Source organism: Prochlorococcus marinus str. MIT 1214 (assembly GCF_027359355.1).
Lineage (GTDB): Bacteria > Cyanobacteriota > Cyanobacteriia > PCC-6307 > Cyanobiaceae > Prochlorococcus_B > Prochlorococcus_B marinus_F.
Map to the genome: position 1 here is coordinate 671,449 of NZ_CP114777.1, position 115,343 is coordinate 786,791.

Genomic DNA, 115,343 nt, shown 5'->3' on the forward strand with positions numbered 1-115,343 from the left:
TTATGAATAATTCTTATAAATAAATTGTGAAAAAAGATAGCAGATCTAGCTTTTGTATTTAGCGTGAAACCGCAAATATTAAGAAAAAGTAAAAGTCGAAGTCTCTAAGTGCAATTTTTTCTACTTATCAATGAATTAATTAGATAAAAAGGGAACTTATCCGATAAGAAAAAATTATTTACAAAACTAGATTTACTAATTTCCATTAACCAAAGTTTGGTGAGTTTACCCATCCTTGAAATCTGATTAAGAAGCTAAATTCTTAATGTCAGATTTTTCTCTGATCTTATTTCTTGCTCTTAGGGCAAAACAAAACGTTCTTATTCATGACCACCATTCAGCAGCAACGTTCTTCGTTGCTCAAAGGTTGGCCACAATTCTGCGAGTGGGTTACTTCTACCAACAACCGTATCTATGTCGGTTGGTTCGGTGTATTGATGATCCCTTGTCTTCTTGCGGCAACAACTTGTTTCATCGTTGCATTTATCGCTGCTCCTCCAGTTGATATCGACGGTATCCGTGAGCCAGTAGCTGGTTCATTCATGTATGGAAACAACATCATTTCTGGTGCTGTTGTTCCTTCAAGTAACGCTATCGGCCTTCACTTCTACCCAATCTGGGAAGCAGCAACTCTTGATGAGTGGCTATATAACGGTGGCCCTTACCAGCTTGTAATCTTCCACTTCCTTATCGGTATCTCTGCATACATGGGACGTCAGTGGGAGCTTTCATACCGTTTAGGTATGCGCCCATGGATCTGTGTTGCTTACTCAGCTCCTGTATCAGCAGCTTTCGCTGTATTCCTTGTTTACCCATTCGGTCAGGGTTCATTCTCTGATGGTATGCCTCTAGGAATTTCTGGAACATTCAACTTCATGTTCGTTTTCCAGGCTGAGCACAACATCTTGATGCACCCATTCCACATGGCTGGTGTAGCAGGTATGTTCGGTGGTGCTTTGTTCTCTGCAATGCACGGTTCTTTGGTTACTTCATCACTTATCCGTGAGACCACAGGACTTGATTCACAGAACTACGGTTACAAGTTTGGACAAGAAGAAGAGACATACAACATCGTTGCAGCTCATGGCTACTTCGGTCGTTTGATCTTCCAATATGCAAGCTTCAACAACAGCCGTAGCCTTCACTTCTTCTTGGCTTCATGGCCAGTGATTTGTGTTTGGTTGACATCTATGGGCATCTGCACCATGGCGTTCAACTTGAACGGTTTCAACTTCAACCAGTCTGTAGTTGATACTTCAGGCAAGGTTGTACCAACCTGGGGTGATGTACTTAACCGTGCAAACCTTGGTATGGAAGTAATGCACGAGCGTAATGCTCACAACTTCCCACTTGACCTAGCAGCTGCTGAGTCTACTTCTGTAGCTCTTGTTGCACCTGCAATCGGTTAAGTCTTTAACTTGATTTTTTAAAGCCCTCTTTTAGAGGGCTTTTTTTTTGCCTTTTTGCTCTATACATTTGCTGATTGGTTTGTTGCAAAATATATAAAACTCCATCAGGATTGCTAAGAAAGCAAGCAAAAGTCGGGGGCTTGGTTAGATCAAAGTTGGGATAAAAAAACAAAGTAAAGGATATATGAACTTAAAGTAGAAGCAGCACAAAGTTGTTGATGGTCTCCTGAATTTCTGACTCACCGAGGTAACTCAATTAAGCAAAGACTATTTAAAAACTATTTTAAAGTAGACATCTCTACTTTGATCAAATCAGATACTCTTTCCATAACTTCATTCCAGTTATGTCTTTTCTTTTGTCTGAATAATCTCATGGATGGATACCAAAATGTCGTTTCTTCTTCTAGACCCCACGTCCAAAAGGGTATATCTCTTAAAAGTAACCAAACTTTTTTTCCCATTCCTCCCGCTAAATGAGCAACAGAAGTATCAGAAGTAATGATTAAGTCACAATTTTCAATTATTGCAGCAGTTTCCATAAAATCCCAAATGGAATTAATTACTTCTTGAGATTCAACGAAATTATTTTTAAACTCGCAATTCTCTAACTGTTCTGATCCAAATCCCTTTTGCAACGACAAGAATTTGACACTGTTATTTTTACTGAGTAAAGAGAAAGTATTTAGCGGGAGAGAACGACCTTTGAGAGAATTCTTTTCGACATTTGGATTACCTTGCCAATTAATACCAACAATGGGTCTTTTTTCTTTAGATAGGTTGCTTTTCCACTTATTAACAAGTTCATCAGTTGAGAAAATGTATGGATTATTAATTATTGGATTTTCCGGTCTGATTTTTAGATGTTTTGCTAAAGATAATAAAGGTATCCATTTTCCCTGGGAAACTGTTATGGCTTGATCTGTAGTTAATGGATTGGGATCAATAGCTGATGATTTGATTAAAGAATGTAATTTTTGCTGTGCGCAAAAAGAAATCTCTAAACCTTTTCGTCTGAGATATGGGATATAGCGCATATATTGAAGCGTATCTCCTAACCCTTGTTCACTAACAACTAAAAGTTTTTCTCCTTTTTGAAATTCTGTATTATCTTTTCTATTGATTTTCGGCTTGCAATGAGGACGAATTGATTTCTTTGTTTTAAATCTAAATTCATAGTTTTCTAGACCAGATTGATAATTGCCTTTCAAAAGTTCAATCAATGAAAGATTAAAACACGCCTCCGCATAATTTGGTTTTAAGTTAATGGCTTTTCTTAGCAATATTTCTCCTTCTTGTGATTTACCTAAATCGGCTGAAACCTTTCCAAGATTATTAATAGCCTCTTCGAAATCATTTCTCAGGTCAATTGCTTTGCGGATTGATATTTCTGCTTCTTTTAATTTCCCTTGATCACTCAAAATGTTTCCCAAATTGTTATGTGCTTCCGCAAGTGCAGGATTAAGTTCAATTGCTTTCCTAGTAATTATTTCTGCTTCTTTTAATTTTCCTTGCTCATTCAAAATATTTCCCAAATTGCTATGTGCTTCCGCAAGTGCAGGATTAAGTTCAATCGCTTTCCTAGTTGATATTTCTGCTTCTTTTAATTTTCCTTGCTCATTTAAAATATTTCCCAAGTTACTATATGCTTTTGCATAATCACGTTTAAGTTCAATTGCCTTCCTAGTACTTATTTCTGATTCTTTTAATTTTCCTTGCTCATTCAAGATGGATCCCAGATTATTATGTGCTTCCGCAAGTACAGGATTAAGTTCAATCGCTCTCCTTGTTGATCTTTCTGCTTCTTTTAATTTTCCTTGCTCATTCAAAATATTTCCCAAGTTACTATATGCTTTTGCATAATCACGTTTAAGTTCTATCGCTCTCCTTGTTGATCTTTCTGCTTCTTTTAATTTTCCTTGCTCATTCAAGATGGATCCCAGATTATTATGTGCTTCCGCAAGTACAGGATTAAGTTCAATTGCTTTCCTAGTAATTATTTCTGCTTCTTTTAATTTTCCTTGCTCATTCAAAATGGTTCCATAATTAGAAAAAACTGTGGAATCCTTAAAACCCTGATTAATAAAATACTGATAATATTTTGCCGCCTCAGGAACATTGCCTTGTGAATGGAATTTAAATGCTTGATTACTGATTTGTTCTTCAGAAAATTGTTTAGTAAGATTAGTAATAATAGTAATATTTTCTTTGATCTCCACGAAAGAGAATGGAACGGAAAACACTTTTACTCCAGACACTTTTATGTATCCTGGCTCGTTTTGACAGATAGGATCATCACCCATTTATTTATAGGAATTATAAAATCATATTAATAAGCATATCTATTATATAACTAAAAGCGCTTAAGATATGAACAAAAGTCAGAATAAAGTTCGAGTAAGATCAAATCAAAGTAGTGAAAAATTATTCTATGAATAGCCTTCTAAAGGTTTAAGAGAGACTTAATCACAGAAATCAAGATAAATTGATCACCAGTAAGAATTAAAGTCAGGTCCAAATCAGAATATAAAAGCAAGGTCTAAACAGTTGCAGAATTGACAATTAAACAAGGATAAGAAACATAGTCTTGATTAACTCGATACATATTTGAACCCTGTTCAAAAAAACTATTCAATCTCCAATCTTGAGTGTATGTAAGAAAAAGATTATAAAAGAAAAATTTATCTAATTATAAAAAAGAAGAAATTTCTCTAACTAATTAAAGTCAAACTTAATTAAATCAAATTCTTTAAAAGTATATTTACTATTAAATATACTTTTATTTTCTTTCTTAGAACACATGAAATTATTTATCTCTATAATTTTCTCAACAGAGTAATCATATTGTTATAAATCCATACATAAGATGAACAACTAGAAAAGATTTAAAACGACAATTGGATCGATTTGATAATACTATAGTAATTGGATTCATTAAAGTGCTAATAATAAATTTTTGTTTTTTAATATATTATTAAAAGTAAATAGATTAAATTAAAAACAGAAAAAATTAGATTTTAGAAACCTAATAATAAAATCTTAAAAATCAAATAGAAATCAATTATTAGAGTAGCAATTATTTAAAAGTCTAGTAATCTCAACTCCCATGGACAAACTCCAATGCGTATTTAAACTTTTCTTTATGAAATTAGAAAATGATTCTAAAACCAGAACAAGAGGTTCTTTATTCTTTTTAATATCAATAGAAATACCTCCTTGAATTGGAAATTCTTTTTTATTCCAATTAGTATATAAGCACAAAGGATCATTACTTAAGTCATCAAAAACAAGCATTCCATATGCTCCTAAAACACCACATTTCCGGGTTTTTGGCATCATATTTCCTATCAATGTTCTTGATTCAACCTGCTCACCAAAGGAACAATTTATTTCCCATATTGATTCATCCTGAGTTCTTCTTGAATTTTCTATGAGTTTCTTAGTAGACATTTTAATTGGAGATTTTCCCATTAAACTTAGTAAAATTGATAACTCATGAGATCCCCAATCCCAGAGTACGGGTGCATCATCTCTATAGGGCCCAAAATTACCAGCCTTTGTTAATAAGAATTTAATATCACCTATTAAATTTAATGATTCTTTTAATCCAATGAATTTGTAATTAAATAACTGAGTGAAGTCAACCATCACTAAATTCTCATGACTTTTAGAGAGTTTATAAATAGTTCTAGCCTCATCAATATCAAGTGTAAGAGGCTTTTCTATGAGAATTGGAAGGCGAGCTTGTATTAAACGACTTGCAATTTCAAAATGAGTTTTTGGAGGTGTGCATATAACTACTCCATCTAATTCAGCGAAACTAATAAGATTCCGCCAGTCTGAGAAAATTTTACAATCACTTTGAATTATTTTTTTAGCTTCAGGATTTTTACTGGCTACACAAGTCAACTTTAAAAAGGGAATTTTACTGGTGGCCCTGACTATATTCCTACCCCAACGACCTAATCCAATTAAACCTATTTTGCTAACATAATTATCTTTTATGATCTTATCTGTCATGAAAACTTCAAAAGATATTCAATAGTATGTTTTAAATTACTTCTATCTTAGGCAAGGGAATAATAAATTTGCCCCCACTATTGTGAAAGTCCATATTATTCTTAATTATTGAAGAAGAGAAATTCCAAGCTAAAATAAGAATATAATCTGGCTTATTTTCTTGTAAAAATTGTTTAGAAACTATAGGTATATGCATTCCTGGTGTATATAAATTCTGCTTCCATTTGCTATCATCAACTATATAACTTAATATGTCTGAACCAATATCAAAGTGGTGCAATAAAGTTGTAGCCTTGGCTGGTGCTCCATAACCAACAATTGTCTTTCCCTTTGATTTCAATGTTCTAAGCAAAGAATTTAACTCTCTCGCCAAACTTTTAATCTTATCAGAAAAGTTTAAATAAGTTGTAAGATTGTCTAGGCCTAATTCCTTTTCCTCTTTTATGAACTTAACAACAGAATCTGAAATATCAAATTGACCTCTTTTGAGTTGAGTAAAGATTCTAACCGAGCCTCCATGAGAGTCTACATGTTCTATATTGAAAATTTCAAAACCATTATTTTCGAAAAATCTATTAAAAGAAATAATTGAATGGTAATCTAAATGTTCATGATAAATAGTATCAAATAAACTATTCTTTATAACATCTAGCAGATATGAAACTTCAACAATAAAGATACCTTTTTTATCTTTAATCAAAGTTTTTATACCTTCTAAAAAAACTTTCGGATCATCAATATGGGCGAAAACATTATTTGCTGTTATAACTGATGCTGATCCAAACTGATAGAGAATTTTTCGTGCTAAATCTTTACTAAATAATTCAATCAAAGTAGGGATACCATTCTTTATTGCTTCATTAGCGATTTTCTCAGCAGGCTCTATTCCAATCACTTGATATCCATCATTTTTAAAAAATTTCATTAAAGTTCCATCATTAGAGCCAATATCGATTACTAATCCATTAGTAAAATAATTTTCTCTGATATATTCAAAGTAGTTTTGAAAATGCTTAATAAAGACATTAGATGTCCCCGATACATAAAGATAGTTTTTATAGAGATAGACAGGATCAATAACATCAATTAATTGTAAATGCTTACATTCATTACAAAAATAGACATCTAATGGATATAAAGTTTGCATTTTATTCAACTCAGATTTTCTCACAAAGGAATTTGCTAGAGGTGTTTCTTTGAGCTTTATGGCCAATGTCAAATTATTAGAATTGCATTGCCTGCAATTTGATCTACGGTAATGTCGTTTTCTCATTTAAGACTATGGATTTATTGGAGATATTCTGCACACATCAGACTCATAAATCTCTTGAAGCCTTGAATTTCTGCTCCAAGTTAAGAACTGAGTTGCTTCAGTAAAAACCATTGCATGCTCAACCATAGGTGGAGTAAAAAACATTTGCTTCTCTTTGATTATTATCTCTCTAGGCAATTCTTTATTACCGTGAGGTCGATGATAATATTTAATTTCTCCTGAAAGCACATAACAATAATGCCAGTCTGTTTTATGGTAATGATTTGCCCTAATTGATCCTGTATTAGAGGATATTAAAACCGAACTCTTCATATCTATATCCAGCAAAGGCTGTATGGACCCCCTTTGGTCCGAAAAAGGCGGTGGTAGATCAACAATTACATTAGAAGGCCATGCCTTTTTTTCATCCTCAGAGATAGGTATTATTTTATCCATAGTAATTAATTCTAACTATTTAGTTAGTTCAATTTTAGTACAATAATTAATTTTCAAGTGTCATCTTGTTTAGATTTATCACCATAGTATGATACATGTATAAGAATCTACTTTATAGAAAAAATAGATTTACTCAAAATATTAATTCGTTATAGAAGTAAATGGCTTCCAATTATTTTCAAGATATTCTCCTTCCCGTGCTTTTTCTACAGCGGCGGTAAAAAAATTATAATATTCTTTAAAAATTGTATTATCATTAAATAGATACTTATGTGCCCTTTCTTTTAAATCTTTTTTTGTGTTATGCAAAAACAAACTATTAGTTGCATATTTTTTACATAAATATATATAATCTTCAGGTGTACAAGCTATTGGAGGTTTTTTTACTTGCATCTGTTTATAACCTGAAGCAACTAAGCTACCTCTTTGGCTAAATGGATAGGTAATAAATGGTACACCAAAAGCCATAGATTCATAATAGGTATTACCACTACCAAAATAAAATGGATCTAACATTATTTGACAATTTTTGGTTATATTTATAAAATCGTCTTGGGACATTCTTTTAAGAAATATTGATTTCTCAAGTAATATATTATTATGCTTTTTCCATCTATTTTTTAAATCTTCTGTTCTATTTTCATTTCTATCTTTAATAAGGATTAAATATGCATTATTTATCTCTTGCAAGATAGAAGCTAATACCTTATCAAAATTAGGATGCAACTTAAATATTGATTGAGTAAGTCCAATGATAAATTTATTATCTAAATCTAATCTGTTATTATAAGTTAGTTTAGATTCATTTATCTTTGGAATTGGATAATTGAAAGGCAATCTACTGAACCTTACTAAGCGCTCTGTATAGCTAGATGATGGATGATGAGGAGTAATATCATTAGTAATAAAATAATCAATGTTTTTGATACCTGATGTATTTGGATGTCCTAGACTAGTAACCTGAACCAATGCCAATCTAGATAATGCAAGAATATAGGTATAATTAGACATCCCTATATCTGGATAAAATAAAATATCTAGTTTGTCAGAAAATATTAATTCGCATGCTTTGTATGTTGAATTTGGTAGCTCTATTACTTGTTTGAATAAATTCCTGATAAGTTCTACATCCGAATTACTTTTATTTATTGGCGGAACATAAACTATAATTTCAAGATCAGTCTTCAGTAATAGGTCTAATAGAACATTAATATACAATTTGCCTATAGTATGATTTTCTCTAAGAAATTCTGAGCAAATTCCTAACCTCAGGTTATTTTTGTTTATCGAGTTAACAAGATATTCTTTTCTAGAAAACCCATCAAAAACAACTCCTTTGACATTGGATATTACTTTACTGAGTTCCTCAAGAATAATCTTATCATCTAATTTATTGTGGTAAGCTAGATAAAATAAATTTGTATCAAAAACATTTTCGTTATTATAATAAATATTTTTTTTATTCTTTATTTTTTGCAATTGATTCTTGTATTCGATACGCTCAGTTTCTATCTGTGCAACATCATTCATTATTGGAGATAATCTCAACTTTGAAATCACATTAAAATTTAAATTATTAGGTTCTTTTTCTAATGCAAACAAATAGTGTTTAATAGCATCTTTCTCTTTACCATGATTGCTAATTAGGTTTCCAAGATTATAATGAGCATATACAAAATCAGGCTTAAGCGTAATAGCTTTGCGTAATGATAATTCTGCTTCTTCTATCTTTCCAAGATCACATAAAATTTGTCCCAGATTATAATGTGCTTCTGCAAATCCAAAATCAAGTTCAATTGTCTTACGTGTAAATAATTCTGCTTCATTTAAATTACCTAGTTCTCTCAATACATTTGCAAGATTTAAATTAGCATCTCTACAAACAGAGTTAAGCTCAATTGCTTTGCGAAATGATAGTTCTGCTTCTTCTAATTTCCCAAGATCTTTTAAAACATTTCCCAAGTTGTAATGTGCATCCGGGAAATCATTTTTAACCTCAATTGCTTTGCGATATAATGAAACTGCCTCATTCTTCTTGCCAATTCCTGTTAATATGACACCATAATTAGAAAAAACTATATGATCTTCGAAGCCTAAATTTATGAAAGATTGATAATATTTAATTGCTTCTAAAATTTTTCCTTGTGAATGAAACTTAAAAGCTTGATTCATAATTTGATCTTTAGTTATTTTATCTCCTTTTTTAATTGTCATAGCTCTTTTATTTTTTCAAACGTAAGTTGCACTCGTCAGACCTTAAGGTTTAAGAAATAGACTTTTCTCCTGAAAAGTCAGACTAAATCTTATAGAAAAGCTAAAAATGCTTTGTACTATCATTGTACTATAGATCGACTAAAAACCCTTTACAAACTTGACATGACAACCAATTACAATCAAATTCTCGCTGATAATAATGCAATAAAAGATAAATCATTTGTGAGACATCATTAGATCGCACTAAGAAATAAAAATAAATATTACAGATACATTTCATATTTTTTTTGCCTTAGAGCAAAAAGAAGTCAGCTAAATACTTAATATTTGTTGCCTAAGCAACGAAGATCAGCTAGAAAAAGTATCAACAACTACTATCTTGGCTTCGACCCATGATCAATGAAAACCTAGTAGAAATTCTACTCGCTGCAATTCTTGTCTCAAATACCTACGACAAGGATCAGGCTGTAATAAAATGGGGCGGTATTGTAATAGCCGTTGCTGGTGTTGCTTCAGCTTTATTTGGTTAAACATTAAAGTCCCTTGAAATCGATTTAACTCAGTTAAATCAAAAATTCATGATCTTAGCTGCAAATTATTTGCAGCTTTTTTTATAAATTAATTAAAAAACTCATAAAATCCTGTTATACAAATCGATCACAAGCAAAAATCACAGTTAGACATAGGTTGTACCAATAGAGCGGAGTAATAAAAGTTATATTTATCCTTATTTGCCAATGAATTAAGAAGACAAGTCTCGATATTTATCATGTTTAGCAAGGATTTCCAAAGCAGGATGGAGCATCTCCTTATAATTTTTCCATCCACCTACAGATTTTGGGTTGATTGGTGTACGAACTTGAACCGTACTTGCTGTAGAAATTGCGCGAGGATTAAGATGCGGTGATAGATATGACTCGTCCCATTCCCAACCTAACCAAGAAATCAAAGATTTAATTTCTATATCAGAATTAGTAACCAATGAATCATAATTCAAGTCATATATTTTAGATCTAAATTTATTCTTATATTCTGTCATTACTTGTTCTTGATCTAAATAAACATTGGCACAATCAACTAAAGAGGAAGAAAACTCATTCCCATTAGAAAAATTTGCACGATAAATTGAAAGTATATTATCTAAAGGATTTCTAAAACAATGAATGATCTTTGCATTATCAATTTGATTAGCGATAATACCTGCGTATTGATAATTATATAACATCTTATCAGTTATGATATTAAATTTTCTTATAGAAATATTTACTTTTTTCAAATACAAATTAGAAAGATTTATGTTCTTATTAATAGATTTAACCTTATTCCAATATAAAAATGCTTCCTCTAAAATATTTGTCTCACCTAAATCGAAAGCAGCACTATTAATACTTAGAATAGATTCTAATAATGTAGAGCCTGATCTTGGCATTCCAACAATAAAAATACATTGAAAAGGATCTTTTCTTATTATTAGATTATTATTTTTTTTATAAGAGACTGTAAGTAATTGCTTTGATTTATTGAAATATATCTCTGGATTAAATGGTTTAATTTTAATTTTAATTTGATTCGCAATTTGAAGGCATTCGGCACTATCTATATATTTTTTCTCCTTATGAAAGATATTTGATCTAGCAAAATAAATATCAATTGTCTCTTTTGGCTTCTTGTTATCTAAAATAACTTTAGAAAATAATTTATTTCGCCATTTAGTATTTATTCCTATGGGTAAAAGAGTAGATAAGGAAAAGTATGCTCCAGCCAAATCATTTTTAATTTCAAGAGCTTTCAGGTAAGCCAATTCGGATTTATTTAAATAGCCAAGATCCTTTTGAACATTACCCAAATTCGAATAAGCTTCTGCAAAATTAGGCATTAGTTTTATAGATTTTTGATAGAAAGATTCTGCTTCCTTTAATTTTCTTAAGTCATGTAATGTATTCGCTAAATTATAATAAAAATCTGCCACATCAGGGGTAAGTTCTATTGCTTTAAGATGAGATGATTCTGCTTCTTTTAATTGACCAAGCTCTCTGAGGATTATTCCTCTATTGGAATAGGCTTTCCCATCACATGGATTATATTGAATTGACTTCCTAATAAAAAATTCTGCATCGCTAAGTTTACCCAGCTCATATAATATAGTCGCTAAATTACAATAAGCTTCTGCGAAATCAATTTTCAAATTAATAGCTTTACGTAGAAATAGTTCTGCTTCTGTTAAGTTACCAATTTCTTTTAAAGTATTTGCAAGATTATAATAACCTCTTGCAAAATTTGGATTAAGCTCTATAGATTTACGTTGATATCTTTCTGCTTCTTTAATTTTGCCAAGAACTTTTAATATAATTCCATAGTTTGATAAAACAACTGAATTATTAAGTCCGAGAGCTAAATAACGTTCGTAGTGATTAGCTGCTTCTAAAATGTCACCATTTGAATGTGCTTTAAATGCTTTTGCGATTATTTCATCTTTAAACTTATTAGTTAAAATATTTATATTTCCATGAATTTCACTCAATAAAAATGGAACGGAATAAATATTTAAGTCATTCTTTTTCTCAATATTCCCATCATCTTGATCGAACTCTCTACTCATACCCAGTACAACATAAAAATGTCGTATATGTTTCATTAATGCCAATATTTTATTACATTAGATGGTAATAATTGCTTTTAATACAAATAGCTTTAATTTCTATTGAGAAACAAAATCTTAGGATCAGATCTCAACGATTTCAAAAGTAGGGTTTAGAACAGTCTGAATGACTGAAAAGCGAGTCAGTCGTTAGATTAAAAGCCAGGAGATTTGTAATTTGATATTCGAGAAGCTTTGGTATGAAAAGCGTATTAAACATTAAATATCAACTCATAGAAGGCAGTTGATAGCAAAAGATTATCTCAATTTTTACGTTGTTGGTTCAACAGTATCAATAAGGCTCATTACGAAAGATAGATACGGAAGAACAATTGCTGAATTGTCAAAAGGGTCTATAAATATTAAGGAACAGCTAGTTGAAAAAGGCTTTGGAAGCATCTATGAAAGATATGCAAGTCAATGTGAGTGGAGCAAGAATAAAATATGAAACTCCTTAATACTGCTATTGCTTTTGGAGTAGGTGCAGTAATTACTGCTAGCTTATCTCTTCTGAAAGTGAATAAGGATTTTATTGTTGGATCAACAGCTTTAGTTGTAGGAGCAGGGTTGATGATTTCTTTAAGAGATGAAGATGATTCAAATAAAAATGGGAGAGATTATGAATACTTTTTTAATAGAGCACAAGATAAATTTGAAGTTGCTAATTATGAAGGAGCAATAATCGACTACAACAAAGCGTTAGGACTTTCACCTACTGAAATTAGCCTCGTCTACTCAATGAGAGGCAATGCAAAACGTAATTCAGGAGATTTTGAAGGGGCAATCTCTGATCAAAACAAAGCATTAGATTTTGACCCATTATATGCAGATGCATATTTCAATAGAAGTAGTGCAAAATTTAAAATGGGAGATTTTGCTGGTGCAATTGACGACTATTCACAAGTCCTAAAAATCAACCCAAAGGACTCCGATGCATATTTTAATCGTGCTCATATAAAAAAAGAAATCGAAGATCTATGTGGTGCATGCGAAGACTGGAGAAAAGCAGTAGATCTTGGAGATGAAGAAGCAGGGAAGCTGCTGAAGGAAAATTGCGAATGATTCTTTTCCTTGCTGTTTTCATGCCAATAGAAATCTTGAGATTCCTTTATCTCTTCTTCATTGAGAAGAATGCTCTTCCTAGATGTATGAAAAGAGCATCTCGCAATAGTAGTTTTCTTGGAACCTATGGTAGTCATCACAATCATCCTTTCCTTCTCTTAATCATCAAATTCCTAACAACTAATTATAACGATAATTTAGGGTTAGATTAAATCGCTAACTTATTAGAACAATCTGGCTCTTAAAAATATTGGAAAAACCACCGTTTAACCCTTCGCACATTGGACTGCTGTGTGCCATGCCTGAAGAAATAGGCTCAACTATAGAAAATTTACGAAATCCAATTGAGTCTCATTGGGGAGATCTTAGAATTATTTCGGGAGAATGGTATGAGCCTGGAGCAAATTATCCTTCTTTATACATTTCTGTTGCATGGAGCGGGTGGGGTAAAGTTAGTGCTGCCAGAGCAGCGACAAGACTTCTAGGCACTTTCTTTAAGGAAAGAAGTATAGATATTATTTTTTTTACTGGAGTCGCAGGCGCCGCCAATTCAACACTTCATCAATGGGACATTGTTATCCCAAATGAATTGGTTCAACATGATATGGATGCAAGACCTCTTTTTCAGAGATATGTCATTCCAGCTCTTAAGCAAGAGAGAATCTCTTCAATAAAGAAATGGGTTGAATGGGCTAGCTATGCAATTAAAAACTCCATTTCCAAAAATAACTGCAAGCATTTTGGGAAAGTGGAAACTGGTTTAATAGCTACAGGAGACCGATTCGTTGCAGAGAAATCCTTAATCGATAATCTTTCTAGAGATCTTCCAGGATTATGTGCTGTTGAAATGGAAGGAGCAGCAGTTGCACAAGTTGCGTATCAGGAAAGAGTGCCCTGGCTAATAGTTCGTGTTATTTCTGACGGAGCTGATAATTCAGCCGCACAAAATTTCAAAGACTTTTTGAAAGATTACGAAAAATACTCATGGAATCTCATAGAGACCCTTCTAAAAAACTATAAAACCGCTCCTTGGGAGGGAAAGATAGCTATTTAAACACTATTGATACTAGTCAAAAGCCATGTTATGACTAGTAATTTATACGTTGAATACAACTCCATCAGGTCCAGTCATAGCAGTTGATTACAAGTAACATCTCGGTTAGGCGTAAGTTTAGAAGAGCAGAACATTGATAGAACAACTCAATCAGGACAAAAGTTTGCAACGAACGAACCAATCAATCTATATCTATACAAGATTTGCAACCTCCACAGCGTTTAGAAAAGCTTCATTTAATGGTTCTAAAGGGCTGTTAATCCATTCAGATAGGGCACTTCTCATTCCACAAGACCCATTCCTATAGGCATCTGTCATTTCTAAACCTGTTAATTCATGATTTCCCGAGAGGATTTCAAAGACTAGTTCAGGTTGACTATCGTAATTAGAAAGACAAGTAGATAGCTCTGAAAAAGCATCTTTTAAAGAAAGTTTCTTTTCTTTCCGATGTAACTCAAATAATTCCCTAGCAATCTCTCCATATTTTTTTGCTCCTTTATTAGAAAAAATACTCTCACTTGTATTTAAATCTTTTTCTTTATCAGACAACAAACCACCCAATGAATTGAGTTTTTGTTCAACTATTAAAAGTCTCTTTTCAAGAATATCAATATGTGCAGTCGGTTTAATGGAACCTTGTTCTAGCAACTCAGTGATAAAAGCAGCTAGTGTCTTTCCATTTTTAATAGCCTCAGACTTTAGCCTGAGTAGTAGTTTGGGATCAACCTTAATGTTCAGTTGAGACTTGCCTTTAGCATTCATATTTTTTATATATTTTCTAGTATATCGATTTTTTTTAAAAGAAAAACTGTTACTTGTGAAGATAACTAAATCGGTTATCAAATGAGAATTGCGTCAAGAAAGAGGATCTAAAATTAGAAAGGCCCATATAAGGATAGGAACCTATTCAAAATGTCAAACCCAATGGTACCTTAAAAATATTTTTGCGCTTTTCTCAGTACCAAGAGATAACAAAAGAAGCTAATGACTTTAGACATCTATCTATAGGATCTTTAGAGACAAGTGACTAGGCAGTCACTCTCCAGGAATATACATCATGAAGATATTTTTAACCAGAAAAACTAATATTCATAGAACATAAAAATGTAGCATATGTTTCATCAATAGCCTTCATCTTACTACATTAGATAGTGATAATTGCTTTGCAAGTTTATTCTTTATTGCTTAATAATAATATTATTTCATCGACTTCCTTTAATGAGTAATTTCATTGAATTTAAAGAAATGATAAAAAATTTAAAGAGTGAATGTTTATCAGAGATCTGTGAACAATTCTTATTTGATCATGAAGGGGCAATGAGGATTTTATCAGAATACTGTAATAATTATGGAATGATTATTGATGAGTCAGAAATAAAAAATTACATGTCAGAGATGCATTCAAAAGGTGACTTTGATAATGTTGTTTGTTTTGGAATAGAGCTTTCAGAGAATCAATTATATAAAAAATTTCATCCAAGTTAGTTGTGTTCTTAACAAAAGATGAGCTCACACTATATTATAATCCTCAATATTATAGTACTAAAAAGCGGAATGAATTATGATTTTACCATATAGATGAAATTAGCGAAACGATACTAAGTAAACGCAGTAAACATAATTACCTACATCAAAGAAGTGAAGAGATTAATTACCTTTACAAATATTTTTAACTATCAAATACGTAAGTATATTTAGCACAAGATAAATAAGTTATATTTGTAAGTTTATAGGTAAGAAAAAGATAATAATATAAGGTTTTTATTAATAGTAAGCATGATCTGTCTTCATACCTATACATCTCAGACATCAATTATAAATCTGTTGAAAATTAAAGTTATTTGATCTAAAAAGTTAGAATAAAAGCCTATGGAGAATCCCGAGAATTATTGGTATAAATGAAATCCTGAAAGTTGAATATAAACTCATAGTAGTCGATTCATAGCAAACGATGACAGCGATGTTTTATGGTTAGTCAGAAAATCAGACGAGAATATGAAAACCCAATACATAAAGAAAGAATAATCAACTTTAGCTATATAAAGTAAATTAGTATATTAATAGCTTAAAAAGCATCAATTAATTAATACGCAATAACATCTTCTTTAAGGCTTAAGATGCGATAATTGAAGCTGGATTTCTTGCTATAGCAGGAATGAATATAACGACAAAGTTTACCAGGATATAATTTCTCCATTTACATGCCAAAACTTTCCTGTATCCTCAAGATTTAGTAAATTAATTTTTTTTATAAGTTCTCTTACAGATAATTCAGGGGTAAGTGCCTTAGGTATAGATCTATTTTGAGTATTAACCATCCCTGGATGCAATAAAGCTACAGCTATTCCTCTAGCTCTTAAGTCAATAGATAATGACTTACCAGCCATACAAAGAGCAGATTTTGACATTCTATATCCATAAAAATCTGAATGGGAATTGTCAGCAATAGATCCCATTCGACTAGAAATAAGAATTATTTTACCCGTATTAGATAAGTTTTTAAGAAATACTTTTGTAAGAATTAGTGGGCTAATTGCATTTATATTAAATTGTCTAAGAACACTTTCTTTATTTATATTTGGGAAAGAATCACGTTCAAGCAAACCAGCATTATGAATCATTATATCTATCTTAAAGTCACTTAATTTATTTCTAAGTTTATAAATTGATTCATAGGTTGTAAGATCTATCCCGGATTCCACTTGAACACCAAGATCTGCTAGCTCAGAAGATGTTGATCTACATATAGCAACTATCTTATTTCTTTCAGAGTTAAGCTGGCGGCAGAACTCTAAACCTAAACCTCTATTTGATCCAGTAATAAGATAATTAGTCATATCTTTAAATAAATTGCAATTCAGCTCTAGTAGCCATTTTAATTGCCGTAGAATATAAGGCTTCAGATTCTTCTATCCTACCTTTAAGTTTAAATATTTTCCCTAAATTAATATATAGAATTGTTAAACTTGGATCTATTTCTAATGACTTTAAAAAAGCTTTTTCAGCATTATCTATATCTCCCTTAATTAATAAAATCTCGCCAATATACATATGAGGGAAAGCTGAATAAGGATTTAATCTAATTGATTTCTCCAAAAAATCTAGTGACTCATCAAACTTCGAAAAAGCTTTAAGTATTCTCCCAAAATTTAAAAAAACCCTGTAATCCTTAAACCCTAGACTTATAAAATACTGATAATATTTTGATGCTTCTAAAATATTTCCTTGTGAATGAAATTGCAATGCCTGCTTTTTAATTTGTTCTTTAGATGGTTTTGCGAAGGTATCAATAGAAATAGAAGAATTATATTTAATTTCTTCTAAAGGAAATGGAACAGAAAATGTTTTTACTTCTTTGACTTCCCTCCCCTCTGCATTTTGTCCATCTATATTATCCATATCTTATTTATAGATAAACACATAACCAGATTATATAGCATGAAAATCAATTATTAATACAAAGATCGAAATTTTAGATCCCTAGCTTTTGCCAAATTAATTTAATAGATAGATATTAATTAATCGAGAGTTACATGATAGTGATTAAATTTTTAATTTAATTTTAAAAGAATTTCTTTGAAACGAGTATGCATCAGTTTGACTGACTTCGTCATTTTTTAAAGATACAGATTATTGCTCTACCGAATTAAAAGTCAGAACAAAGCCAAAAGAAAACCTCTTTTAACCCTCGAGAAAGATTTGAATAACTATCTTTCTATACGTCGACAAAACTCCATCAGATCAAGTCATGGCAACTATTTAGTGCTCTATTTTAGGGTTAGACCAAAACAAGAAAAAGTCAGATCATTGACGAGACGTCATGAGAATCGATAATTAACACAATCTGATTTCAAGCAAGAATCTGTTTAGAGCAAATCATAAATTCGTTAGAGAATGCCAGAAGAGCACTCAAAAGTAATAAGACATGGTAAATTTTAACTATGAAAAAGGTAAAAGTTCAAAAACTATTGGACATTAGAGACTCTGTATGGGGATTTTCAAATTTAATAGAAAAAGATCTGCAAACTAATTTAAAAGAAGTAATAAGCCATACTCCAAAAGAGAAGTTTTTTCAATATTCAAGAGGCTTAAAATATGCATTAATGAGTAATAGTAAAAAACTAGATGATGCTCTTTTTAAAAGTGAGCCAATACAAAGAATTATCTCTATTTTTGAAAATCAAAGTATTGTGGAAGTCATAGGAAATTTACTTTTTGAAAGCAACACAGATATCATCCAACATATTGAATATAAGAATATTTTATCAGATTTTACAAATAAATATGATTTAATTCAAAAAATAAGCAATAATAAATATAAATTATTACAGGTAAAAAGCAACAAAGAAAATCCTTGGAGAATCATGCCTTCTTTTACAAAGAAGGCAATTGAGGAGTTTATTTTATCAGAGAACTCGATACCATATATTCCCAGTTTTGAATTTTCAAGGATAGAGAAAGGTGGATGTATTCAACCTCATACTGACCTCTCTCGAAAAATTGCTTCTATAATGATATACCTACCCAAAAATCAGGAGCAAAGAGATAGCTCCCTCGGCACTACCTTTTGGAAACCAAAAAATCTTATGGGTAATAGAGTTTATGAAAACAATATAGAAAATTCATCTAAACAATTATGGGACGAAGAGTACGAAAGTTTTAAAAGAGATTCATGTTCTCCAATACATACAAAGTTTCAGGATCAATTTACTCTTATTTTCTTCAGATCGAATACAAGCTGGCATTCATTTGAATACAAACAAAATGATATAGGTCCAAGATTCTCACTTAATATAAATTTCAATTTTCCAGAAATAGCACAATAAAAACTATTTTTAGCAGAAAAGCTACTTATGCACCAGCGAAAGACTGCTCATTTTAAGTCTTAATCATCTCAAAAAACTGTTATTCAAACTAAAAAGTTAGACCTTTCTTGAGACAGAATGAGACCCTTTAAAGGGCTAGCCAGACATGTCCAATGGTATAGGCATTAATCATCTATGGGCTACTGAGGCATAACACAATTGGAGACGGAAAGAAAGTCTTCAAAGATTTTTATGATTTCAGGTTTTGCCTTAAGAAAAAAAATTAAAAAATAAAATAAATAAAAATTAAAAACCTCAAGGAAAGATCTTAGAATAGATATTAAGATATAGACTTTTAATCTAAATAGTATCTTTTTACGTGACGAAGATATTAGCTCTACATTTTGGTCATAATTCTCATGCTGTTCTTTTAAATAATGGCCATATTGAGTCATACATACAAAGAGAAAGAATCTCTTGTATTAAGGATCAAGGTGGAGTGGATAGGATTCTAATAGAAAAGTGCCTTTCAGATTCAAATACAGATATTAATGAAATTGAACAAATTGCTATAACCAATACTCAATATCGTGAATTCATATTTGAAGATTTTAATTATTTTAATTTTGAATATTCTTCAAACAATGTGGACTCAGATATTGATAATTATTTCATTAAAAATAAAGATAAATACATAAAAAGGAATGAAATTGTTGGTGCTTTAACTACAAATGAAAACCCAAAAGCAACTTATTTCAACTCGAAGCAATACCCACAAATAATTCCATATATTGATGAAATTAATAAAAAGATTAATCTTCCTTCTCAACCTTACTTATGTACATCTAGATCAGATTTTAAGGAAATAACCAATTGTTTTTTTAAAAAATCCAAATCTTCTTTTAATCAATCTAGGGAATGGGCAATTAAAAACTTTTTTATACCTATAAATGTTTATTTGCAAGGAAAAAAAATACCTGGTTTTCTTGTTGATCATCATTATTCTCATACATACTCATCCTCTGTGAAATCAAAACTTAATAAGGCATTAGTTTTTACTTCAGATGGTTCAGGAGATTCTTTATTGGGTAATTTAGCGTCGATTAAAACAGAATCAGGAATATTTCCTTTAGCGCATACAACTTTTCGAGGAGGTCAATTTTATGAGATTTGTGCAAGTTACATTGGACTTGATTGTGGCAAATTCATGGGATTGGCCTCATATGGCAAAAGTAATCCTGAGTTTATAAATTTAATTTCATTAAAGTTAGGTGAAAATATTAATACTCTCACTGAGGCAGCCTTTCTTGCTTATTATCAAAGTTATTTTTCTATCAATATAATTGATAGACAGTATGACCTCTTATCAAAAGAAATAGTTAATTATGCAGCCAATGTTCAATCTATTTTTGAATTAACTTTTTTAAAAACTATCTCTATTTTAAATAGAACGGTAGTAAATAATTTAGATAATGAGAGTGAGGGAATTATTTTATCTGGTGGTTCTGCTTTAAATTGTCCATCTAATACTTTAATAGCAGAAAAGACAGGTTATAAAAATGTTTTTGTAGAGCCTAGTTGTAATGATGAAGGTTTAGGCTTTGGAGCAGCCATAGCTTTAGAGAACGTTATTAATAATAAATTATCAATAAACCAATTAAAAGCTAATCAAACTAATTATTCATCTCCATACCTGGGTCCTAAAGCTATTCCACTAAAAAATGAGCTCATTAAACAACTCTCAGATGAATTATTATTCAAAGAGATAGAGTCTATTTCATGGAGCGACAATGTCGCAAAAATGTTAGTTAATAAATCTGTAGGAATAATTTTAAAAGATAATTCTGAGATTGGGCCAAGAGCATTAGGTAATAGATCCATAATTGCAATTCCAGATAATTATGAAGTATCTAATAAGGTGAATTCAATAAAAAATCGTGAAAAGTGGAGACCTTTAGCACCTGCTTGCCTTGAAAAATACTTTAATTATTTTTTCAATGGTCCTAAGAATCCATATATGTTAATGACATGTAAAGCTAAAAATATATATTTCCCTGGAGTAATACATGTCGATGGTTCCTCAAGGGTTCAGTGTGTAGACAGGAGCTCAAATAACTTCTATTTAATATTAAATTCTATCGATAAATTAATAAATAAGCCTATACTTTTATTGAATACATCATGCAATCGAAAAGGAGAGCCTATTATTAATGATGCTAATACAGCTCTTGAATATTTAAGAACTTCAGAGATTGATTTTTTAGTTACAGATAAATATCTAATAACAAAAAAAAATAACAGTTACCAATCAAATCTGGATTCTTAAGACCAGCTTGTCTCAAAACACAAGTTTCTCGTCTCAACAAGTTAGACTTATTTGTTAGACCAGAGCTTAGTCTAACTCGTGAAAACCCTTGGTATGAATGGATACTTAGACGTTGAATAAAAACTCCATAACGTCCAGTCATGCCAATCGATTACGAGCAAAAATCAGGGTTAGACCAGTACAACAAAATGTTAGACCATTTTCGAGACACCTTGAGACTCTAGTAAGTCTTTGAACTGGACTATCCTCGAAATTCATTCGGAAAGATTGATTACGCGAACCCTCGCCCTCTGGATTTAGTGACATCACCTACCGTTAAGAAGTGAGTCTGATCACTGCCAACGTCATAAAGAGTGTAATTAGCCCCTGCTCCAATTCCTATCACTGCACGTTTAGGAAGAGTATGTTCCTGGTTTCGTTTTCCATTTAAATCTTTTACTTTTGAGTCAACTACAGCATCAGTCAACTCAAGATGAAATTGCTGTTTACTTCTAGCTGTGAATAATCTATTCACATTAAGGCGGGTAATTCGATCAAGAAGAGTAAGTGGAGGTGTTTGCATTGTCAGAATGTCTCCTACATCTTTTGAGCTTCCATGAATCAAACCACAATCAAGTTCTACAAATCCAAATTGTAGTGATGATATCCATCCCAAATAATATGGATCTACAGCATTCATAAGAGCATTGACAGCATCGTCTCCTTTATTGAGTCGTAAAGCATCTGCCTTTCTCTCCCCACGGTAACCTGATTCTGCCAATAATTGTTCCTCCCACCAGCCATAGATACAGTGAGGTTTCAAATCACCACGATGAGGATTTACTAATCTATTTAAAAGTGCATCACAATTCTTATTTGGTCCTACAACGTCTCCTAAAACAAAAAGAGTTATATCTCCGCGAGTATTTTTTAAATCTTTTTGAATCAATTCATAGGTCTCAAGATCACCCATAAGACCACTTAAAAGTGCCCAACGTTCAATCATCGTTCGCACACGTGGCTAGCATCTTCAGCCAGTTCAGCAAATTCAAAACCGTTGCTCAAACGCCATGCAAACACATGGGGTAGACCAGCCTCAATAATTGCCTCACATGTTCGATCAATGTCGTAAGCAACTTCTCTAATCTCAACATCATTCTTTATATCGTCATGAATAACATAGGTAGCATTTACTCCTCCATGACGAGGTTCTCCGACAGATCCAGCATTTACAATTCTTCTCATAGGTAAAGTCATTTTTGTATCTTCTCTTTCACGATCGGAAGCATTTTTAATATTTACGCGAATTGATCCATTCCCTAATTCACGTACATATGGGAGATGAGTATGACCGCAAAACAAAGTATCGGCACCGCTCATCTCAACTCGTTCTAATGCTGCGAATGCATCCATATCTGGAAGCAGATACTCATGCTGACTGTTGGGACTTCCATGTACGAATAACGATCTACCTCTTCTAATCGAGGTTGGGAGACTAGCTAGAAATTCTTTGTTTTCATTAGTCAACTTCTCCGTTGTCCATTGATGAGCCATATGCCCCCGCCTTTCTGCAAGCTGAGATGGATAGCTGCAATCACAAGCATCAAGACCATCAATTATGTCTTCATCCCAGCAACCCTGACAGGTTTCTATCTTCCTATCTCTAATAAGCTCAACAACTTCATTTGGCTGAGGACCATAGCCAACAAGATCGCCAAGACATGTAATGGTCTCAATACCTTGCCGATCAATATCATCTAGCACAGCTTCCACTGCTGAGAGATTGGCATGTAAACATGAAATTACTGCGTGTTTCATATCGTCAGGTTGAAAAACTAGGCTGCATTTGTGTATCTCTAAGAGGGGCTTGATGAAGCTCCAAAACTGAATCATTCAAGAGACAAAGCTCAATAGTTGATTCAATTCGTACAGAGTCAAGATTTTTCCCTTGAACAACAAGTTCAGATATTCTTGTAGGTCTACCACTTGGAGGTGAGACAGTATTAAGAGGTAAAAATTGCGAACCTTTTTGACTAACAATCCAGTTAAAGAACATAGATCTACCATCGGGGATATTCATCAAGGCTTTAGCTCTATAAACATCTCCATAAGCACCATTAACCAGCTCGAACCAAAAGGTATTCAGACTAGGTGGATCCCAAACATTCCGATGAAGCTTGAACCTGCATGATTCAATTTGATTGAAATTTAATGTGTCATTAATTGGTAATTCCATATCACGTCCAAAATGAAGGTATTTATCTGGTTCGAGGTTTAAAGTTGCAAGTTGTTTGATTATGCGCGGATCAATTCCAGCCAAACCAAGCTCTTTAGGAATTCGAAACTGAGGAAGCTCAATAAATATAAAAGAATCATCTTGATGCGAAATAGAGTCTGCACTGGAGCTTGATAAATCTATTAATTGAGGAATTTGATCTTTAAGAAAGGCATAGTCAATATCCGTAGAAGCTACTTGCTGTAGATCAATATCTCCGTAACCAGATAGACGCAAAAAGCCACAACTACCTTTGTGTGACTTGAGATTATTAAGGATCCAATTCGTTTTGCCACAGCCTGGCGATCCTGAAATCAGCCACGTATTGCTGCCCATACAGCACACAAATCAATGTATAAGAATATACATTGAATATGAAAACGATAATCATTATTGTTTTGTTACCTTGATATTTGATTATTTAGACATCCTGTCTCAAAAGCCAGTTTTCATGTCTCAAAAAGTTAGACTAAATGGTTAGACCAAGCCTTAGTCTAACCCCTGAGAACCCTTGGTATTACAGACTTTTTAGACGTTGAATAAAAACTCCATAACGTCACCTTCATTTACGATATATTCTTTACCTTCACTTCTTAACCAACCTTTATTTCGAGCTTCCGCTAATGATCCTGCTTCAAGTAGTTTTTTGTATGAAATTGTTTGAGCTCGAATAAATCCCTTTTCAAAATCCGTATGAATCACTCCAGCTGCTTGAGGAGCTGTCATCCCATCCGAAATAGTCCAAGCTTTAGTTTCTTTATCTCCAGTAGTGAAATAAGTGCTTAACCCCAACAACCGATAGGTAGCTTTAATCAGACTAATTAGACCTCCCTCTTCAACTCCCAAATCATTTAAATAATCATCTCTTTCCTCCTCCCCCAATTCAATTAACTCAGCCTCAACTTGCGCTGAAATCTTCACACATTCAGAACCTTCTTTCTTTGCTAGTGTAATTACTTCTTCTGAAAAGGAATTACCCTTCGCAAGTTCATCTTCCCCAAGATTGGTTGCATAAATAATTGGTTTTTCCGTCAGCAAACCTAATGGTTTAATTAATTTCCTTTCTTCATCTGTTAATGAAACACTCCTAACTGCATTTTCATTTTCTAGCGCTTCGCTTAATTTTTCCAATACCTCATATTCCAACTTTGCTTCCTTATTAGTGCTTATTTGTTTTTTTAATCTAGTTCTACGTTTTTCTATCTGATTTAAATCAGACAATGCTAATTCTAAATTTATTATCTCAATATCTCTTGATGGATCTACTGATCCAGACACATGGATAACATCATCATCGCTAAAACACCTAATCACATGAACTATTGCATCCACCTCTCTTATATTTGCTAAGAATTTGTTACCCAGTCCCTCCCCTCTACTGGCTCCCTTAACAAGACCAGCAATATCAACAAATTCCATTCTAGTAGGAATGATTTGCTTACTATTACTGAGTTCTCCAAGCAAATTCAAACGTTGATCAGGCACTGATACAGAGCCTACATTGGGTTCAATTGTACAAAAAGGGAAGTTTGCTGCTTGAGCTTGAGCATTCGCAACAAGAGCATTAAACAAAGTGGACTTTCCTACATTTGGGAGTCCAACAATTCCGGCCTTAAGCATTGAAATGGGTCTTTGAAAGACGCCAGCTGATTAATTTGCCTAAATTAAACCCAATAGTGCCCTTTAACAGCGAAAATATAATGATAAATATCCAAAGGAAAGTTTTTAAGCTTTTTCTTTACTTCATCCAAACTTCCAAAACTCTTGAGCACTTGATTTTCACAAAATGATTTGGAAAAACTTCAAAAAGAAAAAAATTTTAGGCATCATTGCACTTTCTGTATTAAGTGTTGGTGGAATGAGTTTTAAACTTTCACAAGGAAATAGATCAAATAAAGACATAACGGAATTTACAATTGCAGCTGAGAGCGGCAGTTTGCCTGGTCTGATAACTGCGAGTGGTGAATTAAAAGCAAATAAAAGCGTAAATGTAAGTCCAAAAAGACAAGGAATACTTGATGAAATTTTCGTGGAGGAAGGTGATCAGGTCAAGAAAGGAGATCTAATTGCAAAAATGGATTTTGGAGACTTGGAATTTAGAATTGACGAAATAAAAGCGAATTATGAGACTCATAAAGCGAGTTATCTAAGAAGAAAGATGCTCTTCAATGAAGGGGCCATAAGTGCAGAAGAGTATGAAGAATACAAAAATAAGTTTTTAAGAAGCGAAGCTAAATTTAAACAAATAGAAGTCGAAGAGAATGAGACAAACATAAGAGCACCTTTTAGAGGAGTAATAACTAGCAGATACGCAGTCCCTGGGGCATTCGTAACTCCTACGACCTCTGCTTCTTCTTCAAGAGAGGGAGGAGCTACAAGTTCATCAATAGTCAAACTTTCTCAAGGTCTTGAAATAGTTGCGAAAGTTCCTGAAAGTGATATTGGAAGAATAAAAACAGGACAAGAAGCAAGTATCAGGGTAGATGCTTTTCCTGACAAGCGTTTTAAAGCAGTTGTTTTCAAAATCTCTCCAAGTGCAATCAAGAATAACAACGTAACTTCATTTGAAGTCACATTGTTGTTGGGAAATAGGCCTGTAGATTTACGCCTTGGCATGACATCTGATATCAACTTTCAAACGGGCGCAACCAAAATCAGCACGCTTATTCCAACAGTTGCAATTGTCACGGAAGAGGGGAAAACTGGAGTTCTAATAGTCGGCAAGAACAATCAACCAGAATTTAAAAAAGTTGAATTAGGGACTAGTAGTGGTAGCAAGACTGCCATAATATCTGGATTAGAACCTGGAGAAAAAGTTTTTATTGATCTTCCTCCTTGGGCTAAAAAAAGGAAAAGTTAATACACCAATCCCTCTCTGACTGATTCATGGAAGAAATAAGAAAGCCAACTTTATTATTAATAGATGGCCACTCATTAGCTTTTAGAAGTTTTTATGCTTTTAGCAAAGGGGGTGAAGGAGGCCTTACGACAAAAGATGGTTTCCCTACGAGTGTTACTTATGGTTTTCTAAAAAGCCTTTTAGATAATTGCAAATCTCTCAGACCAAAAGGGATAACAATTGCTTTTGATACCGCTGAGCCAACATTTCGCCACAAAGAAGATCCAAACTACAAAGCAAATCGAGATGTCGCACCAGATGTATTTTTTCAAGATTTAGACAAGCTTGAAGAGATTCTCAAAGAAAGCCTAAATCTCTCAATCTGCAAAGCCCCAGGCTATGAGGCGGATGATGTTTTAGGAACACTTGCTAATGATGCCGCTGAAAAAGGATGGAGTGTCAGAATTCTTTCTGGAGATAGAGACTTATTTCAATTAGTGGATGATGCAAGAGATATAGCAGTCTTGTACATGGGAGGCGGTCCCTACGCAAAAAGCGGAAATCCTAAACTTATTAAGGAAGAGGGAGTAAGGGAGAAACTTGGAGTCAATCCAAACAAGGTTATTGATCTGAAAGCCCTAACTGGTGATAGCTCAGATAATATTCCAGGAGTCAAAGGAGTTGGTCCAAAAACGGCCATAAATCTTTTAAACGAAAACAATGATCTTGATGGAGTTTATAAATCACTCCAAGAGCTTGAGAAAGAAGGCGAAAAAGCTAAACGAGGCGCCATAAAAGGAGCCGTAAGATTAAAGCTAAAGGCAGACAAAGATAATGCATATCTCTCCAGAAAACTTGCAGAAATATTAATTAAAATTCCTATAAGTCCAAAAATAGAACATAATTTAGAAGGTATTAACGAATCAAAACTCACTGAAAGCCTTGAAAAACTTGAGTTACATAGTTTATTAAAACAAGTTTCAACTTTTAAAGCTCTATTTTCTAAAGAAGGATTATCAGAGCAAGACAACAATCGCTCATTGAAAGAAAGTAAGATCGTTAATAATAAAAGCGAGAATATTGAACTAACTAGGCTTAATGAAACAAAAGAGATCCCTCAGATAGAGCCTAAAATTATAGATAATCTGGAAGAACTTAATATCTTTGTTGCACAAATAATGAAACATACTGATGCGACAAAACCAATAGCCATTGATACCGAAACAACTAATTTGAATCCTTTTAAAGCTGAACTTGTTGGCTTAGGATTTTGTTTTGGTGAATCATTAAAAGATATAGTTTATATACCAATAGGACATCAAAATAAAGAAGCCAATTTAGTAGAAATTAATCAAATAAATCAATTAAAGATTGAAGAAGTTATCTTTGCACTCCAGGATTGGTTCTCTAGCAATGAAAATCCTAAAACCTTACAGAATACAAAATACGACAGACTGATTTTGCTTAGACATGGAATTATATTAAATGGCGTTGTAATTGATACTTTACTTGCAGATTATATATGTGATGCAACTCTTAAACATAGTTTAGATGAAATTGCTTATAGAGAATTTGGATTTAAGCCCAAAAGTTTTTCTGATGTTGTCAAAAAAGGCGAAGACTTCTCTTATGTGGATATTAAGTCTGCGAGTATGTACTGCGGAATGGACGTTTATTTAACAAGAAAATTAGCAATTATTTATATTAATAGATTAAAAGAAACTAGTAAAAAGTTAATAAACTTACTCAAAGAAGTTGAACAACCACTTGAGCAGGTTTTAGCGGAAATCGAATCCACAGGCATAATTATTGATACACCTTATCTAAAAGATTTATCTTTAGAGTTCACAAAAAAATTAAATACTATCGAGAAAGAAGTTTATAAGATTGCAGGAAATGAGTTTAACCTTTCATCACCTAAACAATTAGGTGAATTACTTTTTGAGAAACTTGATTTAGATAGGAAAAAATCAAGAAAAACAAAAACAGGATGGAGTACAGATGCAGCTGTATTAGAAAAGCTGGAATCAGACCATCCAATAGTAAAAATGATCATTGAACATCGCACTACAAGCAAGTTGCTTAATACTTATGTAGATGCTTTGCCTCAGCTTATTGAGAAAGAAACGGGAAGAGTACATACAGATTTCAATCAAGCCGTAACCGCTACTGGAAGATTAAGTAGCAGCAATCCAAATCTCCAAAATATCCCTGTCAGAACTGAATTTAGTAGACGAATAAGAAAAGCTTTTCTTCCGCAAAAAGATTGGAAACTTCTAAGCGCAGACTATTCACAAATTGAACTTCGTATACTCACTCATCTTTCAGGTGAAGAAGTACTAAAAAATGCTTATTTAAAAAATGAAGATGTCCACTCTTTAACAGCAAAAATTTTATTTGAAAAAGATGCCATTGACGACAATGAAAGAAGAATAGGAAAAACAATAAATTTTGGGGTTATTTATGGTATGGGGGCTCAAAGGTTTGCAAGATCAACGGGCGTTTCATTAATAGAAGCAAAATATTTTTTAAGTAAATTCAAAGAACGTTATCCAGCCGTTTTTAAATTTTTAGAATATCAAGAAAGACTTGCCCTAAGTCAAGGGTTTGTTGAAACATTGCTAGGGAGAAGACGATATTTTCATTTCAATAAAAATGGGCTTGGAAGACTGCAGGGAACGCCACCACATGAAATTGATTTAACTACGGCCAGAAGAGCAGGGATGGAAGCACAACAATTAAGAGCCGCAGCAAACGCACCTATTCAAGGTTCAAGTGCAGACATAATTAAGCTAGCAATGATTCAATTGCATTCAGCTTTAAGAAAAACTGGATTGGCAGCGAAAATTCTACTTCAAGTGCATGATGAACTCGTGCTAGAAGTTAATCCAAAAGATTTGGAGGAAACAAAACTCCTTGTCCAAAATACTATGGAAAATGCTGTAAAACTTAGTGTCCCTCTTATCGTTGAAACTGGCGTTGGAGTAAATTGGATGGAGGCAAAATAGTTGCTGACAAATTCAATAATTTCTCACATTTTTATCTAAGAAATTGTCCTTAAAATTCACAAACACCTTATCCAAAAAGAAAGAGGATTTTATTTCTATAAATCCTAATCAAGTTAAAATATATTGTTGTGGTGTAACTGTTTATGATCTTTGTCATCTTGGTCATGCAAGAAGCTATCTTAATTGGGATGTATTAAGACGGTTTTTAATTTGGAAAGGATTTGAAGTTAAATTTGTACAAAACTTCACTGATATTGATGACAAAATTATTAATCGAGCAAATAAAGAAGGATGCTCTACTGATGAATTAAGTGAAAGAAATATTGATGAATTTCACAAAGATATGGATACTCTTTCCATTCTTAGACCAAATAGCATGCCAAGAGCAACAAAATGCCTCCATCAAATTATTAATTTCATAGAAGAATTAGAACAAAAAAAAGTAGCTTATTCATCAAATGGTGATGTTTATTTTTCAGTAGCTAAACATAAAAATTATGGGAAACTTAGTGGAAGAGAAATTGAGGATCAGATAGATAATGCAGCAGGGAGATTAAAAACAGCTCAAAAAGAAAGTAAAAAGAACTCGCTTGATTTTACTCTTTGGAAAAAGTCCAAATCAGGTGAGGTTAGTTACTCCTCGCCGTGGGGAAACGGTAGACCAGGTTGGCATATTGAGTGTTCAGCAATGGTTAAACAAGAATTAGGAGAAAGTATTGATATTCACCTTGGTGGTTCAGACCTCATATTTCCTCATCATGAGAATGAAATAGCTCAATCTGAAGCCTGTAATGGGAAAGAGTTAGCAAAATACTGGCTTCACAATGGAATGGTTAATGTTGGGGGGGAAAAGATGAGTAAATCACTAGGGAATTTTACAACCATTCGGTCCTTATTAGATGAAGGCATTTCACCTATGACTTTGAGATTTTTTGTGCTACAAACTAATTACCGAAAGCCCCTAGATTTTACGGAAGAAGCGCTAAAAGCTGCTTCAAAAGGGTGGGAAAGATTAAATAATTGCCTGTCTTTTGGTTATATTTATAAAATTAAAGATCAAGCTAAAAACGAAATCAACCTAGATAAACCTTTAAAAAGATCTGCTAACAGTAAACTTGATAAAGACTCATTTAAATTATTATCAGACTTTGAAAACTATATGGATGACGACCTAAATACATCTGGAGCTTTATCTATACTTTTTGAATTGTCTCAACCTATTAGAAAGTGCCTAAATTTATTAAAAGGAAAAAATATCAATGAAGTTGACAAAGATATTTTAAATCAAGTTTATAATAAATGGGAACTACTATCTGAGTTAGCAGGAGTTCTGGGCTTAGAAGTAAATTTAAATCAAGAAAAACCTAAAATAAATACTGAACTTGACACTAATAAAATTGAAGAACTTATCAAGAAGAGATCCTTAGCAAAATCTAATAAAGACTTTTTACTCGCTGATAAAATAAGAGCTGATTTAAAAAATATTGGAATTGATTTAATTGATAAACCTAAAGGTGTTACTGAATGGAAACAACTTTCAGATTAAGCAAATGTTTCTATTGTAGATAAGACTGTTAAATAAAGTCCTATAGCAATAACTGGTGGAGAAACCCAGCGCAGCATAAACTTTAGATACCTTCTAACTCTTAAATTAGCATTAGAATTTGCAAGATCCTCATCATAACGATTTGGAACAATCCAACCCAAAAGAATTGAAATCAGAAGACCACCTAATATCAAGAGAGTATTACAAATAGCATCGGACTTGCCTAAAAAGTCTGTAGAAATAGCAGACGGTATTCCAATCAAAAAGATCACTAATGTTGAAGTCCAAACGGCCTTCTTCCTACTCCAATTCAGCTTGTCCATTAAAGAAGATACTGGTACTTCCATTAATGAAATAGAAGAAGTAATAGCAGCTATAAAGGCTAATCCGAAGAAAACGGCAGCAATCAATCTCCCAAACAATCCAAGATTTGCAAATCCAGTTGGAAGAGCAATAAATAAAGCCCCAACGGTTGATTCACTGATAACATCTTTCAAACCAAAACTCATAACGACAGGGAATGTAATCAGCCCTGCAAGTAAACCCACAGCAGTATCCAAAGTTGCAACTCTCAAAGCTTCTTTAGGAAGATGATTTTTACGGTTTAGATATGAAGAATAGGCAACCATAATTCCAATACCCAAACTTAAAGAAAAGAAAGCTTGTTTAAATGCATTACTTATTGTGTTTTTATCAAAAAGTTGAGATGAATCCCATTTAAGTAAAAATGATGTATATCCTTCCCAGGCCCCAGATAAAGTTGCAGCCCATATAGCCAACAAAATAAGGAGTCCAAATAAAAATGGCATTGCCCATTTTGTTAGTTTTTCTATACCTCCACGAACGCCTGCTACAACAACAAAAGCAGTTAACAATAAGCTGATTATTTGACCTACGAATACACTATTACCACTGCTAATTTTACCAAAGAAGTCTCCCGCCTCAGTCATATCTGAGGGTAAACCAATAAATAAAGAATGGAAGAAAGTATCAATTGTCCATCCCATTATCACTGCATAATAAGAAAGAATTCCACAAGAAGCTATTGCAAACAACCAACCTAGAGGCTTCCAATTCTCTCCAGCAGCTTTGATTGGAGCAAGGAAAGGACTACTTGCAGTGCTTCTCCCCAAGACCATCTCTGCAACTAAGACAGGTAGGCAAACAACTAAAACAACCAATATATAAAGGATAAGAAAAGCAAGTCCACCGCCTTGAGATGACCTATAAGCAAAGCCCCAAAGATTTCCAAGGCCTACAGCACTACCTGCCGCGGCGAGTGCGAATCCAAGTCCTGATCTCCATTGTTCCCTTTCTTGCATAATAAAACTCTATTAAAATCCAGAAGAAACTGGTAAATATATAACTGGGTTATACCTTTAAATGGGAGACTGGTCATACTTGACTTCACAATGTGAAAGCCATAAGCGTTTTAGGCTCAACAGGATCTATTGGAACTCAAACCCTTCAAATTGCAGAAGAGTTTCCTGATCAATTCAAAATTGTTGCACTAACAGCAGGAAAGAATCTTGATTTAGTAATCAAACAAATTGAAACTCATCAACCTGAAGTCGTTTCACTAGCCGATGAGTCTCTTTTGCCAGAACTGTCTAGGAGAATAAATAGTCTCAATGAAAATTCAAAAATATTCAAGAAGCCCTTATTGATGGCGGGAGCCGAAGGACTTAATACTGCAGCAGCTTGGGGAAGTGCAGATCTTGTTGTAACTGGAATAGTGGGCTGTGCTGGCCTCCTACCAACACTTGCAGCTATTGAAGCAGGGAAAGACCTAGCTCTAGCAAACAAAGAAACTTTGATTGCAGCAGGACCAGTTGTCATTCCTGCTTTAAAAAAAAGTGGAAGTAGGCTCTTGCCTGCGGATTCTGAACACTCAGCGATATTTCAATGTCTCCAAGGAACGCCATGGGCTGACAATGCAAGACTCTCAACTGGAGTGCCTACTCCAGGATTTAAATCAATACAATTGACTGCATCAGGAGGAGCATTCAGAGATTGGAAAGCAGAAGATTTAGTAAAAGCAACTGTCGAGGATGCTACTAGCCATCCTAATTGGAGCATGGGAAAGAAAATAACTGTAGATTCTGCAACCCTTATGAATAAGGGACTCGAAGTCATTGAAGCGCATTATCTTTTTGGTCTTTCATATGACCAAATCGAAATAATTATCCATCCACAAAGCATCATTCACTCGATGGTTGAATTGGATGATTCATCAGTTTTAGCTCAATTAGGATGGCCAGACATGAAGCTCCCCATTTTGTATTGTTTAAGTTGGCCTGGTCGACTTAAAACACCATGGCCAAGATTAAAGCTTACTGAAATAGGAAATTTAACTTTTAAAGAACCAGATACTAAAAAATATCCATGTATGGAACTTGCTTACAGCGCAGGGGAATTAGGTGGCACAATGCCAGCAGTGCTTAATGCAGCTAATGAAAAAGCCGTAGAACTTTTTCTAGAAGAAAGGGTTAAATTTATCGATATTCCAAAAGTAATTGAGGCGATTTGCGAGAAACATAAATGCGACCTAAATCTAAGTCCAAACCTCAGTGAAATTCTTGAAATTGACAGCTGGGCCAGAGAAGAAGTTTTATATTATTCAGAAAAAAATATTACAAAAATACAGTTTTAGATTAAATAGTTTTCAAAGATAAAAACCATTTAGAAACAACTTGATCCCCCCAACAACCATGAACCCCATGAAATCCATTGTGTCCTCCTCTCTCAGTAAAAATAAATTGATTAGCTATTTGATTATTAGAAAACTTCATTTTTTCCATTAGTTTTTCAACAGCTAAAAAAGGCACCCAAGGATCATCTTTAGATTGAATAAATAATGTTTTTGGAAGAGATTTTTTATTTTCTATAAGAGAGAAGAAAGGAGATGCTTTTGCATAATATTCTCCAACATCTTTATATCCCCACCTTGGAGCAGTTATCAAATTATCAAAAGATCTAATATCATTTATTTTTCTTTCTTTATCCTTTCTATTTATTAACAATGCATTCTTTTCCCTTTCTTCTATCCCAAAAGGATCTTCTAAAGTTTGCCTAATTAAACGATTTAACAACCATTTTTGATAAATAAAATTTCTTGGTCTTTCAATAGAAGAACTACATTCATTCAAATCCAAAGGGCTACTTATACATACCAATCCATCTAATAAAGACTCATCACACATGCAAGCATTTAAAAGAATAGTTCCACCCAAAGAGATCCCAGCTCCAAAGACAGGAATATTTTTTGAAGATTGATAGTCTTCAGTTAATTGATATGAAATCTCTCTGGCACGCCTTAATACAGGAATCAAATCACTATTGCATTCAGCAGCATAGGTACCATCAACAAAATCCCTACAAGGATCTGAACCTCTCAGATTAAGCTTCAAAACAGCGAAATTTGATTGCACCAAAGCACTCGCCATTCTGGTCAAACCTCTTCTGCGAGTAGAACCACCAAGACCATGCAGAAGTAAAACTAAACCATGAATGCTCGATACACCTGTTGGTTTATCCAAGTAGGCAACCAAGAAGCCTCCTCCTGTCTTTCTACTTTTGAGAGGTGGGACCTTTATACGAATTTCAGATGAATAGGCATCAGGCAATTCATCTAAGGCAAAGGTATCTCTTAGTGTCTGAAGGTCAGGACCGATCCATGGGAAACGCTCTTTAAAAGGGCTTATTCCTAAATCTGAAAGTAAATCTTCTTTTTTTAAATTATCCTTTACTCCCAACTCCAAGCTCCTTTAATTGCAATAAAAGATCTCCAAGCACCTTTTTTGCATCTCCAAAGACCATAGAGGTATTTTGCAAATCAAAAAGGTCATTTTTTATTCCTGAATATCCAGCACTCATTCCTCTCTTAATAACAAAGACAGTTCTAGCTTCTTGAACATCTAAAACTGGCATTCCATACAAAGGTGAGGTCTGATCATTCTTGGCCTGAGGGTTAACTACATCATTCGCTCCTAAAACTAATACAACATCCGTCGCGGGAAATTCAGGATTGATTACATCCATTTCTTTTAATTGCTCATAAGGAACATCTGCTTCGGCCAACAGAACATTCATATGACCAGGCATTCTTCCTGCAACAGGATGAATAGCATATGTGACTTCAATGCCGGCGTTTTCTAAAACTCTGGTGACCTCTCTTAGTGTGTGCTGTGCCTGAGCTACAGCAAGACCATAACCAGGAACAATCACGACCCTCTCTGCCGCCTCAAGAGTAAGTGCACATTCTTCTGGGCTGCAACTAGTAATATTCGTATATTCTCCGCCCCCACCTCCTGAAGTAACAGAATTAGCTCCAAGTGCACCCCCAAATAATACAGAAACTAAAGATCTGTTCATGCCATCACACATCACTTGAGTAAGTATTAATCCAGCAGCTCCAACCATTGCACCGGCGACAATCAAAAGTTGACTACCGACAACAAATCCTGCCGCTGCTGCTGCAACTCCTGAGTAGCTATTTAGCAAGGATATAACTACTGGCATATCGGCTCCTCCAATAGGAAGAGTCACTCCAATACCCAGCAAAGATGAAGCAATTACAATAAGAAAAAGACCATTTTGTCCATCGATTGAAAGATAGATTCCACCTATCAACGCAATAACAGCACAAAAAATATTGAAGAAATGCCTGGCTTTGCTTTGGGTCCAAGAAGGTGTAGACAGCCAACCTTGAAGCTTGGCCATTGCCACAATTGATCCAGAGAATGTAATGGCCCCAACAAAGAGTGAAACGACTATTGAGAAATTTCTAATAAGTTGACCGACCACACCATCTGAGCCGTCTGTCGATGGGAACAAAGCCACACCAAGCGCCACCAATAGCGATGACATCCCCCCACAACCGTTAAACAAAGCTACTATTTCAGGCATCGCAGTCATTGGAACCCTTTTAGCAGTTAAGCCACCTAAAAGGCCTCCGATTAAAGTTCCACAAATTATCCAAATCCAAGAGTTAATAGAAATGCCTATGGTTCCTTGAGAGTTAATCAATACTCCAAAAGCAGCCAATATCATTGCAATGGCCGCAAGCCTATTCGCCTCTCTTGCTGATCTAACTTTTGAAAGGCCTTTGATACCTAAAGCAAGCAATAACACCGCCAGCAGATCAATAGCAAACTTAAAGGAAGCAATAAAAGTCATAAGAGATAATCCTATTTACGAGTTTTTTTACGACTAAACATTGCAAGCATCCTGTCTGTAACGAGGAAGCCACCAATCACATTAAACAAAGCAAATCCAAGAGATATTGATCCAATTATTAGTAAAGGTAATTTGTCTCCGGATTTTATTATTAAAGTTAAAGCTGCAAGCATCGTGATGCCTGAAATTGCATTAGCCCCACTCATTAGTGGAGTGTGCAAAGTTGGAGGGACTTTTCCTATAAGCTCTAATCCCAAAAGGCTTCCAAGTAGAAGCACCCAAAGAGCTTCACTAAAAAAACTCATGACCTAGTTCCTCCATTCTCAATAATCTCTGATTTGAGTATTACTCCATCCTTACTAATCAAAGAACCAGCAATAAGCTCATCATCGTTATCAATTAAAAACTTACCCTCTTTAAACATTGGCTGAAGAAGAGATAATAAATTTCTCGAATATAAGGAACTTGCATGATTTGGTATTGAGCAAGGGAGATTAGAAGCACCCACAATCTTGACCCCTTTTCTAACAATAGTTTCTCCTGGTTTTGAACATGCACAATTACCACCACTAAGCACAGCAAGATCAACCACTACCGAACCAGGACGCATATCATCCAACATATTTTCATCAATAAGTTTGGGAGCTTTTTTACCGGGCACCTGAGCAGTACAAATTGCCACGTCAGCTTCAGATAATTGAATTGCCAATTCTTTTCTTTGTGCAATCAGAAATTCATCAGAAACTTGTTTTGCATATCCGCCTGACTCTGATGGGGTTTCATCAGTCTTTGGAAGCTCAATAAATCTTGCTCCTAGTGATTCAACTTGCTCCTTTACTGCCTCTCGAATATCACTCACATAAACCACAGCACCTAGTCTTTTAGCAGTTGCAATAGCTTGAAGTCCTGCTACCCCAGCACCTAAAACAACAACTTTTGAAGGCTGAATAGTACCAGCAGCAGTCATTAACATTGGGAAATATCGATCAAGAGCACTAGCAGCTAAAAGTACAGATTTATATCCAGCTATATTTGCTTGCGAAGATAATGCATCTGATGATTGAGCTCTGCTAATTCTCGGAAGTAACTCTAAAGATATTGCAGAAATTTTTTGGGATTTCAATATTTCGGCTAATTTTTTATTCCCATAAGGATCCAACAAGCCGACCAGAAAAGAGCCGAATTTTAAATGTGAAAGAAATTCTTCTTCAGGAGGTTGAACGCAGAGAACAATATCAACTAATTTTTTTACCTCATTATTTTCCTTTTCAACTAATTCAGCCCCTGCCTTCACATAATAATTATCTAGAAAGCCAGCAGAATCACCTGCACCTTTTTCAAAAAAAACTTTACAGCCCAAATCCAAAAACTTTTTAACAGTCTCTGGAGTAGCTGAAACGCGTGTTTCCCCTAAAGCTGATTCGCAAGGAATTAAGAAACTAACCAAAGTAAAAATATTTATCCTTCTTCAGATTAGGAGAGGAAAGGTTTGAATACCACCATTTTTAGTTAAGAAAGGTTTTCCTAATAGTTTTCCTTGGCTATGAAGGAAATGAGAAATTGTTATCGATCAAGAAAAAATGAGCCTCACCGCGATCGAATGTCCTGATGGTGTTTGTCATAGCCATCACGGTGGGCATGCTGTTCCAAGAACAGCTATGCAAAAAAATCTGCAAAGTCATGGCAAAGAATGGTGTGAGCGATTAGCTGAACGAATTTACGAAATGTCTGTAGACACTTTTTCTCAAACAGTGATGCCAAGCCTTCATTCTTCTGGTTGGCAGAGGAAACATCTCGACTGGGAATTCAAACTGGCAAACAAAGAATCTGAACCAGACGAAGCATTGGTTGAAGGTATCATCAACGCTACTGAAAGTTTTTTAAGAAGTAGCGAGGTACATCGTCTATTTATTCAAGAACTTGTGCAAGGCACATTCGCAGAGGCTAAAGATGATCAATTGCCATCTAAAGCTGTTAGAAAAGTAATAGAGAATGAAATAATTGTAATGATTGAAGGCAAAAAAGAAGAATTAACCAATAAGATAGCAAAAGCCCTGGAAGAAGAAGCTAATGGTGATTTCGAATTAGCAAAAAATGCTGCGATTGAGGGTATTAATGATGTTGAAAAACTATTAATTAATCATACAGAAGCAGTTTAACTTGCTAGGCAATAAATATTTAAATAATTATATTAATTAGCTATCAATATTGTCGACATAGCAAAAAAAAAACTTTTAAATCCAAATATTAAGGAAATCTTAAATCTTAAGTGATAATTTCGTTTTCCAGACAAAACGCAAATTTGTACCAAAAAACACAAGTTAATCTACCAATGGCATGTCAAGGTGTGGTCGTTGGGGATTAATTATGAATGCTTCTTTCAACAAGAGAATAAGTATCGCAAGCTGTTGGGCAGCAAGCAGAATAGCTTTACTTGATAGTGTGGAAAGATATGAAGATAGTTACGCTATCAATCAGGAATTCTGTGAATGGATTACATGTGTCAATACGTACCCTGAGGGAATAAAAGCCTCAACCTTACAAGTTCCTAATTTTCAAAAAGAAAATTTTGATGCTGATGAACTTTTAGAGCTTTGATTTTCAATAAATTTAAGATTTAAAAATAATCCTTTTTATGCTTTAGATACACTTTCAAGATTTTTTCTTATATCGTGTAAGTCAGTTTGATTTTGGTATGGCATGCCAGCCGAGAAAAAAAAATTAAAAACTGAGAATTTAGTAATTGTAGGCTCAGGACCCGCTGGATATACCGCTGCTATATATGCTGCAAGAGCGAATCTTCAGCCATTACTTATTACTGGTTTTAAAAAAGGTGGAATCCCTGGTGGTCAATTAATGACGACAACATTTGTAGAAAATTTTCCAGGGTTTCCTAATGGAGTTCAAGGACCAGAATTGATGGATTTAATCAAAGCTCAAGCTGTTAGATGGGGGACAAAATTAATTGAAGAAGATGCCATATCAATTGATCTAAGCAAAAGACCCTTCTCTATTGTTACTTCCACTGAAAATATTAAATCAAACTCATTAATCATCTCCACTGGAGCAAGCGCCAATCGTCTAGGCCTTAAAAACGAGAAGTCATTCTGGAGCAAAGGTATTAGTGCCTGTGCAATTTGCGATGGAGCAACTCCTCAATTTAGGAACGAAGAATTAGCAGTAGTTGGAGGAGGGGACTCAGCCTGTGAAGAAGCTGAATATCTAACTAAATATGGTAGCCATGTACATTTATTAGTCAGATCAAAAAAGTTAAGGGCTTCTGCTGCAATGGCCGATCGAGTAAAAGCCAATTCCAACATTTCTATTCATTGGGAGACTGAGCTTTTAGATGTTTTAGGTAATGAATGGTTGGAGAAATTAAAAGTTAAAAGAAGAAATACTAACCAGGAAGATGAAATTTCAGCTAAGGGGCTTTTTTACGCAATTGGTCATACTCCTAATACGTCTTTATTCATTAATCAGTTAAATACAGATTCAAAAGGTTACTTACTAACCGAACCTGGAAGACCAGAGACTTCGCTAGAAGGTGTTTACGCGGCTGGAGATGTTGCCGATTCGGAATGGCGTCAAGGCGTTACAGCCGCAGGCAGTGGTTGCAAAGCAGCTCTAGCCGCTGAAAGATGGCTAACAAAAAATAACCTTGCAACTCTTATCAAACGAGATGAATTAGAACCATCAAAGGCAGAGTCGACAAAAACCTTAGAAGTAAGTAATGAGAAAAATTTTGATCCCGAGAAAACTTGGCAAAAGGGAAGTTATGCACTGAGAAAGTTGTACCACGAGACCCAAAAACCACTTTTCGTAATATATACATCTAGTAGTTGTGGGCCTTGCCACATACTCAAGCCACAACTTCACAGAGTTCTTAACGAATCAAATGGGAAAGCAATAGGTGTTGAGATTGACATTGAGAACGATCAAGACATAGCAAAACAAGCAGAAGTTAGCGGAACTCCAACAGTACATCTTTTCAAAAATAAGGAATTAAAAAAACAATGGAAAGGTGTCAAAGCAAGAAGTGAATATAAATCCGCGTTAGATGAACTAGTGAATTAGCGAATTATCTTTTCCTTGGCCCTCCTGGTCTATTACCGCCTTGCCTTCCTGCTCCAGGACCTACATTTCTTTCTCTATAGGTAATACGACCTCTTGTTAAATCATAGGGACTTATTTCAACAAGAACTTTATCTCCTGCGAGCAATTTTATTCTAAATTTTGTCAATTTACCTGCTGCCCTACACAAGCATTGATGTCCAGCGGGCTGTTCAAGAGTTACAAGATAGAATCCATTTCCTTGCTCTTTTTCAATCACGCCAGATGTTTCAATCATGTGTTTTTTTTTGCATCACTAATTAACTAAAATGATTGTATTCTAAAAAGTCTTTAATTAAACAATAAATGTATATTTAACTAAAAATGTCTTGCAACTCTCGAGCAGTTTGAAATTGTCCATAATAATAATTCGCGGAAGCTCTTAAACTTGCATCAGAAAAACCATCAAAAGCCTCAAATCCAATACTTTTCCATAACTCATTACCACATAACTTATCTAGTTCTGCAGAAGCTTCTTTAGATAGATTTTCGAGTCTTCTATTAAGGTTCTTGATTTGACTAACTGACATCAGAAGAAAGATTTTCCTTAATAGTACATATTAACTATATTTTTGCAATAGCTCATATCGGGAATTTCTTTTTCTCTTCAATATCAAGATCAACTCCAATATCTTTAAGCCTTTTCAATATGACTCCGTAATACTCTTTTATATACCCCTCCATAGTTGTTGAATCGGCTTGATTCAAGCCAAAAGCAACATAAGTATCATCCATGGGTGCATCCAATTTACCTCCACTACCGCTCAATTCAGAGAAAGCTAGCCTTTCGGCTACATTTAAGGTTGGTTCAAAAAACGATACAACTGATTGAGCAACGGAAATTATTGTTGGAGAAACTTTTAGTACTCTTGCTCTTTTTTCACTGAACTTTTCACATAAATCTACTAATTCTTTAGCGCTCCAAGCTTTGGGTCCAACAATAGGGAATCTTCCTTTTATCGTTTGGGGCCTGTCTAAAGCTGCAACAGCAAATCGAGCTATGTCCTGCGTATTCATATAAGCAATATCAGTGGGATTTCCACTTATCCAAACTGGCTCATTATTTAAGATAGGAATAGCAAATTGACCTATTACCCCTTGCATGAAAGCAACACCTTGCAAGATGGTGTAGTCCAAAGATGAACTTACCAATAATTCTTCAGTACAATATTTAATGTCCATTAAAGGGATGTTTCTATACTTTTCTGCACCAAACAAAGATAGAAATACAACTCTTTTTACATTTTTTTCTTCGCACGCATTATATAAATTTAATTTTCCATCCCAATCTATTTCGTAAACGCTGCGGGGATCATCAGGTCTGCTAGTAGCTGCATCAATAACGGCATCAACCTCATCAAGAGCGTACTCAATATCTTCTTTGTTTATTAAATTGCCACGAGTTAATTCACAACCCCACTCTTGAAGAAATGAAGCAGATTTTGGTTTTCTAACCATACAGCGCACTTTGTGCCCTGCATCTATGGCGTTTTTGGCTATTTGGCGACCAAGAGTTCCTGTGCCACCAATCACCAGAACTTGCATAGTTGAATTCATTACAAGATTGGAGCTTAAATGGGCAAACTATGGATTGTGGAAATTAATCACCTTGAAGTTTCAAAAGAAGTACTCCTCCTAAAAGCCCAACGGGAATTAAAACCCAAAAGACTGCAGCGATTCCAAAAATTTCTGAGGCCATTCAGATAATTTAACTCATTTACTATTAAAACCTAAAGCCCTTACATTCAGATAACAATCCAAAGGCATCCGCAAATTTTTAAAATAAACTTAAAATGGAATAAAAAATATAAAGCTAAAAGTTAAAGTGATTTTTGAACTAAATGCAGTCAAATATTTTTAACAAAGACCCTTTCGTTGAATCCCCTGACTGGGGTGAATCTAAATATTGGCGCTACAAAGATCTTAGGGTTCACTTCAGAGTGACTGGAAATGAATCTAATCCTCCCATTGTTCTAATTCATGGGTTTGGAGCCAGCAGCGATCACTGGAGAAATAATGCAGAAGTATTTGCTTCAGAAGGTTTTAGGGTCTTTGGAATAGATTTAATAGGTTTTGGGAAATCAGAGCAAAATCTTCAAGGAAAAGTAGAGTATTTAGAGAATCAATTTTGGGCAAATCAATTAGCTTCTTTTCTTGATGAAATTGTAGATATTAAAAATAACGGTAAGGTTATATTAATTGGGAACTCCTTGGGAGCTTTAACAGCAATCACAACCCTCTCTGAGAGACCTGAGTTAATAAAAACAATTATTGCAGCGCCAATACCAGAGCCAGTTTTTATTAATCCAATTAAATTTTCTTTTCCAAGTTGGCTAATAAAAGTTAAAACTTTTTTGATAAAAATTGTTTTTCATTTATTTCCACTTAAGACATTAATAAATTTAATATCAAGAACAAAATTAATTACTTTTGCGCTTCAAAGCGCTTATTTTCGTTCAATTTCAAATGATACGCCATTAAAGAGGATAGTTACAGTCCCTGCGAGGAGAATCAATGCCTCCAAAGCTCTTAGAGCTATGTGCATTGGAATGAGCAATAGACCCAATTCTGCAAAAGGTCCATCTATCATTCAAAAGATTAAAAACCTTCAAAATCGCCCGCCAATTTTATTAATTTGGGGCAAACAGGATAAATTGATACCAATATTTTTAGCAAAAAAACTAATAAAGCTCCATCCTTGGCTTAAATTATCTGTAATTAATGAAGCAGGGCATTGCCTCCACGATGAATCACCTCAACATTTCAATCAAATTGTTCTGAAATGGCTGAAAAACTTAAAAACTTCTAAGTAAAAAATATGAAGCACACACTTTCAGTTTTAGTTGAAGATGAATCTGGAGCATTAAGCAGGATTGCAGGCCTTTTTGCAAGGAGAGGATTTAATATTGATAGCTTGGCTGTTGGCCCAGCAGAAGCAAAAGGAATCTCTAGATTAACAATGGTTGTTCAAGGGGACGAATCAACACTTCAACAAATGACTAAACAACTTAACAAATTAATAAATGTTTTAGAAGTTCTTGATTTAACCACTTTACCAGCTGTGGAAAGAGAATTAATGCTCTTAAAGGTCTCTGCATCATCAGATAATAGAGGAAAAATCTTAGATCTTGTTCAAGTTTTTAGAGCAAAAGTTGTAGATGTTTCTGATAATGCTTTGACACTTGAAGTTGTTGGAGATCCAGGCAAACTTGTTGCTCTAGAAAACTTATTGAAACCTTATGGAATTTTAGAAATAGCCAGGACTGGAAAAGTTGCGCTTAAAAGAGCCTCAGGAGTTAACACTGAAATGTTAAAAGCTAAAAAATAATATTTTCAATCAAGAATCGATTCTTTTTGCCTCAATAATAAAATCTTCTTCTTCGATCAAATCAACTATATTCATCCCACTAATCACTTTTCCAAAAACAGAAAACCTTCCGTCAAGTTCTGGCAAAGATTTTAGCAATATATAAAACTGCAAACTTGCTGAATTTACTGATTTTGATCTTGCCATAGATAAATATGATCTTTTGTGCTTAAGTTCGATATTATTTATTTGACTAGACGCATCAATTTCTTTTCCATATGTTGGTAAGTTATTCGTTTTTAGTTTTATTTCTAAGGGAATGTATCTTATTTTTCCTGTTTTAGTATCTTGTAAGTTATTTTTATTTTCTATTAAACTATTGTCTCCACCTCTAATTAAAAAGGGGTAGGGTTGTTTTATAACCCTATTAAAAATTGTTTTATTATATACACCTTTTTCAACAAGATCTATAAAGTTACCAACAGTTATTGGAGCCAATTCCCCATAGAGCTCTAGTTTTATATTCCCTTTATTAGTAATAAGTAAGACATATTCATTTGATTTTAAACATGGAAATCTTGTAGAAGAACATATATCTATATTTTCATTTTCCTTTAAAGAAGAACATCCAGTTATTAATATCAAATTTACAATTAGAAAAATATAAACTGGTTGAAAAAATCTATAAGTTGTATGATTTAAAATCTTTATAATTTTATTTCTCTTTTTACATTCCTTCAAGGTTAACCTCTAAAAATCTAGCAATTTCAGCACCTTCGTTCTCCAAATCCAATAATGGTTTAGGAGATCCAACTCTAGATATTGGCAAATCCTTTCTACCTTTAATTCTCAAAGATACTCTTCTTAGTGGATTAAAACCCTCTCTTACCTCTAATTTCACAGCTTTAATCTCATCTATCGGGATTTCTATTTCTATATTCTTTAAAAACCCTCTCCTAGATAAAGATAAAACTCCTTTATTTTTATCAAATCTATTAACACCAGAACCATAATCGATGCTTATAAGCCGCCAAAAATAAAGAGCTAGCAAGAAAGCCGCTACACCATACAACCCCATAACTAAGCCTTGAGGAACAAAAATCAAGGTAGAGGGGGTCCCTAGTGGTAAAAAGTCTCTTCCAAAGTAACTAGAGAATGAAGCTAACAAAAATCCAACACCACCAATACTTAGCATCGATGCAACTAAATAGTTCGAAACCTTACGCGATCCTTTAATTTTTTGTTCTAAAACCAAACCGGATAACTCTTTTTCTGATTGGCTTAAATTTGATTCAGATGACATAAGTTCATAAAATTGGGAAGCATATCCCTTTCAAAACATTATATAGACTAAGTTTTTGACATATAAAAAGTAGCAATAAAAAACATTTATTTTATCTCATTTCAATACAAGGGATTTCATCAAGTTAAAGATTTACCCACAAACCCCGTCATCGTTGTTAAAGTCTCCGACGTATACAAAAGCTCAGCAACGCTCCTCCCATGACGATCGCTGTTGGAAGCGCAACAGAACGAGGTTGGTTTGACGCCCTCGATGACTGGTTAAAGCGCGACCGATTCGTATTTGTTGGTTGGTCTGGACTACTTCTCTTCCCTACAGCTTTCCTAGCTATTGGTGGATGGTTTACAGGTACAACCTTCGTTTCTTCCTGGTACACCCATGGTGTAGCCAGTTCTTACCTTGAGGGATGTAATTTCCTCACAGCCGCTGTTAGTACTCCTGGCGATGCCATGGGTCACAGTCTTCTATTCCTTTGGGGACCAGAAGCACAGGGTGATTTAACACGCTGGTTCCAGCTTGGTGGCCTATGGAATTTCGTTGCTCTGCACGGCGCATTTAGTCTTATTGGCTTCATGCTTCGTCAATTCGAAATTGCAAGACTAGTTGGTATCCGTCCATATAACGCTCTGGCTTTCTCAGCAGTTATTGCAGTATTTACTGCTTGCTTCCTTATCTATCCCTTAGGACAGCACAGTTGGTTTTTCGCTCCTTCATTTGGAGTTGCAGCAATATTCCGTTTTATTCTCTTCATACAAGGATTCCACAACATTACTCTCAACCCATTCCATATGATGGGAGTAGCAGGAATTCTTGGAGGTGCTCTACTTTGTGCTATTCACGGTGCAACAGTTCAGAACACCCTTTACGAAGATTCAAGTCAGTACTCTGACGGCAAAGCTCAGAGTTCTACCTTCAGAGGTTTTGATCCAGTTCAAGAAGAAGAAACTTACTCATTTATTACTGCAAACCGTTTCTGGAGCCAGATCTTCGGTATTGCTTTCTCAAATAAGCGTTTCCTTCACTTCTTGATGCTATTCGTGCCAGTAACAGGCATGTGGGCTGCATCAATTGGAATAGTCGGATTAGCTCTAAACCTTCGCGCTTACGATTTTGTCAGCCAAGAAATAAGAGCTGCTGAAGATCCTGAATTCGAAACTTTCTACACCAAAAATATCCTTCTTAATGAAGGTATGCGTGCATGGATGTCTTCTGTAGACCAGCCACACGAAAACTTTGTATTCCCTGAGGAGGTACTCCCACGTGGAAACGCCCTTTAATAGTTTACTTAAAGCCCCTAATCAAAGTCTTGAAGAGACTGGTTACGCCTGGTATGTAGGAAATGCAAGGCTAATTAACCTTTCTGGAAGGCTATTAGGTGCTCACATTGCTCACGCAGGACTAATCGTGTTCTGGGCTGGCGCGATGATGCTTTTCGAAGTAAGTCACTTCACCATGGATAAACCCATGTGGGAACAAGGCTTAATTTGTATGCCTCACGTAGCCATGTTTGGATACGGCATTGGTCCAGGTGGAGAAGTCACAGATGTATGGCCCTTCTTCATTGCTGGTGTTATTCATTTAGTTGCATCTGGAATTCTTGGCTTTGGTGGTGTTTTTCACTCCCTTGCAGGTCCAGAGAAACTTGAAGAAGATTTCCCATTCTTCTCAACTGACTGGAGAGATAAAAACCAAATGACCAACATTCTTGGTTTTCATTTGGTTGTTCTAGGTGTTGGTGCTCTTCTATGGTCCATAAATTGGATGTACATAGGTGGTGCATATGACACTTGGGCTCCAGGTGGAGGAGAGGTTAGGTTGATCAACCCAACACTCGATCCAAGAATTATTTTTGGATATCTACTATCAACCCCTTGGGGTGGTGGTGGTTGGATGGTTGGTGTTAACTCAATGGAAGATATTGTCGGAGGACATGTTTACCTGGGAGTAATTGAAATAATCGGTGGTCTTTTCCATATCTTCACTCAGCCTTACGGTTGGGCAAGAAGAGCCTTTATCTGGAATGGTGAAGGACTTCTAAGTTATGCATTAGGTGGAATCTGTGTCGCAAGTTTTGTTGCCTCATGTTTTATCTGGTTTAACAACACCGCTTATCCATCTGAGTTCTACGGTCCTACAAACGCTGAAGCTTCTCAGGCCCAAAGTTTTACATTCCTAGTTCGAGACCAACGAATTGGAGCGAATGTAGGTTCAACGATGGGACCAACTGGTTTAGGTAAATACCTAATGCGTTCTCCTACTGGTGAAATCATCTTTGGTGGAGAGACTATGCGTTTTTGGGATTTCCGAGGACCATGGCTTGAGCCTCTTAGAGGACCAAATGGTCTCAGCCTTGAGAAGATTCAAAATGATATTCAGCCTTGGCAGGTGCGCCGTGCTGCTGAATACATGACACATGCTCCAAACGCTTCTATCAACTCTGTTGGTGGAATCATTACTGAGCCTAATGCTGTTAACTTTGTTAACTTGCGTCAATGGCTAGCAGGTGCTCAATTCTTCCTTGGTTGGTTTACTTTTGTAGGTCATCTTTGGCATGCTGGTCGTGCGAGAGCCGCTGCAGCTGGATTTGAAAAAGGTATCAGTCGTTCTCAAGAGCCTGCTCTTTCAATGCCTGATCTAGATTAGATCTATTAATAAAATTAAAAAGCCCTCTATTAAAGAGGGCTTTTTTTATGTTTAAAAATATTTGATCTTAGTATTATTTATCTATCTAAAAGCAAGCGAGATAAACCCAATTTTTCTAAATTATTTTTTAACCAAGGTAAGCTAAGACCAATAACATTACTAAAACATCCATCTATTTTTTTAATAAAAAGTCCTCCATTTCCTTCAATCGCAAAGCCTCCTGCACAATTGTATGGTTCTGAAGTTGAAGCATATTTATTAATCTCCAAATTGGATAAATTCATAAATTCAATTTTTGTGCTCACAACTCCTTCACAACTATTATTTTGTAAAATACTTTTCATATCAGATTTGGAATTATCCAATGAAATCAAATAGTGACCAGTATGTAAAAAACCAAATTGACCAGACATCCTTTGCCATCTAGATATCAATTGCTCTTTATTCATTGGTTTTTCGAAAATCCCCCCCTTAAACTCAAACAAAGAATCACAACCTAATAAAGCTTGATAAGTATTTAAGGCATGATTTTTTGCTATCAACTTTTTTAATACACTATCAGCTTTACCCTTAGCTAATAATTTGACCTTCAAAATTGGATCTAATTCCTGAAGCTGTGTCTCATCAAAATCACTTACAATAACTTTGTGTCTCAAAGCTATTTGATCAAGTAATTTTTGACGTGCTTTAGATGCAGAGGCAAGCACAAACATAGAAATCTAAGTTTTTTAATACTTACGATCATTATTGATCGTCTATTAAAAAAATAAATCCTTTTAATTAAATGTTGCTGATTGACCAAAAAATCTTTAAAAGAGCAAAGAAAGGGATTAGGAATTCTCCCTTCAAATTATTTCTTTTTCAAAGTCTTCAAAAAGGGAGCCTAAGTGCTCAAAATGTTTTTGAGAAAAAATCAAAATATCTGAATCAAGAGTTTATGTTTATCAATAGTGCTTCATTCATAGAGAATGAATTTCTTAAATTAATTAAAATAGGTGTTTTAAGAAGGGAAGTTGATGGCCAAGGCCTTACTTCAAAAGTTCGTATTACACCAATAGGTAGACAAGTTATAGAAAGCAGTACAGATTTATTTACTAAAAAAATATCGCTTATAAAAAAATTAGTTAAATGCCTAAAATACCAATTATATCCAAGATGAGCATAGAACTAAAACGTACTCCTTTAATGGTTTTAGGGACCTCTAGTGGTGCGGGGAAAACACTCATAGCTACAGCTATTTGCAGATATTTAAAAAGGAAAGGGGAACAGCCAATTCCTTTTAAGGGCCAAAACATGAGCAATAACGCTTGGGTTGACACTAAGGGAAGAGAAATGGCATATTCTCAAGCCCTTCAATCTTGGTCAGCAGGATTAGAACCAAGTGCTGAAATGAATCCTGTTCTTCTGAAGCCAAAGGGGGATTGTACAAGTGAAGTGATTCACCTAGGTAAAAGTGTAGGAACTAGTAAAGCGATAAATTATTACGAAGATTGGTTTGATTCAGGGTGGAAAGCCATTAAAAAAGGCCTATCAACATTATCAAATAGCCAAAGAGACGGAAGACTGATTCTTGAGGGGGCTGGAAGTCCGGTAGAGGTGAATTTACAACATAAAGATCTTACGAATTTGAAATTAGCAAAATTTTTAAATGCAAATTGTATTTTAGTGGCAGATATTGAAAGAGGGGGCGTTTTCGCCCAAATCATTGGAACAATTGCATTGATGAAACCTGATGAAAAAAAATTACTTAAAGGAATAATTATTAATAGATTCAGAGGCGACAAAGCCTTATTTGCATCAGGAGTTAAATGGATAGAAAAAGAAACAGGAATCCCAGTTTTAGGAATATTACCTTGGCTACAAGAGATGTTCCCCCCTGAAGATTCCCTTGATCTACTTGAAAGGAAACAAATAAATCAAAGTGCAGAAATAGAAATAGCAATCATAAAATTACCTAGAATTAGTAATTTTTCTGATCTAGACCCTTTCTTTAGTGATTCAAGTATTCAAATTAGATGGATAGAACCTGGCCAAAGCCTAGGCCAACCTGATGTATTAATAATTCCTGGAAGCAAACAAACTATTAAAGATTTAGAGAGTCTAAATAATTCTGGTTTGAGCAATCAGATAAAAGATTATGCAAAAAATGGAGGTAATATTTTTGGCATTTGTGGAGGATTACAAATGCTTGGAAAATCATTGGAAGATCCTCATAATAAGGAAAGCAATGATGAACTAAGTACATTTTCAAATATTGGGATGAACCTTCTTCCAATAAAAACAACCTTTGGAGAAATCAAGCACACCTCACAAATAGAAGAAAGAGTTTCATGGCCAGGCTCTCAGAAAATAAAAGGGTTTGAAATGCATTATGGGGAAAGTGATTTGATCAATAATAAAGATTCAGAAATTATTTCTCTATTTAAAAACAGTTCTTTAGGGTGGGTAATTGAAAAAAAAGATAAAAGCTTTATTGGAGGAACTTATTTACATGGAATTTTTGAAAATGATGAATGGCGAAGGCAATGGATCAATAAAATAAGACAGAAAAAGGGATTAAATCATTTAAGACTTGATGAAGAAAACAATAGTGATAAAAGAGAAAAATTATTAGATTTATTAACTGATGCCTTCGAAAAAAATATAAATATAGATATTTTAATCAAATGATTTTAACAATGAATACAGTGAAAATAAACTGGCCTAATAAGAAATCAAGCAATTGCTCTCCTGGCATTGATTGGTTAAAAGCTGCCTATGATGCTGGTCTCGAGATCCCTACTGGATGCCTAGGAGGTAGCTGCGGTGCTTGCGAAATAGAAGTTAATGGTGAAGTGGTCCGTGCATGTATTGCAACAGTTCCAGATGAAAAGGAACTAAATGTTGAATTTTTTAGTGATCCTTATTGGTAAAAACAAATAAATCCATTTTTTTATTATCAATAATATTTCTCTGCTCTTCTAATAGCTTTAATAGAACCTTTAAAATCTCCTATTTTATACTTTGATTCACTAATAACCTCTAATTTATTTATTACCTCCTCTTTTCTTTTCTCACTAATCACTTTTATATAATCTGCAATTAAATCATATTTACTTTTTCGTATTTCTGAACCTTTAATCAGAGCATTATATTTAGGTTCTAGATCCATGTCTTTAAATTTACCTAACAAAATATTTTTATAATCTATTTTAGTGGTATCTAATTCATTGGATTTATCAATTTCCAATAATCTAATTTTTTTAGCTTTTCTTTTATCATCTATAGCTCCCTGATAATCTCCAGCTTTATATCTAGAATTACTTCTACCATTAAATGAAATATCTTTAGATCTTTGTTTAATAATATCTATTTTAGATTCAAAAAAAATTGACTTTGAGAAGTCATCTATAGCAGATAAATTTTCTCCTAACTTATCATTCAAGAAACCACAATTTAAATATGCTAAAGCAATATCATCTGGGTTCTCAAGACTATCAATGTTCTTTTTAATAGAGTTAATGGCCCCATCATAATCTTCTAAATCAATCAAATTAATTGCTTCATAATAAAAAAATGAAGGCTCTTCTAATTTTTTCAAATGATTTCTACCTCTTCTTTATTCTAAGCACATTCAATAAAGTCAGTTTAAAAATCTTCAAGAAAATATGTAGGAAAAAATCAACTTCTGAGCAATACGGAGAGGGTGGGATTCGAACCCACGGATAGCTTTAACTATCAAACGATTTCGAGTCGTTCGCTTTCGACCACTCAGCCACCTCTCCCTGAGTGAAAGTTTAAAGCAATCTTCTAATTTCTCTTGAGAATAAACAGATTTAAAAACTTATTCTTAATTACTTAATCCCAACCTGCCTTTCTCATAAGTTTTATTGCTTTCTTGTTATTAGTTCCTAATTGATCAATGGTCACACTGTCAGGAGTAAATCCTCCAAATTGTGTAACTTCATCTGTTTTATTAAAACCAACTAAAGGGTGCTCAAATGTTGGACCTGCTAATCCTCTACTCCCATTAGGAGAGGCAAGATACTCAAGTAGTTGAATCGCTTCCTCTTTATTTTCAGCATATCTAGCAATGCCTCCTGCACTGACATTCACATGAGCTGGATTAGGAGTAATAACTTTTACTTTTTTAGCCAAACTTTTATCATTTCTACCATTAACACCTGCGAGCATCCTTGAAACATAGTAGTGATTAACAATACCTACACCACATTTACCTTGAGCAACAGCTCTTATAACACCAATATCACCAGGGAAAAAAGGCTGAGAAATATTTGAAATCATACCTTTCAACCACTCTTTAGTTTTTGCTTCTCCTTTATTGACAATTTGATTAGCCACTAAAGATTGATTGTATGGACTGCTCCTTTTTCTCACACAAACAAGACCGTCCAAGGAAGGATTAGCAAGATCTGAATAATCTTTGATTGAATTTATATCAACTTTCTTAGGATTAGCGACCATAACTCTCACCCTTCTTGTTAAGGCATACCATCTTGCTTGAGGATCTCGATATTCCACTGGAACATTTTTGTCTAATTTGGAAGACCTATATGACTGAAGAAGACCACTTTTTGCAGCATTGCTAATTCGAGCAGCATCGACAAGAAGAATCACATCGGCTTTAGAATTTGATCCTTCCCTTTTCAATCTTTCAACTAGAGAAATACCTGTAGCCTCTATTAATCGAATTTTTATTCCAGTCTCCTCGTTAAATTTCTTATATATTTGCTTATCAGTGTTGTAATGCCTGCCTGAATAAATTCTTACTTCTCTATCAGAGGCTTTTGCATTATTTAAACTTGAAGAAACTAGTAGAGTGCCTGCTACTACTGAAGTAAAAAGACGCTTAATTAAATTCATTAACCTTTCTAGGGAAGTGATCAATATCTTTGTATAGACTAGACAAGAAGAAACACCTAAATATGGCTTCGCAACTTTTATACGTATTAAAGTATAAATTGATATCTTATTTATACTTTAGAATAGCAATGAAGTCTAAATAATAAACATGGAATATTTAACTCATTCGTTAATCAATAAATCAGAAGCACTTCAAATAGTTAATAAACTAAAAGCAGAAAAATCATCATGGCAAGATGGCAAAAAAACTGCTGGAAGCCATGCTGCAGAAATCAAATCTAACTTTCAATTAGATAAAAATTCAAAATTATCCAAGGAGCTTAGAGATATCATTGTTAATAAAATAATTTCGAACCCTCTTCTAAAAAGTTTTACATTACCTAGTCTTATTCATGGAGTCATGTTTACTCAATCTCTAGCTGGGCATAGATATGGGTCACATATTGATAATCCTTATATGTCCTCAGGAAGAAGTGATCTATCTTTTACCTTATTTTTAAATTCGCCAGAAGATTATGAAGGTGGTGAATTATGTATTCAGACGATAAATAAAACTGAAAAAATTAAACTTTCTGCTGGAGAAATGATAATTTATCCGAGCACTCAACTACATTCTGTTGCTGAAGTCAAAGATGGTGAACGACATGTATGCGTAGGCTGGATTCAAAGCTATATACAAAATAACGAAGATAGAAATTTCTTATTTGGACTTGATGCAGGAGCAAAAGGCTTACTAGCAAAACATGGAAGATCCGATGAGTTAGATTTAATCTTTCAGTCTTACAGCAATATCCTAAGAAGATTAGGAGATTGAATCGATCACTTTATACAAGCAGAGGTAAAAAAAGAACTTTCATAAGAAGGCCTGAGCCACCAAAATAAATACAACGAAAAAATACTATGCCAAGTAAATCACCTATCGGGATATTCCTTGCGGCGGCAGCTGCTTTAGCGACTAACGCAATTATTCCTGAAAATTCAATGGCTGGGGAAAAACATGGCGATATGGGTGGTTTAAAAGAATGGACCACTGATCAAGAAGCAGATGAGGACGGAAAACTTGATGAAGCCGCTCAAAAAGCTGCTGATAAAGCTAAGAAATCAAATGTTTGCATCCCTATTGGTGAGGGTGAGAACTGCTGGTAAATCTAAAATATAAAAAAGAAGAAAAGCCCCTTTTCAGGGGCTTTTTTAATGCAAAAAAAAACGCCCCTTATTTGGGGCGTTTTCAAATCTATTAATTAAAAGAATTAGAATCTAAATTCAGTTAGAACAACTGCTCCACTAACATCTTTGCCTTCAGACTCAACATCTGAACCACCAAAGATTGCTGGAGTAACTGTTACGCCATCATTAATTTTGAAGGAATAATAAGCTTCCCAAACACTGTTATCTTCAGAAGGATCAGAAGTACCACCAACAATAGAAGTAGCGCTAACTCTTGAACCAAAAGCAACACCAGCTCTGTTTCCGTCGATTAGTAGGTCTTTCCAACCAAGTCCAACCATCCAACCTGATGCTTCATCAGCAAATCCAGTTGGAGCATCGTCAATAGTAGAAACGTCATAACCAAGCTGTACTTCAGGAATAGCTCCTGTTGTATCAGGCTTCCAATATGCTCTTAAACCGACTGCAGTTTCAGAACCAGCCGCAGATCTTGCCTTGCCTGCAGCTGTTGTGAAGTAGCTATCAGACCAGCCATTTTCTTTCAATGCAACAGCACCAGATACTTGCCATTGAGGGGTTCCGTACTCAAGCTTAGTAAGTAAAGCTGACTTACCATCTTCACCAAAAAGTCCTTGGTCCTTACCAGACTTTGCACCACTTTGATTTGTGTAAGCAACACTTACTGCGAATCTACCGGCTGAAGGATCTTCAGTTGGTTGTACATAAGCGGCACCAAAACCAGCTTTAGTAGAAGAACCATAAACAGTTCCATTTCCACCAAGAGTGAATTGCTTAGTTACAGGCTTATAGATAGAAGGAGAACTTGCAAGCATGTAGTAGTTCTCAATTTTTGGACCAACCCAAACAGTTACGTCATCGCCAACTGGGAATTGATACCAAATCTTGTCAACTTTAAGAGCATCTGATGTGTTCTTACCAGCGGAAAGATAAGTACCTTGACCCTTATCTACGAAATGGTCAGATACATTACCAGCCTTAAGTCTTGTATAGAGCATGTCTTCACCAGTAAAACTGGTGTTCATGTTCAACTGATACATATATTCCATAGTGATGCTGTCAGTATCTGACTCAGCATCATCATCAACATAACCAGTTATGAAAGCAGCCTTTCCGCTCATCTTTGTAGATGAAGAGAACTGACCAGCCATTATTTCGCCGAGTTGAGCTTCAACGCCATCAACACGAGCTTGAATAACTTCAGAACTTAAATCAGACTCGTTAGATACCGCAGTAACATCGGCATTTGCAGCTAATGGTGCCATTAGGCCCAAAGCAGCAGGAGCTACCAGCAAACGCTGAAAAAGCTTCATTGTGTCCTCACACAAATATGTCAACCAAATAATAGTGTATTCAATAAGACAATTCAGAGCGAAAGCTCTTAGAAGTATCTTTTTATACGGCGAGATATATTATTCGAACTATTTGTTACCGAATTAATCTAAAAATATTACTTAGAGTTAATTAATTCTTAGCAGAAAGAGGGAAGCCAAGGGCATCTCTCTCCTCCAGCCAAGCCTCAGCAACTTTACGAGCTAAAGATCGAATTCTTGCAATAATCTTAGTCCTCTCAGTAACAGAGATAACCCCTCTTGCTTCTAATAAATTAAATGTATGACTGCACTTCAGAACGTAATCAAGGCAAGGTGCAGGTAGCTTTTTAGCAATTAATTGATGAGCCTCTTCCTCATAAATTTCAAAAAGTTTCCTTAAATTTCCCGAGCTAGATTCTTCAAAATTATACTTACATTGGCCTTTTTCGAAAGGAAGCCAGATGTCACCATATTTATTCTTTTCATTCCAGGAAAGGTCCCAAATACTTTCAACATTTTGTAAATACATTGCCAATCTCTCAAGGCCATAAGTGATCTCAATCGAAACAGGTTTGCAATCAAGACCTCCACATTGCTGAAAGTATGTAAATTGGGTAACTTCCATCCCATCAAGCCAAACTTCCCAACCAACTCCCCAGGCGCCTAATGTCGGAGACTCCCAATTGTCCTCTACGAATCTAATATCGTGATCTTTAGCTGAAATCCCCAATACATCAAGGGAAGACAAATAAATTTCTTGTATACCGTCTAAAGAAGGCTTTATAAGAACTTGATATTGAAAATAATGCTGAGCTCTATTTGGATTGTCTCCATACCTGCCATCAGTTGGTCTTCTGCAGGGTTCTGGATAAGCGACAGCCCAAGGCTCAGGACCTATTGCTCTCAAAAAAGAATGAGGACTCATCGTTCCTGCACCCTTCTCTAAATCATACGGCTGAAGCAGTAAACAACCTTTCTCACTCCAGAAATTATTGAGGCTAGAAATTATGTCCTGAAAATACATATATATTTAATTGTCTAGATTAATGTAAAATTTGAATTAATTAATTCCTAATTTAAATATACACTTAAACAACTAAAAATAACCCCTCAAAACAGCATTTAGAAACATTTATATAGTTTAGAATAATTAAATTCAATCAAGAAGGTAAATAAGAAAGATTACCTGCTATTGAAATTCTTGGTTCGTCAGTTTCATAAAATGGATAAACACAATGTCTTAATTTAGCAGGAAAGAAAACCATAACTCCTTCAAGTTCGGGTGATAATCTATATGAATAATTCTGAACTCCACCAAGAGAATCATTATATTCAAATTCAAAACAACCTGCCTTTATGTCATCATCATTCATATCATTATATTGAGGTAATTTCTTTAGATCTAACCATCCATATGGAATCTTCAACCAAATAGCAAAAGAATAGACACCAGAGTGATCATGATATGGATTAAATTCTGTCTTATATTGATAGTTGACCCAAAGTTTATCTAATACCAATTTACTTTTAGGACCCAATAAGGCATTTCGAGCAACAGGGTCAGTTCTTGTGATATTGGTTTCCCGGTAATATTTAATTAAAGGTACACAAACAGATTTAAAAAAAAATGAATCTATATCTTCAAGTAAAATACTTTTAGAAATATTTCCTATTAATTCACCCTTAGCATTCTTATTTTTGTTTTTTTGGGATGTATCAATAATTTTCCATAAATAATCAATGATCTCTTGATCCAGTCTCACTTGTAAAAAACCAGATACTGGAGGAGATATTTTAGTAACTTCCATTATTAATTGAAAATCCTTCAAATAAAACTACTTTCAATAAAATACAACCTATTACCTAAACATCTCATAACCAACTTATATTGATGTAATAAAGCCCAATAAGACTACTGGTATAATTGACTTCTAAAGGTTGGTTTTGAAATATCTACTGATGTATTGAAAAATATATTAGTGATGATATACCTGGGATTAGAGGTAATTGTTTGGCATGGCTGAGCCGACATTCAAGAGATGGCAGCTTTGCCTCTCGAGGTTAAAGCATCCAACCGAGATAATTGATTAAAGCCAAAACAACCTCCTAGTATTCAAGGTCGAGTATTTAGACAAGGTCAGATACTAGCACCATCTAAGTATAAATACTTAGATGGTGCTAGTATCTGACGATAAACTATTGAACAGAACGTTTATTAAACAATAATATATTTTTCCTTATTTTTTCATAGCAAAGAATAACATTTATCTATATATAATTCAAAAAGTCTATTCTATTTTTATAAGCTGTTAAAATTCTCACCTATTACTTTATCAATATTAATTAATATTATCAATTACCTGTTAATTAATAAGGTTAATTGGTTTTAAAGGGAATAATAGCTTAATCAAAGGTTAAGGTTAAGGTTAAGGTTAATAGTACATTAGTACCCATTGTTCCGATTCGTCACAAGGCGTATATTAAGAAGGCGTTCGCATGGATCTATGGACTTATCGCCGACGGAGGTGGTTGACTTGGCGAGTATTCCGCTAAACACTGAGGTCACCAAAGGCCTTGTCCCCGCGCAAGTGGAATATGTAAAGGAGTCAGTCGTTGAAATCAACGAGGAACTGAGTTGTGTTGGGCAGTCCCTGAGAGCCGTTGCGGCTAACCTCTCCGATATCAAGAGTAATATCAAGCCCGGAAACTGGAGGGCTTTTTTGAAGTCCGGCGCGATCAATTGCTCCGAAAGATTCGCAGTTGATCTTGTCAGCGCTTACACGAACTGGCTAAGCGGCTCTGACATAGACGACAATCTACTTGCTTCGTTAACACCTAGATCATTAGCTCTAATGGGAGGCAAGGGTGTTACAGATAAGGAGCGTCAGAAAGTATTCGAGGCCGTCGAAAATGGAGAAAGAATGACAGAAGCGGCTGTAAGGGTTTTAGTAAAAGGGAGAAAAAAAAGTGCGAGTACATCTTCCGGTAAGAGTGAAAGCGAAAAAGTGAAATACCTGAAAGATAAGATTGAGACATATAAAAAAGTGATCAATAATCTTCAAGATGAAAATAAAAAGCTTAGCAAGCTTCTATCAAATAGAACAAAAATTGATTCTCTTGTTTAATATATATTCTTAAAAACTATTAATCTACACCCACTATTCAACTAATGGACCAAATAAATCTAAACTCTAGCTCTTCAGCAAAAAATAGTACTGATTCTGAAATTGTTGACAATTTGAACTGGGGTATAATGAATATGTTGCTTGAAAAATATAAACCTAAGAGTCTTTGTAATATCAAGACAATACAGAATAGGAATGACAAGATTACATTGAGTTATGATTATGAATAAAAAAACTAAGACTAGGAAAGGATTCGTACATTTATACAATCCTAAGGTTGAAGGATTAGGCACTTATGACGTGCACTACATAAATGCATATAAAAAAGTAAATAATTTAAATAATAATTTAATTAAGAATGATGATGAGAGGTATGTAGCATGATTCCATTTATTAGAAGTCTTTCAGAGTTAATGTTGATAACAGAGTCAAGAGATACGCGAAAACAACCTTCAGTGAATAATGATATCCCTAACTTGATAGAAGATAGCGGGCAAAGAAAGAGATATATAAGATCTCTAAACAAAAATGAAATAGAACTACCTGAATTACCTAAAAAGGATACGCATAAATCGATTCATAAGAAAGATTATTTTTCAAGATTTATTAATACTCTAGATTATAATAATCAAATACAATCATCCTATGATCTGACATTACTAGAAATACAAAACAAGAGAAATCAACAGGATGTTGCCTAATCATGAAAAGAAATAATATATATTATTTGCTAGAATACTTATCTCCTACTTTAGTCCTTTCATTTTTTTTATTTCATAATATTCGTTTAGTTCTGTTAGGTATTGTTTTCTCAATATACTTAATTAATATTAACTATATTGAGAATTTTATAAGCTCTATTAAATCAAATATATTAATAAAAAAATCATCTAAAGAGTTTAATCAAAATGAAAAGGTCATAGAATCTGACACACTTAATCTAAAATCAACAAAAAAAGATTCAAAGCTTACATTAGTTGAAGAAATAGAAGAATATGGTTTTATACCCTCAATAGATAATAGTGAAGATACTAATGTTGCATAATTTTTTTATATTTGACTATCTGAACTATATATTTTTAATTTTATAATGATCTGTCACTTTACATCTAACTTAAAAAAGGTTATTCTAGAATACATGCAGCTATTAAATGAAAAAGAATAAAAATATAGAAGATATATTAGTTAAAGGTTTATCACATATTTTAAAGAGAACTGTAGAGGTTAGTCCTGGTGACCAATTAGCAATTGCACAAGAATATAAAGAGTGGATAAATTGTATATCAGAAAGTGATTTCTCCAAACAAGAAATACTTATTATAGATAAGTTTACATTTGGGTAAAAATATCTTCTATTTACAAATTATTCATAACATATCGAATTCATTGGCTATCAAATAAAAATCTTTGCTAATAACTTATTTATTTAATTGCCTAAAATAATCGATAATATTAACTTAACTATTAATATTAAATGAGTCAATATAATTAATAAATAAAGTTAATATGTTTTTTAATAACGACTATTGAATATATATTACTATAATTATAGTATTATAGTAAACGCCTCTATATATAATATAATTATGATCCATATATACTATGAAATTATTTTAATAATATTATAGTATACACAATTTATACATTTATTTTAATTTATTCTTTAACTCATGACTAAATAAAACAAATATTTCTTCTAAAATTAGTTTTAATCTTTATCTCCTCCACGAAGAAGGCTATTGACATTATATAATACAGATGTACTATAAAGTTGGAGTTGGCCGTGTTAACGAGGCTCAGCTTTCTTGTTTCCACTCTAATAAAACCATTTAATTTGCTTTGTATGATTAATGAAACCGTCTATGAAGACAAGGAGATTCTCCCGTATTTAATTAACCAAACAACTTGAGTATCTTATGAAATCTTCTATCACTTCAAGCTGGAACTCAGAAAAGAGCCTAAAGCTTTCATCCGGGCTTAGATTAGGAAGAGAAGCACTCATAACAAGCTCCACAAGAGAGTTAGTTGAATTTTACTGGACAAATCGGAAGAGATTTTCTGGTAGTTACTTAGGCTTCCCTTCCAAAATAAGTTTGCATTAGGAGGCATAATTAATTAACCTAAAATTATTTTTTATAAATTCCCGATCTAAATGTATTTTTCATTATTCAAGCTACTGCTAAAAATATAAATTTATAAATAATGGATTTTATTTTTCGTCTATTACCTGATAAGAAAGCGGAGCAAGTATTAAAAATAATATCCACCAAACAAGAATAAAAATGCCTAAAACAGAAGAAATTATAATGTTATTAAATAGTTTCCAACTAATAATTAGAAATAAAACTCCAAAGCTAATAATTGACCATGGTTGACACCAATAAGGCTTTGAATCCCAAAAACCTTTTTTTGAATTTTTCTCCATTAATGAAACTTGTTAGTGATTAAAATTATCCAATTCTAACCGCTTAGTAAGGTTTATCTTCCTCAGCAGGTTGATCTTCCTCAGCAGGTTGATCTTCCTTAGCAGGTTGATTCTCTTCAATCGGTTGATCTTCCTCAGCAGGTTGATCTTCCTTAGCAGGTTGATTCTCTTCAATCGGTTGATCTTCCTCAGCAGGTTGATCTTCCTTAGCAGGTTGATCTTCCTTAGCAGGTTGATTCTCTTCAATCGGTTTAATTTCAACTATGTTGTCAATTGAAGTAGAGGTCTCACTTTTAGTAAAAATCTTAGAAACCTCCTTAACCGAATCAGCCTCCGAGTCTTTAAGTAAAAACTTCAGAACATATCTAAGAGAGACAAACAAAGCTATTGGGAGGACAAGTCCTAAAAGCAATTTATAGAGGATTATTCCTATTCCAAGGACACCAATAGAAATAAGAATGTTCTTCCTGTTCATATGAGCTAATTGAATAGACTCTAAATCTAAGCTATTTCTGAGTTATCTACATCACATGGCTTTAACGCGATGTCTATTTAAATAATCTAAATTGTAATTATTAAATTTAAATTCAATGCTCATCGAAGAGAAAGAATTAAAAAAATTCTTTAATCTATCCTATGGAGAGAAAGCTCCATCAAGGGAAGAATGGGAATCGTTATACAATCAAGAAGTTAAATTCATCGATCCTACCCAAGAAAGAAATGGAATTGATGCATATATCAATGCTCAATATGGATTAATCAAAAGATGTGATGATATATATCTAGAATCACACTCAATTGCCATCAATAAGAATATTGCTTTTGTTGAATGGACAATGGGTTTAAAAATAAAAGGTCTCGAATTTTTATACGATGGGACAACAAGATTAATATTTGATGAAGAAGGGAAAGTTAAAGAACATAGAGATTATTTTGATTTTTGTTCTGGAACGTTTGGTAATATTCCAGTTATAGGAGCATTTTTTAGATGGCTTTACTCAAGATTCGTTGACTGAAATAATTATTCTCTAAAAAATTTATTGAGAAGTTTCGAACTATCTATTTAGCTTTAATTATCTTTAATAAGATTTTTCTTTATTCGCTTAACACGAAATCAAGGATTCTTTTTTTTACTTGAATTTAAGGACTTTAGCAATCCATAAAAATTAGTAAATTTACAGAATTGCAATCCAATGAAAAATTAGCATTTATTTATTTTTTTAATTCTTTTGATTATTTGGTTCAATGCGTAATTAAATTTTTTATTAGCTATAACACTAGTGATGCTTGAAGAATCAAATGGGAAAATTAATTGATTTAATTAAAGAAACCTACGACCATAAAGCATGCTTAGAGATTGCAAGCAGTGGTTGTTCTAACGGGGCATGCACAAGACATACCTATCAAGCTGAGACACTCTTGCTCTATATGAGTTACTCAGATGAAATAATCAAATACATTTCTGAAAAACTCGGATACTCTTTTCTTTCTAATCTTGCAAGAGATTTTGGATCACCACTAGAAGAAAATAAAGCTGAAGAAGATTTCACATGGCGGGAGGTAGTATCGGCTTGTCCCAACAAAGATGACTACAAACATGCCCTTGTATGGAAATTCATAGAATTAGTCGCCAAAGAGAAAACTTTAGAACACTAATAATCATTATTAAATTAATTGGCCATAGATTTCTTAGTACTTTAGGAGTTAACTTTCAGAGAATTTACTTTTGAAAAAGATAAACTATAGCTTTCATCCAAGGAGGTTGGAAAATTAAATAAACTATAATAAAGAATAATATTGCACCTATTATTCCATACAATTGAACCTCTATTTCTTCCCAAAACTCTTCAATCCAGATAAGGATTGAGGAGTTTTTTCTTTCTTTTACCATTGAAAGATAGATTTAAAAAAGTAGTATAAACTAATAATAACTAGTTTAGAGTAATATTTATAAAAATACCTTAGAATTATAAATGATTATATTCGATTGATAAATTGAATATAAAATTATGGCAAAACAGACTCGTCAGAGAGAATTTTGAACTAGCTTATTTAGATTAGATCCAAAAGAAAAATTGAAGAAGAGTCCTTCTATTGAAGAAATTATTTCAGTCACACTTAGCTGTACCTTAATTAGGATGACTGAAATAAATAGAATAGATAGATCCGTTCTTTATCAAGAATTTAAAGAATGGATAGTACATTCTGGAGAAAATGAAGAGTCCCAAGAAATTTTATTCCTGAGATACTTAAAAGATGATAGGAAGATTAATTAGATTAACTTATAATTACTATTTGATTATCTTGCAAAAAAAAGAATTTTGAAATCCTCAGTCAAGAGAAAAAAACACTAAGCTAAAGTAAATCTAAAGAAATGTTCACTTCTTTATTCTCTCTATTTTTTTCAACATTACTTTGGGTTCAAGTACCTCAGTGGAGTGATAATTGGTCAAGATGTGCAGTGGATGTACCTGACACTGCATGCCATTGGTACATAGTTTCTCCAGACAATACTTTTGGCAAAGGATTCGATTGGGCGACAGCCCCATTGTTTGATGCAAACGGTTTGAATGATATTGCAAAAATTTCTTCTGAAACAGTTGTAGAAAAATTACAAAGAAAAAAAACTGCTAGCAAAGTGACATCTTGACCATTTAATAATAAATATAAAAACCAATCAAAAATTTTAAATTATATTTATAAAAGTTAATTTCTAATTTCACCCAATACTCTTAGTGCTTCATTAACGTGAGCAGGACCATTCAAAAGGTCATTAAAAATATGCCTAATAGCCCCTTTGGAGTCAATGATATATGTCACTCGGCCATCAAGCAAACCAAGAACTTTAGGGACACCAAAAGCTCTTCTCAAAGAATTGTCCGTGTCGCACAATAGTGGAAATGGAAGTTTATTTTTGTCTGCAAAAGATCTGTGGCTTTCTTCATCGTCCCCACTTACCCCCCAAACTTCAGCACCAAATAATTTAAAAAGGTCGTATTTATCTCTAAAGCCGCAATTTTCAGCTGTACAACCTGGGGTATCATCTTTTGGATAAAAAAATAAAACTAGAGGCCTACCTTTAGCTTGCTTATTCGTCCTAGCGACTCCTAGTTGATCAGAGAGTGAGAAATCAGGTATTTGATCGCCTAACTTTAAAGGCATTTGAATCCTAAAACTGAATATTTATATTATATAAAAAATCAAGGCATATCGGAGGCGAAAAGAGTTAATAAAATAGAATTAACTCTATAATTTATAGATCAGCAGGTAGCAACTATAGTTTGTAAACTATAAATTTATTAAGTAAAAAGATAAGATTTTGAGTTTTAGTATAATGGTATTAATTAAATAAAGATCTTGAGTGGTTTCGGGAAAAAGAAAAAAGAGAAAAAAGTCTCTTCTAAAAAACTCCAAAAGCTTTCAGAAAAAGATCTGAAAGCACACTCAATCAATAATCATATCAAAGGAAATTTAGAGGAAGCAGAAAAAGGTTATATGGCTTTTTTAAACAATGGGTATTCTGATGCAGATATAATTTCAAATTATGCACTCATATGTGAAGAAAAAGAAGAAAATGATAAAGCAATAAGATTATACGAAAAATGTACTAAAAGTTTTCCAAACCATATTTACTCGAAATTAAATTTATCTTTTTTATATTACAAATTAAATCATTTAGAAAAAGCAGAAATAATAATAGAGGAAGCAATTAAATTAAAGCCAAGCCTTCCGAATGGACATTGTATTAGAGGATTGATTTTAAAAAGTTTAAATAAATATAATGAGTCAAAATTATCACTTGAGAAAGCAATCGAACTAGATAAAAATTTCTTTGATGCATATATCAATCTAGGTTTATTAAATAAAGATTCTAATAAATATGATGAAGCCGAAGAGTATTATTTAAAAGCTTTAGAAATTAATGATAAATCTGCTATTGTTCATTTAAATCTAGGAGCATGCTACAAAGAGAAAAAAGAACTCGAAAAGGCAATATTACATACAGAAAAAGCAATAGAGATAGATAATAAACTAGAAAAATGTAATTTAAATCTAGCTACCATATATAACCAAATTGGTGATTATAAAAAATCACTCTCATTTATAAAAAAAGAAATTTTATTGAATAAAAATAGTGAGTTAAGTTTTCAACTTTTAAGTGAGATAATTAAGAAAGGAGAATTATTAAATATATCAAAGAAAGATAATAGAGAATTAATTAATAATATATTAGATAGGAAAGATATTTCTCATCGAGAACTATTTGGGTGCATAAACAACATTATCTCAAAAGAATTATTAGAAAAATTATCTATTTTAGACTCGGAATTATATGAGAATAATGAGTTTAATATTCTTATTAATCAAAAGGAATTAATAAAAGCACTATCTCTACTCATATTTTGCTCTCCGTTATGGGAAAAAGTCTTAGTAAATATACGCAAGATTTTTCTTATAAGCTATTCAGATAAACATAAGGTAAGTAATAGTATTCTTAACTTTATTATCGGGCTTGGATCACAATGTTTCTTAAATGAGTATGTCTATTACATATCAACAGAAGAAAAATATAAACTAGAGGAACTTAAGAAAACAATCAATGAGAATATAAATAAAGACTATAAATTAGCAATAATATCATGTTATCAATCTCTATCATCTATCAATAATACAACAATCGATTTAAATACTTATGTATCAAACAACAAAGAATTCAATAGTTTACTCAACTTACAATTCAAAGAGTTAAATGATGAAAAAAATATATCAAAAGGAATTAAAAAGATAGGAAATATAAAAGATTCAATATCTAAAGAAGTAAAGAATCAGTATGAATTAAATCCGTATCCTAGGTGGAGATATAATTCATATGCTAAAGAAAACAAATTAAACTTTTTTTCAGTTATTAATGCTGAAATCTATCCAAATACAATTAAATCTAATTCAAGTCAGTTAAAAGATAAAAAAACAAATATACTTATAGCTGGTTGTGGAACGGGGATTCAAATACTCGAAGCATCTCGATATAGTAATTGTGAAATAACAGCAATCGATTTAAGCAATTCAAGTATCTCATATGCAAAGAGAAAGGTCGATGAATATGGATTAAAGAATGTAGATTTTATAGAAATGGATTTACTTGAATTGACAGCACTAAATAAAAGATTTGATTTAATAGAATGCTCAGGTGTTCTCCATCATATGAATGATCCTAATAAGGGATTATCAAATCTATTTAATGTATTAGAACCAAGAGGATTTTTAAAGTTAGGTTTATATAGCAAGTATGCAAGAAAAGAAATACTAAAAGCGAGAGAACTCATCAAAGAAAAAAATATTCAACCAAGCGTTGATGGAATAAGAAGCTTCAGAAACGACGTTCTTAATGGAGAAATAAAAGAGTTAAATAAAATAACTAATTGGTCAGATTTCTACTCAACCTCAATGTGTAGAGATCTCTGCTTTCATAGTCACGAAAACTGTTACTCATTAATTGAAATCAAAGAGATGTTAAAAGTATTTAATCTGGAATTCCTAGGTTTTACTCTTTCAAAAGATATAAAAGATAAATATCAGAGAGATAAAAAAGATATAGACTCTTTAAAAGATTTAGAATTATGGGATAAATTTGAAAAATTAAACCCTAATTGCTTTAGAGAAATGTATCAGTTCTGGGCTAGAAAATCAATTAAATAGTTGTTCTTCCAATCCTGGAATAAACATTTTACATAGCGAGAAAATAAATAATATTGCTAAAACATTACCTAACATTGCTATTGCAAAGCGAATTCTTAGATCCTTAGCAAATGGTAGTAGGGTTTCCCAAAGTTGTAATAATGGTCCGCCTGCCATAGGATATTAATGTTTAATTACTAGTAGCTTACAGTGGGACTACCTGATTGGCTACAAAAAACCAAGATTTAAAGTAAAAAGATTCTATTATTATTATCTACTTCAATTTGCTTCTCATAAAAAATAGAAGTATCAACCCTATCAATATTAGGGATAAAGGGTAAAGAAGTATAAATAATATCTCTATTAATTTTTCTGGTCTATTCACAATAAATAAACCCACTAAAAAAATTATTATTGGCAAAAGGATAAGTGATTTTATTAATAGGTCTTCATTCCATTTTTTAATCTCATTATCTTCATCTAATAAAGTTTCCAATTTATCCTTTAAAAGATCATCATTAAAATCAGACTGATCATTCATAATTTTTAGATTCTAAACCTACTCATGTAAAATAAATCTAAATGATGATTTATTTATTATCAAAATTATTTAATCGATTACTAAAGAAAAATGAATCATTTAAATTATATAGATTTATTTGGATTTTCAGCTGCTTTACTTACTACTATTGCTTTTTTGCCTCAGTTATATAAAACATGGCAAACGAAATCAGCAGATGATGTTTCGTTGGTAATGTTAATTCTTTTCATAACAGGTCTTTTTTGTTGGATTATTTACGGCTTAAAGATCAATTCCATTCCTATTTTAGTTGCCAATATAATCACCTTTATTTTTAATTTTTCTATATTAGTTTTAAAAATTTCATATATAAAAAACAAATAAGAAAAAGATTCTTTTATATATATTAAATTATTTTTCTTGTGTTCATATAGAAGCTATAGTTAGTAAAGAATTGAACAAATTTAATGCCTGTAGAAGAACTGCAATTGATTGGAAGATCTTTAGCTTTGCACCCTCCTGTAATGATAATTACTCTTGGTTTATTTATGTATATTAGAGGTAAAGCTATTGCAAGCAGCAACCCAACAAAAAAAGTTACTCCTTTTTTCCCTTTTAGAAACGTTTGAAAATATCAAGAAATAAAAAACTATCTCTATTTAATAATATTAAATAGAGATAGTTTTTTATTTAGATATCAACCAAAAGGATTAGATCCCTTAAGTGGTCCTACGAAAAGAAACTCAATAACAGTCCCTAATATTGCCATAGGAAAAACCCATACAGACATAAATCTTAGTCCCATGAACTTCATTCCACCTTCACCTGCAAAAGCATCTTTGGTCATTGTATAAACAGTCTCTGTATCAGTTACCTCATACGAATCATTAATACCTGGTTCGTAAGGTTTAACAAAATCCATCCTATTAAATAAATTTCTAATTTTATTAATAGCGACTATTGGCCAAACCCATAAATAAAAGATGCGAGATCCCAATCTATTAGCATCAGATTGTGGATTTCCCAAATCCTGATTAGTGTTGTCTTTTGGAAAAGAATCTTCAATTATCGAAGCTATTGCCTCTTGATCAGTTGTGTAATCAACTACAGTATTTGCTGAATCCATCAAGAACTGAAATTTTGAATAATTATAAGATTAATTCCTTATTTTTGTATTGAAGAAATAATTTAATATTTATTGGTAACAAATATCCAAAAATCGAAAAATAATAAAAAAAGACCTAAATAAATTTAGGTCTTTTTAAGATTTCAATTTTTAAAAAGAAATTTAACCGTATAAAAATTTAATTGTTAAGCGTTTATTACACCGCGGCGAATAAATTGCATTGCAAAAATTGCACCAAGGAAAAATACTGTTGGAATACCCAATGCATTCACCGCCAAAGTCCTAACAGTGAAAACTGGATAGCCACCTGCTGGTCTTCCTTTATCAGCAACAATTGCAGTATCTTCCCAAACTTGCTCGTTTTTAATAGTTGGGCCATTATCCCAGACAAATACCCCCCATCTACGCAACCAATAATCAGCAAAGGCAAGAGTAAAAATAACTGGAGAAAGAACCAGCAATAATTTAAGTGTGTTCATCCATCTAGGATATTTATGACACAAATCCTGGCATATGAGAGCCAAAAAGGCTGATCAAGAACAAGACCCTAAGGATTCTGTAACAAATTAATCCAATTTCAGAAGCTTTAAAGACTCCTTTATGCCTCTAGCTTTACTTCTGATAAGGTAGTTTTATTGCCTTATGGCAGGCCTATAGATTATTGGTTTTTATTTATGGAATTTGGTTTTAAAGAAATCCTTTTTGGACTTGCTGGGGTCAGCATGATTGCTTGGGCCGGAGTTATTGGCCTATGGCATACCTATATGTTTCCAACATTTTTCAAAGAAGATTCCAGTCGAATTAATAGTGGTTCTCCAGTAGGTTCTGCTCAGTCAGGGACTGATACGAAAAGATCCAACAAACCATGGTTCATTGATGATGAAGGTGGGACACTCACTCCTAATTCAGCACTGGGTGCTATTGGTCTTAGCGATAGAGGGAAATACAGCAAAAAATCTTTTGTAGTTGCAGATTTCAACCCTGTAGAAGCTGGTTATGGGGTAAACAGGCTTTACACCTCTATTTTGATTGGTTTAGCTATAAGTACTTTTGTAATAATTTCCTTTGGACTACAAAGTGGATTTGGAATGATGGGACCAAACTTATAAATTGATTCAACTTGAAACTAAGAAACTAACAACAATCAAAATAATTTAATCTAAACCAAGAAAACCATCCTAAAGTCAAACTCTATAATTTTGGAGTTTGACTTTTTTTAGAGAACTGGAATTTCTTAACCACAAATGTTTTCAGATAAAGATCTTTTGTAAATAAGACTTTGTGTGATTTATGAATATTTTGAATCTATTTGATTAAGAATATATAGAATTTCATTTTTTTTCTGAAAAATTTTCAATCGTTTTCTCTTCAAAGCCTTTTCCTCACTTAGTTTAAGAATGAAGATGATCATAAAAAGCAAAATGGAAAATTAGTTTCCTAGTAAATAAAAAAAAGAATATTGACTTTTTCATGTATCAAAAATCAATATTCAATAGACAAGAAAATTTAAAAAAAACCAAATTCACTCTAAATGTGCAAAGCTGCTTTAAAATATCCTTGATTTTAAATTGCTCCATGACTGTAGGAATCTACTTTGCTACAACAACAGGTAAAACCGAAGATATAGCGGAAAGGCTGCACGGCTTACTTGACTCTGCTGAAGGTCCAGTGGATATTTCAGATGTCGATGACCTTAGTGAATTAGCTGGACATGATGGGGTTATTTGTGGAATCCCTACATGGAACACCGGTGCTGACTCTGAGAGATCAGGAACTGCTTGGGACTCAATCCTTGAAGACATTGGAGAGCTAGATCTCAGCGGTAAGAAAGTTGCGATTTTTGGTTTGGGTGATTCATCTACTTACACCGAAAACTACTGCGATGCAATGGAAGAACTTCATAGATACTTCAAGCAAGCAGGTGCTTCAATGGTTGGATACACTTCTAAAAGCGATTACACTTTTGACGAGTCAAAAAGTGTAGTTGGTGAAGAATTCTGCGGATTACCTCTTGACGAGGACAGTGAATCAGACATGACTGATGAAAGGCTTTCAGGATGGGCTGAAAAACTAAAAGGCGAAATGTTTTAGGCCTTAAACAAAAATTTTTAGATCTTCCTGAGTAATTACTTAGGAAGATTTTTTTTGTTTTTTTATAAAATTAAAAAATTCCTTAAAGATAACTTAAAAATATCCCTAAAAAAGTCATTTTCTGAAGCTATTTAAGAAATAATCCCAAACAGCCCGATAATATCTTAATATTTTCTTTATGAACTCAAATAATTGCTCAGATCAAAACGTTTCTATTAACGTAAATCTCTCTTTAAAAAATGAGACTTTGCGCATGTTAATAGAGATGGCAAACGATATGGGTGCAAGTCTTGAGGATGTAATAAGCTCAATAACTGAAGACTCGGTAATTGATTTAGAGATCCTTCAGGATGATCTAGGCATAGTTATCATCCCAGAAAAATGCAGCAAGCAAGATTTAATAAATTCGATTTAATAGATATTGGTCATTTTTTTAAAATCTTTCCGGTCTAGGATTTTTCCAAGTAGAAATAACTCCCTCTGTTTTCAAATATTTAGCTCGTCTTTCAAGAGTTTCTCTATTAAGTCTCCAAACGCTATAGACACCAAAATTACCTAAGACTTTTGGATTAAGTCCTTGCCAATAAGATTTTTCCACTGATCTTTTATCAATAAGTAAAAGAGTAGTTTCTGAGCCATTGGATCCATATATTGGCCTTCCTTTCCACCCTCTTCGCTTTTCATTTTTTAGTCGATCTGAAACATTTACTAAAGCATTTTTAGATCGACCCTCAAAAACAATGATCTGATTAGTATAAAAATGAATTGAGGGCTTCATAGCTCCTATCATTACTAATGGCTCATTTCTATTTTGAGAATTTAAAAGTAATTCTGAGGCTTGTCTTAAAGGTAGTTGTCTTAATCTATCTGCCAAATCAAAAGTTGGTAAAACAATCAGAAAATGGGATAAAAATATAGGTATTTGCAAAATCAATAGTTTTCCATATATTTTTCTAGAGGAAAATATTATTCCTAGAACAGCAATTAAAAGAAAAATAAATCCGGCTTTTTCAATTAAAAAGCTATTGGTTAATTCTTCTGAGAAATTTGGAATCTCAGGATCGTTAAGAAGCTGAATCCAAAACTTTGAAAAGAAGAGAAATAGAGAAAACAGTATTGATATAAATATTGTAAATTTCCAAGCAAAAGATTTTAAAAATTCCTCTTTAATATTATTCGTTAAGGAAAGTGATATTAAAACTGATGCCGCAGGAGTAGCTGGAAGCCAATAGCTCGGAAGCTTTGTAACTGAAATAGTAAAGAAGACAAAAACAGCGCTTAACCAAAAAAATGAAAACTCAAATAATGACTGATCTGGTTTTTTAATAATTCTTCTAGAACGTTTAGATATATTGCATAAATTCTTCCAAATACTGATTAATAAAAATGGCGTAAGAGGCAAAGAAGCTATACATAAAACTATTAAAAAAAACCACCAAGGTTCTCCATGAGAATTTACTACTGAGGTAAACCTTTGAAGATTATGATATCCAAAAAAACTATCTAAAAAAGGTTTTCCCTCTATTAATAATTCAATTAAGTACCAAGGAAAACTTATAACAAAAACAATAAAAAGTCCTGGAAGTACCCTCAATATTTTTAAGATTTCAAGAAAATTATTTTGAAATAATGAAAAAAATAAAATTGTTAATCCTGATAAAACCAAGGCAACAGGACCTTTAGTTAAAACTGCTAATGACAAAAAAATCCAAGACAACCACCAAATTTCTCCTTCTGGATTAGCAAATCTTCTCCATTTAAGAAGTAAACAAATTCCTAGAGTGCTGCATAGGAGTGCATCACTTACAGCAATTCTCCCCCAAATTATTACCAAAGGTGACAACGCAAATATCAGCGTAGTAACAACAGCTGTTCTTCTATTGAAATTATTTTCATCTTGGGGATATTTCATCATTGTGTCCCCTAAAACAAGCATTAAAAAAATTGTTGATAATGCAGAAGGCAGTCTGGCAGCCCAGGCACCTAATGGATCCCAAGAAATATTCTCTGGGATTAAATATCCCAGCCCCATTAACCAATAAACCAAAGGAGGCTTATCAAATCGAGGTAATCCATTTACTTGAGGTGTTAACCAATTACCCGTTTCTACCATTGCTCTGCTGGCTGCAGCAAACAAAGGTGGTGTTTCATCGACTAAACCAGTTTTTCCTAATTGCCAAACAAAAAGTATTAAACCAAGAAATAAAATACAAAGAAGACCACGTCTTCTTTGTTTTTTATTTGGGGAAAAAGAGTTAGTTAAACTTTTCAATTAATCTTGAAAGTCTTCAGAGATTTTTTTATTTAAGCCATTATCCAGCCAATTCACCACGCGTTCTGCAAAGACTTTATTAGTGGCTTTTTTTTCAAACCAATCCCTACAATTTTTTCTTTTGATTGAGGAGATTGTTTTTGTGGCTTTTATCAATCCTTCAATATCATTGGGCTTAACCAAAAAACCATTGAATCCATCTTCGATTAATTCTCCCGGTCCTCCCAGATCATATGCAACCACGGGAACTCCACAAGCCATAGCTTCAACAATAACGTTACCGTAGGCTTCATTCCATTTAGGGGTGTTTATCAACGCTCTACATCGTCCTAATTGTTCCTGAAATTTATTTGTTGGGAGAAACCCTTTCCACACAATAATTTCCTTTGTGAATTTATTTTCAATTCTTGAAGCATATTCTTTATCTTCTATAAGTCCCCAAACTAATAATTTTTCACCTAAATTCTTCGCGACTTTTACAGCATCTTCTAAACCTTTTTCTGGTGCTATTCTTCCAGCCCAAGCTAATGGTCCATTTTCATTTTCATTGAATATATAATTTTCCTTATCAAAACCATTGCCAACAATAATTGGATCAGTTTTTAAGGAATAATCGTTAGATTGTCTTTTTGTATGAAAAGCTAACTGAAATGGAAATAATTGACTTATTTCACTAATAATTTCTTTCATTATTATTGATTCAGCACCCATACTTATCAAATGAAATATTTTAATTGTCTGAGTTTTTGTTAACCACAATGGAAGCCAATCATATGCAAAGTTAATAACTGCATCGGATTCGTTTGCTATTTCAATTGCATTTTCCCATAACTTTGGTAACACACTATTAGAAGGAATTAAAACTGGATCTGTTTGCTTCTGATGTTGCCAACTAGGTTGATCAATTCCATCTATTAACCTTAATTCAAGTAATTCACTTTCAAAAGGTAGTTTTGATCCTTTTGGTGCAATTAAAATAATTTTATGACCTAATGAAGTTAATCCTTTTATTAGAGACACAATAGTAAGTTCTACTCCTCCACCTTTACCACTCCCCAAATAGCCTATAGGTGTACTAACAAGAATTAGTTTTAATTGCTTGTTTATCACTTGAATTAAGCCTCTTTTATAAATTCATGAGTACGTTTATCCCCCCAGAATCTTCTCCTCTGACTTACAAATAGTACTGAAATTAAAACCAAAAACACTCCAATCCACTGAAGAAAGAAGAGTCTCTCGCCTAACCAAATTCCACCAGTAATCAAGGCGAATACAGGTGTTAAGAATGCAAGGGTGCTAAAGCTTGTTAATTCTTTACGGCTTGCAAACCAAAAAAATAATCCATATGCCAATGCACTTCCGAACAAACTTGAATAAGACATCAAAGTCCATTGAAAAGCAGACCAATCTGGAACTAACGGCCAATCTTTGTCGAACACATGCCAAACGAGCAGAGGAACACTTCCTAAAACCATGTGCCATCCGGTTACTGCAACAGGATCACTGTTTCTACAAGCAAAGCGAATAAGCACCGTTCCTAAAGCCATCGAAGTTGCTGCACAAATCATCCAAATTTCTCCATGGCTTAAAAAATTACTTTCTGATTCAAATTTTCCAAGCAGAAACCAATTCCGTAGCATCTCAGTAGGGACTCCAAGACAAATTATTCCAACCAAGCCAAGTACCAAGCCAATCCATCCAATTGGATTTATTGCATCTCCAAAAAGAATTCTTGCTAATAAAGCAACCATCAAAGGTTGGGAATCTATAAGAACAGAGCCCAATCCCGCTCCTGTTTCCATTAACCCTTTGGCTAGAAAAATCTGAAAAAGGGTTGCATCAATCAATGTAAATACTAAAAACCACACCAAATCATCTTTTGAAATATTCCAACTCCTTTTCAAGAAAGGTACTGAAGCCAAAACGACTAGACCTGCTGGCAAAAGCCTTAGTGAGGCAACAATCTCAGGCCCCGCTTCATTAACCAAAGGTGCCATTGCCGCCATTGAGGTTCCCCAAAGAGCGAACGGCAAAATCATCAAAAACCAATTCCAAATGACAAACATAAGGTCAGAAAGCGATCTCCTTTTTAAGATCAATGAAGTTATGCATAAATTGAATGATTTGGCCCTTGAGACGAAAATCCAAAAAAAGGATGGCACGAATCTGTATTGAAGGTCCTATCAATTCAGAAACTCGAAAAAATGTTCTAAAAGCATTAAAGCAAATTGAGGAAAGAGAGTTTCCAGCCCTATTACTTCGCATTGATAGCCCTGGGGGAACAGTTGGTGATAGCCAGGAAATCCATAGTGCACTTTTAAGGCTACGAGAAAAAGGTTGTCATGTTGTAGCTAGTTTTGGCAATATCTCAGCCTCAGGAGGAGTTTATATAGGAGTAGGTGCTGAAAAAATTGTTGCCAATCCAGGAACAATAACAGGGTCTATTGGAGTGATTTTAAGAGGGAACAACTTATCAAAGTTATTAGAAAAGATTGGTATTAAATTCGAGACCGTAAAAAGTGGGATTTATAAAGACATTCTTTCCCCTGATCGCCCTTTATCGTCTGAAGAGAGAGTACTACTACAATCGTTGATTGATAGCAGTTACGAACAATTTGTTTTAGCAGTTTCAAAAGGAAGAAATTTAACCCCAGAAGTTGTTAAGAGTTTTGCGGATGGAAGAGTTTTTACTGGAGAGCAAGCCAAAGAATTTGGACTTGTGGATGAAATTGGTGATGAAAATGATGCAAAATTACTTGCTATAAAAATTGCGAACCTCGATGAGAAAACAAAACCTATTACCTTTGGCAAAACCAAAAAGAAATTATTAGGTTTTTTACCAGGAGGAAAATTAATCCAGAATCTTATAAATGCATTAAATCTTGAGTTGGAGGGAAATGGACAAATCCTTTGGCTCTATAAGCCATGAATTTTCAAAATAAATCCACTTATCTATGTGCATTGAGGGGAGCAACAACTTGTGAAAACAATTCTATTGAGTCAATCAGCTCAGCAGTAGAGGAATTGTTAGCTGAATTAGTTTCTAGAAATAATTTGATCCCAGATCAAATTATTTCTGTTACTTTCTCAGTAACTTCAGATTTAGATGCTTGTTTCCCAGCTTCTATTGCTAGAAAAAAAACAGGTTGGGAAAATATTGCACTTTTAGACTGCCAACAAATGTTTGTTAAACACGACTTATCGAAATGTATTCGTCTACTTGCTTACGTTTCTTTACCAAACGAGCAAATACCCCAAAATCCTTATCTTGGAAAAGCAAAAAATTTGCGTCCTGACAGATAAATCAGGATTTTTTTCCAACAACATCTTATATTCATTCAAGATCATGCAAATGCACTTGAAAATACTCAAGTGATTAATATTTCAGGGAACTTCAAGTTATGTTCAAAAAAAAATTATTATCAACTTTCAAGAAAGTTTTTTTTATTGGCTTTTCAGCTTTTTTATTCGGAACAGGGGCTTCTCTTTTCGCTCCGCAATCTTTTGCATCCCCAGGTTTCTTTGAATACCAATGGGATCCTGAGCCTGGATATAAAAGACTTAAGTATTATCAATCCTCCTCTGAAAGGAATGAAAGATCTACTTATTACTTCTTTCTTAGAGGTAAGGAAAGAAAAGAAGATATTGAAAAATTGACCATTGCAGTCCCTGATTATTTTAAAGCAAAAATCAAGACAAAAAAACTAAGCCTCTGTAAAGTTAAAATTGGTGGATATACCGAAAGGACTCGTTGTTTAGAAAATACCCCTTCTCTGATTGAAGTAAACAAAAAACAAACTATTATTGAAATTTTCCCAGAAAAACCAATACCTTATAACAAGGATAATTACGCTGTAGTAATGAAAATTTTCAATCCTAGAAAACGAGGTATGTTTCAATTCCGAGCGCTATCACAATCAGGTGGCGACATTCCTATCTCAACATATTTAGGGACTTGGAACATAGACGTACAGTGAACTGATAAATTAACCTTTACATCTAAACCAATACGAGCATAAATAGAAAATGACAAAGAGGACCTTTGGAGGAACCAGTCGAAAAAGGAAAAGGGTTTCTGGTTTCAGAGTGAGAATGAGATCGCATACTGGAAGGAGAGTTGTAAGAACTCGGAGAAAACGTGGAAGAGCTCGTTTAACTGTATAAAAGCAATCTTTTTAAATAAAGATACTTCCAAGAAAAGTTACTTCTAATGGTTTTGCCAAAACATATGAGGCTTAAAGGTCATAGATGTTTTGACTTCATCTATAAGCAGGGTTCAAAGTTCTATAGCCCTTCAATGGTTCTTAGAGTTACAAACGCAAATACAAAACTACAAGTTAAAGGGATCAACTCAAACATTAGGCCTTCTATAAAGTGTGCCATATCAATAAGCAATAAAGTAAGCAAAAAATCAGTTACAAGAAATAAGCTTCGACGGTTATTCCACCATCATTTGTCATACAAACTTTCTAAAATATATCCTGAAAATGAACTATGGGCTTTTATTTCATTAAAACCCTCCTGCATGAAAAATTCCCACAGCACTCTGCTTAAAGAATGTGACAAACTACTCACTAAAGCTGGAATAACAAGATGACTACTAGTCCCAAAGAAGACGTTTTTTACGAAGGCGGTCCTGCCAGCGGGGACCTAATAATAAACTTAATGGCTGGCATAACACTTATTGGTCTCCCTTTTACTTTTGGAGCCCTGGTTAGAGCCCTATGGGTTAGATACAAAATAACGACTCGTAGAATATCTGTCACTGGTGGCTGGCTTGGTAGGGATAAGACTCAAGTTGTATATAGTCAAATTGCCGAGATCAGAGCCATTCCAAGAGGGTTAGGATCTTATGGTGATATGGTTCTAGTTCTTAAAGATGGAGCTCGACTTGAAATGAGATCACTTCCTAATTTTCGAGAAACAGAATCTTACATTCTTAAAAAAATAGAAAAATCACCCACTAATAATCTCGATAAGGATGTTCAGGGCTTTTCAAACTAATTAGTCCTTACAATTATGTAAGACAAGAACACATCTTCTAAGGCAAACTGGCCTAAGAACTCCAACCTTTCTACCTTAAAAACCGTGATCGGTTACATCTCCGACAATCTACTTATCCCGATCCTAGATTTCTTCTACGGATTAATACCAAGTTATGGACTAGCGATTGTCGCATTAACCATAGTCATCCGCTTAGCACTTTTCCCTCTTAGCGCTGGCTCCATTAGGAGTGCAAGAAGGATGAAGATAGCTCAACCTGTCATGCAAAAAAGACAAGCTGAGATTAAAAGCCGCTACGCAAGCAATCCTCAAAAGCAACAGGAGGAATTAGGAAAATTAATGGGGGAATTCGGAAGCCCTTTGGCTGGTTGCCTTCCTCTACTTGTTCAAATGCCAATATTATTTGCATTATTCGCAACTCTAAGAGGTTCACCTTTCGCTGATGTACCTTATCTTGTAAATATCAAAGTTCTGCCATCAGACCAAATAGCGGCTATCGAGCCCAAACCTTTCAAGACGGCTAAGCATTCCATATTTATAACTGAAAAGAATCATTTCCCTGTTATCGCAGCTCTTCCAGGTGGCACAAAAATCGGTTCAGGTGAGTCAGTTAAAATCAACCTTCAAACTTTGAGTGGAGATTCATATGTAAACGAATTAAAGAAATATGAAAATGGATCTAAATTTTCTCCTTCTTGGAAAGTGACGAAGGGTGAAGACATAATCAAAGTTTCCTCTGATGGGACAGTAAATGCACTTAATCCTGGTGATGCAACTGTAGAAGCAAAGATCCCTGGTTTGGCTGCGAAAAGCGGATTCTTGTTTATAAAAGCACTAGGAAACGTTGGCTTTTATGTAGATGGCGCCATTCATTGGGATATTGCAATTCTAGTAGCAGGTTTTGGTTTAACACTCGTTATTTCTCAGGTGTTATCAGGAAGAGGAATGCCTGTAAATAAACAACAGTCCACGGCAAACAAAATCACACCAGTAATGATTACAGGAATGTTTTTATTCTTCCCTTTGCCTGCTGGTGTTTTGCTTTATATGGTAATCGCAAATATTTTTCAGGGGTTACAAACTTTTCTCCTTAGCAGAGAATCGCTCCCAGATAACTTGCAAAAAATACTTGACGATCAACTTAAGCAGCAAGATAAACCATCTGTTGCTGTTGCCTCGGAAGTAATATCTGATTCCGATAGATTACCCTTTGAACCAAAAAGTAATAAATAATTATAAGATCAACTTATTATATAAATTCAGCCTTATATAGAATCAAATTTATAACTGATGTCTAATTGGGACGAACAACTCGATCTACTAATTCGAGCGAGAACTCCTATTATTTGGATAAGGAGTAATGAAGAAGAAAGAGTTGAAACACTTTTAAAAAATTCTACTAAAAGGCTTTCCCCAAGAAGACTTGCTACTTGGGATTATATTGATGGAATTAGTAACGTTCTTAATTCTAATAATCTTGGCTCAAGGCAGCCAATGGCAGCTCTTGAATGGCTTAAAAAACTGGATGAAAGTTCCCCAACCATCCTTTTATTAAAAGATTTTCACCATTTCTGTGAAGATCCAGGCATTCTAAGAATGCTAAAAAATTTAAGTACTAATCTTCGCTCCAAGCCGCATTCAATAATTATCAGTTCTGGTTTATGGAGTCCCTCAAATGATTTAGAGGAAGACCTAACAATCCTTGATCTTCCCCTACCCAAGGAGAATGAAATTAAGACACTTTTATCAAACATTGCTGAAGCAAGTAACTCTAAATTAGACGAGAACGTATTAAAGGAACTTACAAATGCATGTGGGGGTCTGAGTGAATCAAGGATCCGTAAAGTAGCCGCTAGAGCTCTTGCTCAAAGAGGTCAAATTGGTAAAGAAGATTTATCAGAAGTACTGGAAGAGAAACGACAATCTATTGCTCGTAGTGAAGTTCTGGAATATTGCACAACAAATAAGACTCCAAGTGATGTTGGTGGTTTACAAATACTAAAAGATTGGTTAAAGCAAAGGAAACAAGCCTTCTCCCAAGAAGCAAAAGATTTTGGCTTGCCTTTGCCTAAAGGAGTTTTGCTCGTTGGCCCGCAAGGTACAGGAAAAACTCTAGTAGCGAAAGCAATAGCAAATAGTTGGTCTATGCCCTTATTGAGACTTGATGTAGGGAGATTATTTGCTGGTTTAGTAGGTGCCAGTGAAGCAAGAACAAGAGAAACCATTCAGCGCGCTGAAGCCATGGCCCCTTGCATCTTATGGATTGACGAAATTGATAAAGCTTTTGGTGGAGATGGAAGAAGCGACGGAGGAACGAGTCAAAGAGTACTTGCAAATATTCTCACGTGGATGTCAGAGAAAACCTCTTCTGTTTTTCTTGTTGCTACTGCAAATGGAATAGATAAGCTTCCTGCTGAGCTACTAAGGAAAGGGAGATTTGATGAGATTTTCATGTTGGAATTACCCTCTAGAAACGAAAGACATAGCATTCTTGAACTTCATCTTCAAAAACGAAGACCCAATTTGAAAATTGATTTAAATGCAGCTGTTGATAGAACAGAGGGATTCTCTGGAGCAGAATTAGAACAATCAGTCATAGAGGCAATGTACTTTGCATTCGCAGAGAAAAGAGAGCTTCTTGAAGGTGATTTAATACTTGCTACAAGTCAACTAGTTCCTCTTTCTAGAACTGCAAGAGAACAACTTGAATCTTTAAAAGAATGGGCCTCTAGCGGAAGAGCAAGAGCCTCTTCTCCAAAACTTTTTTAGAATTTTCTAGTATTTTCATTTAGTTAATCAAAAATAGTTATTTATTTAGAAGAAATTTGGAAGTGTTATTTATTTTTTAGGAACAATTAAGGATTAGGCTAAAAGAACTTTAATATTTTGATAGTGATAGACCAGAGACTACTAAGAGAGAATCCTAATTTAATTGCGGAAGGGCTTCAATCAAGAGGAATGGATGTTGATTTAGAACCTCTTCAAAAATTCTGCAAAGATCTTAAAGACCTTGAAGAAAAGAGAAATTCTTTGCAAGCTCAGGGGAATTTGATTGGGAAAGAGGTTGGACAAAAAATAAAACAAGGTCTTTCACAAGATTCTGAGGAGATTTCAAACCTTCGCATTAAGGGGAATCAAATCAAAAAGCAGGTTGGAATTATTGAAGATCAAGAAAAATCGATTTCAAATAAATTAAATGAAAAAATCCTTTGCTTGCCTAACCTTCCTGAACGAGATTCTCTTTTAGGGAAAAGCGAAAAAGATAACAAGGAATTAAGAAGATGGGGTGAACCTATCTCTGGAAAAAATTTCAAAGAACATTGGGACATTGCTAATCAATTAAATCTCTGGGACAGCGATAGATCTTCAGTCATAGCTAAAAGTCGATTTGTAACTCTTTTCAACCAAGCTGCAAAACTTGAGAGATCACTTATAAATTTTATGCTCGATTTACATGTTAAAAAGGGATATTTAGAAGTTCTTCCTCCAGCTCTTATAAACACAGCAAGTCTTACTGGGTCAGGACAACTACCTAAATTCGCAGAAGAAAGCTTTAAATGTGCTGATGATGATTTATGGCTTACGCCTACTGCTGAAGTGCCCATAACATCACTACATCGTGGCGAGATCATTCCTAAGGATTTGCTGCCATTGAAATATGTAGCTTATAGCCCTTGTTTCAGAAGAGAAGCTGGGAGTTACGGAAGGGATACTAGAGGTCTGATAAGACTTCATCAATTCAATAAAGTTGAACTATATTGGTTTTCAACCCCTGAAAAATCTGAAGAGGCTTTAGAAGTAATCACATCTGATGCCGAATCTGTTTTGCAAGAACTAGAATTACCTTATCGAGTTATTCAACTTTGCACGGGAGACTTAGGATTCTCAGCGAAGAAAACCTATGATTTGGAAGTTTGGCTTCCAGGTGCAAATACCTTTCGAGAAATATCTAGTTGCAGCAATTGTGGAGACTTTCAAGCTAGACGTTCATCAATACGAACAAAAGATAACAATAAAAAAAATATACTTTTGCATACTTTAAATGGGAGTGGATTAGCTATAGGTCGCACTATGGCTGCGGTTTTGGAAAATGGTCAGCAATCAGATGGAAGTATCAATTTACCAAAAGCCTTAATACCTTACTTCGGTTCGAACAAATTACAGCCAGAATAACTTAATCAAAAACTCAGTAATGAACGTTCTCTTATCTATAGCTGTACTTGGCCTTCTGATTTTTTTTCATGAGGCTGGTCATTTTTTAGCCGCAGTACTGCAAAAAATCAAAGTCAGTGGTTTTTCAATTGGTTTTGGACCAGCTCTTTTGAAAAAGGAAATAAATGGAATTACCTATTCACTCAGATCTCTTCCTTTAGGGGGATTCGTCTCCTTTCCTGATGAAGAAACAGATTCACTAGTTCAACCCAATGACCCTGATCTTTTAAAAAACAGACCAATTCACCAAAGAGCAATAGTTATTTCAGCAGGTGTAATAGCAAATTTATTACTTGCTTGGATAGTTCTTATTGGTCAAGCAAGCTTTATTGGGATTCCTAATCAACCTGAGCCAGGAGTGATAATCATGGGAATCCAGCCAAATGAGCCTGCTTTTACTTCAGGATTAATGGCTGGAGATCGAATAATGAGCGTGAACGGTCAAGCACTGGGCAGCGGCAAAGAGGGGATTATGAATTTAGTCAATATCATTCAAAAATCTTCTGGGAAAGAATTACTTTTTGAGAGAGTTAATGAAGGAGAAAGCAATACAGTTTCTATAATTCCAGCTGAAAATGAAGGGAGTGGAAGGATTGGAGCTCAATTACAACCAAATCTTCCAAATGAAGTATCAAAAGCAAAAAATATTGGTGAGATAGTTAATAGCTCAAATTCACAATTTTATGAGTTACTAAGTCGAACAGTTGTTGGCTATAAAAGTTTAATTACTAATTTCTCTTCAACTGCTCAGCAGTTAAGTGGACCTGTGAAAATTGTTGAAATTGGTGCTCAACTTTCAGAGCAAGGCGGGTCAGGACTCGTGCTTTTTTCTGCTTTGGTTTCAATTAATCTTGCAGTTCTTAACTCATTACCGTTGCCTCTGCTAGATGGAGGACAATTAGTTCTTCTCATTTTAGAAAGTATACGTGGGAAGCCTGTTCCTGAAAAAATTCAATTAGCTTTTATGCAATCTGGATTTGTTTTACTTGTAGGACTAAGTGTGGTTTTAATAATCCGAGATACAACACAACTATCTGCAGTTCAGCAATTGGTTCACAGATAATTTTAAATTTCCAAAAATATTTTGAAAATAAATTCCATGCAATGTCTTAAAACAATCAGTTAAGGAGTTAAAATGATCGTTAAATAAGCTAAATAAGCCCCTTAATGGCCAAAAAGTCAATGATAGCGCGTGATGTGAAGCGCAAAAAGCTTGTAGAGAGATACGCAGCTAAGCGTAAAACTTTAATTGATGCTTTCAAAGCATCCAAAGATCCTATGGAAAGGTTAGAAATTCATAGAAAAATTCAAGCTTTGCCTAGAAATTGTGCACCAAATAGAGTGAGAAATCGTTGTTGGGCTACCGGAAAACCAAGGGGGGTTTACAGAGATTTTGGCCTTTGCAGAAATCAACTTAGATCTAGAGCACATAACGGGGAATTACCTGGAGTTGTAAAATCAAGTTGGTAAAAAATAACTATAAATTTATTCATACCAAAAAAGTGGGACAGATTATATGTCCCACTTTTTTTTAGTTTTATAGTTTCAGTAATTGTGGTAAATGTTTCCTCTAGGAAACAAATCTATCGAAATTTTTACTCAATTAGTCCCATTAAGTGTAAGAATGTCTAAAGACAAAAAGCTATAAAGTCACGTGCAAGGTCAGACAAAATCCGTTTCCTTCGATGGTAGAGAGATAAAGCTCACTACAGGGAGATTTGCTCCACAGGCTGGTGGTTCAGTAATGATTGAGTGTGGGGATACCTCCGTTCTCGTAACAGCAACAAAAGCTACAGGAAGAGAAGGAGTTGATTTCCTACCTTTAATGTGTGATTACGAAGAAAGGCTATATGCAGCAGGAAGGATTCCAGGAAGTTTCATGCGGCGGGAAGGACGTCCTCCTGAAAGAGCAACTTTGATTTCAAGACTTATTGATAGGCCAATGAGACCTCTTTTCCCTGGTTGGATGAGAGACGACATACAAATAGTTGCCACATGTCTCTCCTTAGATGAAAGAGTTCCTGCTGATGTTTTAGCTGTAACGGGAGCTTCAATGGCAACATTAATGGCTGGCATTCCTTTCCAAGGCCCTATGGCTGCTGTTCGAGTCGGTCTCTTAGGAGATGATTTTGTTCTTAATCCAAGTTACCGAGAAATCGAAAGAGGTGATCTTGACCTTGTAGTCGCAGGAACTCCTGATGGGGTGGTAATGGTTGAAGCAGGAGCAAATCAACTTTCAGAACAAGACGTCATTGAAGCCATTGATTTTGGCTACGAAGCCATAACTGAATTAATCAATGCACAAAAGGAAGTTTTAAAAGAATCAGGAATCAAACAAGAGATGCCTGAAGCGCCTCAAATTGATGACACAATATCAAATTATTTAGATAAAAATTGTACAAAATCAATTAGTGAAGTACTGAAAAATTTTGATCAAACAAAAGAAGAAAGGGACAATAAAATTGAAGAAATCAAAACAAATATATCTTCCAAAATAGATGGACTAAAAGATGATAATGCTGTTAAAAAATCTCTTTCTTCAAATAACAAATTATTAGATAATAACTATAAAGCGTTAACCAAAAAATTAATGAGAGAGCAGATAATCAAGGAAGGGAAAAGGGTCGACGGAAGAGAATTAAACGAAGTAAGAAAAATTGATGCCGATGCTGCCGTTTTACCTAACAGAGTGCATGGATCAGCCTTATTCCAAAGAGGCTTAACTCAAGTTCTTTCCACAGCCACACTGGGCACTCCAAGTGATGCTCAAGAGATGGACGACCTTAACCCTAATACCGATAAGACGTATATACATCATTACAACTTCCCTCCTTATTCCGTAGGAGAGACTCGACCAATGAGAACTCCTGGGAGAAGAGAAGTTGGTCATGGAGCTTTAGCAGAAAGGGCATTAATCCCTGTCCTTCCAGCGAAAGACACTTTCCCATATGTACTAAGAGTTGTTAGTGAAGTCTTGAGCTCAAACGGCTCGACTTCAATGGCTTCAGTTTGTGGAAGTACACTTGCACTTATGGATGCAGGCGTTCCCTTAAAAGCTCCAGTAGGTGGAGCAGCTATGGGCCTAATTAAAGAAGGAAAGGAAGTGAGAATATTGACTGATATTCAGGGAATTGAAGACTTCCTTGGAGATATGGATTTCAAAGTTGCAGGAACAGAAAAAGGGATAACAGCCTTACAAATGGATATGAAGATAACTGGACTTCCAATTGAGACAATTGGGGAAGCTATTAATCAAGCACTACCTGCTAGGACTCACATATTAGGTAAAATGTTAGAAGCGATTGAAACGCCTAAAGATACTCTTTCGCCTCATGCTCCAAGACTATTAAGTTTCAGAATAGATCCAGAGCTAATAGGAACTGTCATTGGCCCAGGGGGAAGAACAATTAAAGGAATCACAGAAAGAACTAACACAAAAATCGACATAGAAGATGGAGGCATTGTTACTATTGCATCCCATGATGGGGCGGCGGCAGAAGAAGCTCAGAGAATCATCGAAGGTTTAACAAGAAAAGTACATGAAGGAGAAATCTTCTCTGGCTCAATTACTAGAATCATTCCAATTGGTGCATTTGTTGAAATCCTTCCAGGAAAAGAGGGAATGATCCATATTTCTCAATTATCTGAAGCAAGAGTAGAAAAAGTTGAAGATGTTGTAAAAGTTGGAGACCAAGTAACTGTAAGGGTAAGAGAAATAGATAATCGTGGTCGTATTAATTTAACTTTAAGAGGAGTAGCTCAAAATGGTGGCATGAACAACTATCCCGAGCCAACTCCTACTCCAGTTGCTCCGCTTACTTAATAATTAGATTTTATACTCAGGTTCTTCGAGGAAGAAAAACTCCATAGCTTTTTGGCATATCTTTTGATGATTTTTTCCATGACTCGCTATTAAACAACCAGACTGAGAATAGTTAGTTTTTTGGTAGATCAAATCTGTACCATCTGCATGAGAGAAAATTCCACCAGCTGCCTCAATAAGTGCATGTGGAGCGGCCATATCCCAATCCTTTGGGGAGGTTCTGCCAGATAAAGAGATATAAACGTCAGCTTCTCCTCGTAAAATTGATGCAACCTTACAACCAACACTACCTATTTTTATTGTCTTAGCAAAGCAAAAAAATGATAGGAGATTTAGAAGTTTTAATTGTTGATGATTTTTGCTTGAGACTAGAACCAAGTCAGGAATAGCTAGCCTTTCACTAAAAGAAATGTACTTTTTAGAACCATCACGATTTTCGCACCATGCACCACTTCCAATAATTCCAAACCATAATTCATTTTTTTCGGGAATCAAAACTATCCCTATTTTGGGCTTTTGTCTGTATGCCAAAGCAATATGAACTGCATAGTTTTGAGATCCTTGAAGAAAATCCTTTGTCCCATCAAGTGGATCAATAATCCAGCACCAATCGTTTTTTAAGTGTGTTCGTTCAAAAGTTTTTTCTTTAGAAGTCTCTTCGCTTAAAATATCCCATTTATCATAAGTAAAATTGTTCTTCAATCCGGAGATCAATAATTCATTCACTGCCATATCAGCTGCTGATACTGGACCATCTCCACCTTCCTCTACAGTTAAAGACTTTTGAAATCCATATGGCGGTTTTTGGCCTCTTGCATAAGCCATCAAAACATCAGCAGCCGCCCAGCTAAGCTTTTTAAGTTCATCCAATAAAGTCGTTAATTCGACCTCTTCTGGCACAACAAGATCAATTGACATAATGGCTTTAATTGATAATCACCGGCTTCAACAAGAAAGATCAGAACCTTGCCCAGGAACTCTTTACATAGTAGGAACACCAATAGGAAACTTAGATGATTTATCTCCAAGAGCAAAATATATTCTCAAAAATGTATCTCTAATAGCCTGTGAGGATACTCGAAGAAGTGGAAAACTAATGAAAACAATCAAATCTAAGGTACCTCTACTTAGTTATCACAAACATAATTTGAAGAGTAGGCAATCTCAATTATTAGAAATACTAGAAAGCAATGAAAGTATTGCTTTAATTAGTGATGCTGGCTTACCAGGTATTAATGATCCTGGACATGAACTTGTTCATGCTGCCAGGTCAAATAGTTTTGAAGTGATTTGCATCCCTGGTCCCTGCGCAGCAACAACAGCATTAGTAATCAGTGGATTACCCACAGAAAGATTTTGTTTTGAAGGATTTCTTCCGAAAAAACAAAGCATTAGAAAAAAACGTTTGGAAGATATTTCTCAAGAAGGTAGAACAACAGTAATCTATGAGTCACCTCATCAATTAATAAAACTTTTAGAAGATTTATCTATTTTATGCGGAAAAGATCGCCCTATTCAAATAGCAAGAGAACTTACAAAAAGATATGAAGAATCAATTGGGGAAACGATTGAAGAGGTACTTAAATATTTTCTTAACAAAAAGCCAAAAGGAGAATTCACAATAGTTCTAGGAGGCAAAACTAATAAGCAAAAGAATAAAACAAGTGAATCGAATGCTCTAAATAAACTCAATAAATTAATCAAACAAGGAGAAAGGGCTAATGTCGCTGCTCGAAAAATTGCAGATGAAACAGGTTATGAAAAAAAATGGCTTTATTCCAAATTACATAAGGAACTTGACAAATAAACTTTTTCGCTTAAAGCTAATTAAAACATTACTTTTAATTTAAAACTTTTGTAAATGTTTTTCAAACTACAACTTCTAACTCTAAATATTGCCTCAGCAATATTACTAATTTTCTTTCTTTGTCTTGGATCTCAAAACCTAGAGAAAAAATATAAATTAGATTTTTTAATTAATAAAACTGTAGCTCTTCCTATTGGTTTCATAATGGGTACATCATTTACATTAGGATTACTTTCTGGAGGGATAACTTCAGTATTAACTATTGACACTAAAGATAAAAATTAATTTTTAAAAACTAATCATCCAAGCCTATTATTGAATCTTCTAGAATTAATCTAGTAATGCCCTTGGAGATTAAATATGATTTTGAGAGTTTAAAAACACTTGTATTTGGTATTTTAATAACTCTTTGATTCCTTGAACAAATCCTTTTTGCAGACCGTTGATTAGAAAATAATAAAATTGCATTTCTTTTTAATTCATTTTCAGGTAAAAAACTCCATTCTGGCAAATCAGAAATAAGCTGTAACTCTAGCTCTACTTTTTTATCAACAATCATATAAACGCTCTCTGGAAGGCTTTCATAATTAAGAATCTCAAAATCTGATTTTTGATTCTCCATATCAAAATCAAAACTAGAAATCAAAGGAGCAATTTCCTCAAAATTTTGATTATTGCTATCGTTATTCAGATTATTTTTTTGATTTTCAGAATCTATTTGCTCACGAAAGTCATCAGTTTTATCAAGATCAAAAGAAGTAATTTCATCAAAGTCAGGTCTAAAAGATTCTCCACTTACTTTTACACTTAGATCTTCTACATTAATTCTTTCTTTTGATGAAATTAATGAATTTTCGTTCTCAAAATCTTGCTTTATTTCATTTACAGTTTTATTAGCACTTAAACTCTCGCTTTTATTTATAATCTTCGATCTTTTTTTCTTTAAAAGGTTATATTCAGTCTCTGACAATAAAGTTTTAACTGTTCTATTTATAGTATTTGTAGTGCAATTATATTTTATTGCTAGGACATTAGTATTATCTCCATCCTTATAAGCCTCAAGGATTTCAGATTTTTGTGTTTTGGTCAATCTTCTTGAAATCATCTCTATCATTTCTATACATCTAAGATAAGACCTAATCATAAGAAGTAGTAAAAATAATTCTCAACCTAAAAATTCTCTATAAAAATTCAAAAGACTAGAAACCAGAAAAAACAAACATAAAGGCCTACAAATGCTTAATTCTTGCATATGCATCTTACTTTCCTATCTTTAGAAAGAGCCTTTTTCAAAAAAGGAATAACCAAGCTATTCTTGGTGTACTTAATTCGCCTTGTGAGCAGCTATGTAAATATGAAGGCTAAAATAGCAATTATTAGATCAGGGCTTCCTTAATATTTTCTCTTAAAGATGACTCAGGATCCCTTGGCCCAACCAGATAGAAAAACGACATTATAAGTACTGCAACAAGGGTTAAAAAAATAAGTCATGCCAACACCAATAGAATTGATCCCAAGCTAGTAGGCCTAGTCTGACCTAATAAAACTATAGATAAGCTTATGTTTTTCTATGTTATTTTAAGCAGCACAACAACCAACTCAGTGGCTAATAAGAATTGCTAATAGCTCAGCTTGAGGTTATGTTGCCGCTATATGAGCAACTAGATGGCTGTATTAGCTAAATGGGAAAAAGACTTCGGAATGCTGCAAAAAAGCAGCACATTTTTGGGTAGTCATTAAGAAACAAATAGGATGAGAAAGAATATGGATTTAATAAATTTCCGCTTCAAAGCTTATATATGTCTTAAACAGACTAAGAGTTTAAGATTACTTTTTGCTTAATTAGCTTTAGAAGAACAATTTCGAAAATTATATTAAAAATATCACTCAATAAAATCTTAATTTATTGAGTGATATTTTTAATATAATTTACGAGATCGGTAGTAGTACTATGCGCTATTTCACTTCTATGAAGTGGCCTAAAATTAGGCAATAAAGGTTTTACATTTGGGCTTGAAGCAAAAATAAATCCATCAAAGCTAGTGGTTTCATTTTCAAAGTCAGATGATACTTCTATTCTATATTCAAATAAACCTAATCGAGCAAGTATATTATAATGAATAATATTAGAATGGGTTGAAATAAAAACATAATCTATTAATCTTTTCTTGAATGAATCGAGCGCTCCTATAATCATCTCTAGCTCATAACCTTGGATATCAGAATGCAAAATGTCCAAATGGTGAATATTATTTTTTTTCATATATTCATCTATAGAAAAATAATCTTTGCCAACCTTTTCGTTTATGAATCGAACATTTTCTAAATTAATATCATTATTTTCAAAATTATACTTACCAGTATTTAAATTATTAATATCAGGTTCAACAAGGTCCAATATTGAGTTTGGTTTAGTAATTTTCAACCAAATTGAATAGTGCCCCCAATAAGCTCCCAGCTCAATCATCCTAGGGAACTCATTTATCTTCTTCATTAACTCTTGAAAAACAAATTCTTCTAATGGCTCATGAACTCCTCTATTTAAAAGTAATATTTTACTAAATTTATCATAATAAGAATATTCCCCTTCTATCTTTACTTTGACTCCATTGTGAAGCGTTACATGATTTGATTCCAAGTAACCTGCGTCAGGGACTCTTGAAATCATAAGATTTAATGGGTCTGAAATAATTTCTCTAAATCTAGCTTCATAATCATTACATTTACTCTTTGGAAGGTTCCAATTAGTCATTTATAAAATTCTAATTTAGAGACTAATATTAGCATCAAGATCTCTAAGTTCAAAATAAACTATATATATGATAGCCAAATATATAGTTTATTTTTAAAATCTATATATAAAATATAAACTATTTATTCAATCTTTAATCTCATAAAAATAAACCAAAGAAAGCTCTTGCAAAAATTTTTACAAAGCATCAAAATGCCAAAGACTATCAGAAAGATTTTGACCGATTCTAAAATTAATAAGAGAACGAACATGGAAGAGTAATTGAAGCTCATCCAGAAGAGATTGTTGAATAAATTAAATAGCCCTGCCTGCTCTATCAAGGCCAAAGAATTATCAGGAAAAGCTTTGAAGTGTAATGAGGCTCACTTCCAAAGATAAGAGCCAGCACAAGCCAAAGAAATAATGCAGAAGAAAAAAGCTGGCAGAAGTACAATTATTGGAATCCAAAGGGACTGATACGGGTCTGATAATTTAGATTGTTTGTTGCTGCGTCTGAATGTAATGTTAGTTAGTTAGTTGATTTTTATTGATTTGCTTACTCAGTGACCAGCCAAGTGAGCAAACCATCCAACTTAACTCTGCTCCCTTAGCTCAGCTGGATAGAGCAACTGCCTTCTAAGCAGTGGGCCGCAAGTTCGAATCTTGCAGGGAGCGTACTCAAACCAAAGTGCTACCAAGAGATTACAGTAATTCTACTAAGAACTACTGCATTGGACGCCATGCCTAGATATGTCTAAATATTGCTAATATGCGCACGCTGAAACCATTGCTGGCACTAAATGAAAGCTAAGAGGTATGAAAATCTACACACAATTTTAAAAAAAATCGGAGAAAGATGCTGATTTCCTTCGCTGTGGGAACTTTATGAGCGTGCGAGAAATAAGAGGTGAAGCCTAAGCAGATGAATAATTTTTCACCTCGATTGATTAAAATGAGAGCGTTAAGTAAATCAAAACTGATTCTTCATGGATTCCTCTGTATTTTTCCCTGACGAATCTAATATTGAAATAATTATTCCTAGTTCGAATGAAGGATCAAAGTTTGACGAATATGCAAGGAAGAATTTTCCTATTAGATTTCAAAGAGAAGTCCTTCTAAGAAGAATAAGTTCAATCATTTTGAATATGCTTCCAGTGCCTGGGAAATCAGATGTTATTGATATAGGATGTTGGATTGGTGATAATTCCTTGGTTTGGTCAAAAATGATTGAGCAAAAAAAAGGAAGGGTATTAGCGATAGATCCTTCACAGAAAAATATTGATTGGATAGACATGATTGCAGATAAAAATAAAATCAATAATTTAATTACTCAATGTTCTATTTGTTCATATAAGAATGATATTAATTTTACACATTTTCGTGATGATCTTCCTTCCTGGAATACTGATAGAAGATGGAAAGAAACAAAAAATGATTCACCTAAAGTTACTTCTTCTAGAACTTTAGATGAATTAGCAAGTGAATGTTTAGGATCAACAAATTCTATATTCCTTATGCATCTTGATGTTGAGAAAATGGAAGTAGATGTATTGAAGGGCGCTCATGAAATTGTAAATCAATCAAAACCATTTATATTCTTTGAAGCTCATTTACTCACAGACAGAAATAATTTATTACACCTTAAAAGTTACTTTAAATCCAAGAGATATAGAGTTTATATGTTAAACGAAGTAACCTTAGGTACTAATCTTGATTGTAGAAATTTTCTTGCTATTCCTGAGGAGGAATCTTCAATTATAGATGTACTCCAAGATATGAACTTGCTTTTAAAGATAGATACTACAGTAGTTATTCCTGCAACGGATGGTAGCCCTTTAATTCCATGTTAAAAGAATAACCTGAGGATGAGGAATTTAGCGAGAAGTTCCAATTAATCTTGTTATGGATATAGTGCGCACCTTGATGCGCATAACTTTATAATATTTAGCGCTAAACCTAGTTATACCAATTGATTAGAGGAGAAAAGCAACTGCCTTCTAAGCAGTGGGCCGCAAGTTCGAATCTTGCAGGGAGCGTTCAAAAAAGCTAGTTATACCAATAGACATTGTCTGATAAGAAGAGGGTAATAAACAAATTTTGTTTATTACTTATAGATTAGGAACAAAAAACTTAAGTCGGCAAAGCATTTATAAACAAAAGAGTTTTAGAAAGACCTCAGCGAGGGCATTACGCTTTGGCTAGAGCACACAATTGCAGCTCCATAGAAGTATCGAATCTGTGGGAAGTAAAGACGTAAAACCTATTAACATAACTAGCCTTGATAAAGTTACCCAACTATTCCCAGAGAGAAAGAAGTTTTATCCTAGGTAAAAGAGATGGGTAACCAGCAAACGTCTGTACTCTCAGTGGGCCTGGACTAATCACTTCCCCTTTTCATGGAGATGGGCTACTGATGGCGTTGCAGAGGATCAATTCATTTTGAAAGTCAAACTTTAGTAGAAGGTATAATCTTCATTAATAGATCCTTTGCAAAACAAATAATTTGACCGAAGGAAAAAAAAATCAAAAGCAAGCAGGATTTGAAGTAAAAACATTCTCAGTCCCATTTACTTTAGAAGAAATTAAGGAGAATATTTCTCTTAGTACTTCTAGACCTTCAAAACCTTCTAAAGAAGAAATAATTAACAAAGCATTTAAGCTTCATTCAGAAGGAAACACTCTAGAAGCAGAAAAACTTTATCAATATTTTATCAATCAGGGTTTCAAGGATTACAGAGTTTTTTCTAATTATGGAATCATATTAAAAAATCTAGGCAAATTAAAAGAAGCAGAATTATCAACTCGCAAAGCAATTGAAATTAAATCTGATTTCGCAACGGCGCATTCCAATCTGGGAAACATATTGAGAGATCTTGGCAAATTTAAAGAAGCAAAAATAGCTATAGATAAGGCAATTGAACTTAATCCTAATGTCGCAGTCTCACATTACAATTTAGGAAACATATTGAGAGATCTTAATAACTTACAAGAAGCAGAATTATCTACCCGTAAAGCAATTTCAATCAAACCTCTTTATGCAGAAGCGCATCTAAATCTGGGAAACATATTAAAAGATCTTGGCAAATTACAAGATGCAGAATTATCTACGCGTAAAGCAATTGAAATTAAACCTCTTTATGCAGAAGCGCATCAAAATCTGGGAAACATATTAAGAGATCTTGGAAGATTAAAAGAAGCAGAAAAAGCAACAGAAAAAGCAATTGTACTGAATCCTAATGTCGCAGATTCGCATTACAATTTAGGAAACATATTGAGAGATCTTAATAACTTACAAGAAGCAGAGCTGTCTACGCTTAAAGCAATTGAAATCAAAGCTGATTTCGCAGAAGCGTATCTAAATCTGGGAAACATATTAAAAGATCTTGGCAAATTACAAGATGCAGAATTATCTACGCGTAAAGCAATTGAAATTAAACCTCTTTATGCAGAAGCGCATCAAAATCTGGGAAACATATTAAGAGATCTTGGCAAATTACAAGAAGCAGAATTTTCTTATCGCAAAACAATTGAAATTAAACCAGATTACGCAGAGGCATATATGAACCTAGGTAATTTATTAGAGGATCTTGGAAAAGAGAAAGAGGCAAATAAACAATTATTACTTGCTTTAGAAAAGAAACCAAATAATATTTTATTTTTTATAAGTTCGAAATTAAAATTATCGCCAATAATGAATAATATTGAACAGATAAATACTGAGCGTAAAGAATACCAAAGACAATTAAAAAAATTAAAGAATAATAAAAATATTTATTATGAAAGCGCAGACATTTTTAATACAAATATTTTTTATCTTGCTTATCAAAATAGACTAGATGATAAGGTTATTCTCGAAGAGTTAAGTAATACAATATCCAAAGTGGAAGGAATAACATTTAAAGGTTTTTCTAGGGAAAAATATCTTGCAACTTCATCAAAAAGAACTAACTTAAAGTTAGGTGTTTGCTCTGCATTTCTTAGAGAGAGTCATACAATCGGTAAATTATATACAAAAGTTTTATTAGATTTAGTAAAAGCTGGTATTGAAGTTAATATTTATATTCCGCCTAATACAATCAGTCATTCAGAGCTCGATTTAGTTAGAAACAACTTTGAAAGAGTGAACTGTCTTCCAAAATCACCTCAAAAAGCAAGTAAATTAATAGTTGCGGACAATCTAGATGTTTTATTTTATCCAGATATTGGTATGTCTAGCTATACATACATTCTTGCATTATCAAGATTAGCGTTAGTTCAGGCAACTAGCTTAGGTCATCCAAATACATCTGGAATTAAGAATATAGATTATTTTATTACTAACGATATAGTCCCTCATCACCCATCATCTAGCTATACAGAACGCTTAATAAAATTCAGTAGATTGCCTTTCAATTATCCCACTCCAAAGATCAATGAATCCAAATTAAATAGTACAAGTATAATAAATTCTGATAATCATTTTAAAATTGGACTTACTCAGTCGTTATTTAAGTTTCATCCTGATTTCGATCAAGTACTAGAATCAATCTTAAGCGAGATAAAGAATGCATATTTAATCCTTCTAAAAGATAAACAGGAATATAAAACAAGAAACCTAAAAAATAGATGGAAAAAACAAAGTAATTTATTACTAGAAAGATCAATATTTCTAAATAGAATGTCTAAGGATGATTTTATAAATACAACAAAAAATTGTCACATTATGTTAGATCCGTTCTATTTTGGAAGCGGAAATACTTTTTATGAAGCGATGGCTTTTGGTATACCATTTATTACATATCCGTTCAGTCAAAGAGGTAGTTTAGTTGCCTCAGGCTATAAACAGATGGGCGTTAAAAAGCCTCCTATTGCTGAATCAAAAGAAGATTATATAAATTGGTGTAAAAAATATGCAAACAACAGTTTGTTTCTTAAAAACACAAAAGATGAATTAAAAGAAAGGGCTCATAAGTATCTATTTAATGATCATGAAATATACAAAGAATATTATACATTTTTTACTGAGGCTGTAAAAATAGCACAACAGGGAAAATTCATTGAAGATAATTGGAAACCCTTTTGTTCCTACAAGAATTAATCTAAATGAAGCTAAATCTATTAAAAACCAGCTAAACCTTATAAATATCTCATAAAAATGACTTTATGCATTTATTTAATTACAAATTTAAGGAGTTAAAAGATTGATCAAAGCTAAATCATAAAAGTCATATAATTACAAAAAAGAATCTAATATTTTTGTAATAGCTCTTCCATAACATATAATTAGAAAGTTTAATGTGAAATAATTGATGAAAAAAATTCTTCTGACTGGCTCAAATGGTTTTCTAGGAACGCATATTTTATCTAAACTTATAAATTCAAATCAATTCGAATCGATTACTAATATAACTGGTATAGACAACTTCATTAGTTCTAATAAATCAAATATTTATACAACTAATTCTAAATATAACTTTATCGAAGCTGACTTAATTAATTTTGACTTTGATAAACTACAAGATTTTGATACTGTTATTCACTTGGCCAGTCTAGCTAGTCCTGTATATTACAATAGATATCCTCTTGAGACAGTAGACATTGGTACAACCGTTACAAGGAAGTTACTAGAAAAATGTAAAGAGTGGAATGCAAGATTCATATTCTTCTCTTCATCCGAAATTTATGGCAACCCTTCTCCAGAAAATATACCTACAAAAGAAGAATATAAAGGTTATGTATCATGTCAAGGATCAAGATCTTGCTATGATGAAAGCAAAAGACTTGGAGAAACCTTATGCTATATATACAACAAAAAATACAATATAAGTACCAATATAATTAGACCATTTAATATTTATGGCCCAGGTATGTCTATCGAAACAGACTATAGAATGATTCCAAATTTAATCAAATCTGCATTAAAAATGCAGACTATTAATATATACGGTAATGGTAAACAGACAAGAACTTTTTGTTATTATACAGATGCAATTGAAGGGATAATGAGAGTTTTAAAAAATGGAGTCAATGGAGAGACATATAATATTGGTAATGACAAACCTGAGATATCAATGATAGATTTAGTTAAATTATTTCGTAAAACAATTAATATAGATGTTAGTTATGAGTTAACTCCATATCCAGAATATTATCCTGATGATGAACCTATAAGAAGACTTGCCTCAATTGACAAAGCAAGAGCTCATTTAGACTTCCATCCAAAAGTAACTTTAGAAGCTGGGCTGACTCAAACATGGAAATGGGCTTTAAAGAATTAATTTTATAAACTATAATTTATAATCAATAAAATGATTATTAGATTTTTCTCCCTCGATTGTTATGTGAGGAATAAGCAGATAGTCCAGCATGTTCAATTATTTGTCTTCCAAATATGGCAAAGCTTGGTCATTACGCTTAAGTCAAGCGCGATTGCAGTTCCTAAGTCCTCTCTAGCCTACGGGAGGGGAAGAGAGTCAAACCGTTAATGTAATTAGCGTTGCTAAAGTTCACGATAATATTCCCTTAGGGAAAGTGATTTTCGTAAAGCAAAAAAGCTGGAAAATCAGATATCGCCTTTATTTTTCAAGAGATCTGGACAAATCACTTCCCTTTAAAAGGAATATTAACCCATTCCATTAGGCATGGATTAATATTCCTTTTAACGTAAAAAACCTTAGTGAAAGTTATAATCGTAATGAAATTGATTCTTTGAAAAAAATAGATATGACTGAGAGAACAATCGATAAAAAGGAAGGAAGCTCCAAATTAAGAACATTCCCAATTCCTATTGACCTAGGAGAAATTAAAGAAAATTTTACTATTAGTACTAATTCTCCTTCTCAACTTACTAAAGAACAAATAATTAATCAAGCATTTAAGTTTCATTCAGAAGGAAACATTTTGGAAGCAGGAAAATATTATAAACAGTTAATAAAGCAAAGATGTAATGACCATAGGGTTTTTTCTAATTATGGAATCATATTAAAAAATTCTGGCAAGTTAAAACAAGCAGAAATATCAACTCGTAAAGCAATTGAACTTAATCCTAATTATGCAGAGGCTCATTGCAATTTGGGAAACATATTGAAAGATCTTGGCAAGTTAAAAGAAGCAGAAATTAGTTTTTCAAAGTCAATTGAGTTAAATCCAGATTACACTCTTGCATTATCGAATAGAGCACAATTGTTTTTTGATAAAGAAGAATTTGAGAAAGCATTAAAAGATTCAGATTCATGTAATACAAAAAATTGCAGAGCATTTTCCTTAGAAATTCTATTTTCATTAGGTAGGATTCAAGAGATTTTTAATAGAATAGAAAATTCCTGTGAAATAGATAATGAGAACATAAGACTTGCAGCATTCTCTTCATTTATCTCAAAGCGGGAAAACAAAGAAACTTATAATAATTTCTGTCCAAACCCACTTTCATTTTTACATTTTAATAACCTAAACTTTTATGTTAAAAACTATAAGGAATTTATAAAAAAAATAATTAATGAATTATCTGATATTAAAACCATATGGGAACCTCTAAACAAGGCAACTCATAATGGATTTCAAACTCCTAATGATATAAATTTGTTTTCTAACTCATCTGAAAATATTTCATATCTTAAATCAATAATTGTAAAAGAATTAGATTCTTATTTTTTAAAATTCAAAAAAGATTCTTGCTCCTATATTCAAAAATGGCCATCTAATAAAGATTTAAAAGCGTGGCATGTAGTTCTTAAAACGCAAGGATATCAGAGTGCTCACATACATCCTGGTGGATGGCTGAGTGGAGTAATTTATCTGAAGGTTGTTCCTCCAATGGATAAGGATGAAGGTGCAATTGAATTCAGTTTAAATGGTCAGAATTATTTTGATGCAAACTCTCCAAAATTAATACATCAGCCAGAAGCAGGAGATATAGTTTTATTCCCTTCTTCCCTGCACCACAGGACCATACCCTTTTCGACTGATACAGAAAGGATAGTAATTGCTTTTGACTTGGTTCCAGATTAAAATCTGGATTTTTCTTACTCGATTGTTATTTAAAGAATCAGCAGTCAATCCAATTCCTTAAAACATAGCTATCGCTAAAAGTAGTATTGATGACAAACTACCAGTTATAAATTAATTATTAGTCTTAATCTATAAAAAAAAAATTCTAAATAACGAGAGGAAGAGTTGCATCGAATTACATATGTTGAATCAAACTAACCAATTGAAATAATCCAAGTCGCTACCAATTATTTAGAAAGTTTTCATCTTATTTATGGTGCAATGCTAGCAACAACCCTCATTGGATTAGGAAATAACACGTTTCTTCATGGTTGAAAGTTTGATATTCCCTAATACTTAATGTTAAAGAAAATATCCGAAAATCAACTTGCTAGTAAGGACTTTTGTCCGCTGTTTAGTTCTACAACACTTAGCGAAGCAAGAATAAATTCTTATTAATGGCTAGATACGGCTAAATATTGCTAAGATATACCTAAATTGGAACGCTTAAACATTGCTTGCACTTAATGAAAGCAAAGTAGTATGAAAATCTGAGCACAATTTTTTAAAATGCGGACAAAGTTAAATAATTTCTTTGTCATAAAAATTTTTGAGCCTTAATTAATTCATAAGACTAGAAAAAATGACTAAAAATGCTTTCCAAATATTTATTACTGATAAAGAAGAAGAGCTACCACCTCCTTTAAAAGAAGCAACCAGCATATTCAGAGAAGCTTACTCTGATCATACCTACACTCTTTATAGTAAGGAGATGATAATAGAACTAATCAAGAAAGAATTTGGGAAAGAAGTACTTTCAGCTTTCAACAAATTAAAGCCTTATGCCTACAAGGCTGATTTAGCAAGATATTGCATAAGTTATCTTTATGGCGGTTGGTATGCTGATATTTCAATAAGGCTTACTTCAGCAAGATTTTCCAATACTAAATATGAATTTGAATTTTTAGGATTTATTGATCGAGGAGATGGACTTGGATTACCAAATAAATTGGTTTACCCAATACAAAATTCATTTTTTTATATTGAGAAAAATCATCCAATAATGTCTAAGGCAATAGATTTAGTTTTAGAAAATTGTTCAAATGAATCTTATGGGGTTTCTCCTGTTTGCCCATCTGGGCCAGGAGTATTAGGAAGAGCCTATGCATTTTTTGGACAGAAACTTAATCATGTTTTAGGTTTCTTTATGCCTCTTACTCCTAACCATAAAAAATTAAATACTAGTTATGTTCTTCCTGAAGGCACAATACTTGCGCAGCATAAAGATGCATGGTTCCCAAACTCAAAAGGAGGTGATTTTAGCAACTTTGGTACTAAAGGAACTAATAATTATCTAAAGATGTATCATGAAAAAAATATTTATAATATATAAATTGCACAATAGTTTAATAAATTTGTATTATAAATTCAAACAATGACAGATAACTTAGACAGCAATTATAATTGAGAAGGTTTATTCTAAAAAAATACGAAATAGACATGTCAACCAAAGGTAAAGAAGAAGAAAATAATAATAATAATCATCAAAAAAATGAGATTAGAATTTTTTCCGTACCATTTTCTCTAAAAGGAATCAATGATGATATTAGTATTCGCACCTCTTTTAAACTATCTAAAGAATACCTAGTAAATCAAGCATTTAAATGTCATTCACAAGGGGATATAAAAGGAGCTATAAAATATTATCAAGATTTCATTGATCGAGGGTTTAAAGATCACAGAGTCTATTCTAACTATGGAATCATATTGAAAGATCTTGGTAAATTAAAAGAAGCAGAATTCAACACTCGTAAAGCGATTGAACTTAAATCAGATTTTGAAGAAGCTCACTACAATTTAGGAACTATTTTGATAGATCTTGGAAAACTAGTAGAAGCCGAAATGTCAACACGCAAAGCAATTAAACTCCAACCTAATTCATCAGAATCGCATTATAATCTAGGAATAATATATAGAGATCAAGGCAACTTAAAAGAAGCAGAAATATCAACTCGCAAAGCTATTAAAATTAAATCTGATTTTGCAGAAGCTTATAACCATCTAGGAACTGTATTAATGGATGATCTTAGTAAACTAAAAGAAGCAGAGTCTTCTCTGCGCAAAGCAATTGAAATTAATCAAGATTTTAATGAGGCTTATTACAACCTTTCATTAATAGAACTTTTAAAAGGAAATTATAAAGATGGTCTAGAGAACTATGAATTTAGATTAATAAAAAAGAAACCCGTTATTCCTCATTGCAAGCCAAAAATCAAAAGAAAAGATAATAAAGAATTTCAAAAAGGAGAAAAACTTTTAGTTATTAGTGAGCAAGGTTTAGGAGACACACTTCAATATATGAGATACATACCTTATTTAAGAAAGAAAGGTCTTGATGTCTCTTTTTCTGCTCAAACCAAACTACATTCATTGATCCAATCTTCAGCCATTGATCAAAATCCATTAACTCCAGAACAAGTAGAAAAAGTTTCAGCACGTCAATGGATTCCACTATTATCTTTAGCTAGACATCTCAAAATCAGTCCAAAAAATCCAATCATTTCTCAACCATACATATTTTCAACAGATCAATTCACTCAAAAATGGAAAAATATTTTTTCTAAAGAAAAAAGACCAATCATTGGGATTAATTGGCAAGGAAACCCGGAGATGGAAAAGCGTTCTTACCACGGACGATCAATTCCTTTAGAAACTTTCTCGCTTCTTTTTAAGCAGAATGAACTATCAATACTTTCTCTACAAAAAGGGTTTGGTTCAGAACAATTAGAACAATGCTCATTTAAAAATAAGTTTGTTGAATGCCAACCACAAATTAATTCCACTTGGGATTTTCTTGAAAATGCTGCCATCATCCAGAACTGCGATTTGATTATTACTTGTGATACATCAATTGCTCATTTAGCTGGAGGAATGGGAAAAAAAGTTTGGTTACTTTTAAGAGATATACCCTTTTGGACATGGGGACTAAAAGAAGAAACAACATTTTGGTATCCATCGATGAGATTATTCAGACAACACGAGCGACATAATTGGCAAGAAGTGATGGAAAGAGTATCAATCGCACTTAAAAAAGAAATCGCAACAAACGCATTAGTTAAAAACTAATACCTTATTCAATAAATATCTTACAATTTCTAAGTAGACATAATACAAAGAGCATAGTTGTTAGTTAAAAGTGTGAAAAGTTACTTGAGACAAACAAGGGATAAACTCAAAGGAGGAATTAGAATCATGGCCAATTGTTTAATGCGAATTGTTAATCAATAGCATCAATCTCCTTCCTTATGAATGGCTACTAATATACGCGAAGAACACTTTTCAAGCAGCTTTCCAATAGTCAGAAAAAACAATCCCTAATTAATTTCTGACAAGGTGAACAAGGATTAGAGTTAATAGTAAAATGCTTGAGATCAAAGGTTAGAAGAGAAAAAATGGAAGAACTTGATACAGAAAAGCAAAATAATAAGAAGGCAACTGGCATCAAAACATTCAATGTTCCATTTGCTTTAGGCGAAATTAAAGAAAAGATCACTATTACTACTAATACTCGCTCAAAAAACTCACCCGAACAAATAATTAATCAAGCAATAAATTTTCATCAAAATGGGAAAATCATTGAAGCAATTAAACATTACCAAAACATTATTAACTTAGGCTTTGCTGATCACAGGGTTTTTTCTAACTATGGGGTGATATGCAGAGATAATGGTAAATTAAAAGACGCAGAAGTCTCATACCGAAAAGCAATTGAACTAAAAACTGATTTCGCAGAGGCACATTACAATCTGGGAAATGTATTGCGAGATCTTGGTGAATTAAAAGACGCAGAATTTTCATACTTAAAAGCAATTGAACTAAAAACTGATTTCGCTAATGCACATTTAAATCTAGGAATCATATTGAAAGATCTTGGCAAACCAAAAGAAGCCAAAATATCTTTTAGAAAGGCAATTGAACTAAAACCTGATTATGCAGAAGCGCACTCCAATCTGGCAAATGTATTTAGAGATCTTGGTGAATTACAAGAAGCTGAATTATCTATTAATAAAGTTATTGAACTGAGACCTGATTTTGCAAGTGCACATTTATATCTAGGAATCATATTGAGAAATCTTGGTAAATCAAAAGAAGCCGAAATATCAATTAGAAAAGCAATTGAAATCAAGCCTGATTATGCCGAGGCGTATTCCAATATGGTAAATTTATTGAAAGATCTTGGTAAATCAGAAGAGGCAAAACTATTTCTAAGAAATGCACTTGGAGTTAGACATAATTCAGCAAGTTTTCATCTTAAAATTGGAGCTATATTTATCGACCTTGGGGAATTAGAAGAAGCTGAAAAATCAACACGCAAAGCAATAGAAATTCAATCAGATTATCCTGAAGCATATAACAACTTGGGGACCATATTAAAGTATCTATATAAACCAAAAGACGCTGAAAAGGCTTTTCGTAAGGCTATAGAATTAAATATTAATTTTGCGGATGCTTATTTTAACCTTTCATTACTTCAACTACTTCACTCAAACTATCAATCTGGTCTAGATAATTATGAATTTAGATTCAAACAAAATAAAGCAATACTCCCTCACGCATATACAACTTTAAGGAGGCATGATGAAGATATTTTTAAGCAAGGGGAAAAACTTCTAATCATAAGTGAACAAGGCTTAGGAGATACATTGCAATTTATGCGTTATATCCCTTATTTAAAAAATCAGGGTTTAGATATATCTTTTTGTGCACAAGAGAAATTACATTCATTGATAAAAGCATCGGGGATTGATTCAAATCCATTAAGACCTAATCAAATCAGTTCAATTAAGCAAGGTGAATGGATTCAACTATTATCAATACCTAAATATCTAAAAGTAAGTCCCCAAAACCCGATAATTACTAATACATATATCATCCCAAACGATAAACTTATTAAGAAATGGGAAAAGGCTCTATCTCTTGAAAAAAAGCCAATAATTGGGATTAATTGGCAGGGAAATCCAGAGACCGAGAAAGGTATACAAAAAGGAAGATCCTTAGCCTTAGAGCTTTTCTCTACTATTGCGAGCAAAATTGAATTAAGCTTTATCTCTCTTCAAAAAGGGGTTGGCTCTGAACAATTAGAAGAATGCTCTTTTAAAGAAAAATTTGTAAATTGTCAAAGAGAAATAGACATTATTTGGGATTTCCATGAAATGTCAGCAATAATATCTAATTGTGATATTATAATAACTTCAGACACGTCAGTAGCTCACCTTGCTGGGGGTATGGGAAAAAACGTTTGGTTATTACTTAGAGATATGCCTGAATGGAGATGGGGGCTTAAAAAGGAAACTACTTTTTGGTATCCATCAATGAAATTATTTCGCCAAAAAGAAAGATATAATTGGAGAGAAGTAATAGAGAGAGTATCGAACAAATTAAAGGCAGAATTAAATGACTTTTAACAACAAAAAAATATCGAAAATTTATATTCCAATATCATATGGTGAGCTAATAGATAAGATTACAATCCTAGAAATAAAAAAAAATTATATGAGAAAAGATCAGTTAGACAATGTAAATAAAGAGCTAAAATTACTTGAAGATATTTTGCAAGAAAAAGAATTAGAAGTAAATACAGATTTAAAGAATGAACTTAGGCAAATTAATCGTAGTCTATGGCAAATCGAAGATAAAATTAGAATAAAAGAAAGAAAACAAGAGTTTGATGAGGAATTTATCAAACTAGCAAGATCTGTTTATAAAGAAAATGACAAAAGAGCAAGCATTAAAAAAAATATTAATTATACCTACAACTCAGAAATCTTTGAAGAGAAATACTATCAAAATTATTAATTTCCAAAGTATATCAAGATCTCAAAAGAGAAAATGCTTTTTAGATATGTTTAAAAATCTTTCAACTAAAAATGATATCCCTATTTTAATGTTCTATTAATTAGAGATTAATAAAAGCTATTAATTAATTCTCCAGTAATTTTCATAAGTATTAAGTCAAGACAAACCAACACCTCTTGCCATGAGTGTTGCAAAAAATGGTATAGAAGAAAAACCCAAAAGCTCGATATTTATTATCATCCTTAATCTAGAAACCAAATTATTAGTTACTTTAGGCAACTCACCTTTACTTAAGGGTAAAGCCCACAAAACATATGTAACAGTGGGATAAAGTGATAATGATCCTACCAAACCAAAAACAACCATCTTTGTCCAGAACAAAGGATTTTGGGTGTAAAACTCAGAACCTTGCCCAAACTTTATTACCCTGTAAATACCACTTACCAAAAGAGCTATACCAGCAACACCGTAGATAATATCTGCTACAACCATTGATATTGCCTCTTTTCGATTCAAATCAACTTTCAAAGAGATACGTTCATATATCAACGCACCGAAACAAAGCATAAAACTTAAATAATGAATATAAGCAACTGACGCATTTTTAATCAAGTCAGATGGAAGAGAAGCTGCAATCACAATACTTTCCTATGAAACATTTTATACAATTAAATTATAGTAAATGACAGCAAGCAATACGTTGAAGATAGATCCTTGGATAAGAAATTAATATTATTGAATTAAATTGTTATAAAATTAGTAAGAATTAAAAAGAATCGTTAATAATATAATTGATATATAATTACATTAATCATAATGAAAACTCTTATTAGCAGATTATGTTAAAGGTTATATCGAATGAAGTGAGATCATAATTAAAGGTACTAAATTATCTCTATCGAATAACAGCAAAATGACGCAAAAGTTAAAAAAAAATTGCACTTATCTTTTTTATTTGTGTTTTCACATTAATTTCAAATACAACTTTACTACCAATAAAAACACTCTCTGCAGCTGAAGAACCAACAAAAGATTTAATTGAAAGAGTAACAAAAGATTTTACAAAGAAATTTTGTAATTCAACTGGCTTTGGACTTTCAAAAGAAAGTGCCATGATTTTTTCACTTTCAGAAAACAAGGAAGCATTCAAGAAAAGGAAAGGTTATCAAAATATCGATAAGGAATTACTGGCACAAAAAATCGCAAATTCAACTATTAAAAGCTGTGGTTATCAGTTGGATTTATATGGAGATAAAGATATTGAAGAATTTGCAAATGAATATTTAATAGCTGATAATAAAATCATGAACGGCGAGAAACGATAAAGTAACTTATATGAAAGTAGATTTGCAAAAACTTAATTAGTATATTAAGCATTATTAAAGAATAAAGATAAAAGAAATGGTGGAAAAAATTAATTACTTAAAACAACATGATCAAATGAATTTATAAGTTTGTATTTTTTAGGTAGATTAATGTTATCATTAGGTGAATATAAGTATAGTCTATTAATTTTAATTGCTTCTGCTGAAATCAAATCAGTAATTTTATCTCCAACACAAATCGATTCAGCAGTATTTATATCAAATTCGCTACAGGCTTTATAGAATAAACCTGGAGAAGGTTTTCTGCAAATACATTTTTTGCCATAGTGGTTTAGCCGAATATGTGGATGATGAGGACAAAAATAGTATTTATCTAACCTTGTGCCGATCAGATCATACAATTTATCATTCAAATGCTTCATAAAATGATGAACATCAGACTCACTATATAAACCTCTAGCAATTCCACTTTGATTTGTAATACATATAACTTTATAGTTATAATCTTTCGCTTTTTTTATTAGATTAACAATTCCTTTAATAAAGACTAAATCATTAGTTTTATAAACATAACCATAATCATAATTAATTACACCATCACGGTCTAAGAACAAAACTTTATTCATTATTGATTATTTATTATTTTATTAGACAACAAGGTTGTTGAATAATGTTCAATATAAGGAAAGATCTCAACCCGACCTCCCATAGATTCAACAATATCTTTACCAACTACTGAATGTTGTTCATAATCGCCACCTTTTACAATAATATTTGGTTGAATCTTTTTTATTAATTCGTAAGGTGTATCTTCATCGAAGATTATTACCTCATCAACATGTTTAATATTTTCGAGGATTTCCTTACGTATAGAAACAGTATTGTAAGGACGAGATTCACCCTTTAGCCTTCTTACTGATTCATCAGAATTAAGTCCTATAATCAACTTAGTTCCAAGAGATTTAGAGTATTTAAGTAATTTAATATGACCTAAATGTAAAACATCAAAACAACCATTTGTAAATATTTTCAAGCAACTTGAATCGATAAGATCCTGTTTAGTTGGTGTATATGTTCCTTGAAACATCACAGATTTTGACGCTATATAATTAGCTCTTTTTGCTGAATCTTCCAAAGAAATATTTTGTGCCAAGCAAACAGCTAATACCGATAAAACAGTGTCTCCAGCTCCAGTAACGTCGTAAACATCTCTCTTATAAACTGGCAAATTGAATTGTTGCTTATTTCCATTGCTATTTATTACAAGAATACTTCCTTCATCACCTAGGGTGAGTAATAAGTTTAAAGGTGAGAAATTTTCATAAAATATATTAATTTTATCATTTATAGAAGTTAAATCATTCGTTAATTCATTAGATAAATTACCAATAATCTGATTAAATTCGTGGGAATTCGGCTTATATAGCGTAGATCCATCTATTAATTTTTTACTGACGGATTTACTGTCTAGTAATATAATTAAGCTAGGTTTGATAGATTTTAATCTATTAGTTACTAATGTCGAAAGTAATCCTTTGTTGTAATCTGAAATAACTATCATATCAAATCTTTGACATATAGAATATAGTAGGTTAGTTATATATTCTGATGAAAGCTTATCGAATTTCTCTTCTATATCTTGCCTTAACAATTGTTGGTTTTTCACTAGATATCTAATTTTTCTTATGGTCTTTGTCGGGAAAGTATTAGAATTTATAATGCTAACATTGTAATTTGATAATTTGTTTTTTATTTCCCTTCCATAGATGTCATCTGCAAACAATGTAAGTAAACTTACATCGCATCCCAAGCTAGAAATATTTTTTGCCACATTAGCCGCACCTCCAAGATGTTCTGTGGTCTTACAGTTTGTTAATATTGGGACAGGCGATTCAGGTGATAATCTTTCAGATATTCCTACAACATTTTCATCTAGAAATACCTCTCCTATTACTAAAATCTTCATTAAATAGTTTCTTAATTAATCTATTGTATTAGAACTATCCAGAAAATCATGAATTCCTTTATTAATATTTTTAGGATGCCAATAGATTTTCTTTGTTTCTAGAAAACTCATATCAGCACAAGTATACGGCTGATAGAACCCTCTGAGCTTAGTTGGAAAGCCAACTTGTTTTATTTCTATTTTTTTACCTCTAATTCCCCACCATTTGGAGATTATGTCTGCAATTCTTCGAAATGAAATTGGGATTCCTGTACCAGCATCGAAGATTCCATACATGTCAGACCTTGTTAGAAGATCAATTATCAAAGTACAGATATCGTCAACGGAAACAAAGTCTCTTTGGAATGGATTCTCACTATCGTCCTCCATAAAAAGATGGATCTCATTATTAATTTTTGCTTGCTCATTAAACGTATGGACTGGACTAGCCATGCCGACTTTATGTCTTTCATTAATACCGTATACATTAAAAAATCGAAGAGAAGTAATTAAATTTTGATTCGGGTATTTATAAGTTAAATATTGATCAGTTAAAAGCTTAGAGTAGGCATACATATTTAATGGGTTCAAGTCTGATGGATTCTCTTTGTTTTTAAAACCACGCATCCCATAGACTGAAGCAGATGATGCATAAATCAACCTCATTTGATTTGTAATACAAAAATCAATTAAACTATTGCTATATCGTGTGTTATTAGAAATAAGATAATCGCCGCGCCACTCAGTAGTTGAAGAACAAGCACCAAGATGAACAATCCCTAGCAATCTATTTTTATTAATCTTCTCAAGATTGATAAAAAGTTCATCTCTATTCCAATATTCAACTAATTCTAAATTATTAATATTAAAAAATTTTTCTTTATTATTCAAATTTCCGCAACCTATCAACTTTAGATGTTTATATTTAATAAGAAAAAGTTTTGCTAAATTACTCCCAATAAAGCCTTCGCAACCGGTAATTATCAATGTGTCTTTCTTGTTACGCAAAACTATCTGAATCAAATTTATTTAAATAATTGTAGTTATTTTTACAACGAAAATTATAAATATTAATTATTATTCATAATATCAAAACAAACTTGATTGAAATTAATAAAAATTAGTTTTAATTAATTGCAGGAATGGCTTCTTATCGGACCAATACTTAATATTTTTAAATGCCAAAAGTCATCATATTAATACTTAAAATGTTATCAACTAAAACAAAATTTATTAATTAGTCTATTAGGTTCAAAGGATATTAAAGTTAGAATTATAATAAATTTAAATTCCAATTTTTTCTATCAACAACCCAAATAACGGTTAAAACAAAAAGTAAGTTCTTATAGTTAAACTATGTTAAGGATTATCACTTTTAAATGAATTGCAGTCTCTTTCTAAATAAAGTTAAATATATGTCTGATACTAATAAAGATGAATTGTTATCTTCGCTAATATCTAACCATATTGATTTGATTGAAGATAACAAAGAGCATTTTATTGAAAAAACCAAAGAGATTGCAAATTACTTGACTGAGTCACTTAACTCAGGAGGTACCATTTTTTGGTGCGGTAATGGTGGTAGCGCTGCTGATTGTCAACACCTTGCAGCTGATTTGGTTTGCAGATTCATATCTGATAGAGAACCACTTAGATCAATATCATTAACCACAGATACATCAATATTGACTGCTATTTCTAATGATTACTCTTTTAATGATGTTTTCTCAAGACAGCTAAAAGCCCTAGGTAAAAAAGGTGATGTCCTAATTGCTATCTCAACCTCTGGTAATAGTCCAAATATTCTTAAAGCCATAGAGACTGCTAAATCAATGAATATAAAAACAATTGGACTATTAGGAAACGATAAAGGAAAAGCTGCAAAAATTATTCAAACTAAAATAATTGTTCCCTCAAAAAGAACTGCAAGAATTCAAGAAATTCATATTTTAATAGGTCATTTAATAATTCAATTAGTAGAACTAAATTTAGCTCTATAAGAAAGTAATGGTAATTTTAAAAGTATGCGTAAACCAAGACTCTAAAATCACATTAAATGGTACGATATAAAGACTTGTTATATAATTTTTACTAATCTTAAGAATATGGAAAAAGATATCAATATAAATAAACTCTTAAGCTCAATAAATGAACTTGTTGATCAACTTGGACTTACTTTAATAGAGAAACAAAAACTTGAGATATTACTTAAAACATATGATGATATTAATTTCTTAAAGACTTTAGATAAAAAAAATATATACAATATTACTCAACTTATGGAATCCTCAAGATCACAGGCTAGACAGGATTTATTTGTCTTGAGTCAACTAGATTTAAAACAGAATGGATATTTCGTTGAATTAGGAGCTGCTGATGGTTTAATAGGATCAAATTCTTATCTTTTAGAAAAACAATTTGGTTGGCAAGGGATATTGGTAGAAGCTGCAAAATATTGGCATACAAGATTAACAAACAATCGTAGAGTAAATATTGAAAAGAAATGTGTTTGGAGTAGCTCTAATAAGGAACTAATGTTTAGAGAAACAGAAACTCTTAAACAATTATCAACAATAGAAATATGCAAAGATTTAAATAAAACTACTTCGTTGAGAGAAAATGGAGAGCTCTACAAAGTAGATACCATCTCACTACTAGATTTACTTAGAAAATATAAGGCGCCCAATATCATAGAATATCTGTCTATGGATACAGAAGGAAGTGAGTACGAGATTATAAGAGATTTTGACTTTGAAAAATATAAATTTAGAGTAATTACAATTGAGAGAAATAATAATAGAGAAAAAATATTTACTCTACTAAAAAGCAAAGGATATAAAAGGATATTGACGGAAATTTCAAAGCCAGATGACTGGTATATATTTGCTGATTTTCAAGATTAATGATTTTTATTAAGTTAGAGATATTTATAAATAAAATTATAGTTTTATTTATAAATAGTTAATAAAACTAGTAAAAATTTACCAAGCCAAGTAAATGATGTATTAATCTTAAGATTTGAATAAATATTTCAATTAGTTTTTCATAGTGTTTATACTATAAAAAATCAAACAGGCTAAATATATATTATGCATAAAAATATTTTGTTATCTACAAGTTATGGCTGGAATTGTGGAGATGATTTTATAGCATTTGGAGTTCGCAACTTACTAGATTCAATATTACCTGAGGTGAATTATATTATATACAATAGAAATCCAGATTTGCATAAACAAAGAACGCTATATAATGAATTGAAAATAAAATTAGAGGATGGCAGAATTTTTAAAATAAACCTAGATAAATACATAAATAAAACTAACTGGGTGTGGGATAATTCTTGGCATATTCGTAATAATTTTGATAATATAGACTACTGCATTTTCGCTGGGACCCCTGAATGGTTTGGTAAAATGGTAAGCCCTATGGTGTCAATACTATCTGAAACAAACTTACCAGTTATTTATCTGGGTGTTGGAGGTTTTGAAGGTAGAGAAAACTTGAGCTTTGAAAATTTACCCGAATCTTGTAAAAGTGTTTTAAGACGTTCTAAATTATTAACTACAAGAGATAGTCAAGCACAAAACTTACTTTCTAAACTTGGCTCACATCAATTACCATGTCCTGCATTATTTTCCAGTATAAAAGAAACTCCAAGAGTTAATAATAACAAGCTAAAGATAGCACTTTCAACCCAGCCAGACTTATCAATCCAGCCTTTATCAAGTAAAGGAGTTTATGATTATACATTAAAGCTTTTTAGTACCTTAAAGGAAGAATTTAATTGTGAAGTCGTTTGTCATTACATCGACGAAATCAAAGAAATGTCTCATTTAAATATACCAATTAGATACTCTTATAATGCTGATGATTATTTTAAAATCTACAATAAATACGATTTAGTAATTACCACTAGAGTTCATGGGGCTGGAGCTTCGGCCTCATTAGGTGTTCCATCTTTTGTAATTAGCCATTCTAAACGCACAGAAACAGTAAGGGGATTTTTGTCTGAGCTAATCACTCCTAATACCAAGATAAATGATGTAGTTGATAAAATACGAAGTTTTGATATTCATAAACGTTCTTTAGAAATTATTGAACATAAGAAAAAAATACGAGATATTTATATTGAAAAACTTAAACCTATAATAAAATAATAATTATTTATATTATATTTATTAAATGAATATGTACATAAATGATAAAGATGAATTGTTTAAAAAAGCTCTATATTTTCATAGCATAAAAAATTTATTAGAAGCCGAAAAATTATATCAATTCTTGTTAGATCAAGGTTACAGAAATTCTAGTTTATTTATCAACTACGGTGCCTTGTGTAAGCAAAACAATCAATTTAAAAAGTCATTAGATATTTATACTAAAGGGATTAGACTCTATCCTGATAATTCAAAAATATATTACAACTTGGCTAATCTCCACAAGCTACTTGATGATAACAAAAAAGCCATATACTATTTTAAAAAATCAATCGAATTTAATCCTAATAATTTAAGCTACAGATCGAATCTTGGAACTACATTATTATCCCTGGGTGAATTTGAAGAAGCTGAATCTCAACTACGTATTTGTATAAAAGAGGAACCTGATAATCCTATTTATAACCTTAATCTAGGAACCGTTCTAAAAGGTTTAGATAGATTAACAGAAGCTGAATTCTATGCTAAAAAATCATTAAAAATAAAGCCAGATCTTATTGAGGGTTATAATAATTTAGCTACTATTTCAATTAAGAAAGGAGAATTAATTAAAGCCAAAATATTGCTAATAAAATCTTTAGAATTAAACCACAGTTCCCTAGCTATATATACAAATTTATGTCAAGTACTATTAGATCTACAAGATTTTAAGCTAGCACTAATATATATTGATAAAGCAATTGAAATCAAAAATGATCATGCCATTTTTCACTTTCTTAAAGGTAATATATTACATGAGAATAATTCTATAAAAGAGGCAATTGAATCCTTTCAAAAAGCTTTAGAAATTGATCAAAAACTTATAAAAGCTAGATGGAATTTATCATTAGCCCAGCTTTTGACAAATGATTTTAGTAATGGTTGGTTAAATTATGAATCAAGGTTGGAAATGGAAGAATTTAACATTCACGCCCAGCCTAAAGTTCCTATCTGGAAAGGAGAAAGCCTAGATAAAGATTCTAAATTAATAGTTATAAGTGAGCAAGGTTTAGGAGATACAATTCATTTCATGAGATATATACCATATTTAAGATCTCAAGGGATAAATATATCATTTTGTGCTCAAAAAGTTTTACATGAACTAATAATAGTATCAGATATTCATCCTCACCCTATATTAAAGGAAGATACAAATTTAATTAAAAGTGGTAAATATATTCCATTACTTTCTCTTCCAAAATTTTTAAATATTAACAATTTCAATCCACTAGTTACCACCCCATACATCTCTACCAAGTCAGAATTAGTTGACAAGTGGAAGAAAATTATTAGAAATGATAATAAAAAGATAATAGGTATAAGTTGGCAAGGGAATCCGAATACGGAGAAAGGTATTCTAAAAGGAAGATCTATACCATTAGAAAAGTTTTCTAGATTTAAAAAGTTTGAAAATTTAAAGTTGGTTTCAGTTCAAAAAGGTTTTGGAATGGAACAATTTAAAAATTGTTCTTTTAAAAATAAATTTGCTGACTGTCAAAACATAATCAATCAAAATTGTGATTTTCTTGATACTGCTGCAATACTTATTAATTGTGATCTTGTTATAACCTCTGACTCATGTGTGGCCCACTTAGCAGCAGCGCTAGGCAAACCAACATGGGTACTCCTTAAAAGATCTGCTTCGTGGAGATTTGGTTTACATGAAAGTACTTTTTGGTATCCCTCTATGAGGCTATTTCATCAGAAAGAACTTAATAATTGGGATGAGCTGATTACCAGAATTATATTTGAAATAGAAGCAAGCGAACTCTAAACCTCTGGCAACCTATATGCCATTCAGGAAATTTTCGGCTAAATCAACTTATATTTTAGTGATCAAGGATTAGAGTAAAATAGTAGAAATCTAAAGGTAGAAAAGAAAAAAAATGAAGGGGTCAGATGAACAAGAGAATGAAAAACGGAATGTCAATGAAGTAAAAACATTTAGCGTTCCATTTGCTTTAGAAGCAATTAAAGACAATATTTCTATTACCACTAATACACCCTCAAGTCCATCTAAACCATCCAAAGAACAAATCATTAAACAGGCATTTGAATTTCATTCACAAGGAAATATTTCAGAAGCATCAAAATATTATCAATATTTTATTCAGCAAGGATTCAAAGATTACAGAGTTTTTTCTAATTATGGAGTCATATTGAATGATAATGGGAAATCAGAAGAGGCAGAAAAATTACAACGAGAAGCAATTAAAATCAACCCAAATTTCGCAGAAGCCTATTATAATCTAGGAATCATTTTAAAAGATCTCGGCAATTTAAAAGAAGCAGAATTATCAACTCGTAAAGCGATTCAAATCGACCCGAATTTCGCAGAAGCTTATTATAATCTAGGAAGCATTTTAAAAGATCTCTGCAATTTAAAAGAAGCAGAATTATCAACTCGTAAAGCTATTCAAATCCTTCCTAATTACGCTGAAGCGCATTTAAACTTAGGAATTATATTAAAAGATCTCGGAAGATTAGAAGATGCAGAATTGTCTGCTCGTAAAGCAATTGAATTGGGTCCTGATTTCGCAGAAGCCCATTGCAATTTAGGTAATATATTGATTGCTATGGACAAATCAGACGAAGCAGAAGTATATATGCGCAAAGCAATTAAAATCAAACCTAATTTCGCAGAAGCGTATTCCAGTTTAGGTAATATATTGATTAATATGGATAAATTAATCGATGCAAAATCATCAATAAGAAAAGCGATTAAACTGAATCCTAATTTCGCAGAAGCCCATTGCAGTCTAGGAAAGATATTTGCAGATCTTGGCAAATTACAAGACGCAGAAATGTTGTACCGTGAAGCAATTAAACTTAAACCTGACCTTGCAGAGGCATATCATAATCTTTCTCATACTCTTTTAAAAAGAAAGCAATTCAAAGAGGGATTTAATAAATATGAATGGAGATGGAAAGTTAAAGATTTAAATTTAAATATAGGAAATAGATTAGAAACAAATAAACCAGAATGGCGACCTGATAAGAAAGGAAGAGTATTATTATGGGCAGAGCAAGGTATTGGAGATGAGGTATTATATGCTTCTTTAATACCTGAATTAATAAAAATAGTTGATCAACTAATCATTCAAACTGACATAAGATTAATTCCTCTTTTTAAAAGAACATTTGGTAATGGAGTCAAATACATATCTAGAAAAGAGTCAATTAATGAAAATACATATGACTATCAAATTGCAATGGGATCCTTACCTAAAATACTACGAAGTTCCTTGATTAGCTTCAAAAAATCAAAAAAATTTAGACTTAATGTTGATCAAGATAAATCTAAAAAATACAGATCTAAATTAATCGGAAAGACAAAAAGAAAAATTGTAGGTATTTCTTGGAAATCAACAGCAAAACACAAGAATATGGGTAATAGATTTATTTCACTAGAGCAATTCATCAAGGGAATTTTTTTACCGAATATTTGTTTTGTTTCTCTACAATATGGAGAAGTAGATAAAGAAATAGATTTTATTAAAGAAAAATACGGAATTGTGATCAATCAAATTAAAGAAATTGATAATTTCAATGATATTGATAAGCTTTCGTCTTTGATCTTTGCCTGTGATGAAATTGTTTCTGTCTCAAATATAACAGTTAATTTGGCAGGAGCGATAGGTACTAAATGTTATACACTTCTTGATACGAATTCTAATTGGAGATTTGGGGTCAATAATAATTACTGCTATTGGTTCCCATCCCTTAAATTATTTAGACGAGTAAATTACGAGAGCTGGGATAAATGTTTATATGAGATAAAGAAAGAACTATAAACTAGGATTTTAAATATACTAATTTTACTTAATAAAATACTATTTTTATTAAATTCTATTAATTATTTTAAAACTTTTTATGTTTGGCAAATTATTTTTTCAAGCAAAAATGACAAATCTTCTTGAACCCAAGTAAAATATATTGATTAAAAGTAAGACAGATACACATTTCTATTTCAAATTTTGATATAATTCTAATAATTTATATTTGATTAAATTATTCAGATCTAATCTGAAAAAAAGAATGTTTCTGATAAATAGATTTATTAGTTGATAAATTACATTTAAATGATAAGGATGATAAAGCAGAATTCAATGATTCATAATTTAGATTATAATGATGTTGTATTGGTGGAGCAAATCCTACTGGTGACTTTTCAAATGTTCCTATTATAAATTTTGTTTTAGTAAAAAGCTTTTGCATGAATTCAGAGAGATTATCTGAATGATCAATACATGCAAATGCCCCAATAATATTAGAGTAATCTATGTCCTTCCATGGCATTGCAATATAATTTTTATTTGAATATTCGTGATGATCTGACCAGTAATTTTCCATTACATCAGTAGAAAAGCAAAGTGACATCTCTTGGAGTTTTGGAACATTTAAAAAACCCCAAGTAGGGCAACCTATCTCTGTATAAGAGAAATTATTTTTTTCACAA

At 32.9% G+C, this 115,343-nt stretch carries 117 protein-coding genes and 2 tRNA genes (2 of these 119 only partly in view); 69 read left to right on the top strand and 50 right to left on the bottom strand.

The features are described 5' to 3' along the window. A protein-coding gene (locus O5639_RS04135) for a DUF4214 domain-containing protein (RefSeq protein WP_269625216.1) crosses the window boundary here: on the bottom strand, position 1 shows a 1-nt sliver of it. The gene continues 3,830 nt to the left of window position 1, outside the view; a 1-nt sliver of its 3,831-nt coding sequence is all that appears in the window; its start codon straddles the left edge of the window (only 1 of its three bases is visible, at position 1); its stop codon lies beyond the left edge, outside the window. A 325-nt stretch (positions 2 to 326) separates the two neighbouring features. Here O5639_RS04135 and psbA point away from each other — a divergent pair, with 325 nt between their 5' ends. Next, positions 327 to 1,409 carry a photosystem II q(b) protein gene (gene psbA / locus O5639_RS04140; protein ID WP_011294225.1) on the top strand — a complete coding sequence of 361 codons (1,083 nt, stop codon included), beginning with the start codon at positions 327 to 329 and terminating at the stop codon, positions 1,407 to 1,409. A 278-nt stretch (positions 1,410 to 1,687) separates the two neighbouring features. On the opposite strand, the gene O5639_RS04145 is transcribed toward psbA, so the two are convergent. The 5 genes from O5639_RS04145 to O5639_RS04165 all read right to left on the bottom strand — a co-directional run bounded on the left by O5639_RS04145 (position 1,688) and on the right by O5639_RS04165 (position 9,348). Next, positions 1,688 to 3,709 (bottom strand): tetratricopeptide repeat protein, encoded by a 2,022-nt coding sequence (locus tag O5639_RS04145; RefSeq protein ID WP_269625217.1) that lies wholly within the window; start codon positions 3,707 to 3,709, stop codon positions 1,688 to 1,690. A gap of 754 nt (positions 3,710 to 4,463) precedes the next feature. Then, complete coding sequence (locus O5639_RS04150) at positions 4,464 to 5,426, bottom strand: Gfo/Idh/MocA family protein (RefSeq protein WP_269625218.1); 963 nt, start codon at positions 5,424 to 5,426, stop codon at positions 4,464 to 4,466. Between the two features lie 31 nt (positions 5,427 to 5,457). Continuing rightward, positions 5,458 to 6,699 (bottom strand): class I SAM-dependent methyltransferase, encoded by a 1,242-nt coding sequence (locus O5639_RS04155; protein WP_269625219.1) that lies wholly within the window; start codon positions 6,697 to 6,699, stop codon positions 5,458 to 5,460. Between the two features lie 6 nt (positions 6,700 to 6,705). Then, positions 6,706 to 7,134 carry a cupin domain-containing protein gene (locus O5639_RS04160; protein ID WP_269625220.1) on the bottom strand — a complete coding sequence of 143 codons (429 nt, stop codon included), beginning with the start codon at positions 7,132 to 7,134 and terminating at the stop codon, positions 6,706 to 6,708. Positions 7,135 to 7,275: 141 nt separating this feature from the next. Next, a complete protein-coding gene (locus O5639_RS04165; protein ID WP_269625221.1) occupies positions 7,276 to 9,348 on the bottom strand; it encodes a tetratricopeptide repeat protein in 2,073 nt (690 codons plus the stop codon). Between the two features lie 392 nt (positions 9,349 to 9,740). Between O5639_RS04165 and O5639_RS04170 the strand changes: the two genes are divergently transcribed. Then, a complete protein-coding gene (locus O5639_RS04170) occupies positions 9,741 to 9,878 on the top strand; it encodes a hypothetical protein (RefSeq protein ID WP_269625222.1) in 138 nt (45 codons plus the stop codon). Between the two features lie 212 nt (positions 9,879 to 10,090). On the opposite strand, the gene O5639_RS04175 is transcribed toward O5639_RS04170, so the two are convergent. Continuing rightward, complete coding sequence (locus tag O5639_RS04175; RefSeq protein WP_269625223.1) at positions 10,091 to 11,947, bottom strand: tetratricopeptide repeat-containing sulfotransferase family protein; 1,857 nt, start codon at positions 11,945 to 11,947, stop codon at positions 10,091 to 10,093. Between the two features lie 283 nt (positions 11,948 to 12,230). Here O5639_RS04175 and O5639_RS04180 point away from each other — a divergent pair, with 283 nt between their 5' ends. From O5639_RS04180 to O5639_RS04195, 4 genes are read left to right on the top strand one after another with little or no spacing between them, the layout of a single operon-like run. After that, positions 12,231 to 12,434 (top strand): thermonuclease family protein, encoded by a 204-nt coding sequence (locus tag O5639_RS04180; protein WP_269625224.1) that lies wholly within the window; start codon positions 12,231 to 12,233, stop codon positions 12,432 to 12,434. Beyond that, positions 12,431 to 13,048, top strand: coding sequence for a tetratricopeptide repeat protein (locus O5639_RS04185; protein WP_269625225.1), 618 nt, complete (start codon positions 12,431 to 12,433; stop codon positions 13,046 to 13,048). The genes O5639_RS04180 and O5639_RS04185 overlap by 4 nt, the downstream gene beginning before the upstream one ends. After that, the gene (locus O5639_RS04190; protein WP_269625226.1) at positions 13,045 to 13,260 is read left to right on the top strand and encodes a hypothetical protein; all 216 of its coding nucleotides are present in this window, start codon (positions 13,045 to 13,047) and stop codon (positions 13,258 to 13,260) included. The genes O5639_RS04185 and O5639_RS04190 overlap by 4 nt, the downstream gene beginning before the upstream one ends. 38 nt (positions 13,261 to 13,298) lie before the next feature. Then, positions 13,299 to 14,102, top strand: a complete 804-nt coding sequence (locus O5639_RS04195; protein WP_269625227.1) for a 5'-methylthioadenosine/adenosylhomocysteine nucleosidase — start codon at positions 13,299 to 13,301, stop codon at positions 14,100 to 14,102. Positions 14,103 to 14,294: 192 nt separating this feature from the next. Here O5639_RS04195 and O5639_RS04200 read toward each other — a convergent pair whose 3' ends face one another. After that, on the bottom strand, positions 14,295 to 14,864 hold the full coding sequence (locus O5639_RS04200; protein WP_269625228.1) for a hypothetical protein: 570 nt from the start codon (positions 14,862 to 14,864) through the stop codon (positions 14,295 to 14,297). A 456-nt stretch (positions 14,865 to 15,320) separates the two neighbouring features. On the opposite strand from O5639_RS04200, the gene O5639_RS04205 reads away from it, so the two are divergent. After that, complete coding sequence (locus O5639_RS04205; RefSeq protein WP_269625229.1) at positions 15,321 to 15,587, top strand: hypothetical protein; 267 nt, start codon at positions 15,321 to 15,323, stop codon at positions 15,585 to 15,587. A gap of 689 nt (positions 15,588 to 16,276) precedes the next feature. Here O5639_RS04205 and O5639_RS04210 read toward each other — a convergent pair. Both O5639_RS04210 and O5639_RS04215 read right to left on the bottom strand, forming a co-directional pair. Continuing rightward, positions 16,277 to 16,939: an SDR family oxidoreductase gene (locus tag O5639_RS04210; RefSeq protein ID WP_269625230.1), complete on the bottom strand. Its 663-nt coding sequence runs from the start codon at positions 16,937 to 16,939 to the stop codon at positions 16,277 to 16,279. 4 nt (positions 16,940 to 16,943) lie between these two features. Then, positions 16,944 to 17,501 carry a tetratricopeptide repeat protein gene (locus O5639_RS04215; protein ID WP_269625231.1) on the bottom strand — a complete coding sequence of 186 codons (558 nt, stop codon included), beginning with the start codon at positions 17,499 to 17,501 and terminating at the stop codon, positions 16,944 to 16,946. Positions 17,502 to 18,043: 542 nt separating this feature from the next. Between O5639_RS04215 and O5639_RS04220 the strand changes: the two genes are divergently transcribed. Then, entirely contained in the window at positions 18,044 to 18,928 is an 885-nt protein-coding gene (locus O5639_RS04220) for a hypothetical protein (protein WP_269625232.1), read from the top strand. Positions 18,929 to 19,286: 358 nt separating this feature from the next. After that, complete coding sequence (locus O5639_RS04225) at positions 19,287 to 21,233, top strand: carbamoyltransferase C-terminal domain-containing protein (protein WP_269625233.1); 1,947 nt, start codon at positions 19,287 to 19,289, stop codon at positions 21,231 to 21,233. Between the two features lie 271 nt (positions 21,234 to 21,504). Here O5639_RS04225 and O5639_RS04230 read toward each other — a convergent pair whose 3' ends face one another. The 4 genes from O5639_RS04230 to ychF form a co-directional block, all read right to left on the bottom strand. Beyond that, the gene (locus tag O5639_RS04230) at positions 21,505 to 22,218 is read right to left on the bottom strand and encodes a phosphoesterase (RefSeq protein WP_269625234.1); all 714 of its coding nucleotides are present in this window, start codon (positions 22,216 to 22,218) and stop codon (positions 21,505 to 21,507) included. Continuing rightward, the gene (locus tag O5639_RS04235) at positions 22,215 to 23,030 is read right to left on the bottom strand and encodes a metallophosphoesterase family protein (protein WP_269625235.1); all 816 of its coding nucleotides are present in this window, start codon (positions 23,028 to 23,030) and stop codon (positions 22,215 to 22,217) included. The genes O5639_RS04230 and O5639_RS04235 overlap by 4 nt, the downstream gene beginning before the upstream one ends. 4 nt (positions 23,031 to 23,034) lie before the next feature. Next, positions 23,035 to 23,823: a GTP-binding protein gene (locus tag O5639_RS04240; protein WP_011824154.1), complete on the bottom strand. Its 789-nt coding sequence runs from the start codon at positions 23,821 to 23,823 to the stop codon at positions 23,035 to 23,037. 192 nt (positions 23,824 to 24,015) lie between these two features. Beyond that, positions 24,016 to 25,107 (bottom strand): redox-regulated ATPase YchF, encoded by a 1,092-nt coding sequence (gene ychF / locus O5639_RS04245; protein WP_269625236.1) that lies wholly within the window; start codon positions 25,105 to 25,107, stop codon positions 24,016 to 24,018. A 166-nt stretch (positions 25,108 to 25,273) separates the two neighbouring features. On the opposite strand from ychF, the gene O5639_RS04250 reads away from it, so the two are divergent. Genes O5639_RS04250 through cysS form a run of 3 tightly spaced genes read left to right on the top strand, consistent with a single transcriptional unit; the run spans position 25,274 to position 30,880 of the window. Further along, a complete protein-coding gene (locus tag O5639_RS04250) occupies positions 25,274 to 26,347 on the top strand; it encodes an efflux RND transporter periplasmic adaptor subunit (RefSeq protein ID WP_269625237.1) in 1,074 nt (357 codons plus the stop codon). Positions 26,348 to 26,373: 26 nt separating this feature from the next. Beyond that, positions 26,374 to 29,334 carry a DNA polymerase I gene (gene polA, locus O5639_RS04255; protein WP_269625238.1) on the top strand — a complete coding sequence of 987 codons (2,961 nt, stop codon included), beginning with the start codon at positions 26,374 to 26,376 and terminating at the stop codon, positions 29,332 to 29,334. Positions 29,335 to 29,377: 43 nt separating this feature from the next. Continuing rightward, positions 29,378 to 30,880, top strand: coding sequence for a cysteine--tRNA ligase (gene cysS, locus O5639_RS04260; RefSeq protein WP_269625239.1), 1,503 nt, complete (start codon positions 29,378 to 29,380; stop codon positions 30,878 to 30,880). Here cysS and O5639_RS04265 read toward each other — a convergent pair. Continuing rightward, positions 30,877 to 32,202, bottom strand: coding sequence for a sodium-dependent transporter (locus O5639_RS04265; protein ID WP_269625240.1), 1,326 nt, complete (start codon positions 32,200 to 32,202; stop codon positions 30,877 to 30,879). The genes cysS and O5639_RS04265 overlap by 4 nt on opposite strands. 92 nt (positions 32,203 to 32,294) lie before the next feature. On the opposite strand from O5639_RS04265, the gene O5639_RS04270 reads away from it, so the two are divergent. Beyond that, positions 32,295 to 33,533 carry a 1-deoxy-D-xylulose-5-phosphate reductoisomerase gene (locus tag O5639_RS04270; protein ID WP_269625241.1) on the top strand — a complete coding sequence of 413 codons (1,239 nt, stop codon included), beginning with the start codon at positions 32,295 to 32,297 and terminating at the stop codon, positions 33,531 to 33,533. A 1-nt stretch (position 33,534) separates the two neighbouring features. Here the strand turns inward: O5639_RS04270 and O5639_RS04275 are convergent, their stop codons facing one another. The 4 genes from O5639_RS04275 to O5639_RS04290 are packed head-to-tail and all read right to left on the bottom strand — an operon-like array spanning position 33,535 to position 37,505. Next, on the bottom strand, positions 33,535 to 34,635 hold the full coding sequence (locus O5639_RS04275; protein ID WP_269625242.1) for an alpha/beta fold hydrolase: 1,101 nt from the start codon (positions 34,633 to 34,635) through the stop codon (positions 33,535 to 33,537). Further along, the gene (locus tag O5639_RS04280) at positions 34,619 to 36,058 is read right to left on the bottom strand and encodes an NAD(P)(+) transhydrogenase (Re/Si-specific) subunit beta (protein ID WP_269625243.1); all 1,440 of its coding nucleotides are present in this window, start codon (positions 36,056 to 36,058) and stop codon (positions 34,619 to 34,621) included. The genes O5639_RS04275 and O5639_RS04280 overlap by 17 nt, the downstream gene beginning before the upstream one ends. Before the next feature lie 11 nt (positions 36,059 to 36,069). Then, entirely contained in the window at positions 36,070 to 36,363 is a 294-nt protein-coding gene (locus O5639_RS04285; protein ID WP_269625244.1) for an NAD(P) transhydrogenase subunit alpha, read from the bottom strand. After that, entirely contained in the window at positions 36,360 to 37,505 is a 1,146-nt protein-coding gene (locus tag O5639_RS04290; protein WP_269625245.1) for a Re/Si-specific NAD(P)(+) transhydrogenase subunit alpha, read from the bottom strand. Before O5639_RS04290 ends, O5639_RS04285 begins: the two co-directional genes overlap by 4 nt. A gap of 133 nt (positions 37,506 to 37,638) precedes the next feature. Between O5639_RS04290 and O5639_RS04295 the strand changes: the two genes are divergently transcribed. The 3 genes from O5639_RS04295 (at position 37,639) to trxB (ending at position 40,135) form a co-directional block, all read left to right on the top strand. After that, positions 37,639 to 38,217 (top strand): EF-1 guanine nucleotide exchange domain-containing protein, encoded by a 579-nt coding sequence (locus tag O5639_RS04295; protein WP_269625246.1) that lies wholly within the window; start codon positions 37,639 to 37,641, stop codon positions 38,215 to 38,217. A gap of 208 nt (positions 38,218 to 38,425) precedes the next feature. Further along, the gene (locus O5639_RS04300) at positions 38,426 to 38,656 is read left to right on the top strand and encodes a hypothetical protein (RefSeq protein ID WP_269625247.1); all 231 of its coding nucleotides are present in this window, start codon (positions 38,426 to 38,428) and stop codon (positions 38,654 to 38,656) included. A 102-nt stretch (positions 38,657 to 38,758) separates the two neighbouring features. Continuing rightward, on the top strand, positions 38,759 to 40,135 hold the full coding sequence (gene trxB, locus O5639_RS04305) for a thioredoxin-disulfide reductase (protein WP_269625248.1): 1,377 nt from the start codon (positions 38,759 to 38,761) through the stop codon (positions 40,133 to 40,135). Between the two features lie 4 nt (positions 40,136 to 40,139). Here trxB and infA read toward each other — a convergent pair whose 3' ends face one another. From infA to petM, 4 genes are all read right to left on the bottom strand, one after another. Beyond that, positions 40,140 to 40,409 carry a translation initiation factor IF-1 gene (infA, locus tag O5639_RS04310; protein ID WP_269625249.1) on the bottom strand — a complete coding sequence of 90 codons (270 nt, stop codon included), beginning with the start codon at positions 40,407 to 40,409 and terminating at the stop codon, positions 40,140 to 40,142. A gap of 76 nt (positions 40,410 to 40,485) precedes the next feature. Next, the gene (locus O5639_RS04315; protein WP_269625250.1) at positions 40,486 to 40,701 is read right to left on the bottom strand and encodes a hypothetical protein; all 216 of its coding nucleotides are present in this window, start codon (positions 40,699 to 40,701) and stop codon (positions 40,486 to 40,488) included. A 52-nt stretch (positions 40,702 to 40,753) separates the two neighbouring features. After that, positions 40,754 to 41,716 carry an NmrA family NAD(P)-binding protein gene (locus O5639_RS04320; protein WP_269625515.1) on the bottom strand — a complete coding sequence of 321 codons (963 nt, stop codon included), beginning with the start codon at positions 41,714 to 41,716 and terminating at the stop codon, positions 40,754 to 40,756. Positions 41,717 to 41,771: 55 nt separating this feature from the next. Next, the gene (gene petM, locus O5639_RS04325) at positions 41,772 to 41,870 is read right to left on the bottom strand and encodes a cytochrome b6-f complex subunit PetM (protein ID WP_011294850.1); all 99 of its coding nucleotides are present in this window, start codon (positions 41,868 to 41,870) and stop codon (positions 41,772 to 41,774) included. Positions 41,871 to 42,012: 142 nt separating this feature from the next. Between petM and O5639_RS04330 the strand changes: the two genes are divergently transcribed. Beyond that, positions 42,013 to 42,984, top strand: a complete 972-nt coding sequence (locus O5639_RS04330) for an alpha/beta fold hydrolase (protein ID WP_269625251.1) — start codon at positions 42,013 to 42,015, stop codon at positions 42,982 to 42,984. Between the two features lie 5 nt (positions 42,985 to 42,989). Continuing rightward, the gene (gene ilvN, locus O5639_RS04335; protein WP_269625252.1) at positions 42,990 to 43,499 is read left to right on the top strand and encodes an acetolactate synthase small subunit; all 510 of its coding nucleotides are present in this window, start codon (positions 42,990 to 42,992) and stop codon (positions 43,497 to 43,499) included. Positions 43,500 to 43,508: 9 nt separating this feature from the next. Here the strand turns inward: ilvN and O5639_RS04340 are convergent, their stop codons facing one another. Beyond that, positions 43,509 to 44,123 carry a peptidylprolyl isomerase gene (locus O5639_RS04340; protein WP_269625253.1) on the bottom strand — a complete coding sequence of 205 codons (615 nt, stop codon included), beginning with the start codon at positions 44,121 to 44,123 and terminating at the stop codon, positions 43,509 to 43,511. 82 nt (positions 44,124 to 44,205) lie between these two features. Beyond that, positions 44,206 to 44,781, bottom strand: a complete 576-nt coding sequence (locus O5639_RS04345; protein WP_269625255.1) for a photosystem I assembly protein Ycf4 — start codon at positions 44,779 to 44,781, stop codon at positions 44,206 to 44,208. A gap of 200 nt (positions 44,782 to 44,981) precedes the next feature. On the opposite strand from O5639_RS04345, the gene psbD reads away from it, so the two are divergent. Together psbD and psbC are read left to right on the top strand one after the other, a co-directional pair. Next, entirely contained in the window at positions 44,982 to 46,058 is a 1,077-nt protein-coding gene (gene psbD / locus O5639_RS04350) for a photosystem II D2 protein (photosystem q(a) protein) (protein ID WP_036905018.1), read from the top strand. Then, positions 46,042 to 47,424 (top strand): photosystem II reaction center protein CP43, encoded by a 1,383-nt coding sequence (gene psbC, locus O5639_RS04355; protein WP_011294856.1) that lies wholly within the window; start codon positions 46,042 to 46,044, stop codon positions 47,422 to 47,424. Before psbD ends, psbC begins: the two co-directional genes overlap by 17 nt. A gap of 77 nt (positions 47,425 to 47,501) precedes the next feature. Here psbC and O5639_RS04360 read toward each other — a convergent pair whose 3' ends face one another. Continuing rightward, positions 47,502 to 48,137 (bottom strand): nucleoside triphosphate pyrophosphatase, encoded by a 636-nt coding sequence (locus O5639_RS04360; protein ID WP_269625256.1) that lies wholly within the window; start codon positions 48,135 to 48,137, stop codon positions 47,502 to 47,504. A 71-nt stretch (positions 48,138 to 48,208) separates the two neighbouring features. On the opposite strand from O5639_RS04360, the gene O5639_RS04365 reads away from it, so the two are divergent. Genes O5639_RS04365 through O5639_RS04375 form a run of 3 tightly spaced genes read left to right on the top strand, consistent with a single transcriptional unit; the run spans position 48,209 to position 50,336 of the window. Next, positions 48,209 to 48,583 (top strand): Npun_F0494 family protein, encoded by a 375-nt coding sequence (locus O5639_RS04365; RefSeq protein ID WP_269625257.1) that lies wholly within the window; start codon positions 48,209 to 48,211, stop codon positions 48,581 to 48,583. Beyond that, positions 48,580 to 50,094 (top strand): cobyric acid synthase, encoded by a 1,515-nt coding sequence (locus tag O5639_RS04370; protein WP_269625258.1) that lies wholly within the window; start codon positions 48,580 to 48,582, stop codon positions 50,092 to 50,094. Before O5639_RS04365 ends, O5639_RS04370 begins: the two co-directional genes overlap by 4 nt. Before the next feature lie 8 nt (positions 50,095 to 50,102). Then, positions 50,103 to 50,336 carry a 2Fe-2S iron-sulfur cluster binding domain-containing protein gene (locus O5639_RS04375; RefSeq protein WP_269625259.1) on the top strand — a complete coding sequence of 78 codons (234 nt, stop codon included), beginning with the start codon at positions 50,103 to 50,105 and terminating at the stop codon, positions 50,334 to 50,336. Between the two features lie 26 nt (positions 50,337 to 50,362). Here O5639_RS04375 and O5639_RS04380 read toward each other — a convergent pair whose 3' ends face one another. The 3 genes from O5639_RS04380 to O5639_RS04390 form a co-directional block, all read right to left on the bottom strand. Beyond that, entirely contained in the window at positions 50,363 to 51,004 is a 642-nt protein-coding gene (locus O5639_RS04380) for a hypothetical protein (protein ID WP_269625260.1), read from the bottom strand. A gap of 97 nt (positions 51,005 to 51,101) precedes the next feature. Next, positions 51,102 to 51,188 (bottom strand) — tRNA-Ser (locus tag O5639_RS04385). Positions 51,189 to 51,261: 73 nt separating this feature from the next. Next, entirely contained in the window at positions 51,262 to 52,287 is a 1,026-nt protein-coding gene (locus O5639_RS04390; RefSeq protein WP_269625261.1) for an extracellular solute-binding protein, read from the bottom strand. 148 nt (positions 52,288 to 52,435) lie between these two features. Here O5639_RS04390 and O5639_RS04395 point away from each other — a divergent pair, with 148 nt between their 5' ends. Next, positions 52,436 to 53,101, top strand: coding sequence for a Fe2+-dependent dioxygenase (locus tag O5639_RS04395; protein ID WP_269625262.1), 666 nt, complete (start codon positions 52,436 to 52,438; stop codon positions 53,099 to 53,101). A gap of 86 nt (positions 53,102 to 53,187) precedes the next feature. After that, positions 53,188 to 53,433 (top strand): hypothetical protein, encoded by a 246-nt coding sequence (locus O5639_RS04400; protein ID WP_269625263.1) that lies wholly within the window; start codon positions 53,188 to 53,190, stop codon positions 53,431 to 53,433. A 104-nt stretch (positions 53,434 to 53,537) separates the two neighbouring features. Here O5639_RS04400 and O5639_RS04405 read toward each other — a convergent pair whose 3' ends face one another. From O5639_RS04405 to O5639_RS04415, 3 genes are all read right to left on the bottom strand, one after another. Then, a complete protein-coding gene (locus O5639_RS04405) occupies positions 53,538 to 54,785 on the bottom strand; it encodes an iron uptake porin (RefSeq protein WP_269625264.1) in 1,248 nt (415 codons plus the stop codon). A gap of 151 nt (positions 54,786 to 54,936) precedes the next feature. Further along, positions 54,937 to 55,809: a glycine--tRNA ligase subunit alpha gene (gene glyQ / locus O5639_RS04410; protein WP_269625265.1), complete on the bottom strand. Its 873-nt coding sequence runs from the start codon at positions 55,807 to 55,809 to the stop codon at positions 54,937 to 54,939. A 136-nt stretch (positions 55,810 to 55,945) separates the two neighbouring features. Beyond that, a complete protein-coding gene (locus tag O5639_RS04415) occupies positions 55,946 to 56,593 on the bottom strand; it encodes a putative 2OG-Fe(II) oxygenase (RefSeq protein ID WP_269625266.1) in 648 nt (215 codons plus the stop codon). Between the two features lie 717 nt (positions 56,594 to 57,310). Between O5639_RS04415 and O5639_RS04420 the strand changes: the two genes are divergently transcribed. The 5 genes from O5639_RS04420 to O5639_RS04440 all read left to right on the top strand — a co-directional run bounded on the left by O5639_RS04420 (position 57,311) and on the right by O5639_RS04440 (position 60,012). Next, positions 57,311 to 57,910 carry a hypothetical protein gene (locus O5639_RS04420; RefSeq protein ID WP_269625516.1) on the top strand — a complete coding sequence of 200 codons (600 nt, stop codon included), beginning with the start codon at positions 57,311 to 57,313 and terminating at the stop codon, positions 57,908 to 57,910. A 380-nt stretch (positions 57,911 to 58,290) separates the two neighbouring features. After that, positions 58,291 to 58,611 carry a hypothetical protein gene (locus O5639_RS04425; protein WP_269625267.1) on the top strand — a complete coding sequence of 107 codons (321 nt, stop codon included), beginning with the start codon at positions 58,291 to 58,293 and terminating at the stop codon, positions 58,609 to 58,611. Positions 58,612 to 58,613: 2 nt separating this feature from the next. After that, a complete protein-coding gene (locus O5639_RS04430) occupies positions 58,614 to 58,955 on the top strand; it encodes a hypothetical protein (protein ID WP_269625268.1) in 342 nt (113 codons plus the stop codon). Positions 58,956 to 59,061: 106 nt separating this feature from the next. Beyond that, positions 59,062 to 59,253, top strand: a complete 192-nt coding sequence (locus O5639_RS04435) for a hypothetical protein (RefSeq protein WP_269625269.1) — start codon at positions 59,062 to 59,064, stop codon at positions 59,251 to 59,253. 573 nt (positions 59,254 to 59,826) lie between these two features. Then, a complete protein-coding gene (locus tag O5639_RS04440) occupies positions 59,827 to 60,012 on the top strand; it encodes a hypothetical protein (protein ID WP_269625270.1) in 186 nt (61 codons plus the stop codon). A gap of 107 nt (positions 60,013 to 60,119) precedes the next feature. Here the strand turns inward: O5639_RS04440 and O5639_RS04445 are convergent, their stop codons facing one another. Both O5639_RS04445 and O5639_RS04450 read right to left on the bottom strand, forming a co-directional pair. Continuing rightward, positions 60,120 to 60,335, bottom strand: a complete 216-nt coding sequence (locus O5639_RS04445) for a DUF6737 family protein (protein ID WP_269625271.1) — start codon at positions 60,333 to 60,335, stop codon at positions 60,120 to 60,122. A 43-nt stretch (positions 60,336 to 60,378) separates the two neighbouring features. After that, positions 60,379 to 60,810, bottom strand: a complete 432-nt coding sequence (locus O5639_RS04450; RefSeq protein ID WP_269625272.1) for a hypothetical protein — start codon at positions 60,808 to 60,810, stop codon at positions 60,379 to 60,381. A 115-nt stretch (positions 60,811 to 60,925) separates the two neighbouring features. On the opposite strand from O5639_RS04450, the gene O5639_RS04455 reads away from it, so the two are divergent. The 4 genes from O5639_RS04455 to O5639_RS04470 all read left to right on the top strand — a co-directional run bounded on the left by O5639_RS04455 (position 60,926) and on the right by O5639_RS04470 (position 62,985). Beyond that, positions 60,926 to 61,351, top strand: coding sequence for a nuclear transport factor 2 family protein (locus O5639_RS04455; RefSeq protein ID WP_269625273.1), 426 nt, complete (start codon positions 60,926 to 60,928; stop codon positions 61,349 to 61,351). Positions 61,352 to 61,634: 283 nt separating this feature from the next. Continuing rightward, the gene (locus tag O5639_RS04460; protein ID WP_269625274.1) at positions 61,635 to 61,991 is read left to right on the top strand and encodes a DUF7222 domain-containing protein; all 357 of its coding nucleotides are present in this window, start codon (positions 61,635 to 61,637) and stop codon (positions 61,989 to 61,991) included. Between the two features lie 419 nt (positions 61,992 to 62,410). Next, entirely contained in the window at positions 62,411 to 62,611 is a 201-nt protein-coding gene (locus tag O5639_RS04465; RefSeq protein ID WP_269625275.1) for a hypothetical protein, read from the top strand. A gap of 98 nt (positions 62,612 to 62,709) precedes the next feature. Further along, positions 62,710 to 62,985, top strand: a complete 276-nt coding sequence (locus tag O5639_RS04470; protein ID WP_269625276.1) for a hypothetical protein — start codon at positions 62,710 to 62,712, stop codon at positions 62,983 to 62,985. A 56-nt stretch (positions 62,986 to 63,041) separates the two neighbouring features. On the opposite strand, the gene O5639_RS04475 is transcribed toward O5639_RS04470, so the two are convergent. Next, positions 63,042 to 63,497 carry a peroxiredoxin gene (locus O5639_RS04475; protein WP_269625277.1) on the bottom strand — a complete coding sequence of 152 codons (456 nt, stop codon included), beginning with the start codon at positions 63,495 to 63,497 and terminating at the stop codon, positions 63,042 to 63,044. A 195-nt stretch (positions 63,498 to 63,692) separates the two neighbouring features. On the opposite strand from O5639_RS04475, the gene O5639_RS04480 reads away from it, so the two are divergent. Further along, positions 63,693 to 66,032, top strand: a complete 2,340-nt coding sequence (locus tag O5639_RS04480) for a class I SAM-dependent methyltransferase (protein WP_269625278.1) — start codon at positions 63,693 to 63,695, stop codon at positions 66,030 to 66,032. On the opposite strand, the gene O5639_RS04485 is transcribed toward O5639_RS04480, so the two are convergent. Next, complete coding sequence (locus tag O5639_RS04485) at positions 66,021 to 66,188, bottom strand: hypothetical protein (protein ID WP_269625279.1); 168 nt, start codon at positions 66,186 to 66,188, stop codon at positions 66,021 to 66,023. The genes O5639_RS04480 and O5639_RS04485 overlap by 12 nt on opposite strands. Before the next feature lie 454 nt (positions 66,189 to 66,642). Between O5639_RS04485 and O5639_RS04490 the strand changes: the two genes are divergently transcribed. Both O5639_RS04490 and O5639_RS04495 read left to right on the top strand, forming a co-directional pair. Continuing rightward, positions 66,643 to 66,915, top strand: coding sequence for a SemiSWEET transporter (locus O5639_RS04490; protein ID WP_269625280.1), 273 nt, complete (start codon positions 66,643 to 66,645; stop codon positions 66,913 to 66,915). 83 nt (positions 66,916 to 66,998) lie between these two features. Next, positions 66,999 to 67,160 carry a hypothetical protein gene (locus O5639_RS04495; RefSeq protein ID WP_269625281.1) on the top strand — a complete coding sequence of 54 codons (162 nt, stop codon included), beginning with the start codon at positions 66,999 to 67,001 and terminating at the stop codon, positions 67,158 to 67,160. 68 nt (positions 67,161 to 67,228) lie between these two features. On the opposite strand, the gene O5639_RS04500 is transcribed toward O5639_RS04495, so the two are convergent. Both O5639_RS04500 and psbF read right to left on the bottom strand, forming a co-directional pair. After that, the gene (locus tag O5639_RS04500) at positions 67,229 to 67,657 is read right to left on the bottom strand and encodes a hypothetical protein (RefSeq protein ID WP_269625282.1); all 429 of its coding nucleotides are present in this window, start codon (positions 67,655 to 67,657) and stop codon (positions 67,229 to 67,231) included. 185 nt (positions 67,658 to 67,842) lie between these two features. After that, positions 67,843 to 68,136 carry a cytochrome b559 subunit beta, long form gene (gene psbF, locus O5639_RS04505; RefSeq protein ID WP_269606448.1) on the bottom strand — a complete coding sequence of 98 codons (294 nt, stop codon included), beginning with the start codon at positions 68,134 to 68,136 and terminating at the stop codon, positions 67,843 to 67,845. A 195-nt stretch (positions 68,137 to 68,331) separates the two neighbouring features. Between psbF and O5639_RS04510 the strand changes: the two genes are divergently transcribed. From O5639_RS04510 to O5639_RS04520, 3 genes are all read left to right on the top strand, one after another. Next, the gene (locus O5639_RS04510; RefSeq protein WP_269625283.1) at positions 68,332 to 68,766 is read left to right on the top strand and encodes a hypothetical protein; all 435 of its coding nucleotides are present in this window, start codon (positions 68,332 to 68,334) and stop codon (positions 68,764 to 68,766) included. 466 nt (positions 68,767 to 69,232) lie between these two features. Then, entirely contained in the window at positions 69,233 to 69,748 is a 516-nt protein-coding gene (gene fldA, locus O5639_RS04515) for a flavodoxin FldA (protein ID WP_269625284.1), read from the top strand. Positions 69,749 to 69,926: 178 nt separating this feature from the next. Further along, a complete protein-coding gene (locus O5639_RS04520; protein ID WP_269625285.1) occupies positions 69,927 to 70,163 on the top strand; it encodes a CopG family transcriptional regulator in 237 nt (78 codons plus the stop codon). A gap of 18 nt (positions 70,164 to 70,181) precedes the next feature. Here O5639_RS04520 and O5639_RS04525 read toward each other — a convergent pair whose 3' ends face one another. Genes O5639_RS04525 through O5639_RS04535 form a run of 3 tightly spaced genes read right to left on the bottom strand, consistent with a single transcriptional unit; the run spans position 70,182 to position 74,086 of the window. Further along, positions 70,182 to 72,020 (bottom strand): ArnT family glycosyltransferase, encoded by a 1,839-nt coding sequence (locus tag O5639_RS04525; protein WP_269625286.1) that lies wholly within the window; start codon positions 72,018 to 72,020, stop codon positions 70,182 to 70,184. Beyond that, positions 72,021 to 73,130, bottom strand: coding sequence for a glycosyltransferase family 4 protein (locus tag O5639_RS04530; protein ID WP_269625287.1), 1,110 nt, complete (start codon positions 73,128 to 73,130; stop codon positions 72,021 to 72,023). A gap of 5 nt (positions 73,131 to 73,135) precedes the next feature. After that, the gene (locus tag O5639_RS04535) at positions 73,136 to 74,086 is read right to left on the bottom strand and encodes a DMT family transporter (protein ID WP_269625288.1); all 951 of its coding nucleotides are present in this window, start codon (positions 74,084 to 74,086) and stop codon (positions 73,136 to 73,138) included. A gap of 53 nt (positions 74,087 to 74,139) precedes the next feature. On the opposite strand from O5639_RS04535, the gene sppA reads away from it, so the two are divergent. The 12 genes from sppA to O5639_RS04595 all read left to right on the top strand — a co-directional run bounded on the left by sppA (position 74,140) and on the right by O5639_RS04595 (position 85,059). Continuing rightward, positions 74,140 to 74,949 (top strand): signal peptide peptidase SppA, encoded by an 810-nt coding sequence (sppA, locus tag O5639_RS04540; protein WP_269625289.1) that lies wholly within the window; start codon positions 74,140 to 74,142, stop codon positions 74,947 to 74,949. Further along, positions 74,946 to 75,323 carry a chorismate mutase gene (gene aroH, locus O5639_RS04545; RefSeq protein WP_269625290.1) on the top strand — a complete coding sequence of 126 codons (378 nt, stop codon included), beginning with the start codon at positions 74,946 to 74,948 and terminating at the stop codon, positions 75,321 to 75,323. The genes sppA and aroH overlap by 4 nt, the downstream gene beginning before the upstream one ends. Positions 75,324 to 75,421: 98 nt before the next feature. Continuing rightward, entirely contained in the window at positions 75,422 to 75,997 is a 576-nt protein-coding gene (locus O5639_RS04550; protein WP_269625291.1) for a DUF2808 domain-containing protein, read from the top strand. A gap of 49 nt (positions 75,998 to 76,046) precedes the next feature. Beyond that, positions 76,047 to 76,184: a 50S ribosomal protein L34 gene (gene rpmH, locus O5639_RS04555; protein WP_269606465.1), complete on the top strand. Its 138-nt coding sequence runs from the start codon at positions 76,047 to 76,049 to the stop codon at positions 76,182 to 76,184. Positions 76,185 to 76,230: 46 nt separating this feature from the next. Then, positions 76,231 to 76,617 carry a ribonuclease P protein component gene (rnpA, locus tag O5639_RS04560; RefSeq protein ID WP_269625292.1) on the top strand — a complete coding sequence of 129 codons (387 nt, stop codon included), beginning with the start codon at positions 76,231 to 76,233 and terminating at the stop codon, positions 76,615 to 76,617. Continuing rightward, entirely contained in the window at positions 76,614 to 77,024 is a 411-nt protein-coding gene (locus O5639_RS04565) for a PH domain-containing protein (RefSeq protein WP_269625293.1), read from the top strand. The genes rnpA and O5639_RS04565 overlap by 4 nt, the downstream gene beginning before the upstream one ends. Before the next feature lie 84 nt (positions 77,025 to 77,108). Next, entirely contained in the window at positions 77,109 to 78,257 is a 1,149-nt protein-coding gene (gene yidC / locus O5639_RS04570) for a membrane protein insertase YidC (protein WP_269625294.1), read from the top strand. A gap of 57 nt (positions 78,258 to 78,314) precedes the next feature. Next, the gene (locus O5639_RS04575; RefSeq protein ID WP_269625295.1) at positions 78,315 to 79,793 is read left to right on the top strand and encodes an AAA family ATPase; all 1,479 of its coding nucleotides are present in this window, start codon (positions 78,315 to 78,317) and stop codon (positions 79,791 to 79,793) included. A gap of 123 nt (positions 79,794 to 79,916) precedes the next feature. Then, positions 79,917 to 81,197 carry a serine--tRNA ligase gene (serS, locus tag O5639_RS04580; protein ID WP_269625296.1) on the top strand — a complete coding sequence of 427 codons (1,281 nt, stop codon included), beginning with the start codon at positions 79,917 to 79,919 and terminating at the stop codon, positions 81,195 to 81,197. A 19-nt stretch (positions 81,198 to 81,216) separates the two neighbouring features. Beyond that, positions 81,217 to 82,299, top strand: a complete 1,083-nt coding sequence (gene rseP, locus O5639_RS04585; RefSeq protein WP_269625297.1) for an RIP metalloprotease RseP — start codon at positions 81,217 to 81,219, stop codon at positions 82,297 to 82,299. A gap of 104 nt (positions 82,300 to 82,403) precedes the next feature. After that, the gene (gene rpsN, locus O5639_RS04590) at positions 82,404 to 82,706 is read left to right on the top strand and encodes a 30S ribosomal protein S14 (RefSeq protein WP_269625298.1); all 303 of its coding nucleotides are present in this window, start codon (positions 82,404 to 82,406) and stop codon (positions 82,704 to 82,706) included. A 184-nt stretch (positions 82,707 to 82,890) separates the two neighbouring features. Next, positions 82,891 to 85,059, top strand: a complete 2,169-nt coding sequence (locus O5639_RS04595) for a polyribonucleotide nucleotidyltransferase (protein ID WP_269625299.1) — start codon at positions 82,891 to 82,893, stop codon at positions 85,057 to 85,059. A gap of 3 nt (positions 85,060 to 85,062) precedes the next feature. On the opposite strand, the gene O5639_RS04600 is transcribed toward O5639_RS04595, so the two are convergent. Continuing rightward, a complete protein-coding gene (locus O5639_RS04600) occupies positions 85,063 to 85,977 on the bottom strand; it encodes a 3'(2'),5'-bisphosphate nucleotidase CysQ family protein (protein WP_269625300.1) in 915 nt (304 codons plus the stop codon). Position 85,978: 1 nt separating this feature from the next. Between O5639_RS04600 and rsmI the strand changes: the two genes are divergently transcribed. Both rsmI and O5639_RS04610 read left to right on the top strand, forming a co-directional pair. Beyond that, entirely contained in the window at positions 85,979 to 86,866 is an 888-nt protein-coding gene (rsmI, locus tag O5639_RS04605) for a 16S rRNA (cytidine(1402)-2'-O)-methyltransferase (RefSeq protein WP_269625301.1), read from the top strand. Positions 86,867 to 86,920: 54 nt separating this feature from the next. Beyond that, positions 86,921 to 87,151 (top strand): hypothetical protein, encoded by a 231-nt coding sequence (locus O5639_RS04610; RefSeq protein WP_269625302.1) that lies wholly within the window; start codon positions 86,921 to 86,923, stop codon positions 87,149 to 87,151. Between the two features lie 10 nt (positions 87,152 to 87,161). On the opposite strand, the gene O5639_RS04615 is transcribed toward O5639_RS04610, so the two are convergent. Continuing rightward, positions 87,162 to 87,956: a hypothetical protein gene (locus O5639_RS04615; protein ID WP_269625303.1), complete on the bottom strand. Its 795-nt coding sequence runs from the start codon at positions 87,954 to 87,956 to the stop codon at positions 87,162 to 87,164. 813 nt (positions 87,957 to 88,769) lie between these two features. Further along, the gene (locus O5639_RS04620) at positions 88,770 to 89,618 is read right to left on the bottom strand and encodes an FkbM family methyltransferase (RefSeq protein ID WP_269625304.1); all 849 of its coding nucleotides are present in this window, start codon (positions 89,616 to 89,618) and stop codon (positions 88,770 to 88,772) included. Positions 89,619 to 90,198: 580 nt separating this feature from the next. On the opposite strand from O5639_RS04620, the gene O5639_RS04625 reads away from it, so the two are divergent. The 9 genes from O5639_RS04625 (at position 90,199) to O5639_RS04665 (ending at position 103,418) form a co-directional block, all read left to right on the top strand. After that, positions 90,199 to 90,272, top strand: a tRNA-Arg gene (locus tag O5639_RS04625). A gap of 311 nt (positions 90,273 to 90,583) precedes the next feature. Further along, positions 90,584 to 91,447, top strand: coding sequence for an FkbM family methyltransferase (locus O5639_RS04630; RefSeq protein WP_269625305.1), 864 nt, complete (start codon positions 90,584 to 90,586; stop codon positions 91,445 to 91,447). Positions 91,448 to 92,100: 653 nt separating this feature from the next. Continuing rightward, entirely contained in the window at positions 92,101 to 94,674 is a 2,574-nt protein-coding gene (locus tag O5639_RS04635; RefSeq protein WP_269625306.1) for a tetratricopeptide repeat protein, read from the top strand. Between the two features lie 211 nt (positions 94,675 to 94,885). Then, on the top strand, positions 94,886 to 95,854 hold the full coding sequence (locus tag O5639_RS04640) for an NAD-dependent epimerase/dehydratase family protein (RefSeq protein ID WP_269625307.1): 969 nt from the start codon (positions 94,886 to 94,888) through the stop codon (positions 95,852 to 95,854). 445 nt (positions 95,855 to 96,299) lie between these two features. Beyond that, a complete protein-coding gene (locus tag O5639_RS04645; RefSeq protein WP_269625308.1) occupies positions 96,300 to 97,583 on the top strand; it encodes a putative 2OG-Fe(II) oxygenase in 1,284 nt (427 codons plus the stop codon). Between the two features lie 622 nt (positions 97,584 to 98,205). Beyond that, positions 98,206 to 98,955 (top strand): glycosyltransferase, encoded by a 750-nt coding sequence (locus tag O5639_RS04650; protein WP_269625309.1) that lies wholly within the window; start codon positions 98,206 to 98,208, stop codon positions 98,953 to 98,955. A 107-nt stretch (positions 98,956 to 99,062) separates the two neighbouring features. After that, positions 99,063 to 100,688, top strand: coding sequence for a tetratricopeptide repeat protein (locus O5639_RS04655; RefSeq protein WP_269625310.1), 1,626 nt, complete (start codon positions 99,063 to 99,065; stop codon positions 100,686 to 100,688). A 326-nt stretch (positions 100,689 to 101,014) separates the two neighbouring features. Continuing rightward, positions 101,015 to 103,027, top strand: a complete 2,013-nt coding sequence (locus O5639_RS04660) for a tetratricopeptide repeat protein (RefSeq protein ID WP_269625311.1) — start codon at positions 101,015 to 101,017, stop codon at positions 103,025 to 103,027. Continuing rightward, a complete protein-coding gene (locus O5639_RS04665; protein WP_269625312.1) occupies positions 103,017 to 103,418 on the top strand; it encodes a DUF6165 family protein in 402 nt (133 codons plus the stop codon). Before O5639_RS04660 ends, O5639_RS04665 begins: the two co-directional genes overlap by 11 nt. Positions 103,419 to 103,574: 156 nt before the next feature. Here O5639_RS04665 and O5639_RS04670 read toward each other — a convergent pair whose 3' ends face one another. After that, a complete protein-coding gene (locus O5639_RS04670) occupies positions 103,575 to 104,060 on the bottom strand; it encodes a DUF2214 family protein (RefSeq protein ID WP_269625517.1) in 486 nt (161 codons plus the stop codon). Positions 104,061 to 104,343: 283 nt separating this feature from the next. Beyond that, on the bottom strand, positions 104,344 to 104,532 hold the full coding sequence (locus tag O5639_RS04675; protein WP_269625313.1) for a hypothetical protein: 189 nt from the start codon (positions 104,530 to 104,532) through the stop codon (positions 104,344 to 104,346). Between O5639_RS04675 and O5639_RS04680 the strand changes: the two genes are divergently transcribed. After that, positions 104,531 to 104,743: a hypothetical protein gene (locus O5639_RS04680; protein ID WP_269625314.1), complete on the top strand. Its 213-nt coding sequence runs from the start codon at positions 104,531 to 104,533 to the stop codon at positions 104,741 to 104,743. The two genes, O5639_RS04675 and O5639_RS04680, sit on opposite strands and share 2 nt — an antisense overlap. Positions 104,744 to 104,832: 89 nt before the next feature. Here O5639_RS04680 and O5639_RS04685 read toward each other — a convergent pair whose 3' ends face one another. From O5639_RS04685 to O5639_RS04695, 3 genes are read right to left on the bottom strand one after another with little or no spacing between them, the layout of a single operon-like run. Continuing rightward, complete coding sequence (locus O5639_RS04685) at positions 104,833 to 105,369, bottom strand: D-glycero-alpha-D-manno-heptose-1,7-bisphosphate 7-phosphatase (RefSeq protein ID WP_269625315.1); 537 nt, start codon at positions 105,367 to 105,369, stop codon at positions 104,833 to 104,835. Next, positions 105,369 to 106,709, bottom strand: coding sequence for a PfkB family carbohydrate kinase (locus O5639_RS04690; RefSeq protein ID WP_269625316.1), 1,341 nt, complete (start codon positions 106,707 to 106,709; stop codon positions 105,369 to 105,371). The genes O5639_RS04685 and O5639_RS04690 overlap by 1 nt, the downstream gene beginning before the upstream one ends. Before the next feature lie 15 nt (positions 106,710 to 106,724). Next, a complete protein-coding gene (locus O5639_RS04695; RefSeq protein WP_269625317.1) occupies positions 106,725 to 107,696 on the bottom strand; it encodes an NAD-dependent epimerase/dehydratase family protein in 972 nt (323 codons plus the stop codon). A gap of 371 nt (positions 107,697 to 108,067) precedes the next feature. Between O5639_RS04695 and O5639_RS04700 the strand changes: the two genes are divergently transcribed. The 5 genes from O5639_RS04700 to O5639_RS04720 all read left to right on the top strand — a co-directional run bounded on the left by O5639_RS04700 (position 108,068) and on the right by O5639_RS04720 (position 114,678). Then, positions 108,068 to 108,688 carry a D-sedoheptulose-7-phosphate isomerase gene (locus tag O5639_RS04700; RefSeq protein ID WP_269625318.1) on the top strand — a complete coding sequence of 207 codons (621 nt, stop codon included), beginning with the start codon at positions 108,068 to 108,070 and terminating at the stop codon, positions 108,686 to 108,688. Between the two features lie 105 nt (positions 108,689 to 108,793). Continuing rightward, positions 108,794 to 109,591 (top strand): FkbM family methyltransferase, encoded by a 798-nt coding sequence (locus tag O5639_RS04705; protein ID WP_269625319.1) that lies wholly within the window; start codon positions 108,794 to 108,796, stop codon positions 109,589 to 109,591. Between the two features lie 186 nt (positions 109,592 to 109,777). Beyond that, the gene (locus O5639_RS04710; protein WP_269625320.1) at positions 109,778 to 110,845 is read left to right on the top strand and encodes a polysaccharide pyruvyl transferase family protein; all 1,068 of its coding nucleotides are present in this window, start codon (positions 109,778 to 109,780) and stop codon (positions 110,843 to 110,845) included. Positions 110,846 to 110,870: 25 nt separating this feature from the next. Beyond that, positions 110,871 to 112,658 carry a tetratricopeptide repeat protein gene (locus tag O5639_RS04715; RefSeq protein WP_269625321.1) on the top strand — a complete coding sequence of 596 codons (1,788 nt, stop codon included), beginning with the start codon at positions 110,871 to 110,873 and terminating at the stop codon, positions 112,656 to 112,658. Positions 112,659 to 112,770: 112 nt separating this feature from the next. Then, positions 112,771 to 114,678 (top strand): tetratricopeptide repeat protein, encoded by a 1,908-nt coding sequence (locus O5639_RS04720; protein WP_269625322.1) that lies wholly within the window; start codon positions 112,771 to 112,773, stop codon positions 114,676 to 114,678. Between the two features lie 217 nt (positions 114,679 to 114,895). Here the strand turns inward: O5639_RS04720 and O5639_RS04725 are convergent, their stop codons facing one another. Then, positions 114,896 to 115,343: the end of a hypothetical protein gene (locus O5639_RS04725; protein WP_269625323.1), read on the bottom strand. Its footprint extends 581 nt past the window's final position; 448 of the gene's 1,029 nt are visible here — the last part of the coding sequence; its start codon lies off the right edge, out of view; the stop codon is at positions 114,896 to 114,898.

Excerpts from the sequence above, each read along its gene's own strand:
- aroH (WP_269625290.1), top strand. The coding sequence starts at position 74,946 with ATGAATTTTCAAAATAAATCCACTTATCTATGTGCATTGAGGGGAGCA.
- O5639_RS04575 (WP_269625295.1), top strand. The coding sequence starts at position 78,315 with ATGTCTAATTGGGACGAACAACTCGATCTACTAATTCGAGCGAGAACT.
- O5639_RS04720 (WP_269625322.1), top strand. The coding sequence starts at position 112,771 with ATGAAGGGGTCAGATGAACAAGAGAATGAAAAACGGAATGTCAATGAA.
- O5639_RS04415 (WP_269625266.1), bottom strand. The coding sequence starts at position 56,593 with ATGGAAGTTACTAAAATATCTCCTCCAGTATCTGGTTTTTTACAAGTG.
- O5639_RS04250 (WP_269625237.1), top strand. The coding sequence starts at position 25,274 with ATGATTTGGAAAAACTTCAAAAAGAAAAAAATTTTAGGCATCATTGCA.
- O5639_RS04690 (WP_269625316.1), bottom strand. The coding sequence starts at position 106,709 with ATGAAGATTTTAGTAATAGGAGAGGTATTTCTAGATGAAAATGTTGTA.
- O5639_RS04370 (WP_269625258.1), top strand. The coding sequence starts at position 48,580 with ATGAGCATAGAACTAAAACGTACTCCTTTAATGGTTTTAGGGACCTCT.
- O5639_RS04460 (WP_269625274.1), top strand. The coding sequence starts at position 61,635 with ATGGGAAAATTAATTGATTTAATTAAAGAAACCTACGACCATAAAGCA.
- O5639_RS04650 (WP_269625309.1), top strand. The coding sequence starts at position 98,206 with ATGACTAAAAATGCTTTCCAAATATTTATTACTGATAAAGAAGAAGAG.
- rpmH (WP_269606465.1), top strand. The coding sequence starts at position 76,047 with ATGACAAAGAGGACCTTTGGAGGAACCAGTCGAAAAAGGAAAAGGGTT.
- O5639_RS04660 (WP_269625311.1), top strand. The coding sequence starts at position 101,015 with ATGGAAGAACTTGATACAGAAAAGCAAAATAATAAGAAGGCAACTGGC.
- psbA (WP_011294225.1), top strand. The coding sequence starts at position 327 with ATGACCACCATTCAGCAGCAACGTTCTTCGTTGCTCAAAGGTTGGCCA.
- O5639_RS04450 (WP_269625272.1), bottom strand. The coding sequence starts at position 60,810 with ATGAACAGGAAGAACATTCTTATTTCTATTGGTGTCCTTGGAATAGGA.
- O5639_RS04520 (WP_269625285.1), top strand. The coding sequence starts at position 69,927 with ATGAACTCAAATAATTGCTCAGATCAAAACGTTTCTATTAACGTAAAT.
- O5639_RS04610 (WP_269625302.1), top strand. The coding sequence starts at position 86,921 with ATGTTTTTCAAACTACAACTTCTAACTCTAAATATTGCCTCAGCAATA.
- O5639_RS04405 (WP_269625264.1), bottom strand. The coding sequence starts at position 54,785 with ATGAAGCTTTTTCAGCGTTTGCTGGTAGCTCCTGCTGCTTTGGGCCTA.
- O5639_RS04500 (WP_269625282.1), bottom strand. The coding sequence starts at position 67,657 with ATGGATTCAGCAAATACTGTAGTTGATTACACAACTGATCAAGAGGCA.
- O5639_RS04235 (WP_269625235.1), bottom strand. The coding sequence starts at position 23,030 with ATGAAACACGCAGTAATTTCATGTTTACATGCCAATCTCTCAGCAGTG.
- O5639_RS04145 (WP_269625217.1), bottom strand. The coding sequence starts at position 3,709 with ATGGGTGATGATCCTATCTGTCAAAACGAGCCAGGATACATAAAAGTG.
- O5639_RS04345 (WP_269625255.1), bottom strand. The coding sequence starts at position 44,781 with ATGTCATCTGAATCAAATTTAAGCCAATCAGAAAAAGAGTTATCCGGT.
- O5639_RS04490 (WP_269625280.1), top strand. The coding sequence starts at position 66,643 with ATGAATCATTTAAATTATATAGATTTATTTGGATTTTCAGCTGCTTTA.
- ilvN (WP_269625252.1), top strand. The coding sequence starts at position 42,990 with ATGAAGCACACACTTTCAGTTTTAGTTGAAGATGAATCTGGAGCATTA.
- O5639_RS04495 (WP_269625281.1), top strand. The coding sequence starts at position 66,999 with ATGCCTGTAGAAGAACTGCAATTGATTGGAAGATCTTTAGCTTTGCAC.
- O5639_RS04485 (WP_269625279.1), bottom strand. The coding sequence starts at position 66,188 with ATGGCAGGCGGACCATTATTACAACTTTGGGAAACCCTACTACCATTT.
- O5639_RS04600 (WP_269625300.1), bottom strand. The coding sequence starts at position 85,977 with ATGTCAATTGATCTTGTTGTGCCAGAAGAGGTCGAATTAACGACTTTA.
- O5639_RS04200 (WP_269625228.1), bottom strand. The coding sequence starts at position 14,864 with ATGAATGCTAAAGGCAAGTCTCAACTGAACATTAAGGTTGATCCCAAA.
- O5639_RS04165 (WP_269625221.1), bottom strand. The coding sequence starts at position 9,348 with ATGACAATTAAAAAAGGAGATAAAATAACTAAAGATCAAATTATGAAT.
- O5639_RS04175 (WP_269625223.1), bottom strand. The coding sequence starts at position 11,947 with ATGAGTAGAGAGTTCGATCAAGATGATGGGAATATTGAGAAAAAGAAT.
- rnpA (WP_269625292.1), top strand. The coding sequence starts at position 76,231 with ATGGTTTTGCCAAAACATATGAGGCTTAAAGGTCATAGATGTTTTGAC.
- O5639_RS04375 (WP_269625259.1), top strand. The coding sequence starts at position 50,103 with ATGAATACAGTGAAAATAAACTGGCCTAATAAGAAATCAAGCAATTGC.
- infA (WP_269625249.1), bottom strand. The coding sequence starts at position 40,409 with ATGATTGAAACATCTGGCGTGATTGAAAAAGAGCAAGGAAATGGATTC.
- O5639_RS04215 (WP_269625231.1), bottom strand. The coding sequence starts at position 17,501 with ATGGATAATATAGATGGACAAAATGCAGAGGGGAGGGAAGTCAAAGAA.
- O5639_RS04210 (WP_269625230.1), bottom strand. The coding sequence starts at position 16,939 with ATGACTAATTATCTTATTACTGGATCAAATAGAGGTTTAGGTTTAGAG.
- O5639_RS04185 (WP_269625225.1), top strand. The coding sequence starts at position 12,431 with ATGAAACTCCTTAATACTGCTATTGCTTTTGGAGTAGGTGCAGTAATT.
- O5639_RS04705 (WP_269625319.1), top strand. The coding sequence starts at position 108,794 with ATGGAAAAAGATATCAATATAAATAAACTCTTAAGCTCAATAAATGAA.
- O5639_RS04715 (WP_269625321.1), top strand. The coding sequence starts at position 110,871 with ATGAATATGTACATAAATGATAAAGATGAATTGTTTAAAAAAGCTCTA.
- petM (WP_011294850.1), bottom strand. The coding sequence starts at position 41,870 with ATGGCCTCAGAAATTTTTGGAATCGCTGCAGTCTTTTGGGTTTTAATT.
- O5639_RS04190 (WP_269625226.1), top strand. The coding sequence starts at position 13,045 with ATGATTCTTTTCCTTGCTGTTTTCATGCCAATAGAAATCTTGAGATTC.
- O5639_RS04710 (WP_269625320.1), top strand. The coding sequence starts at position 109,778 with ATGCATAAAAATATTTTGTTATCTACAAGTTATGGCTGGAATTGTGGA.
- O5639_RS04150 (WP_269625218.1), bottom strand. The coding sequence starts at position 5,426 with ATGACAGATAAGATCATAAAAGATAATTATGTTAGCAAAATAGGTTTA.
- O5639_RS04265 (WP_269625240.1), bottom strand. The coding sequence starts at position 32,202 with ATGCAAGAAAGGGAACAATGGAGATCAGGACTTGGATTCGCACTCGCC.
- O5639_RS04400 (WP_269625263.1), top strand. The coding sequence starts at position 53,188 with ATGCCAAGTAAATCACCTATCGGGATATTCCTTGCGGCGGCAGCTGCT.
- ychF (WP_269625236.1), bottom strand. The coding sequence starts at position 25,107 with ATGCTTAAGGCCGGAATTGTTGGACTCCCAAATGTAGGAAAGTCCACT.
- O5639_RS04155 (WP_269625219.1), bottom strand. The coding sequence starts at position 6,699 with ATGAGAAAACGACATTACCGTAGATCAAATTGCAGGCAATGCAATTCT.
- O5639_RS04535 (WP_269625288.1), bottom strand. The coding sequence starts at position 74,086 with ATGTTTGTCATTTGGAATTGGTTTTTGATGATTTTGCCGTTCGCTCTT.
- O5639_RS04285 (WP_269625244.1), bottom strand. The coding sequence starts at position 36,363 with ATGAGTTTTTTTAGTGAAGCTCTTTGGGTGCTTCTACTTGGAAGCCTT.
- O5639_RS04680 (WP_269625314.1), top strand. The coding sequence starts at position 104,531 with ATGATTTTTTCACTTTCAGAAAACAAGGAAGCATTCAAGAAAAGGAAA.
- trxB (WP_269625248.1), top strand. The coding sequence starts at position 38,759 with ATGCCAGCCGAGAAAAAAAAATTAAAAACTGAGAATTTAGTAATTGTA.
- O5639_RS04280 (WP_269625243.1), bottom strand. The coding sequence starts at position 36,058 with ATGACTTTTATTGCTTCCTTTAAGTTTGCTATTGATCTGCTGGCGGTG.
- O5639_RS04470 (WP_269625276.1), top strand. The coding sequence starts at position 62,710 with ATGTTCACTTCTTTATTCTCTCTATTTTTTTCAACATTACTTTGGGTT.
- O5639_RS04300 (WP_269625247.1), top strand. The coding sequence starts at position 38,426 with ATGAATGCTTCTTTCAACAAGAGAATAAGTATCGCAAGCTGTTGGGCA.
- O5639_RS04565 (WP_269625293.1), top strand. The coding sequence starts at position 76,614 with ATGACTACTAGTCCCAAAGAAGACGTTTTTTACGAAGGCGGTCCTGCC.
- O5639_RS04645 (WP_269625308.1), top strand. The coding sequence starts at position 96,300 with ATGACTGAGAGAACAATCGATAAAAAGGAAGGAAGCTCCAAATTAAGA.
- O5639_RS04455 (WP_269625273.1), top strand. The coding sequence starts at position 60,926 with ATGCTCATCGAAGAGAAAGAATTAAAAAAATTCTTTAATCTATCCTAT.
- O5639_RS04315 (WP_269625250.1), bottom strand. The coding sequence starts at position 40,701 with ATGTCAGTTAGTCAAATCAAGAACCTTAATAGAAGACTCGAAAATCTA.
- O5639_RS04205 (WP_269625229.1), top strand. The coding sequence starts at position 15,321 with ATGAGTAATTTCATTGAATTTAAAGAAATGATAAAAAATTTAAAGAGT.
- O5639_RS04365 (WP_269625257.1), top strand. The coding sequence starts at position 48,209 with ATGTTGCTGATTGACCAAAAAATCTTTAAAAGAGCAAAGAAAGGGATT.
- O5639_RS04230 (WP_269625234.1), bottom strand. The coding sequence starts at position 22,218 with ATGATTGAACGTTGGGCACTTTTAAGTGGTCTTATGGGTGATCTTGAG.
- O5639_RS04550 (WP_269625291.1), top strand. The coding sequence starts at position 75,422 with ATGTTCAAAAAAAAATTATTATCAACTTTCAAGAAAGTTTTTTTTATT.
- psbD (WP_036905018.1), top strand. The coding sequence starts at position 44,982 with ATGACGATCGCTGTTGGAAGCGCAACAGAACGAGGTTGGTTTGACGCC.
- O5639_RS04220 (WP_269625232.1), top strand. The coding sequence starts at position 18,044 with ATGAAAAAGGTAAAAGTTCAAAAACTATTGGACATTAGAGACTCTGTA.
- O5639_RS04390 (WP_269625261.1), bottom strand. The coding sequence starts at position 52,287 with ATGAATTTAATTAAGCGTCTTTTTACTTCAGTAGTAGCAGGCACTCTA.
- rseP (WP_269625297.1), top strand. The coding sequence starts at position 81,217 with ATGAACGTTCTCTTATCTATAGCTGTACTTGGCCTTCTGATTTTTTTT.
- O5639_RS04425 (WP_269625267.1), top strand. The coding sequence starts at position 58,291 with ATGATTCCATTTATTAGAAGTCTTTCAGAGTTAATGTTGATAACAGAG.
- O5639_RS04655 (WP_269625310.1), top strand. The coding sequence starts at position 99,063 with ATGTCAACCAAAGGTAAAGAAGAAGAAAATAATAATAATAATCATCAA.
- O5639_RS04685 (WP_269625315.1), bottom strand. The coding sequence starts at position 105,369 with ATGAATAAAGTTTTGTTCTTAGACCGTGATGGTGTAATTAATTATGAT.
- O5639_RS04320 (WP_269625515.1), bottom strand. The coding sequence starts at position 41,716 with ATGCAAGTTCTGGTGATTGGTGGCACAGGAACTCTTGGTCGCCAAATA.
- O5639_RS04445 (WP_269625271.1), bottom strand. The coding sequence starts at position 60,335 with ATGGAGAAAAATTCAAAAAAAGGTTTTTGGGATTCAAAGCCTTATTGG.
- O5639_RS04435 (WP_269625269.1), top strand. The coding sequence starts at position 59,062 with ATGAAAAAGAATAAAAATATAGAAGATATATTAGTTAAAGGTTTATCA.
- O5639_RS04640 (WP_269625307.1), top strand. The coding sequence starts at position 94,886 with ATGAAAAAAATTCTTCTGACTGGCTCAAATGGTTTTCTAGGAACGCAT.
- O5639_RS04430 (WP_269625268.1), top strand. The coding sequence starts at position 58,614 with ATGAAAAGAAATAATATATATTATTTGCTAGAATACTTATCTCCTACT.
- O5639_RS04700 (WP_269625318.1), top strand. The coding sequence starts at position 108,068 with ATGAATTGCAGTCTCTTTCTAAATAAAGTTAAATATATGTCTGATACT.
- O5639_RS04360 (WP_269625256.1), bottom strand. The coding sequence starts at position 48,137 with ATGTTTGTGCTTGCCTCTGCATCTAAAGCACGTCAAAAATTACTTGAT.
- O5639_RS04675 (WP_269625313.1), bottom strand. The coding sequence starts at position 104,532 with ATGGCACTTTCTTTTGAAAGTCCAAAGCCAGTTGAATTACAAAATTTC.
- O5639_RS04475 (WP_269625277.1), bottom strand. The coding sequence starts at position 63,497 with ATGCCTTTAAAGTTAGGCGATCAAATACCTGATTTCTCACTCTCTGAT.
- psbF (WP_269606448.1), bottom strand. The coding sequence starts at position 68,136 with ATGAACACACTTAAATTATTGCTGGTTCTTTCTCCAGTTATTTTTACT.
- rsmI (WP_269625301.1), top strand. The coding sequence starts at position 85,979 with ATGGCTTTAATTGATAATCACCGGCTTCAACAAGAAAGATCAGAACCT.
- O5639_RS04330 (WP_269625251.1), top strand. The coding sequence starts at position 42,013 with ATGCAGTCAAATATTTTTAACAAAGACCCTTTCGTTGAATCCCCTGAC.
- polA (WP_269625238.1), top strand. The coding sequence starts at position 26,374 with ATGGAAGAAATAAGAAAGCCAACTTTATTATTAATAGATGGCCACTCA.
- fldA (WP_269625284.1), top strand. The coding sequence starts at position 69,233 with ATGACTGTAGGAATCTACTTTGCTACAACAACAGGTAAAACCGAAGAT.
- O5639_RS04160 (WP_269625220.1), bottom strand. The coding sequence starts at position 7,134 with ATGGATAAAATAATACCTATCTCTGAGGATGAAAAAAAGGCATGGCCT.
- O5639_RS04630 (WP_269625305.1), top strand. The coding sequence starts at position 90,584 with ATGGATTCCTCTGTATTTTTCCCTGACGAATCTAATATTGAAATAATT.
- sppA (WP_269625289.1), top strand. The coding sequence starts at position 74,140 with ATGATTTGGCCCTTGAGACGAAAATCCAAAAAAAGGATGGCACGAATC.
- rpsN (WP_269625298.1), top strand. The coding sequence starts at position 82,404 with ATGGCCAAAAAGTCAATGATAGCGCGTGATGTGAAGCGCAAAAAGCTT.
- O5639_RS04510 (WP_269625283.1), top strand. The coding sequence starts at position 68,332 with ATGGAATTTGGTTTTAAAGAAATCCTTTTTGGACTTGCTGGGGTCAGC.
- O5639_RS04665 (WP_269625312.1), top strand. The coding sequence starts at position 103,017 with ATGACTTTTAACAACAAAAAAATATCGAAAATTTATATTCCAATATCA.
- O5639_RS04240 (WP_011824154.1), bottom strand. The coding sequence starts at position 23,823 with ATGGGCAGCAATACGTGGCTGATTTCAGGATCGCCAGGCTGTGGCAAA.
- O5639_RS04395 (WP_269625262.1), top strand. The coding sequence starts at position 52,436 with ATGGAATATTTAACTCATTCGTTAATCAATAAATCAGAAGCACTTCAA.
- glyQ (WP_269625265.1), bottom strand. The coding sequence starts at position 55,809 with ATGTATTTTCAGGACATAATTTCTAGCCTCAATAATTTCTGGAGTGAG.
- O5639_RS04170 (WP_269625222.1), top strand. The coding sequence starts at position 9,741 with ATGATCAATGAAAACCTAGTAGAAATTCTACTCGCTGCAATTCTTGTC.
- O5639_RS04295 (WP_269625246.1), top strand. The coding sequence starts at position 37,639 with ATGAGCCTCACCGCGATCGAATGTCCTGATGGTGTTTGTCATAGCCAT.
- O5639_RS04620 (WP_269625304.1), bottom strand. The coding sequence starts at position 89,618 with ATGACTAATTGGAACCTTCCAAAGAGTAAATGTAATGATTATGAAGCT.
- O5639_RS04440 (WP_269625270.1), top strand. The coding sequence starts at position 59,827 with ATGAAATCTTCTATCACTTCAAGCTGGAACTCAGAAAAGAGCCTAAAG.